This is a genomic window from Pseudoalteromonas sp. NH0006-46 (genome assembly GCF_057547735.1).
Genome location: NZ_BAAJML010000003.1, coordinates 288,358 through 403,700, shown reverse-complemented (window position 1 = coordinate 403,700; position 115,343 = coordinate 288,358). Strand labels below are relative to the sequence as shown.

Below are 115,343 nucleotides of genomic sequence, written 5' to 3'. Positions count from 1 at the left end.
TTGTTTTAGCCGTTGGCTCTATTGTTGTGTTTGTGGCTATGTATGGGTTTTCTACTGTTGCCGACTTTTCTAAAATTTGTGCGCCTTGGCTATTTGTTATTTTTATAGCGGGTTCGTTTGCACTTTTTCCTGAACTTTCAAATCATGTAATTGGGTCAACCTCATTAACAAGCTTTAGTGACTTTATGACCATTGGCGACCCTTCTATATGGACGGGCACGAATGCCGAAGGAGAACCAGGGATAGGTTTACTTGAAGTTATTGGTTTTGCGTGGGCTGCAAACTCTATTACTCACTTTGGTTTAATAGATATGGCTATTTTTAGGTTTGCTAAGCGTAAAAGCTATGGTTTGTTCTCGGGCGTAGGCATGTTTTTTGGTCATTACTTGGCGTGGATCTCGGCCGGCATTATGGGCGCAGGTGTTGCTGTACTCCTTAAAACCACTATTTCATCACTTGATCCGGGTGATGTGGCCTACCACGCATTAGGCTGGACTGGTTTTGTTATTGTAATTATTGCCGGTTGGACTACAGCTAACGCCAATCTTTATCGTGCAGGATTGGCTGCACAATCTATTTTTGTAAATCATTCTCGTGAACGCACAACCGCTATTGTTGGAGTTGTCACAGTGATAATTGCATGCTTTCCGTTCGTATTTTCTCAAATGTTGCCACTGCTTACTTATGCCGGTTTGTTAGTTGTGCCTGTCGGGGCAATTGTATTTGCTGAGCATGTATTGTTTCCAAAAATTGGTTTAACCCGTTATTGGGCTAAGTATAAAAATATTACTCGCAGCGTACCGGCTATAGCGTCTTGGGCATTAGCCTTGGTGTTTGGTTTTGGCTTAAATGCGATTGATGTAATGTCGTTTTATTATTTGTTTATACCTACTTGGTTTTTCACCATTGTAATTTACACGCTGTTAGCCAAAAAATACGGTGCTGGCGAAGATTACAAACAACACATTGCCGCTGAAGAGCAAGAGCAAAGTGACATAAAAGCGTACCAAGCGGCACAGGCGAAAGATATTCCAAAGCCTGTAATCGATAGCTCATTTTTTACCAAAATACTTAATACGGTTTCTACTATTTCACTTGTCATTATTTGTATATTTGCCAGCCAAGTCATGTTTTTTAGCGACACCATGAGCACATACGGCGCAAATAAATCACAGTTTGAGATAGCGTGTTTTATTTGTACGGTTATTTATTTTGTTACAGCCTACTGGTCGTTAAAGCGCCACAAAGCGCTTAATGCTGCATTGTAATTTACCTGTTTTTTAATTTTGTTTTAGTAAGGCCGCACCATGACACAACATCACACTGACGCTCTTGTTAAAGGGCTAAACCAACAAAGTTTGGCATACATGCCAAGCCATGTAGATGCACCCAATTACGACCGTAGTAAAGTAAAAGCAGGCATAGTTCATATTGGTGTTGGCGGTTTTCACCGTGCTCACCAAGCTATGTATATTAATGAGTTATTAAAAACACCAGGTTCAGAGCAATGGGGTATTTGCGGTGTTGCCCTACTTGAAGCAAACCGTGGACTTCGCGATGTATTAAAGCAGCAAGACTACCTGTATACGTTAACGGTAAGACACCCTAATGGGAAAATAGACAATACCGTTATTGGCTCTATGATTGACTTTTTGTTCGCACCAGAAAATAAACAAGCAGTTATAAAAAAATTGGCGCATCCCGATACTAAAATTGTGTCGCTAACCATTACTGAAGGCGGTTACAACTTTAACCCAGTAACGGGTGAGTTTGATTATGAAAACCCGGATATAATTAACGACATTAATAATCCGAACGATCCTATTACCGCATTTGGATACATAGCCGCTGCGTTAAAGCTACGTAAAGAGCAGGATTTAAAAGCATTTACTGTACAGTCATGCGATAACATTCAACACAATGGCAATGTAACGCGCAAAATGTTACTTGCTTTTACAGCAGAGCAAGATGCAGCATTAAGCGAATGGATTGAAGAAAACGTTTCGTTTCCCAATGCAATGGTAGACCGCATTACACCTGTTTCTAAACAAAGTGATATTGACTACGTGTCAGATACATATGGTGTAAGTGATGCTTGGCCAATTACCTGTGAGTCGTTTTCGCAGTGGGTAATTGAAGATTCATTTTGTGACGGGCGCCCAAATTGGAATAACGCTGGTGCTCAATTTGTAAAAGATGTAACCCCTTTTGAAACCATGAAAATTCGTTTATTGAATGCGGGCCACTCGGTACTGGGTTTACTGGGCTCTGTGCATGGCTATGGCACAATTGACGAAACAGTATCAGATCCTTTATTTGCAAAGTACTTACGCGCGTTTATGGATAAAGAAGTAACGCCTAACCTAGAGCAACTAGAAGGCATAGACCTAGAAGTATACAAAGACACGCTAATTGAGCGTTTTGCAAACCCTAACATTAAAGACAGCTTATCGCGTATTTGTTCAGAAAGCGCAGCTAAGCTACCTAAGTTTTTAATTGCCACTATTAACGAAAACCTGGCACAAGGGCGTGATGTATCACTTGCTACACTGGTTATTGCTGCATGGTGTTTTTACAGCGACAAAGAAACAGATGAGCAAGGCAATAGTCTTGAAGTAATTGATTCAATGCAAAGCGAGTTACATGAAGCCGCGGCTAAAACGGCTACTGATTCATTGGCGTTTTTATCGCTAACAAGCTTATTTGGCGATTTAAACACGCAAAGCGCATTTACGTCTCACTACAAAAATAATGTAGACGCGTTATACGCACCAGCAAGCAAAATTAAAGCAATTATGAAAAACGTGCTTGAGCCTAAAGGTAACTAATAATGAGCATTTTAATTGATTCTAAACAAGGTAAAGACGTAAGCGTAAGTTGTTTTGGCGAAGTGCTATGGGATTGTTTTGCAGCAGGTAAACGCTTAGGTGGTGCACCATTAAACATGTGTGTGCGCATTAACTCATTAGGTATTAAAGCCGATATGATAAGCGCAGTAGGTAACGATGAATTAGGTACTGAGCTTCTTGGCGAAATTAAAGCAAAAGGCGTTAGTTGCGATTATATTGCTGTTAATAACGACAAAAAAACCAGCACCGTACAAGTTACCTTAGACAAAAGCGGTTCAGCCAGCTACGAAATAGTAGCCGACACTGCGTGGGATAACATTGAGCTTACTGACTCACTCATTGAAAAAGTACAAGCCAGTGATGTATTTGTATTTGGTAGCCTAATTGGCCGCAGTGAAGCCTCTCTTGCTACGTTAAACCAGTTGGTTGATGTGGCTAACTTTAAAGTGTTTGATGTAAATTTACGTGCGCCACACTACACGTTAGACACATTAGTAGATTTAATGAATAAAGCCGACTTCATTAAATTAAACGATGAAGAGCTTTATGAGATTGCCAAAGCAATGGGCTGTAAGTTCCATTCACTTGAGCAAAACTTAGCGTTTATTGCAGAGCAAACTAACACCGAATACCTTTGTGTAACCAAAGGCAGCCACGGTGCGCTACTCACTATTAAAGGCGAAAATTACTATAACTCAGGCTATTTAATTGGTGTTATAGATACAGTGGGCGCTGGGGATTCATTCTTAGGTTCATTGATATATCAGTTATGTAGCAGCGATTGTGCTCAGCATGCGGTTGATTTTGCCTGTGCGGTAGGGGCTATGGTTGCAGAAAGTGCAGGTGCTACACCTACATTGACTCATCAACAAATTAACGAATTTATGCGTCCTCTTTAAAAATAATTGTGTGTTGAAAGCGGCTCAAGCAATATGCTTAGCCGCTTTTTTTTGCCGAAAAATTGTGTGGTAAACACACATTGTGAACGTTTAAATAGCTGCATTCGAGAGGTTTAAAAACGAGCTTTTAAATTACTTTATAAATTGAACAAATCATGAGCGATTACGACCAAGGCATTAGCTAAACGTCTAATTGTTTGTCACAAACAGCTTTGATACTGTTCCAAGGTTATTAGGTCAACATAATGCGGAGCGATTCACACTGCGCTCCTAAATACACATACAAAAGAGAAACGTGCTTTATGATTATCTTTTTTATTTGCCTCACCATATTAATTTTGGGATATAAGTTTTAGAGCCCATTTGTAGAAAAACAAGCAGGCATGGATTCAACGGTTGATACACCACAAAAGCGCTTTAGCGAAGGTGTTGATTACGTGGCTATTCACCCTGTGCGTGCCTTTTTAATTCAATTTTTAAATATAGCCGGTGTAGGCCCTATATTTGGTCCAATATTAGGAGCATTGTACGGACCCATAGCGCTTGTATGGATTGTGCTAGGTAATGTTTTAGGTGGTGCCGTACATGACTTTTTTTCAGGTGTAATGAGTATAAAAGAAGACGGTAAAAGTTTACCTGAAATAGCTGGTCATTATTACAACGTTGTATTTAAAGGCTTTATGCTTATATTTACCGCTATGCTACTGTTCTTCGTTGGCGTTGTATTTATTATGAGCCCAGCAGGTCTATTAAGTAACCTAAACCTATTTGAAGGTACATTTTTAGCCAACAATACTTTTTGGGTTTTAGCTATATTAGCGTATTACTTTTTAGCAACGTTGTTACCAATTGATAAGATCATTACACGTTTTTACCCCATTTTTGGTTTGTTGATGATTGTGATGACTGTAGCCGTTGCCGTGTCGTTACTCATTAATGCACCACACTTACCGGTTGCTGGCGACTTTTTGGCGTATTTTGAAGCCGACCACGCGCATGACTTTTTAGCCCCAAACCCCGACGGCTTACCAACTTGGCCTTTGTTATTTATAACTATTACCTGTGGTGCAATTAGTGGTTTCCATTCAACGCAAGCTCCTATTATTGCTCGTTGTTTAACAAACGAAAAATATGTGCGCCCGGTGTATTATGGCGCCATGATGTGTGAAGGTATTGTTGGTTGTGTTTGGGCATTAGCTGGTATTGCGGCGTTCCCTGAAGGTTATGCTGGTTTAAAAGCAATGCTTGACCAAGGTGGTCCAGGCTTAGTTGTAAACCATATTGCAAATAGTTACTTAGGTGTATTTGGCGGTATTATGGCAATTATTGCGGTTGCTGTTTTCCCAATTACTTCAGGTGATACCGCGTTTCGTTCATTGCGCTTAACCGTGGTTGATGCCTTTAATATTCCGCAAAGTATACGCAATCGTTTATTGCTAGCGCTCCCTATTTTGACTATCGCTTATTTTATGACGAAGTTAGATTTCTCATTAATTTGGCGTTACTTTGCGTTTTCAAACATGCTGCTGTCTACTAGCGTATTGTGGTTAGCGACCAAGTATTTGTTTGACCGTGGTACATTTCATTGGATTGCCAGTGTTCCTGCGGTAATTGCAACGGCTGTTACCTTGTCGTATATCACAACAGCTGCAATTGGTTTTAATTTATCAAGCGATTTAGGTAAACCTATTGGGGCAGTTGTAGCGGTCGTTGGCCTAATTATACTTGCTATAGTGCATGCTAAGCACAAACCGAGCCCAGCAGTTTAAATAATTTCCGTGTAAGACTAAAAAGCGAGCTATATAAGCTCGCTTTTTTTATGCGTTAAATCGTGTGGTTAATTACTGTCTCGAGTTGCTAAATCAAAGTAGCTATGATCGTCGAGAGTTTTACTTATCATCATTGCCCCTTCAAGCATACTTACTGTTTGAATAGCGGCTTTTTGTGGGTTTTCGTCACCATTAACCGAATGCGCAGCGCTTAGCCATGTTAAATTTTTAGTAAAAAAGCGTTTTACTTCTATACGTACTTTTTCTGGTAGGGTGTCGCTTTCGGCACCAAGTAAACCACATAAACACATTTTTTTATCGGTTACTAGCGCGCCCCTAAATAACGATGTGTAAAAATCGATGGGATCTTTACCTTGGGCTTTTAACTCAGCGGGTTCCCCTAATGAAAGCAGAAACGCATCGGTATATTGATGCGCAAGTTCTGCGCCCAAATCAGCTTTGGTAGGGAAGTGGTAATGTACACTTGCGCTTTTTATACCTACTTCGTTAGCAAGCTCTCTAAAGCTAAAATTGCTGTATCCGCCTAGGCGTACTTTATTTTCTGCCGCTTTGAGTAGGGCCTCTTTTTTGCTCATGTTTCGTTATCCTATTCTTGATACTAAAATTATCGACCAGTAGATAGTTATTATCAAGCCTTAATGTTTTTTTAAATAAAAATATTAATTTTCAATCGTTTAAAATTTTCCGCCTATATGGCTGTTTTAAAATTTGACTTACTTTAGTTTAAGGAATATAAATACCTATCAGTAGGTAGGTTAATTAAAAAAGGTCACACAATGAAAGTTTATGATGTAGAGAACTTCCCAAATCCGCTTCGCGTTCGTATTGCACTGGCAGAGAAAAATGCGACAGCTGATGTTGAATTTATTCCAGTAGATTTACTGAATGGTGAACACCGAACAGAGGCTTTTTTAGCCAAAAATCCATTAGCAGGTGTACCAGTATTAGAGCTTGATGACGGAACATTTATATCTGAATGCACGGCAATTACTGAATATATTGATACTGCTTTTACAGGGCCATCATTAATGGGCATTACGGCAAAAGAGCGCGCAGTAATAAATATGATGCAAAAACGAGCTGAGTTAATGGTACTTGATGCCGTTGCAACGTATTTTCATCATGCTACTGATGGTTTAGGCCCAGAACTTGAGACATATCAAAATGTTGAATGGGGCGAAAAGCAAGGTGAAAAGGCGCGTAATAGCCTGAACTATTTTAACGATATACTTGCGCAAACAACGTTTGTTGCAGGTGACAGTTTTAGTATTGCCGACATAACCCTTTATGCTGGATTAGTGTTTGCTGGGTTTGCCAACATTGCGCTACCGAGTCATTTAACTCATTTGCTAGCGTGGCAAAAAGCAGTTGCAGCACGGCCAAGCGTAGCGGGCTTATAAGTGAAAGTGTGTTCAATAGGCCAATTAAACTCGGTATATTGAGTTTAATTGGCAAAACAAAAATGTAAGGAGCAAGTATGAAAATAGCAGCCGATTTCAGCCAGCGTGTGGTGGTGCACAGTAATACATTACCGTGGGTAAAGTCGCCTATGGCCGGAGTTGATAGGCGACCTCTTGATCGTATAGGTGATGAGGTTGCGCGCGCAACCAGTATTGTGCGTTATGCACCTGGTAGTGAGTTTTCGCCACATATTCATACCGGCGGGGAGGAGTTTTTTGTATTAGAAGGTGTTTTTCAGGATGAACATGGTGATTTTCCTGCCGGTTCGTACATCAGAAATCCACCGCAATCAAGGCACAAACCGGGATCTGAGAAGGGGTGTATTATTTTTGTAAAGCTTTGGCAGTTTCAGCCACAAGATAGAACGCATGTTCGGTTGCAGACTGATTTTATGGGCAGCGTTGCGCTCGCGACACAACCTGGGATCACAATAACACCTTTATACAAAGATGAGTTTGAGGAGGTTAGCTTAATTCATTTAGCGCCTAATGCGCAGTTTGTTCTAGATGCAGAGTGTGGGGCTGAAATGTTAGTTATTGAAGGCACCGTGACAGAAGGGACAGACTTGCTTGAAAAACATAGCTGGTTGCGCACACCAGTGAGCACTAAGCTTATGGCTAAAGCAGGTAAACTGGGTGCGAAGTTATGGGTTAAAGAAGGGCATTTAACCGATGTAGAAAATCAAATTGCGCGAGTGCAGCAAGCTTAACTAACCAAGGCTCAGGATAACTACTGTTTTGTTGATTTACTTCATGATTGATTAATATAAGGTGTTTTATGCTCAAAACTTAATATAAAAATGAGCAAATACCATGGCAAATTTAACTCCTAGTTTAACACTTGATATAGAAGGCGCAGGACGCGAATTTTTCTTAACTTTAAAAGCCGTTGGCAACTTAAAATACGACGATTACGAGTCAATTACCTCTGAGATTGATACAGCGCTTCGAAAGGTAAACAAGCCTATTATTAATGTATTAATAGACGGTATTGATATACAAGGCGTAGGGTTAAAAGCTGTGTTTGACGATTTTCACTTGGGTATAAAGCACAATTCGGCGCTAAATAAAGTGGCAATTTACGGTAATAAAAAATGGCAAGCGACTGTTGCAAAAATTGGTAACCGTATTACTTGTGGTGAAATGGTTTACTTTGAAAATGCCACTGCCGCTATTGAATGGCTTGAACAATAGTTTTAAATAGGTTGTATGATTTTAGGCTTAGGGCAGCGTTATTAGACTAAAGTCTATAAGTTAGATTTATTCACGTATTAGTTTTGTTTTTATCGTTTGTCGGTTTTACAGGGATCCTCTAAAGTTCAGTTGTCGGCAACAAGCACGACTTAACTAAACAGGATTATGACCATGAAAACACTTATCAAAACTATCGCTCTTGGCTCACTATTAACATGTTCAGCTGCTGCTATGGCTGATCAAAGTGATTACAAACTAATGGTTATTGAAGCGAAAACCGCACCGCAGCCACTTGAGCAATCTTTTAATAGCTGCGCACTTAATGTTAAGTCAAAAAATTACGCTGAAGCTGATGAAATTTGTACTCAAGCAATTGCACTTTTACAAGATGCAGATGCACCTAAATTTAAAGTTCGTGAGCTTACATCATTCGCGCTAAGTAACCGTGGTATAGCTCGCTTAAAAGCTAAAAACGAAACGGCTGGCCTTGCTGATTTATACGAAGCAAAACAACTATCTAACAATGATATGGTATCGCACAACTTAACACGTGCTAAAGAAGAGCTTGCTTTATAAGCGCTTAAATTAGTAATTGTAAAAAAGCCCCTGTAGGTATTTACCTAAAGGGGCTTTTTTAGATTAACTTTTAAACTACTTCTGAGTGTATTAGCTCAAAGTACATCGTCTAAAACGGGCAATGCAGGAAAAGCACCCTTTGATAAACAAGCTTTTGAGCCACAGCGAAGGCCAAAACTTAATGCGTCTTTAATTATTTGTTCGTTGTTGAGTTTGTCGCTTGGTAATAGCGTCTCGTTGTAGTGATTTAAGTGATATAAAACACCTGCAATAAACGCGTCTCCGGCACTGGTTGTATCTACTGCGTTAATAATTGGAGCGGCTTCACTTACGGTAAACGTTTTATGGTAAACGGTGGCAGGCTCTGGTCCATCGGTTAAGAAAATTAAACTAACACCCAGCTCTATAAGCGATTGTAAATATTCATCACCTGACTGATTTGATTGCTCTGCTAAAAAATTTAACTCATCACGAGATAATTTAATAATGTCGCAATGGGCATAGCAGGCATGCACATTAGGTTCAATATCACGAATGTTATGCCAAAGGCTGTATCGTAAATTTACGTCGAAGCTAACAAGTTTATTATGACTTTTTGCTTGTTTTAGAGCGCTTATTGTTGTGTTTGCAATGGCAATACTTGTAAGCGTATTTGAGCAAAAATGCAGGGTACTTATTTCATCCCACTGAATTTTTTGTAAATGTTCATGGGTAAGCAGTAGATCGGCGGTGTTATTGCGGTAAAAATTAAAGCTGCGTTCGCCAGTTTCATCTAAGCTGACAATAACCATCGCTGTTTGCGCATTTTTTATAGTAAATAAATACTCTGTGCTGACATTATAGTGCTTTACTGCGTCAGTAAGTTGTTTTGCAAAGTAATCATCACCCATACCACCACAAAAAGCTGCGTTTCCGCCCAACTTTGCATAACCTACTGCTACGTTTGCAGGTGCGCCGCCAGGAATAGGTAAATAAGCTGTGTTGTGTGAGTCTTGTGGCAACATATCAATAAGCAGCTCGCCAAGGCTAAGTAATTTGGTCATGTTATAAATCCTAAAAAACCTAGCTAAGCTAGGTTAAATTTACGGGAGAGTAATAAAGTTTGAGCTAAGCGAGGAATAAAGCGCTGAAATAAAACTGCATTTCAGCGCTTAACACACTCAGACTCGGTTAGTTAAACGCGTATTTAAGCGTTAATGATGTAGTACGGCCATTAATTGTACGTGCGCGTATAATACCGTTTGCTGGTACTGAACCTTCCTCTGCTTCTGTAATACCGACTGTGTCAAATAGGTTATTTACATTAAGCGCAAGGCTAAGGTTTTCAGATAGGTCGTAGCTTACAAAGCCATTTACCTGCGTGTAACCATCAAATTTAAGGTCATTGTTATCTTGCGCGTAGGCATCAGTTGTACCAATAAAGCTTAAACCTGCTGCACCTTTTTCATAGCTGTAACGAGCCATTAGTGAGTAAATTAAATCAGCTTGACGGCGTGGTGTGTTACCTACAACGTCAGGAGATAGTGCATCTTTAGCTATTTCGGCATCAGTCCACGTTAAGTTACCACGAAAATCCCATGCATCCATGAAGTACGTTGATTCAAGCTCAATACCTTTGGCTTCGTATTCACGGTCAAAAAACGTTTGTGATGTTGCTTCAAAGTTTTGTTCTTCAGTTTCTGCGTAGAACGCTGTTGCAAATACCGATAGCGAGTCAAAACGCTTTTTAACACCAAACTCAAACTGATTTACTTCATCAACTGCATCTTCATCAGCTACTGAGCCATCTGAGCGTACTTTACCAAATAAAAGACGATCAGCGTTTGCACGTCCGCCTTTACTGATACGTGCAAATGTTGCAAGGCTAGGGTCAATTTGGTAGTTAGCACCAATTGAGTAAGACGAATAGCTCCAGTCGTAATTTACTGGGCTTGCATTCGCATGATCAATACCTACAACGCTTTGCTCGGGTACTGAAATAACACCATCACGGTTCATGTCTACAGTAGAGGTTACTGCTCCTGCGTAATTACCGCGTGCTTCACCGCTGTCATAACGCGCACTTGCATCAATACTCAAGTCACCAAGTTTAGTTGAGAAAGCAACATAAGGTGCACGTGTGTCGTATTCAGTGTCGTAATCGCGTTGACAACAGTTGCCCCAAAATGGCGTGCCGTAAGCGTATAAACCGTTTTCAGAAAACTCAGTGCCGTCGGCTGCGGTTACGTTTAACAGTGCGGCATTGTCACCTTTAAGCTCCATAACGTAAGAGTTCCATAACCACGACATAGCTATGTTTTGTGTTGATGCGTAGTAACCAAACGTTAGGCTTGTGTCATCGTCAAACGATTTTGTTAGTTTAAAGTCGTTAACAATAGAGTCAAAGTCATTCATTGTTACGTCAAACGTATGGATGCGCATTGCTAAATCGCCATTGAATGCGTCACCTGTGTTTGCGTTGCTCAGTGTTGCGCCTGCTCCACCAATGCTTGCTGCCATTGCTGATGCATCACCTACCTCAGCAGGGATAATAGAATTAAAGTTTCCGCTAACTGATGACTTACGGAAACGGTTTTCAATACGCCAGTCGTTGTCTAGGTCGAATACAGCTTCAAAGCCAATAGAATCAACATTTGGGTTCATGCCATCGCGAATGTCACCATTGCTAATTTGGTTTTGGCCATTTAAGCGAACTGTTTTAGTAAATAAGGCTGAATGCGGTGTATCTGACTGAGAATCAAACCCTGGTACTGAATCACCATTTGAGTACATTGGCATTGGAAGGTAGCCAACGCTTTTGTCGTCTAAGTGTTTGTAGTAAAGACGCACATAGCCGTTTTCGAAATCTTTAGTCAAATTAGCTTTTATTTGACCACCTTTATTTGATGTGTAACCTGTTTCACGTGGGCCTTCACCTTGGCGTACAAAACCACCTACATGAAAGCGAACACTGTCAGTTAGATAAGTACCATATTCAAAATCAGTACGGACACTATCGAAATCTAGGCCAACAGTAGTTGCAACGCTGCCCGATTCGTTTTCGCCGTTTTTAGAGATAAAGTTGATGATACCGCCCGGTGCATTACTTGCTGCTGTAGACGCTGAACCACCACGAATTGACTCAACCGTTTGTACCGTGTTGTCAAGGCGCATAAAAATATCAGCGTTACCAAAAGCGATGTCACCGTATTGCAGTACAGGTAAACCGTCTTCTTGTAATTGTAAAAATTTAGCGCCACCTGATGCAACCGGTAGACCACGAACTGCAATGTTTGCGTTACCTTCACCGCCAGTAGATTCTGAACGGATACCAGGAATGATTCTAAATGCTTCAGCGGTAGAGCGAGGTGTTGAAACTTGAACTTGTTCAAGCGAAACACTGCTTACTGATACGCTTGAAGCCATAATTGTTGTACGGCGTGGAACACCGGTTACAACGATTGTTTCAAGTCCTTTGTTTTGTGATGCTTCTGGCTGTGTTGTTTCTGCTTCTTGAGCATTAATGCCTTGGCTTACTGCAAGTGCTAATGCACTGATTAAATATAAAGGAGTGTTGTGTGTTGTCATGTGAACGCCTCGTTATGATGAACCTAAATGGTTATTTATTTTTACTTAATCGATTAAGTAAAAATAACAAAATTTTTACAAGATGCAAATTATTTTGTTATTAATTTGCTCTTTTTTTACTCACTCATTGATTTTTAGGGTATTTTTTTTGTTAAATAATTATCAAATTAGTTAGTAATAACGTTATTTTGTTCTAAAGCTGATGCTGATGGGTCGCGTAAATAATTAAAAAGCATAGCCAAAAATAAAATAACAGCAAAACCGGTTGCTAAATAAAAGCCATAACGTACGTGACCAAAGTAATCACTGATCATACCCATTAAAAGCGGTGCTAATGCTGCAGACAATGCGGTGAAAAATAATATAACGCCAGCTACGGCACCATGTTGTTGAACAGGGAAACAGGAAATGCCTTTAGAATTTAAAGTGGGGTAAACCATTGACATAAATAAACCTGAAAGTGGAAGCAATCCCACAGCCCAATCTACACCGCCAATTAGTGTGCCTACATAGCATAGTGCTATGCCTAGGCTTAAATAGGTCATTACGCATTGCCAACTAAAGCGATTTAGCAACCATACCGCTATAAAACGACCCGCAGCGCGAAGTATAAAGAATATGGTTAGTGCGTAGGTTGCAAGTAATGGCCATGAACCTGTGTAGTCTTGTAGTAGTGTTGGCATCCATACATAAATAGCCACTTCGGTCGCAACATATAATGCGATGGCCATTGAAAAGCCGAGTGCGTAAGGGTTTTTAATCACTTTCATGGTAGTGGCAAGTGAAGCGGGTTTTTCGGTTGTTTTTACAACTGGCGGATAATCTGCTCGCCATGCTAGAAAAGCAAGGATCAAACACATAACACCAGCAATAACGTAAAGGTATGTCCAGCTTACATTTTGAACGAGTAAAATACCTACCAGTGCAGGGCCAGCAATAGCACCTATTCCAAAAAAGCCTTCTACCTTGTTCATTGTTTTGGTGTGTTCTTCGTTACTGTGCGAGATATCACCCAATAATGCTAATGCACCCGTTTTAAATAAGCCGATTGCCAAACCAATACAGCAAAGGAGTACCAAGAAAAAATTAAAACTAGAACTCACTGCAAATAAAAAACAACTCGCAGAAAAAATGAGTAAGCCCAGCATAATGGTTTGCTTTCGGCCTAGGCTGTCGGCTAAAAAGCCTAAAAATAGTCCACTAAAAGCAATTAAAGCCATTGGCGCATAATGAAAGGCACTGGCTTGGGTCATACTTAAGCCAAAGTCTTTTATAAGCTCAGGGATGATCATACCGACCGCATCAGAGGTCATGGCAAACATAAAAAACATCATGTATGTAAGCCAGCGTATTTGTCGCAACGGATCGCCGCTTAATTGTGTGTGTGATTTTGTCATTATATTTAATCCTCGTTAAATGCAGGCTAATACGCGTTAAGTCAGTTAGTTACTTTATGCAGTATTGCTCGTGCAACGATAGTTGTATGTAAAATTTTTAAAAATTACTTGTAAATTCTTACTCTCTAGTTAAAGATATATCTTAATCGATTAAGTTTCAACATGGTAATCACACAATGATGCAAAACAAAGTTCAATTGATCACATATGCTGATCGAATCACTGGCCAAGACATTAATGCACTCACTACACTTTTAAACGGTTCTTTAAAAGGCGTATTTGGCGGTGTGCATTTGTTGCCATTTTATAATCCAATTGACGGCAGTGATGCTGGCTTTGACCCTATCGACCATAGCGAAGTAGATTCAAGAATAGGTTCTTGGGAAGATATTAAAGCGCTAGGCAATAATCATGATTTAATGGCTGACTTAATTGTTAACCATGTATCGGCGCAGTCTTTTCAGTTTCAGGATGTGCTTGCAAAAGGTAAAGCCTCTGAGTTTTGGGATTTGTTTTTAACCAAAGAAGACGTATTTCCAAGTGGCATGAGCGACGCAGATCAAAAAGCAATTTATCGTCCTCGCCCTGGTAGTTGTTTTACACCAATGAAATGTGGTGATGGCGAAACCTACGATTTTTGGACTACGTTTACCGATAATCAAATTGATATTAATGTAAAGGTAGAGGCAGGCGTTGCGTATTTAAATAACGTACTTACCAAGTTCTCGGCTAACAATGTAAATATTATTCGCTTAGATGCAGCGGGGTACGCTATTAAGCAAGCGGGTACTAACTGTTTTATGCTAGATGAAACGTTTGGTTACTTAGATAACTTATCTAAGCAAGCAAATGAATTAGGTATGGAAACAATTGCTGAAATACACAGTCATTATCAAACTCAGGTTGAAGTGGCTAAGCGCGTAAACATGGTTTACGACTTTGCACTGCCGCCGCTTATTTTACATAGCTTATTTAACAATGACGTTGATGCACTTTTGAAGTGGCTAAAAATATCACCACGTAACTGTTTAACTGTTCTCGATACACATGACGGTATTGGTATTATTGATGCAGGTCCAATGGGCGACAAACCGGGTTTATTAAACGCTGAGCAAATTGATAACCTTGTAGAAACTATGCATGCAAACAGCAATAACGAAAGTCGACAAGCAACAGGTGCTGCTGCAAGTAATGTTGACTTATATCAGGTTAATTGTACTTATTATAATGCGTTAGGCGCCAAAGATTTTGATTATTTATTGTCTCGTGCCATTCAGTTTTTTGCACCAGGTGTTCCACAAGTGTATTACGGAGGCCTATTTGCATGCGAAAACGATATGGAACTTTTAGCAAAAACAAACGTTGGCCGCGATATTAATCGCCCATATTTAAATGCAGATAAAATAAGTCAATCACTTGATAAGCCAGTGGTAAAAGGGTTAATTGAACTAATTAAACTTCGTAACGAGCACCCTGCGTTTTCGGGCGAATTTTCAGCGCAAGGTGAAGGCTGTATGTGTTGTTTAATGTGGCAACTTGGTGTGCAATCAATTTCATTAAGTGTAGATTTTGAAGCAAGAACCGCTCTCATAACTCAAGTAAATGGCGAAGAAGAAACATCGATAAGTTTAGATTCTTTATTGTAACGAATCGAGTTTTGCTTAACAAAAAGCCAAGCTAGATAGCTTGGCTTTTTTATTAGCTGCTGGCACCAATGTCGAGCTCGTAGCTGACTTCTTGTACTTTGTTTTCTTTAGAAATAAATAAGTTTGCAGCAATTACGCCTTTTTCTTCACTGTTTTGATGAATAGTACTTAACCGAGGTACAAACCGTGCTGCTTCATCAATCCCATCAAATCCTACAATACGTAGGTCTTTACCAATTTTTATACCTTGCTTGATTGCTTCTCGCATTGTGGCCAGCGCAATTAAATCACTCATACAGATAATAACGTTAGGGCGAGGTGAGGCTGATAAAACTTCTTTTGCAGCTATATTAGCAAACCGCTCACTGCTTTCAGGTATGTTCCAAATACGATCGTCAGCAACATTAATATTTGCCTCAATTAGTGCGCGCTGATAGCCACGTAAACGCTGATGAGAAATTGACTCTCCGGTTTTAAACTCGTGATGTTCATAAACGCGGCATAATACGTTTTCATCGAGAAGTCTCAGCCCTAAGATAGCGACTTTATCGCTTATATCATGCAAAACATGCTTGGCAATTTCGTAGCTAGCTTGTTCGTTATTGATGTTAACTGAAGCATTGCGATTAATGTCAAAATCTACAGTAACGACGTGTTTTGGTGTTGTTTTAAGTTGTTCTACTAATGCGTGGTTACGAGGACGACCGTAACAAATAAAACCATCTACAAAATCAACAACACTATTAAGGTTATTGTTACTGCCAGAGAACAACAAAACGTTAATATTGTTTTTTTCGAGTACTGAGGTAACGCCACGCATAAAGCTGCTGGCGACTGGGTCCGACACCATGTATTCCACGCTGTCGGGTAACACCAAAGCGACAATGTTAAAGGTACCGTTTCTTAACGATTGCGCCGCTTTATTTGGGCCAAAGTAACCAAGCTCTTTGCAGGCTTTGAGTATCGCTTCTCGGCGCTTTTCAGAAAGCTGATCTGGACGATTAAATGCATTAGATACCGTTGCATTAGACACACCTAGCTCTTTAGCAATACTTTTTAAGGTCCATCGAATTTGTTTACTCATTAATTACTCTTTGCCGAAAAACTACATTACATAAATTAACATATTGTGCTGTTTAACATAATAAAAAATTGGGTTTCTAACGTTAATCTTTTAGTTATTTGATAACCGTATTTAGATTTAACAAGCGATTAGTCATGTAATTAATTTACCCCTACACAAAAAAGGTGTTTTAATAATATTTGGCGGCTTAAATGAGTGGAAAAATTAAATTATTATTACCCGATAATAATATTTAAAAGTTGCAAACTCTAATTATGCGGTGAAACTTAGATATATATTATGGTTTTAAGTTATAAACAACGTCAGTATGTTCTTGTAATTATAAGCTTGATTTTTAAACAAACTGTTGTAATCTAAATCAGGTACACCAAAATCATTACCATGGAGAGAACAATGAGAATATCTAAAGTTTTACCTTTAATTATAGCGTCGGCTTTATCAGCTAATTTTGCTTATGCAAACACAGACCAAGGGGCAGATGCACTTCCTTTGTGTGAAACTGCTGAATGTACATCGGATTTCAAAAAGCTCAGAAATTTTGCCATTAACGGTAGTAGCGAAGCTGCTAGCTTACTTGCTATTGCTTATGCAAATGGTGAAGGCGTAAGCCAGGACGATGCATACGCAAGAAAGTTTATGTTAAGAGCTATTAAGTGGAAAGACCCTTTTGCTATACATCAGGCTTCGCGTTGGTACAGAACCGGGCATATCTTTGATAAAGATATAGCAAGAGCTGATGAGTTATTAAACCGCGTTGTTGATAGAGGTTTCCCGCCAGCTTTGGTTGATAAGGCAAAACAATTGTTTGCTGAAAATAATAAAAATTCAGACAAATTAGCATTCGACTTGCTAATAAAAGCAAAAGAGTCAACTTACTTACCTGCCTATGAGTTGTTAGCTGTTTTTTATGAACATGGTATAGGCACTGAAGCTAGTTTGTATCAGTCAGCTAAAATGCATAAAACGCTGGCTATTCGTGGGCATGAAGGTGCGCAAGAAAAATTAGATAAATTAGTTGCAATAATTGAACAGCAAAATATAAATATTGACGGTTTAAAGGTAAGTCAAGACATTGAGCGTTTAGATCCTGTTTTACTGGACGTCCATTCAGAAATTAAAGATTTGATTGCCAAACTAAAGACTACAGATTACGACGGTAGAGGCACCGTTTCTAGAATACAAGGTCAGGCATGTTCAGATGCGGGCAATGGTTGTTATATACAATTTAATAGAAACTCTCCAGGTATGATACCTAATGTTGTTACAGGGACAATTAAAGGTCGCTTTAGAGGTCAATAGGCCTTGATCGTTTGAAAAAGGAGAGCGTATGCTCTCCTTTTTTTGTATTTAAGTAATTTTACTTAATTTTATTTTGCAATATGCGTAAGGTTAAATTTGACGCTGGCGAGTATTGTATTTTTTAAGTTTTTGTAGTCATCTTTTTAGTTATTTTCCCAACTAACTTCTTACTGCCTAGTTTATTTTCAAGGATGTTTATTGTTATGAAAGTTGTCTCAATGCTTGCGCAGTTTAGCCTTTTTTATGCAGGCAGTGCGTTATCGTGCTCGGCAAGTAGCGATCCTGAACGCGTTGTGCAAGCGCAATTAGAGGCTTATAACGCACTAAATATAGGTCTATTTGCAAACTGTCACTCGGCAGATATAAAAATTAAAAATAGCCAAAAAGGCGCTCCTGACATTATTGGCCAAGAAAGCTTGATAAAAGCGTATCAGTTTTTAAAAACGGCGCCAAAATCTTTTAAAGTGATTCTTGAAAACAGAATTGTAAATGGTCCTGTGGTCGTTGATTATGAACGGATAACCGGGCTTGGTAAAGGTAGAGATGATTTGTTTGCCGTTGCGGTGTACGAAGTGCGCAATGGCAAAATTGTTAACGTATGGTTCCCACCGACTAAATAAAAACGGTTTGATTCAAAACACCTTGAGCCGAAACCTACATCAAGGTGCTTTAATGTTACCACTTAAGCATATTTTCTATAACCTTTAGCTTATCGTTATAGCTTTTAATGCCAGAGGCGTGCAGTAACGCAACCGCACTAAACGAGGCAAGGTTAACTAACTGCTTATGTTGGCATTTCATTAATTGAGTGAAAATATGGCACACCTTAGCTGGTTTAAACTGCTTGGGCCGTTTAATTTGCCATTGATCAATCCCTTCTTTTGGTAATAAACATGGAACATGACCTGGGTATGCTTGCCAAGGCGAATCTAATGCTTCGGGGAATGCATAGCGTAAAAAATCATGATAAAAGCGATGCTTTCTTACCTGCGCTGTGGGCTGCGACAAAACATGACGAAGTACTTTCCAAGAGTAAAAGGGCAGGCAAAAATCCATTTGATATTCATCCACTTTATCAAATGGGATGGCTAAATGGTGATGCTGATCGTTAAGCAACAAAAATAAATAGTAAGCTTTTTCAAGAGGAATATCTCCAAACTCTTTTAATGAAGTCACGATATTAGCCTTTAAAGTGGCTTGCATTTTATCAGCATTATGGATTATTGATTTGGGGATATAAGCAAATTGTTGCGATAAATAAGCATCAGCAAGGCGTTCAGGTTTTTGTGTTAATGCCGCTTCGTAAACTTCATCTGAGTAGTAGATAACACCCAGCCCAACACTGCCTCCATTGCCAGACCATGCTAAACGAGGACGCGTTACTGAAGAGTGGTTTGGATGTGTGCCATTTAACCAATGCTCACCTAGTCTGTCTTCAATTGTTTTTGCTTGCGTATCGTTGACTTGAATAACATCAAGCTCAATTTTTTGGCTTTTTGCGAACGCCGTGGCACAGTATAAGTCTTGCGTTTTATGCTGCGAAAAATTAAGCGCCGTGATGTTTACATTTTGCCTTTTTAGTAAGCACGCAATTAACCTTGAGTCTAATCCACCCGATAGCGTAGTGAGAACGTGCTGATCGTTATTAATATATTTATTTACATTGTTAGATAGGTCTTGCTTTAGGCTATGCAGTGTTTTTTCGTAATTATCATTATTTTCGGTAAGGCTGCACCAGTCAAAATACTGTGTTTTAGTAATGCCGCTAGATGATGCCTCTAAGCGAGTTCCAGGGCGAATACATGAGATTTCGTTGTAATGGGTGTGTTCGAATAGGTAATATCCAAGTGTTGCATATTCCATCATACCTTCGTGATTACAGCTAAGTGGTAAGCCTAAGTTTTTGAGTAAGCTATATTGGGTGCTGAAAATAAAAGCACCTTCATAAAACATATAATAAAAAGGACGGACCCCAAGTGCGTCGGTGGCTAAATTTAATACATTAGTGACCTTGTTATATCGCGCCATACAAAATACACCTTCGCACTCTTTAAGCTTGGCATTGGTGTAATGTGTGTTTAGGGTGCTTAAATCACTATTTCGATTAGCGCTTAAAAGTGGGTGGCCAACCAGCGTCGCAATATGCGAATCTGTTTGCAAAAAGGCATGCGGGCCAAAGGTTTTATAATCTAAACTAGCCAAGTAAAGCGCATCTTCTTGCACTTCGTTTATTGCGCCACTGTTTACTTTAGCATCTTCAGCTTTAAATTTATTTATAATAAAATCATGATGTTGAGTTAGCCCAGATGCACAATAAATTCCAAAAAATTTCGCCATAACCCGTACCTGTAAGTCGTTTTGTTATTAATTAGGTATCAAGGTTTGTACCAAGATTAATTAATACTTTGCTAGAGAGTCGCGGTACTAACTGAATTTACCTTTTTAGGTACAGCTTAGTTGCCTTAAAACATAAAACTGTATAACTTCTTAAGGTGAAAAAGTTTTATAAAAGTAAATTTATGAATTAGCAGGAAAGCCGAATGAACAATAAAATACTTAAATCATCTACTGCTACGTACCAAAATGGTGTGGCAAAAGCCGATGGTAAATTTTATGTAACGCAAGGTGAGGTTCGTTTTGAGCCATACAATGAACGTGCTGGTTTAGGACCTTATACTTTAACACGTAGCGCAATCGTAAAAATTGAAAAGTCAGTAGGTACAGGTGCTGGCATATTAGCACTTACAAGCGATGCAATAACAATCACCTTAGAAAATGAAGATACTTATGATTTTATTATAGCAAACCCTGATGAATGGATTCGTTTACTCAAGCATTAATCAATCACTAAAGCTGGCATTAAGTCATAATTATTTTAAGTGTGTGTTAAGTTAAATGGCATCAATAGTTTCCAGCTTAACTATTAAAAAACAACAAAAGGATTTGAATGATGGTTAAAATATCTATGCTAAAACTTTCTACTAGCTGCTTAATTATATCCTTTATGGGCTTTGCAAATAGCGCAGTATCACCGAAAACGGATAAGCAATGGCAAACAGTGACAGAAAACGATATTCGCGCTGCTTATAGCATTACCGCAAAAAATCACCCCGGTATGTTTGATGTTGATAACATTTTGTTTCCTGATTTATTAAAACAAGCCAAAGCAGAGGCGCTTGCTCTGTCTAAGCAAATGAGTGGGCCGCAAGCGCATGCAGCGGCAATTGCACGTTTTAGCACGGTGTTACAAGATGGTCATGCTGGTGCGTTTTCAAGCATCGACAGGCCTGCGCGACGCTGGCCCGGTTTTAGTGCTTTATGGCGAGGTGATGCCCTAAAAGTGTATTACAGTGAAACCAGCACTATTAATAAAGGTGATATTGTAAGCCAATGTGATGGGCAAAGCACTGAAGCTTTAATGCATAAAAGAGTGTTTAAGTTTCATGGGCAAGTTGCACAACCAGGGCATTGGTGGCAGCAAGGTTGGCGGTTACTAACGGATGTGGGGAATCCATTTTTAGTCCCTCTAAAAGAATGCGAGTTTGTTAAAGCTAATGGTGATAGCTATACACACGTATTAAACTGGTCTGTAAGGCCTAAGTCAGTTAGTAAGCATTTAAAAAATGCCTACAATGGTGATGAGCTCCCGATTGATTTAACCTGGCCTGAAAGAAACATTGCGTGGATTGCTATGCCTAGCTTTTCAGTAAATGATAAACAAGCAGCTGACTACAAAAAAGTGTTTGAAAAAATACAACAGCAGCGTAGCAAGCTACTTTCTGCAAACGCCGTGGTGTTAGATTTGCGCCATAACCAAGGTGGTTCATCTTATTGGAGCTCACAAATAGCCAAAGAACTATGGGGTAAAAAAGTAGTAGAACAAAAAACAGCTGGTACTACTCAAAACGAGCAAGTGTGGTGGAGAGCGTCAAAAGATAATACCGACCACGTAGTGTCTTTATTAGAGGTTGTAAAAGATCAACCCGAAATATTTAAAGCATTTAAAGCTGTAGCAGCGGGTATGGCTTTATCACTTAAAAATGGTGATCCATTTTATGTAGAGCACGAGACTACTACTCTAAATCACGTACAACAAGAGCCGTTACTGAGTGACTTTAAAACCAAGGTGTTTGTTATAGTGCCGCGCGCAATGCGCTAGTGCTTGTTTAGATGCGCTGGATAAGTTTAAGCTTTTTGAAAATACCACGTTGTTCGGTGCGCCAAGTAGCGCAGACTCGCTGTATATGGAGGTACGTTTAGCTGATTTACCTTCAGGCTTAGGTAAAGTGATTGTGCCAAATAAAGTCTATGTAAATAGAGCGCGTGGGGCAGGAGACTTTTACAAGCCAGATATTGCGTACAACGGCATCGACTGGACAACTAACATATTATTAGAGCAGATAAAGCGTATACCATAGCTTACAAAATAAAAAACCGCTCTTAGAGCGGTTTTTATAGATTGTTTATTTGTGTTTAGTTACCCATTGAGTATCTAAAACCAAAAGCATAGCGTGGTCCGTATTGTGCAGCGCTTAAGAACTGACTTTCAAAACGGCTGAACGAACGCTCTGTTTCGTTTGTTAAATTAACCCCTTCAAAGAACACGGTAGTGCTTTCGTTAACTTCGTAGTTAACGCTAATATCCCACTGTAAGTATTCTTCAGCATATTGTGGAGGAGCGGTAGCGCCTGAGTCCGGTAGACCTTGCGCAATTAAGTATTCATCACGCCATGCACCAGTAATTTTAACTGATAAGCCATCTTTTTCGTAAAAACCTTGTAGGTTTGCAGAGTCACTCAGACCCGCTAAAACAGCTTGAGATGCGAGGTAATAGTTGTCGTACTCTACATCACCATCAACAATAGTGGCATTAAAACCAGCACCAAAACCCGACTCGCCAAATAAATGCTGTATCGCAAACTCAACACCATTTACTTTACGTGATCCTACGTTTTCTGGTGAGTTGATTGTCCACTCAATTAACGGATCAGTTGCTGGGTCAGGAAGTACGCGGTTGTTTTCGCCAATTCCTACACCATTTGCAACAATCTCATTATAGATAGCAGCGTCAGTTGCCTGATCGCCACGCCCTTCAATTGCGGCGACCGCGTTATTCCAGCGCTGACCTAAATAAACATCATGCAGGCCTTCAAACGTAGTAGTTACTTGCGTGTTATCAATCCAATTATCTACATCTTTCCAAAACATGCCTACTGCAGCGTAGCTACCTTCATTGTAGTAATATTCAAGGCTAAGATCGAAGTTGGTTGATTTAAACGGTTGTAGGTTTGGGTTACCACGACTACCGCTTCTTGAATTTAATTTAGGTGACGGTGTTAAGCTTAAGTTGCCAAGCATGTCGCCAAGAGTAGGGCGTGTGATTGTTTGACCCCATGATACGCGTGATACTAAGTTATCAGAAAGGTCAACTTTCACATCGATCATAGGTAGAAGAAGATCGTAATTACCTTTGTAATCAACCTCAACTAATTCACCACCACTAGCAAATTCTGTTAACCATTCAGAACCACCAGCCCAATATACCTGCTGAGCAACACGGCTTTTAGCTGGGCTAACAATGTCAGTTTCTTCGTAGCGAAGGCCTAAATTTACAAAAACGTCGTAGTCGCTAACGTTAAATACCCAATTTGTAGATAGGTAAACACTGATTGTTTCTTCTTCTACTTTATTAGTTGGGAAGCCATCAAAAGTGCCTATTTGGTAAACATCACTGCCTATTACGTCTTCAGTTAAAAAAGCGCTTTGGCGAGCAAATGCTTCATCAAGATCATAAGTATAAGCATAGCCTGGCGCTACACCGTTAGGACCAAACGAAAATTCGTCAAGGAACCCACTTAAATCTACACGCTCGAACATACTGTCTGGGAATATCTCGGCAAATGTACCATTGTTAAAGCCTGGAGCATTCGCATTATTAGAGCCACCCCAACCACTAAGTGTTTGCTTAGTGTATGCTGCGCCAAATTTAACGGTTTCTAAACCAATATCAGTGTAAGTAAATAATTTACCGTCTAGTTGTACTTGAGATACTTCAGATTCACCGGGTGTTCTGGTAAATATACTAAAGTTAGAACCAATTTGGTTTGGATCAACTTCTTGTGTGCCGTTATTCCAATTTACATTAAAACCAGGTACGTCACCCTCACGGAAAAAGTATTCTTTAGTTGAAATATCTGCCGAGCCTAAAATAATTCGTGCATTAGCACCTAAACCAGGATCTTTACCATTATCGGTTGTTGTTTTAGATGTGTGCGCATCAAAGTTAAAGCTCAGGTTTTCGGTTGCTAACCATTCAACGTTAATACCTGTCGCTTTTGAGTCAACTTCTGATGTTTCACGAAATGCAGTAAATGATGCATCGTCACCTGCAGAGTTGTAATAAACAGCTGTACCGTTTTCATCAAGCTCATAAGCATTGGCATTACCACCGAATGATCCGTTCCAGATCCCCCAAGACAATGAGTTATTACCGGTTGTTGCTTGTGAAATTGTATGGTCAAGCGTAAATGTCAGGTTGTCTGTTGGTGCAAACTGAAATGTTGCTTGTGCATTTAAGCGTTCGCGCTGGATGTCATCTTTTGCAAAGCTAACTTCTTGCGGAAAGAAAGCGGCTGAAACAAATTCACCATTTTCCCCCGCGTTTGGGTCAAAGAATTGTTTAGCCGGGTTACCTTCAGCATCCATTGGGCGGTTATCAACAATATTAGCCGCATCAACCGAGAGGTTAGGGTTAACTAACCAAGATCGAACATTTGCTGCTTGTCGTTGAAAATCACGACGATGGTATGAAAAGTTAGCCGACACACCAAAACGCTCGTCATCAAAGGTATTACTGTAGATACCTGCAATTTCAGGTGTTACTTTATCGCCTTCTTCTACAGATGTATCGTGAATACCTTTAGCCATGAAAGAAAAACGCTCACCTGGCTTTTGTAATGGTTTAGCGGTAACAATATTTACAGTTGCACCCAATCCACCCGTTGGTGAATCGGCGCGCGCAGTTTTCATTACTTCAAGCGAACTTACACCTTCTGATGATAAGTTTTCAAAGTTGAATGAGCGAGTAAAACCTGTGCCGGCCATTTGGCGACCATTTAGTGTTACCAAGTTAAACGATGGGCCAAAACCACGAACAGTAATTTGGCTACCTTCACCGTTTGAACGGCTGACAGACACACCAGTAATTCGCTGTAATGATTCTGCTAAGTTTGTATCTGGAAACTTACCCATTTCTTCAGCTGAAATGGCGTCAACTACACCAGAGGCATCTCGTTTTACATCCATTGAACGAATTAACGATCCGCGGATACCTTTTACTTCAATGACTTCTAGTTCAGGTTCAGCAGTATTTTCTTCTGCTGCATAGGCTAAATTGAATGTACTTGCAGCGATGATAAGTGACACAGAAGCTGCTAACTGGCTCTTTTTAAAAGTGAATGTGTTCATAATTGCTCTGCTTTTCTAAATTTATTACAGTTAGTGGGTGCCTATTTAAAGGCACCTACCATTCAATGGTTATTCTACGGGTTTGCAATAATCACGTTATCGATGCGATAAACCGCGCCTTCACCCGTACCCCATGCTGGGAAAACCATTAACACGTTGATATCACTGATATCTAAACCGGCGTCAAAAAGTGATTGCAACGTAAATGTGTATGTTTGCCATTGACCAATAACTGGTGTTTGACCTTCAACACTTTCTGCAAGAGGGAGCTCCACAGCTGATGCTGCACCAGTTGACTCAATTTTAAATAACCATTGAGCATCCGTTGCGTTAGGTGGAGTCACCATTTTCATTTCAAATTGTACAACCCCATTTGCAAGGATAGACGAGGCATCAAAAGAAACACCTTCATCGGCTAGAAAGCCCATAACAGTTGGCGCTGAGCCAATTACAAACTCAGCAACGGTACCATGGTCGCTATCGTCTGTTTCTTCAGTTGGCGTTGAACCGCCACAACAGTCCCAGATGCTCCATTGCTCTGCAGCTGTATCTTGGAAGATTATAATTTCACTTCCTGCTGTAGATGCTGCACTTGGGTCATAAATTTTAGCGTTATCTACACGATATACTGCACCTTCACCGGTGCCCCACGCTGGAAAAATCATTACAACATCAATTGCGCTAACATCCAGGCCTGCACCTGCCAGGTCAGCTAAGGTATAGGTGTAAGTTTTCCATTCACCGGCAACTGGTGCGTCACCTGCGTCTGTTAACGGAAGCTCTACTGCTGAGTCACCCTCATTTGATTCTATTTTCATTAACCAAGTTGAATCTGGGTTATTAGGATTTGACATTACTTTTAGTTCAAACTGAAGAACGCCATTTTCTAAAATGCTAGTCGCATCGAACGGTGTTCCGCTTCCACCCGCAGAAGTGCGTGTGTTAAAGCCCATAACTGTAGGCGCTTCACCAATGCTAAACTCTGCAGTTAAACCGTGTTCTTCGTCGTCTAATGCTTCAACTGGTGTTGAACCACCACAGCAATCCCACATAGGCCAATCTAAACTTTGTCCGTTGTCGAATAAGACAACCTCAGGAGAAGCACCCAAGTCACCTTCAATTGCTACATTAGTAATAAGGTACTCAGCGCCTTCGCCTGTTTGCCATGCTGGAAACACCATAAGTACATCAATTGCACTTAAATCTAAGCCTTTTTCTTGAAGTAATGACAATGGAAAAGTATATGTTTGCCATTGACCAGTTACAGGCGTTACGCCTTCATTGCTTTCACTTAATGGTACGTCGCCTGTATTTGGGCCACCATCACCTGCTTCTGCTTTTAGTATCCACGTAGTATCTGATGTTGGAGGCGTTACCACTTTCATATCAAACGTTAAACGGCCGTTTAAATCTAGTAATGGAGATGCATCAAATGGAGACGATGTCCCTGTGAAATCGTCTGCAAAGTGACCACCGCGTGTAGAGAAACCAAGCACGGTGCCGTTGTTATCATTTATGTTAAATTTAACAACGTCACCTTTGTCTGCATCAGTGATAACTTCTGGTACAGTGCCGCCACAACAATCCCATGCAATCCAGTTGGCGTCTAGGCTACCGTTAAATATATCAAGGTTTCGGGCTACACCGTCGCTTGGTGGTGTAGGCACAGGTGCTGCACCTTCTACAAGTGCGTCTTCTAGGCTGTCGTAACCTGGACGAACTGTTTCACAGCCTTTGCCAGTGATTGGGTTTGATGCACATTCGTATACTCGAACGTAATCAATCTCAAAGCTTTGGCCTTGTGCAAACGCGTCTGCATCAATACCTAAATTGTTAACGTTTTCAGGCCAATCTCCACCAACTGCGTGATTCAATATCAGGTAAAAATCTTTGTCGAAAGGGGCGTTATCCCAATGCGTTGTAAGTTCGCCGCTTCCTTGTTCAAAGTATTCAGCAAACCAGCCTTTATGTTTAAGGCCAACAGCTTCGTCTTTTGAATTGTAACGAACTTCTGAGCGACGTTGTGTAGCGTATAAATAGTCATCTACATACCAGCGGATCTCACCTTCTTGCCACTCTATAGCGTAAGTATGAAAATCATCAGCTGGGTTCATGTCTTCAGGTAATAAATAAGCTTTACCTGAACTAGAGTTATTTGGCCATTCACGACCGTAATGAAGAGTACCGTGCACGTATGATTCAACAGTGCCATCTTCAGCGGCTACTTTTAGGTTTACAGCTTCTAAAATATCAATTTCACCAGAACGTGGCCATGTGCCGTATTCTTCATCAGTTGGCATCATCCAAAATGCAGGCCAGCTACCTTGACCAGATGGTAATTTTGCACGCATTTCAAAACGGCCATAAGTAAAATCTGCGTTGTAACGGGTATTTAGGCGGGCTGATGTGTAAGGTTTTTGTGCACCTTCTTCTGCGGGAAGAGCAACTATGTTAAGCATGCCGTCTTTGATGAAGGCATTTTCTTCGCTATCGGTATAACATTGCTTTTCGTTATTACCACCACCAGCACAATTTAATTCAAAGTTCCATTTGTTTGTATCAATGCTAGTGCCGTCAAATTCGTCATTCCATACCATGCGCCAATCTGAGACTGGCTCTGAAGAATTAACGACTTCTGTATTCGTGTTTGTTGTTGCAGCGTCACCACCACAGCCGGCCAAAGACGCTAATGAAATAGCTGCCAAAAGGCGTGTAATGCGTGTTGTTTCAATGTTCATAACTGAACCCCGTTCAACTGATAATTGTCAGAATATGTGTTTAAGTTTAGTTGATTTTATAGCTTTTATACTTTCTGTAAGCGCTTACATTTGTGTGTGCAATTGTAAGCGCTTACAAATAGTATTGTGCAGTTGTGATTTGGTCAACATATTTGTCTAAATTATTTACAATTAATTTACTGATTAACGTATTAACTGTAGTTCTAAAATAATCAAACTGCGTAATATTTTATTTTTTAAGAGAATAGGTGTTACTTATTTTTAAATGGCATGATTAACAATGCCCAAAGTGACGCATTTTGTTTTTGGCTTGGGTATTCTTTTAAGCCAATATCTATCTCGTTATCGGCTTTTTGCGCTTCATTTTTGTAACTGCCAAACAGTTTGTCCCACCAAATAACGCTAAATCCGTAGTTCGAATTGGTTTCGCTCACACGTTGACTATGGTGAATACGATGCAGTATTTGAGTCATTAATATGAGCCGAAGGGGGTTTTCTATCGCATTTGGCAAGCGAATATTCGCATGATTAAACAGCGCTAAACCATTAAGTGCTATTTCAAATATTAATACGGCAATAGCGGGCACACCTAAGGCGGTAACGGCAATGAGCTTTATAAGTATGCTGAGTACAATTTCGATAGGGTGAAAACGCAAACCTGTGCTGGTATCTACATGGGCATCGGCGTGGTGTACACGGTGCAAGCGCCACAAAATAGGCACCTGATGAAAAAGCCGGTGCTGCCAATAAATAAGTATATCAAGCAGTAACATGCTTAAAATAATAGCAACAATACTTGGTGTGGCTATTTGATTAAATAAACCAATGCCGTACTCTTGGTTATAAAGTGCTACGGCGGTTAAGCCTATGGGCACACTTAAGCGGGCAATTAGTGATGAAGCAAACACCAGTCCAAAATTAGCAAACCATCGGGTGTTACTTTTTATAGGCGATTTACGTGCGGGCATTCGTGATTCTAGCAGCATCATAATAACCAAAATGCTAAAAAAGAACCCTAAACGCCACCAAATTTCATTACTCATTGGCTTGTGTAACCTCATCAGCTTCATGGAGTTTTAATGTGTTATAACCACCATGTATACGTGTAAAAATAGTAATAGCGCACGCAGTGGCAAAAATACTCGCCATTATGGCAAAGTGCTGCGGCCAAATACAAAAGGCAATAAACAGCGCTATGGTTTCTGTGCCTTCGGTTAAACCATTTAAATAGTAAAAGCTTTTGTATTTAAACTGAGGTTTTTCGAGCTTAAATTTTTCGGCGGCTATGGCAAAGGCTAAAAAGCTTGAGCCTGTGCCTATAAAAGTGGCCAGTAATACGCTACCTGCAATGGCGTTTTGCTCGGGGTTTGCCAAAATAAAGCCAAGAGGAATTGCCGCGTAAAATAAAAAGTCGAGGGTAATATCTAAAAAACCGCCAGCGATTGAACTTAAATTTGCATGGCGTGCCAATGCGCCATCTAGCCCATCTAAAATACGATTTAAAGCAATAGCTGTTAATGCTGCGTACCACATTTCAAACGCAATTAATGGCACAGCTAATAGCCCTATTAAAAAACCAACCACAGTGAGTTGGTCGGGCGTTATACCGCGCTTGTGCATTAACGCTACAACCGGAATTAACAGTGGCTTTATTACCGGGGTGATGTATTTGTCTAACATGCTTGGTGCCTTGTGCTTTTTGTGTGTGTATTTATTTGGCTAAATTTAAGGTGATCAGTTTGCCGTTTGCAGCCTCTGCATCGCTATGATTGTGGGTGACCATAATAGCGGGCAGTTTATGCTCGCGTATTTGGCTAAATACCAGTTCGCGGGTATCTACTCTTAATTGGGTATCGAGCTTGCTAAATGGCTCATCAAGCAAAATAGCTTTTGGCTCGCTCAATAGCATACGCAGTAAAGCAACGCGGGCTTGTTGCCCACCAGAAAGGTTGTCGGGGTGGCGACTAGCCATCCCTTTTAATCCCACTTGTTCAAGCGCGTGCTCTATTTTTTCAAGGCGCTGTTTTTTATTGCCTTTAGGCATAGCAAAAGCAATGTTACCGCTTACCGATAAATGCGAAAATAATAACGCATCTTGATAAAGCACACCTATGTGGCGTAAATGAGCAGGCAAGGTATTGATATTTTCACCGTTAAGCCACACTTCGCCACTTGCGTTAAAGCCGTTGGGTAATGTGCCGGTAAGCCAATTTAATAAACTTGATTTACCACTGCCTGATGGCCCCATAATAGTAAGTATTTCGCCGCCTTTTACCTGCTCGTTTAAGCTTAGTAATTGCTCATGGTGACGATAAAGCTCACAATTTTTAATCTCTAAAGATGACTGCATTAAAAACCTTTTAATTTATGGGTTAGCGATGTGCGCTTTTAAAAAAGTACTTAGGTAAAACCCACGCCAGGATAAAGCCAATGAGTGGCAATGCCATTTGCATAATGGCATACACAGCACTGGTACGCCTACTTGCGCCATTAGCAAGGGTAACCGCTTCGGTTGTTATGGTTGCTATGCGCCCTCCACCGGCTAAAAGTGTAGGTAAATATTGGCCAAAGCTAATGGCCAAACCAAGTGCGGCCGCAATTAAAATAGGGGCAAATAACTGGGGTAATTTTACTTGTAAAAACACTTTGCAGGGTGTTGCGCCAAGGCTTGCTGCTACATGAGCAAAGCGAGGGTCTAATCGCCTATAACTGCTCGCAAGCGATAAAAACACATACGGCAGTACAAACAATAAATGGGTAAATACCACATTAAAAAACGCCGCTTGGTTATTTACTAGTTGTTGCAGCCACACTAGGCCAAATAAAAACGCAATACTTGGTACAAGCAGCGGTAAATAAATAATTAAGCTGGTAAAGCGCGACATGGGTTTTGCACTTAACTGCTCTGACTCTAAGCACAAAAGCGTAATAATAATGGCAAATAACGTAGTAACTAGCCCTATAGCAAGGGTATTAAAAAGCGGGCTTTGCATTTGCATTAGCGCACTTTTAAAGTGAAGTAGCGTGAGCTGCTCGGGCAGTGCCGCCGGGAAACGCCAAAATCCGGCAACCGACCACATAATTAAGCCAATTAACGAGAGCAAAATAAAGCCAATTACAAATACTGTTAATACGGTTGTTATTTTTTGCCAATAAACGCCGCCATATTCTCGCTCGCCATTGGTGAGTAAATCACTAAATAATGCTTTTATGGTTTTTTCGCCGCCAAGCCAAAGAGCTAGTAAACCACCAGTAAGTACAAGCTGCAATAATGCCCCTGCAGAGGCTTTAATACGCAGGTTTAAATCAACGTCGTTAAACCAGTGCATAATCGCAACTGCAAGTGTTGGCGGGGTATTTGGTCCCAAAATAAGAGGCATTTCTACACTTGCACTGGCATAAGCCAATACTGCGAGAATAGGTAGACGCAATAATGGGTAAAGACTTGGCAATATTACTTTAAAAAAAGCAGTCATAGGGCAGTAGCCTAAATTAAGCGCTACTTTATGTTGCTGGCGCAGTTTTTTGCCAAGCTCAGGTTGGGCAAGCACACCTAGCGCCATTAACAGTAAAAAAGGCAGCTCTTTGAGGGTTAAGCCTAAAATTATACTAATTCCAAACGCGTCATGCGGAAACATGCCGTTAGGCGCAAGTTCCCACCCACTAAACCAAGGCGATACTAAGCGCGATATCATACCCGAAGGAGCAATTAAAAAACCAACGGCTATAGCGGCTGCTGCGTGGGGAATTACCAGTATTGGGCTCAGTAAACGCTGAATACGGTTAAGCCACGGGCTATTAAAAAATGCCGCTAAAATCATTAACGTAATGATAAAGGCAAGTAAGGTACTTATTAATCCTGTGCCAACACTTAGCATAACCATGTGTGTAAGGCCGGGTGTTTGCATAAGCATAGTAAAGCCATGTAGGCCAAGTGTTGTATGTTCAAGTACCGGCGCATAGCCAAAAGCGGGTAATAGTACGCTAATTAGGCCACCTATTACCGGCAAAATTAATAATGCCAGTAAAAAGCGTGGGCTTAATTTAACTAATTTACTAAACATATCGGCGCTTTTATGTGGTTTAAGCGTTGGGCTTGCTGCTAACTTATTTGATGCAACACTCATTGGCTAACCCCAAAGCGCGCTTGCCAACCTTGCATAATAGCGTTTACCCAGCTTGGGTGTGGCTCACTTAGCGTGCGTTTAATGCTATTTAAGGGTAATGCGCTTGGATGCGGTTCCACCGTTTTAAACAAGGCTTGCTGCTCTTGGCTCAATGTAGATTGAATCAATACACTTTTATCCCCCCAAACTGAAGGTTTTTGCTTATGTGCTTGCGCCTCCGGGCTTAATAAAAAATTAGCCACCAATTGCGCACTTTGTGCATGGCTTGCATTATAAGGAATAGCGACGAAGTGAGTGTTACTTAAACTGCCATCTTGCAATGCATAACTGCGAATACTTTTTGGTAAATCATAACGTTTAACGGCGGCGGGTACTTCGGGCGCTGAAAACGTAAATGCTATGCTTAGCTCTGTGTCGCCTACTAAGCGGCGCATTTGTGCACCACTTTGCATAAAATGGCTGCCATCGCGCCAAAGTGTTGGGTGCAGTTTATTTAAAAAGTTCCATAATGGGTTTAATACTTGGGCTGTGTTTTGTGCAGTAGCTGGCTGATTTAACTGCGCTTTAAGTGTGTCATCACTTTGTTGATGTAGCATGACAAGCGCGTATTTTAAAAAGCTCATTCCTAAAAAATCAGATGGCTTTGGGTAACTAAAGCGACCCGGGTTTTGTGCGCTCCAGCTAAGTAATTGGGTTAGGGTTGTTGGTAGTGTGTTATTTGCAGTGTCGTCAATTGCTAAACTGTCGTAATAAAAGGTGAGCGATGCTTGACCCCAAGGTGCTTCCATTCCATTGGTGGGTATTCCAAAATCAAAATTAACAGCGGGGTTATTGCTAGGGTCGGTGTAACTAAAACTAGGCAGCTTATTAGCCCATTGTTTTAATAATAAAGAGTGCTCGCTCATGGTGGCAAAGTTAGCACCGTTTATCCAAATTAAATCTACGCTGCCTTTATCGTTATTGTTTGCTGATTTTTCAGCAAGTACCCGGCTTACTGCTTCGCTGGTATCACTTAGCTTTACATGTACTAAGTTTATGTTGTATTTGGTTTTTACTTGCTGTGCAGCCCATTGAATATACGCATTTATTTGCGCATCGCCACCCCACGCATAAAAATATACGCTTTGGTCTTTGCCTAAGCTTTCAACTTGCTGCCAGCGGCTTTGTAATTGTGTACTTGCTAGGCTTTTAAAACTAATAACAAGGCAAATGCAAAAAGCGACACAGCATAAGCTGTATCGCGATAATGTTTGCCAAAATTTATTGGCGAGCATTTAAATCCCAGTTGTAATCTAAAAACTTAATTTTCATGTCGTCATTTTCAAGCGCTTTTTGCTGAGCGGGTATCAGTTTTAGCTCGTCTGCGTATTGTGAGAAAAACTGTTGTAACGAATTAGCGCCTCTAAAACCTTGTTCAAAATCATCACCGTACCATTTAAATATTGAAGACACACTTAGCGTGTTATCTTGCGCCATATTACGTGTCATATCAGATAAAAAACGGTCAGTTTGATGGTGTAATTGTGATTCGAGTTTATATTCTGTGTAGGCTTCTTCACGTAGTGCTGGGCAGCCAATACTGGCACAATTTACAGCAAAGTGAATACGAGGGTCGTTGTATATAACACTGCCGCGTATTAAACCATGCTCAATATCATCAAGGCTACGAGTTTTACCAAGTAATGGCACAAACTCTTTGCTCCACGGCGAGCTAAAAAAGCTGCCTAAATCTTTAATCGATTTAAGACTTGGGTATTTAGTTAATATAAGCTCAACAGTAAAGGCGTTATACGCATTGATTAAAAAAGCCAGTTGCTTATGTTTGCTCCATTTATCAAACTCATTTTGCGTGACCGCCGATAGTGAATCTAAATAGGTTTTAAGTTCACTGTGCTTGGCTTTAATTGCTGAATAATCGACCTCTGTGCTGTGGCCATGATTAATAGCTACAACATGATTGTTTAATAATACGTTCCAGCTGTCGTGCATGTTTTGAGCATTGCTTGCAAACGATGTTGCAAGCAAAGCAGACCCTAACAATAGCGCTTTTAGAGGTGTTTTAAACATATTAACCTCTGCGCCATGAGTGGTATTTTTCAAGCATGTTAAGTACTTTTTCAGGTGCGTGCGCACGTTTCCACTCGCCGGCTGCGTACTTATTACCTTCAGCCCACGTAGGGTAACTGTGAATTGTGCCTAGTATTTTGTTAAGGCCTAAACCGTGTTTCATTGCCAGTACAAACTCAGCTATTAAATCGCCAGCGTGCTCAGATACCACAGTAACACCAAGGATTTTGTCTTTGCCTTTTGGTGTAATTACTTTAATAAAGCCTTTGGTGGCGCTGTCGGTAATGGCGCGGTCTAGCTCTTCAAATTCAAAGCGAGTAATTTCATAGTCTATGCTTTTTTCAATCGCTTCTTGCTCGTTTAAGCCAACACGTGCTACTTCTGGGTCAATAAATGTGGTCCACGGAATAACACGGTAATCTACTTTAAACTTTTTAAGGTTACCAAATAAGCCATTTACTGCGGCGTACCACCCCTGATGAGCGGCTACATGCGTAAACTGATACGGTCCTACTATATCGCCAGCGGCAAAAATATTAGGGTAGAGTGTTTCAAGGTATTCGTTAGTGACTACGGTACGATTAGTTTCTATACCAAGCTCTTCAAGGCCGTAACCTTTAAGGCGAGCGCTTCGGCCCACAGCACATAGTAGCTCATCGTATTCAATATCGATTTCGGTATCGTTATGTTTTACCACAATGAACTTTTTGCCATTGCGCGCTTCACAGCGTAGTGCCTGATGCGAGGTTAAAATGTTTACGCCGCTTTGCGTTAGCGCTTCGTGAGCAAAGGTAGACACTTCTAGGTCTTCTTTGATCATAATACGTTCAGCCATTTCAATTTGCGTTACATTTGAGCCTAAGCGTGCAAAGCTTTGTGTAAGTTCGCACCCAATTGGCCCACCGCCAAGTACAACAAGCTTTTTAGGGGCTTCTTCAAGCTCAGCAAATTTAGTCCATAATGTATCGCTTGTTACATAGCCTGTTTCTTCAATACCCGGTAATGGCGGTACAAATGGGCGTGCGCCAGTGGCAATAACAATAGTACGGGCGGTTAATGTTTGTGTGCCGCCATCGTTAAGCTTAATTTCTACCGTCCATGGGTCTAATAATTTACCGTAGCCTTTTACAACATCTACGCCTAGGTTTGTGTAGCGCTCAACGCTGTCGTGAGGTGCTATGTCGGCAATTACTTTATGTACACGTGCCATTACTTTTTTAAACGAAAACTGCGGTGTGGTGTTTTCAAGCCCGTAATGCTCGCCATGACGAATTTGTTCTGCCACTTTTGCACTTTTAATTATGGCCTTACTTGGCACGCAGCCGTAGTTTAAACAGTCGCCACCCATTTCGCCGGCTTCAATTAAGGTTACTTTGGCTTTAACTGCCGCTGCAATGTAGCTTGTCACTAAGCCGCCAGCTCCAGCGCCAATAACAATCATGTTTCGATCGAACTTTTTAGGTTTAGTATAATTTTTGTATACACGACGTTTTTTAAATACGTTTAGAATACTCTTCGCTATTAATGGGAATACACCTAACAGGGCAAATGAAAGGATAAGATCGAGGGATAAAATACCAGACAAGCTCTCAATTTGCGCAAGCTGAGTACCGGCATTTACAAATACAAACGTACCCGCCAACATACCTACCTGACTTACCCAGTAGAAGGTCCACGATTTAATAGCTGTAACACCCATTAGTAAATTAATTAAAAAGAACGGGAATACTGGCACCAAACGAAGTGTAAATAGGTAAAAGCCACCTTCTTTTTCAACGCCCGCATCAATAGCTGCTAAACGCTCAGGAAAACGTTGTTTTATAGAGTCGCGTAATAAATAACGCGACACTAAAAAGGCAAGTGTTGCCCCAATTGTAGATGCAAATGACGCAACCAATAAACCCTCAACTAATCCAAATAGCGCACCTGCTGCCAACGTTAAAATAGCCGCACCCGGTAAAGAGAGAGCTGTCACTACCACATAGAGTAAAAAGAAGCCGCCAATAACAAGTAGCGGCGACTGCGCCTTGTACTGGTCAAATTGGTCCATTGACCCTTTTAAGCCATCAAGTGTTAGTAACTGGTGTAAATTAAAATGAAAGAACGCGCCAATAGCAGCGGCTGCAATCACTATCAAAAATAATTTTTTTATCATGTTCTCTCTCTTAATTAGGGCCTATTGACCTTTCGTATTGCCCTAGGTAAACCCTTTGGGCTGCGCCTGTTTAGCACTCATTTTACTTTAAAGCCTATGTGAGATAATGACATCACATAGGCTTTGCCCTGCTTAAATACCTAGCAGGTTGATGTAAATTTAACCTAGAAAAGCTAAGTATTCATAAATCTTAAAATTTATGGGTCAGCGTTAGCTTGGCATTTATTGGCAATTCAGGGAATGCCAAGGTTGCGCCAAAGTAACCGCCTTCAAATACAGGGCGCCAGTTTTTTTGGTTTGTGATGTTATTCACATCTAAACGCAACTTGGTGCTAGGCGTAAATGCATAGCTAGTATTAATGTTTAGCGTGTATTGATCACGAATTTTAACTGTTTGTAAAAAATCTAATGGGTAATTCTTTGTATATAGACCCGAAAAGCCAGTTTGCCATTTCGAATTAATTGAATAATTTCCATTAAAACTGAATGACTGCTCAGGAATACCTTGTACTTGGCTGTTCGATGGTGCAAATGGTGTAAAGCTAGGTGCGCCAACGCCAGTACCTGCAATAATGTCTGGGCGTGAGTTGTCAAAGGCATCGGCCACTTGTGCTGAATCTTGACTACTTGCAGAATTATCGTATCGCGCATCAATATAGCTGTAACCTGCGCTTAACCAGTAAGGGTAAGCATCATAGAATACTTGGCTTTCAAAGCCGGTGGTACGAATACCTGTATTGCTGCCATCACGATTACGTAGGCTGCGGCGTTGGCTAAATAAGGCACCATCAGCATACCAATCGCTGTTGGTTGGTGCATATTTTAAACCAAACTCTACAAGCGTGTTTTCGGTTGCAAAGTTTTGTGCACTAATAACGTTGCCGCCACCCAGTACATTACCGCCAGCCATACTATTTGATGTGGCTTCGTTATAACTGGCAGCACCGTAGCCGGTGAAATCAACATTTAGTTTGTAATTAAAACTCACTTGGCCTGATTGTAGCGTGTCGTTAATGCTATCGCTGGCTGCAGTTTGGCCTTGTGGTGCAATTGGGTCGCGCGCTTCTACATCGTAATAATCAACACGGTAACCTACACTGGTATGAAATTTATCAGTCCAATCTGAGTCTTGTTGAATTGCAAATCCTGTTTGCCATGAACGTGAGTCAGTAGTGTCTGATAGGTTAAAGTCGCCGCTACCGTCGTTATTTATATCGTACTGCGCTCCAGGTGATACGAACACACCAGGGCGAAGCTCAACTAAACGTGCTTTTTGTGCATCGGTTAAGGGAATGCGGCGGTTTGAAAGTGGACCAGTTAAATCAATTGGTAAATCGGCCTCGGTGGTAAATTGGCTGTAGCCAAGTACTTTGTTATAGCGTACGTCGAAAGCAAAAATTGTTTGCTGGTCGCTATTCCATCGGTAGGTAAGCTCAGTGCGGTTTTGCGCAGTGTCGGCACCGTCAATAATTTCAACAAAGCTATTTTGTGCTATTTCTTCACGTTGTAAATGTTGAAAGTAACTAATGTTTTTAATAGAAGCATTTGCGCTTAGCTCGCGTTTGTAAATACTGTGAATTAAATAGGTTGTAGCTTCGTTTTGGTTATCAGGGTCGGTAAGTACGGTGCTGCGATCAATGTTTACTAGCCCAGTAGGCGACACAATTGAACCCGCAGCTGGTACTGTACTGCCATTTGCTTGTACGCCTTGGCCGGTAATATAAAGGCCATGATCGATAAGTGCTTGAGTAGGGCGGTTAATACCGGCGTTGTCGGTAAATTCAACTTGGTATAGTTCAAAGTTAATATCCCAGCTACTTTTGTCATCTGGTAATATTCGTAATGCAGCAAATAAGCTGTCGCTTTTAGTGCCCGAATAATCATAGTAGCTACCATGATCAAGGTGCTCATAGCTTACTCTAAAGCCTACTTTGTCTTTGATTATTGGGGCTGTAAAGTCAATTTGCGCACTGTATTGATCCCAACGGCCTGCTGATAAGCTCGCTTTACCCTTACTTTCGTCAGTCGACGCTTGTTTAGAGTGTAAATTAACAAACCCACCATTACGCTGACTCGAACCGAATAAAACAGGTGGAGCGCCTTTAACAACATCTATCTGTTCTATAGAGTTGAACGATAAAGGAACACCAAAACCGTTGTTTCCTGCTTGACGACGTGTTCCATCTTGAAAAAGCTCACCCAATTGGCCACGAATAGTAGGTAAACTTGGCGCACCAAATCCACTTGCAGAATAGGTGTTTGGGCTTACTGCTAATACGTCTTGTAAAGTAGTAATGTTTAGTTGCTCTATTAACTCGCTTGAAATAGGTGTTACTGAGCGTGCTATGTCTTGCAATGCTAAATTATCGCCAAAAGGGCCGTCAATTGTTTCATTTTTAACAGAAAGTCCTTGAGACTTTATAACTTGGCCTGCCACTTCAATATGCTCAATCGAATCTTGTGCTTGCGTTTTGTCAGCTGCAAAGGCTACAAGGGGAGTGTTTAATATAGTGGCTAAGGATAGTGCTAAGTATGCGTGTTTCAAGCGTTGTCTCTCTAGTGTAATTAGTTACTGGCGATAAAGACCGAAAGGAATAAAAATATCTTTCAATCAAAGTTTAACTTTTTTAATTTTTAGAATGGATGTTTGCAAATTATGCTTATTATAGTCTTTAAACGTTAACTATTGTTGATTACCAATTCGTATTAAATCTTAATAGTCTGAAATTAATCATAGCTTATACGGTCTTGTTCAATTCTTGGTTTATTTATATATTTTTAAAGGAAATTTTATGACAGGTTCTTTAAGTAGCGATGTTCAAAGCCGTTTACAGTGGTCACTTTTGTCGCTTCGTTTAGGTGTTTTTATAGTAATGATAATGTGGACTCTCGATAAGTTTGTGAATCCGGGTCATAGTGCACGTATATTCGAACACTTTTATGGGATTAGTGGCTCTACTGACGTTGTTGCTTATGTATTGGGCGCGCTTCAGCTTATTTTAATGTTGGCATTTTTAGCAGGGATCAAAAAACGAATTACTTACGGTGTGGTTTTTATAATGCATGGTTTGTCTACGTTGTCATCTTATAACCAATACATAGATGGGTTTAATAACTTATTATTTTTTGCAGCGTGGCCAATGTGGGCAGCATGTTTTGCGCTGTATTTATTACGTGATCAAGACATTAAATTCACAGTAAAGTAGAGCGCTTATACAAAAAAATGGTTATAAGCCAATTAGCTTATAACCAAAAGTACACAGGGAGGTGTATGAATTTGTTACCTGCAATGGTTAGTGCATTGCGTCGTTGTATTTATCGCCTAGGCGCTCTTTTTGCCCTTCAGACAGCGCTTTACCCGCTAGCTGAAATACCTCATGTTCTTCTTCATCTAAATGATGATGCACTAAATGATGTAATTTTTTAGCCTCGACCAACCATGCCGACGAGCTCATTTCGGTGTCTTCAAGTTGTTCAATTAATTCGTCTATTTCGTGGTGTTCGGCAACGCTGTGACGGGCTTTTTCTTGCGTTAAGTCTTCACAAATTAATGGATTATAAAAGTAGCGTTCTTCAAATTTGGCATGTTCTTCTAGCTGCGTTTTTAGCTCATCCATTAAGCTGTGGCGTTTTTGTGTATCGCCTTTTGTTTGAATAAGCGCATCAACTAATTCGCGTTGTTTATCATGGTCATTACGTAGTGCTTCAAAAATATTCATAAATCTTCCTAATTAATTACGTTGCTTGTAACGATTGAAGCAAACGTAGTGCCATAGTGTAACTTTATGAAATTACTTGGTTTTATATTTGGTGTGTTTGTTAGGCTGTTTTATCTATGTATTTTTTACAGACAAGAGGGTGAAATAATTTCTCACTTACCAAGCGTGCTAAAATTTGCTAAACCCTAATGTATCTAGGGCTGCTCTACATTAACTTGATTGCGGCCACTTTGTTTGGCTTTATAAAGAAGCTCATCAGCATGAATGATGAGTTTTTCAAGTGAGCGATTAGAAGAGGTGCTAATTGCTGCACCTGCGCTAAAAGTAATGGTTTCTGCGTTTTTTAAGTCTTGTATTTCACTACAATAATTAATTAGCGCATTAGCAATAGAATCGAATGTTGCTTCAACACTTTTTTTATCTACTGTGTTTAAAACAAATAACCATTCTTCACCACCATAGCGGCCAAATTGGTCATCATCGTCGAGTACACTTTGTGCTGCACGCGCAAAGGCAACAAGTACTGCATCACCTACATCATGGCCATAAGTATCGTTGATATGTTTAAATAAATCTAAATCAACAATAGCAATAGTTGCGTTGCTTTGTTTAAGTGTATTAGCGGCTTTTTTCATTATACCGCGTCGATTAAAACTTTTAGTTAAATAGTCTGTTAGCGCCATACTGTAGTATTTTTTACGCTGAAGTACCTGTTTATAAATGAGTAATAACGACACAATAACTAAAATAAATGCAATTGTTGCGCTTAAACGCCAAATAATTTTTTGTTGATATTCTTCTTTAGCAAGTAGCTCATTTATGTTTTTGTCGTATTCTAATTGAAGTATTTTTTCTTCTTTTTCTTTCACTTCAAATTTTATTTGCAGTGTTTTAATGTTTGTTTCGCTGGTGGCTTCGTAATGCTTTTTCATAAATGTAAGCATTTGCTCCATAGCATCAAATGCATCGTCTGTTTTGTTCAGGTTTCGTTTTAATTGATATCGCTTTTGAAGAAATTCAGCTTTGTAAATGCTGCGGCTAAAGTCGTCTAACATCGAAAATACTTGATCATTCATTTTATCGGCTTTTTCAGGTAAGCCTTGTTTTGAATAGATATCTAACATTAAGATCATTGTTGCTAGTTTCATATCGCCTATTTCAGCTGCACGGGCAACTTTAAGGTTTTTATTTGCTAGGGTTAAAGCGTCTTCATAGTTTTCTTGTTTATACAAAATGTTAGCAATTGAATACTGTGCAAAAGAAAGTCCTTTTTGCATATCAACTGATTCAAAATAGGCGAGTGCTTTATCAAAATAAATAAGTGCTTCTTGTAGCTTGTTTATTTCAAGTAATACGTTACCTAAACTCCAATAGGCTTTTGCTGTATATAAGCCATCTTGTGTTTGCTGGTAAGCAACGAGTGCTTTTTTAGCGTAAATAATGCCTTTTTCTTTTTCGTCTAAGTAATTATAAGCGTCGGCTATTTTTCTATAGAAGTAACCTTGCGATGCAATATCATTTTTTTGAATTGCTAGCTCTAATCCGTCAAGTGCAACACTTAAGGTTTTTTTTAGGTCATCTGTTTCTGTATAATAAAACGCGAAGGCTTTTAATATGATAATTTTTTCGGCGGGTGTAGATTGCGCATAACGCGTTTCTAATTTTTTAATAACATCGCTTGCTTGTTTGAGCTTTTTTTTCAAGCTCAGTAATTTTAGTTGTGACTCTAAAAATAGTAGTAAAATGTCGGGCTGTTTAGGCAGTTGTTGATTTGCTAAATACTCATTAAGGTGGGCATTTAGCTCATCATACTTTTCTTGTCTAAAAAGAAGCTCGGCATAAATGGCAGCGGATTCTAAATGTAGTGAGTTACTATACTTTAATTTACTCAGTTCATACGCTTGAGTAATTTGTTTTTTGTTTTGCAGGTAATCAAGCTTATCGGTTCTTACATTTTTAATAAGTACGCTTACGGCTTTTTGGCTTAACTCAATGGAGGACGTATTTGCAGAGTTAGCAGTACTTTGAAAAGTGGCAAGTAAAAAAAAGATAACGACAACCGGCTTAATCACTGCCCTGAGGTAGCTCATTTGCGTTTGTATATTTATCATCATGTTATTCCCTTACCAATTTAGTATACGTTACTTAATACTACGACAACGCTCAGTTATTTAAACTGTGTGCGTAAAATTACACCCAAAATGTGTAGCTAATAAAATATAAATAGATGTTTTCACGGCGTTAATCATGTAATCACATTATCATAAAAGTTATTTTAAAAAATATCTACGTCCATAATCTTAGTATTAGCACGGTATTAAACGCATAATTTAATGCTTAATTATTAAAAATCAGCGGCAACTTTAAACTCTAATCGTTCATGAGTAATCGGGTGTGTGAACGCCAAGTACTCAGCGTGCAGATGTAATCGGTCTGCTTTTTTACCATAGTGTGTATCACCAACAATAGGGGTATTTAAACCCAAAACATGTGCACAGTGCACTCGCAATTGATGTGTGCGGCCTGTTTTAGGATATAGCTGCAAGCGTGTTGTGTTGTTTTTTCGCTCAAGCACTTGCCATGTTGTTAGTGAAGGCTTACCTTTTTGGTAACACACTTTTTGGCGCGGTTTATCATCAAAGTCTGGTGTAAGGGGTAACTCTATAGTCCCGCTTTCTTGCTCTATGTTGCCGTCGACTAAAGCAACGTAGCGTTTTTCTATTGTGCGCTCAATAAATTGTTTTTGAATGGCTTTATGTGCCCGTTTATTTAGGGCAATAATTAATAGCCCGGAAGTAGACATATCCAATCGGTGCACAATAAGTGGGCCTGTAGCCTCTGGAAATTGTGTTTTCATACGCAAAAATACAGAATCGTCTATGGTAATGCCGGGTACCGATAAAAACTCTGCCGGTTTATTCACTATTACCAAATCATCATCTTGATAAACAACAGCAAGCTCTTTACCTTGTGCCGGGTTATTGAGAAGCGGGCTCGGTTCTACGTTTAAACCTTTTAACATGTGGCCCAAAATAGGTTGGCATTTACTAAAGCAAGAAGGGTAGTAGTTTTTATGTTGCCTAACCGCTGATTTTGGCGGCGCTCCCCACCAAAATTCACCCATAGCAATAGGCGTTAATTTATGTTTAAACGCATGCTGAAGTAACTTAGGCGCTGCGCAGTCACCTGCTCCCGATGCTGGCGTGTGCTCAGGTAATTTAGCAAAGATAGCATTAAGGTCTTCTGTTTCGCCCTCAATATTAAGAAATTGATACTGGGCAAATAGCATTTTTTGTAAGCTTTTAGAGAGTGTTTTACGGCGTTTTTTTAAATGCTCAAGCTCATCGTCTATTTTGCTATGCGCTTGTTCAAGCGTGACTAGCTGTGTTTGCCATTTTTGCTTTAATGCCTGAAGCTGTTTTTTTTCTTCAATACTCTGAGTTGCCAGCTTTTTTTTGAGTTGCTGAATTTTAGTCTTACTCGATTTTTTTTCAGCGTCGCTGCGTTGTTTTTTCCGCTTTTTTCTACTTTTTTGCATTAAAGCATGCTGCGCTTGCAGTTCTTTTTCAAAGCCTTCGTTGGCTGTTGCTAATAACTGGCTTATGCTTTTTAGCTGCTCACTGTGTTCAAGCTCGTCTATTTGCGCGTTTATGTCATTTATTATTTTACTTTTGGCTAAGTAGTTTTCATCGTTCAATTGCATACTTGAAATAGGGGGAACAAAGTCAATGCTGGCTTTGTCTGCATCAACTTGCCCTGAGTAGGCTGCTAAAAAACCAAGTTCGTTTTGCTCATTTTTAACCACTAATACGCCAAACATTTTACCCGCGTTTTCAGCTTTTAAATGTGGCAGTGTTTCGAGCTGCTGTTGCAATTGTTCGCTTGCTGCAATAGTCAGTGGGTGTGGCTCGTAAAAAAATGGGTAAGTAAACTGTTCCGGTAACGAAATAGTAGAAACAGGTTGAGCAAATGGAGTAAAACAAGGGCTGTTTGGCATAGCAGTCGAATTATGAGATTGAGACGAAGAATTGATTTAGATTTTACCACAGCATGAGCTTGGTGGGTGATATTGGTTATACAAATAATAAAAAAAGGCCAACAATAATGTTGGCCTCATTATTTAACTTACCACAAATTATTTATTGGCATCTTTTACAGCTTTAAGCTTTGCTGCATGGTCTATTTCGTAATCAGGCATGTCTTTTTTACCTTCTATTAAATAGTTATCCATCCAACGCATTAAACGTAGGCTGTAGTCGTATTGTGCTGCCACTTTACGGTTACCATGACCTTCACCTGGGTAATAAACCAGGCGAACATCTTTACCTTGTACTTTCATGTAGCGGTATAGCTCCATTGACTGTGCTGGATGAACGCGCGGATCGTCTTTACCGTGCATAATAAGTAATGGTGTTTCAGATTGGCCAGCCCAAAAAATAGGGCTGCGCTCTAAGTACCACTGCCATTTATCCCATGGGTATGAACGGGCATGTACCAAGTGCATTTCGTTAGAGATGTCAGTAGTACCAAACTTAGATAGCTGATTAGTTACACCCACAAACATAACGCTTGCTGCAAAATGCTCAGTTAGTTTTGTTGCACCCCAAGCAGAGGCGTAACCGCCGTATGAGCCACCCGTAATACCAACGCGTTTACTGTCAACTAAACCCATTTCTACTAAATGGTTTTTAAAGTCCACCAAGTCGTCAAACTCTTTACCCGCATAGTCGTTTTGCCCTAGTTTTGAGTAATCAACGCCTTTACCTGTAGAGCCGCGATAGTTTGGATAAAACACCGCGTAACCGCGTGCTGCACCCATTTGACCTGGGCGAGAGTAATTGGTGATCCACCCATCTTTGTCGTGACTTTCTGGGCCGCCATGTACTGACATAATAAGTGGGTAGCGTGTGCCTTTGTTGTAATCGAGCGGATAGACAAGTACGCCGTCTAACTCAACACCATCACGCGCTTTAAGCTTGATGGTTTCTTGTTTTGCAAAACGCTTATCGTTTAACCAGTTGTTAGAATCGGTTAAACGCTTTGCTTTTTTACTACGCACAATAAACACTTCGTTAGGATGTTTAGCGCTGTTACCACGAAGAGCTAATGTTTTATCTGAATGAGAAACACTAAGCTGCGTTGCAATGAATTGGCCTTCATCAACTAGCTTTTTGTACTTATTAGAGCCTGCTTTAATACTGGCAACAAAGCTTTGTGTACCTACACTGGCAATAAAGTTGAGTGTGCTGCGCTTATGCGACCATTCAAAATCAACTACGTGGCCCATAAAGTTAGGCAACCACTCAGTGATTTTTGCGGTTTCAGTGTCGGCAATAAATAAGCGTCCAGTAGCAGGATCATGCTGATCCTCTGCGCCCAAAATAGCCACATACTTACCATCATGCGATAGCTCTGCGTCGCCTAGTTTACCTTGTGTTTTAAGCGATAAAGTTACTTTTTCGTTAGCAATATCATAAAGGTGCCACATTGATTTGGTATAGCGATCGTCAATAAGTGCAGTAGGTTGGGTTTTAACGAGTAGTTTTTCACTGTCTGCAGACCAATTTACATCACTTACGTAGCTATCTATGTTTATGGCTGTTGGCGACAATGGTTTGTCAGCTTTAGCTAAATCAACAATAAAGAGTTGTTTGTTTTTTAAACCTAGTTCGTATACTTCTGCTTTAAAACCAAGTTTTTTTAATTCTTTATCTGATTTGTCAGCAGCTGGCATGGCTAATAACGCAAGCTGTTTGTTATCAGGGCTTAGTTGATAGCTTGAAATAGAAGTCCCTTTTAACGACATAACAGCTTGTGCTTGTCCGCCATCAACTGGGATCTGGTATAGAGAAGTAAATTTGTCGTCTTTTAATTTCGCTAAAAAGTATATTGTTTTACTGTCGTTTGACCATTGAATGCTTTTTATATTAACCGAGCCGGTAATAAATGGGCGTTCAATACCCTCATCGTCTACAACGTAAAGTTCGCTGTAATTACTGCCATTTTCGTCAACGTAAAGCGTGCGTGGTAACGAACGTGTAAATGCAACGCTTTCGCCATCAGGGCTTACACTTGTTTGTATTACCGATTTTACTTTTGGTATATCTTCAACTGTTATTGCTGATTGCGCAAATGCAAGTGAGCTTGAAAGCCCGATTGCCAGCGCTAAGCTAGTTTTTAGCATTGTTATATCCTTTATTTTTAAAATCCAGATTAGTATAACAAGCTAAGGTCAATAAACTAAAAAATGCGATTAATGCTCAAAAGAGGGCGTTAAATGAGGGTGATAAAATAAATGATGAGTAGCGCGGAATGACCCCGCGCTGTCTTTTATAAACTTTTTTTAGGTGGCAGGGCCACGTTTGCAAATATAAGCCCTGCTACAAGCGACATAAATATTAAAAACGTTTGCTGGCCTATATGCTCGGCATATACAAAGTCTTGGCCTTCAATAAGCGAGTTTAAGCCAATATAAGTTTTACTGCCGGGTACCAGTACAATTAAGCCTTGCATGGCAACAATGGAAGCCGGCGCATTAGCAACACGGTTAAATAAGTTACTAAAAATACCAACCGATAACGCGCCTACAAAGGTACCCAACGTGTAGTCAAGGTACATGGCAGAACCAATACTGGTACCATAGGCTATAAAACCTGATGCAATAGACCAACCCGCATGTTTTAGCTTGGTTCTAAATATGACTATTAAGCTGCTACACAATAAAAATATAGCAAGCCAAGGCGTCCAGCTTGGCAAAGGCTCTGGTTGAACAAAGTCTGCTTGGCCAAATAGTGCAAAGCCAATGCCTATACCTATAAAACCACCAAAATACAGCTTAAACAGCAGCATAAATGAGTCCATAACGCGTGCTGTGCCCGACACTAAATGTCGCGCTGCAAGCTCAGCCAGTCCAAGTGCAAGCGCAAGGCCCGGTATAAATACAATAATGGCCGAAAGTACCACCAAGCGTATGTTTACTTCAGGGGTAATATAAACACTTACAGCGCATGCCAATATTGCTGAAACAATAGCAACAAGAGGCTCAAGCATGTGCGCTACACGTTTAGAGCGCATAGACCACAAAACAAATAAATACACTACAAGGGTGAGCAACGCCGACCAAATTACATCGGTCCAACTGGTTCCCATAAGCATTGCAAAAGCACCACCCGAGGTTGCAAACGCAATGCCTGTGGTCAGTTTATTATATGGGTTTGGTGCATCAAAAATGATGTCGAGCTGTTGGTCTACTTCTTGAAGTGTAAGATCACCGTTGAGCATTTTATTTACTAGGTCGTCGGTGTCGGCGAGTGAGCCTAAGTCATGATCGCCAGGATCTACTCGTGCCACATGTGTGTATTCATCTTCATGGCCGTCGGTCCAAATAACAAAAGTAACTGAAGTAGGGGACATAACAAATGACGATTTAAGGTCTAGGTATGTGGCTACTTCCATTAGGTGAGCTTCTAGGCGGTAAGCAGGCGTACCGTACTTGTGAAGCATTTTACCTAATTTAACGATAAATTTGCGTTTTTCTGTAAAGGTTGCAGTTTTCAAATCTTATTTAGGCCAGTGTGTAGAACCAATCCGCAATAATACTTAATCATTTTGCGGGGCTAAACGTGTCGCTACTTGCGTTAAAAAATTCTCATTTAGAACAACTAAACGACAAATTTTTTGCCTTGCTATCAACATGTTTTTCCACCCTCAAAATAGATCACTTAATTAAGCGAGTTGGTATAAAAATTAGCTAAGAGTATAGGCTAAAACGCCCATGTGTAATGGGCGCGATTTTAAAGACTAATTGGTGTGTGTCTAGTCATTTTTAATCTAATTTTTTATTTTTTTCTGCTATCCATTGCGCCATGTATTGTGTGCTGCGCATTGTATGATGTTTGAGCATTTGTCCGGTGAAGTTCTTTTCGCGATGCGCGCTTAAATCATTGCTTATTAAATCTATTTTATTAATGAGCGCCGCGCTTAATTTTACTTTGTCGTAAACACTATTTAGTAGCGCATTACCAGCTTGTTGAGCGTGTTTAAAATCGGTTTGACTGTTGTAAAGCTCAACGGCTGCATTTGCAAAGTCTTCGGTATTATTAGCAACTTTACCTGGCCAAGGTAAATCGTTGTGCATGCCCTCTACACCAATGCGGGTGGTAACGCTGGGTGTTTGCATAATCATGGCTTCAAGTAATTTACCTTTTATGCCCGCACCAAAACGAAGCGGCGCTAAACACACTCGCGCGCTTTGCATAACGTCATAGGCGTTATCGGCCCAGCCTTTAATTAAAAATCCCGTTTTAGGGTTATTAAGTGCGGTGGCTTTAGGTGGCGGGTATGAGCCGTAAATGTGTAGTTCGGCTTTTGGAAGTTGCTTACGAATTAATGGCCATATTTTTTGTAAGTAAAGGACAGCATCCCAGTTTGGGGCGTGTCTAAAGTTACCTATAGTCATAAAGTGCTGACGTTCATCAAAGCTTTTTGTGGTTTTGGGCAATGCGCTTAAATCAACCATAAACGGTAAATGATGCAATAAACTTGGCTCTACCTTAAATACGCTATTGAGTAATTCCATTTCGTAGCTTGAAATAATTAAGCTTAGGTCACAGCGTAAAATGGCTGCAATTTCACGCTTTGCGATATCAGAATGTAAGTCACTGGTTGTAAATTCGCGCTCGCCTTTGTGGGCTTCATGGCGTGCGTTTCGTAAGCATTGTAAATCTTCGGTATCGAGAATTTTAATAGCATTAGGGCAATGCTTATCTACGCGCCAACCAAATTGTTCTTCCATCATAAAGCGGTCAAACATGACTATGTCAGGGCTGAACGCTTTAACGTATTCGTCAAAGCTTTCGCAGTTAAGGGCAATGCTTTGGCTCGTTATGCCAAAGTCATCAAGGTTTACCATATGATCTGTGCGTTGAGCAGGGGTGGCAAACTCTACTTGCCAGTTTTGTACTTTAAATGCATTTAATAACGACATCATGTGCGTGCCCGCAGCAGACGAATTGGGTTCTGGCCATACGTAGCCAATTACCAGCACTTTTTTCATTGGCTAGACTCTTTAATTTGTAAGTTCACATTTACCAGTGTTTTAACCGGTGGAGCTGTATTTTGTAGTAGTTCTTGAAGTACTAAAAGGCAACGCTTTGCAATGTCATGCGTGCTGATTGCAACACTTGTTAATGTATCGTCAAGTAAGGTGTTATTTTTTATTTGTTGGCAGCTCACTACTTTAATGCGTTGTTCAGCTGTTAAGGGCAATGTTTTTATGGCTGCTAGCACACCGTGGGCAATAATGTCATTTGCACATACAATGGCGTTAATAGCAGGGTTGTTTTTATAGGCCTGTGTAAAAGCGTTTTTGGCACTATGTGCGGTGTTTTCATCACATTCGATTGCGTTTAGTGGCAAAATACTGTGTTGTGCACATGCGGTATTAAAGCCGTTTTGAAGTGTTAAGCAGCTACTTAATTGTAAATTGCTGCCTATAAACGCAATGTTTGTAACCCCTTGAGAAAGCAAGTGCATGCTCACTATGTGGCTTGCTTTTTTGTAGTCGGGTAACACGCAAGGGGCGTTACTAAATGTAAGCTCTTGCATTAACGTAACAACGCTATGCTGAGTATGTAATGTGTCTAACCATTGGGTGCATGTATTAGGTACGGGGCAAATTATAAACCCGGCGGCGTTGTATTCTTTTAGTTTATTAATTGCCCGTGTTTGCTGCCCAACATTGTTATTACTGCTAACAATAACGGCCTGAAAACCCTCGCCATTTAATATTTGTTCAAGCTCGGTGGCCAATTGTGCCATAACAGGATTAGTTAAATCGTTTATCACTATAGCTATTAAATTAGAGCGCTTTGAGCGCATAGCGGCTGCATCGCGGTTATAAACATAACCTAGCTCATCAATTGCTTTCAATACCCGTTGTTTGCTTTTATCACTTACTTTTTTACTTTGGGTAAGCACCAAGGACACTGTTGACTTGGAAACACCAGCACGGTCGGCAACATCAAATATTGTGACAGATTTAGCTTTATTACGCATAGTTGTGTTTGCCGCAGTGATAAATTAAAAACGCGTTAGTGTAGCTTAAACAGGGCTGTTAAGTCATCTTTTGCATTGGTTTAAGCCACCTTAATGCTTTATGAACAAAGCAAAACGTGTTTATATACACATAATTGTGTAAAAAAATAACAAAAGGATAAAAACATGAACGCTTTTAGGCTGTTAGTTGCCTTTATTTGTTGTGTTGTATTACTGCCATTTAGTCATGCAGAGCAGGGCTACCAAACCCCATCTCCTAATTTGGCGGCAGTGGTAGATGCTAAATTGGCGCCCACAAGTTACTTATCAAGTGATGGTCAGTGGCTTGCGTTATTTGAACGCAGGCGTGTTGTATCGCTTGATGAGCTTGCAATTGAAGAGTTAAAACTTGCGGGTATTAAACTAAACCCGGCTAACTTTTCACGCACACGCGTTCGCGCAAATTTTAGTGCAGTAGAACTTAAGCATGTGCAAAGTGGTACCGTTATTAATATTAATAACTTACCTAATGGTATTATTCGTTCGCCCAAATGGTCTTCAAATAGCAAATACCTAGCGTTTATTGTTGAACAAACAAACGAAGCAAATTTGTGGCTTTATAGTGTTGAAAGCAAACAAGCAAAAATGCTTTCAAGTGCAGCGTTAAACTCGGTTTTAACGGCATCGCCATACCAATGGTTACCAGACAGCACGGCCATTATTGCAAACCTAGCTGTAAATGTGGGTAAACCACGACTTGAAAACAACAGTCAAAATGTGGTGCCAGTTATTCAGCAAAGCACTGGCGAAAAAGCCCCCGCACGGACGTATCAAAATTTATTAACGAGCCCGTTCGACGAAGCACAATTTAAGTTTTTTGGCCAAGGTCAGTTGGCTTACATTACCCTTGATGGCAAGGCCCAAGCTATTGGTAGCCCAGCGTTATTTAAATTGTTTTCGGTATCGCCTGACTCAACCAATATTTTAGTGGCGGGAATTAACGAACCGTTTTCGTATCAAGTCCCTTACAGCCGTTTTGCAACAACATGGCAAATATGGGGTATGCGCGGTTTTGCATTAGCAGAGCTTGCTAAGCAATCACTTGCCGATAACATTCCACAAGGCTACGACAGCGTTCGTACAGGAAGACGTAATTTTGAATGGCGAGCAGATCAGGGGGCTGAAGTTATTTGGGCTGAAGCGCAAGATGGCGGCGACATGAAAACTGATGTACCGCACCACGATTACATTTACAGCTTACGTGCGCCATTTAAACGCGAGCCAAAGTTATTTGCAAAAGTAGAACGTCGTTATGCGGGTATGGAGTGGGCTAACAACGACATTGCTATGCTAAGCGATTGGCGCTTTAGCGACCGTCAATTACGTACGTATGTTATTCAACCACGTAATGCCGATAGTAACCGAGTGCTGTTTTCAGAGCGTAGTTATAACGATGCTTATAAAGACCCAGGTAATGCTATTTACGACCGTAACGATTTAGGCGCTAATGTAATTAAAGTCGTTGGTGGGCGTTATATTTATCTGCGCGGCAATGGCGCGTCAGAGCAAGGTAATATTCCGTTTTTAGACAGGTACGATGTAAAAACGAATAGCAGCAAGCGTTTATGGCAATCAGAAGCGCCTTATTACGAGCGCGTACGAGCTCTACTTGATGAGGAAGGCGAGCGCTTTATTACTATTCGTGAGTCTAAAACTGAGCAGCCTAACTTTTTCATTCGTGATTTAGATAACGATTCGCTAACCCAACTAACGCAATTTGAACACCCATACCCTGCTTTTAAAGGGGTAACAAAAGAACAAGTGCGTTACACGCGCGACGACGGTGTTGAGCTTTCTGGCACTTTATATTTACCACCAGGGTACGACAAAACACAAGGCACTTTGCCTGTGCTTATGTGGGCTTACCCACTTGAATACAAAGACAAAGCCGTAGCGTCGCAAGTTCGCGAGTCGCCTTACGAGTTTACGTATATTGGTTACTGGGGCCCAATGCCGTACCTTGCCAAAGGTATTGCCGTGTTTGACGACCCTAAAATGCCCATTGTTGGTATTGATGGCAGCGAGCCAAACGATAACTTTAGAACACAACTTGTAGCAAGCGCGCAAGCTGCGGTAGATGTGTTAGTTAATAAAGGGATTGCTGATAAAGGCAAAATAGCCATAGCAGGGCATTCATATGGTGCATTTATGGTTGCTAACTTATTGGCGCATAGTGATTTATTTAAAACAGGTATTGCTCGAAGTGGTGCATATAACCGTACGTTAACACCGTTTGGTTTTCAGGGGGAAGAACGTGATTTTTGGCAAGCGCAAAGTGTATACGCCAATATGTCGCCGTTTTTTCACGCCGAAAAAATCAATGAGCCAATGCTCATGATACACGGTAAAGAGGATCCTAATTCAGGCACTTTTCCAATGCAAAGTGAGCGCATGTATGCCGCGCTTAAAGGCTTAGGAAAAGACGCCCGTTTAGTTATGCTGCCTTACGAAGCTCATGGCTACCGCGCACGTAAAAGCTTGTTACACGTACTGTGGGAGCAAGAGCAGTGGCTAGATAAGTATTTGTTAAATGATACAGCAGAGCCAGTAGAAGTAATTACTGAACCAGTGGCAAGTACTGGGCAATAGTAATAAACATAAGTAAGCAACAGCGCGGCTACTTATAGCCGCGTTTTTGTTTTGAATAAGAGTAAATTAATGATTGATGTAGCAGCACTGGCAGTTTTTATTCCTACCTTCTTTTTTGTGTCTATCACTCCAGGTATGTGTATGACGCTTGCCATGACACTTGGCATGAGCATCGGTGTGCGCCGAACCTTGTGGATGATGATAGGTGAGCTATTAGGGGTGGCGAGTGTTGCCGTTGCTGCGGTATTAGGTGTTGCAGGTGTAATGCTAAATTACCCAGAGGCCTTTGCTATTTTAAAATGGGTAGGCGGTGCATACTTAATTTATATAGGCATAAATATGTGGCGTGCTAAAGGTAAAATGTCGATTGATACACAAAGCCCGTGTGATGTAAGTAGGCAGTCGCTTTTTACTCAAGGATTTATTACCGCTGTTGCTAACCCAAAAGGGTGGGCGTTTATGATCTCATTACTCCCGCCGTTTATTAATGTTGACCAGGCTGTTGCGCCACAGTTATTTATTTTACTTAGCGTAATTATGATAACCGAATTTGTAAGTATGTTAGCGTATGCAACAGGTGGTAAAAGCCTGCGCCTGTTTTTAGCCCGAGGCGATAATATTAAATGGATGAACCGAATTGCAGGCAGTTTAATGATGCTTGTAGGTGTTTGGTTAGCCTTAGATTAATAATAAAGAGCACGTGGCTCTTTATTATTTTGCGCACATTGCTTTTAACCTTTTAATCAGAGCATGCATTATTTAACTGCGCTTTTAAAAATGGCGCCGTTTTACTTTTTTGTGACTCAGCGACCTTTTCAGGTTTACCTTGTGCAACTATTACCCCGCCTTCGTCGCCGGCTCCTGGGCCAATATCAATAACCCAATCACTGTTACTGGTTACTTGCATATCGTGTTCAACCATAATGACGGTGTTGCCAGCATCAACTAAACCATTTAACTGCGCCATTAGCATGGCTACATCTTTAGGGTGCAGGCCTGTGGTTGGTTCATCTAAAATATAAAGCGTATCGCCGCGCTGAGTGCGCTGTAGTTCAGTGGCAAGTTTAATGCGCTGGGCTTCACCGCCCGAAAGCTCAGTAGCAGGTTGGCCTAAACGTAAATAGCCAAGGCCCACTTCTAGCAGCGCATTTAGCGCACGTAAAATAGCGGGTTCATCAGCAAAAAATGTATGCGCCGACTCAACGGTTAAATTAAGTACATCGGCAATGGTTTTATCTTTGTAGGTAATTTCAAGTGTTTTTTGGTTGTAGCGCTTGGCGTTACACACAGGGCAAGGCGAATACACGCTAGGTAAAAATAACAGCTCCACGCTTACAAAGCCTACGCCCTCGCAATTTTCGCAGCGACCCTTTTTAACGTTAAACGAAAAGCGACCGGCATCGTACTTACGCGCTTTTGCCTCTTTGGTATTGGCAAACAGTTTACGTACGTGATCAAATAAGCCCGTGTAAGTTGCAAGGTTTGAGCGAGGTGTGCGGCCAATGGCTTTTTGATCAACCGTTATTAGGCGCTTTATGTGCTCAATGCCGTGAGTTATTTGCCCGCCGGTTGTTATATCGAGCTCTTGCTCGAGTAGCTCGGCTTCATCTGTAGGTATGTGTGGCTGCGATTTTTGCCCTAGTGCATCGTAAACCAATTCAACAAGTGCTTGGCTTACTAAGCTTGATTTACCTGAGCCAGATACCCCTGTAACACTTGTAATAACCCCAAGCGGAAATTCTACATTAAGCTTTTGTAAGTTGTTACGCTCAACATTTTTAAGCGTAAGCCATGCTTTTGCTGGGCGTTGCTTATTTTGTATTTGAGCTTGCTGAGGTTCGTTATTTTTAAATAAATACTGGCTCGTGTGTGAGCTGCTAATTTGCTTTAAGCCCTGAACGGGGCCGCTATAAACAATATTACCGCCACGGGAGCCCGCATTAGGCCCTACATCAACCACCCAATCGGCATGGCGAATAACACTTACGTCGTGCTCAACCACAAACACTGAGTTACCAGCGGCTATTAGCTCATCTAGTGCGGCTAATAAGGCTTGAGTATCGGCAGGGTGTAAACCTGCAGAAGGTTCATCTAACACATACACTACACCAAATAATTTTGAGCGAATTTGCGTTGCAAGCCTCAAGCGTTGTAATTCACCAGGCGATAACGATGGGGTGGTGCGTTTAAGCGATAAATACCCTAAACCAAGTTTGGTGAGTGCTTCAACGCGTTTAAGAATGTCGCCAGCTATACACTTTGCAACTATGGTTTTTTCGGGATTTGCAGCATTACTTTTAGCGGGGTGACTAGCAGCAAACTTTAATTTATCTGCCAACTCTTTGAGCGTTAATTGCGAAATTTCGCCTATATCAAGGCCTGCTACTTTAACCGATAACGACTCTTTTTTAAGCTTTTTACCTTCGCACTGCGGGCACTGTGATATTTGCATATATTGCGATACGCGCTTTTTAGTGCGTGGGCTTTGAGTGCTCGAAAACGATTGTAAAACAAAGCGTTTAGCACTTATAAATGTACCCATGTAGCTAGGGCTTTCTTCATTTTTAATTGCCGCTTGTGTTTGCTCAAGTGTGTACTCGGGAAACACGGGCACTGTGGGTGTTTCGTCGGTAAATAAAATCCAATCTCGGGCTTTTTTAGGCAGGGTATTCCACGGTTTATTAATGTCGTAGCCTAGCGAGGTAAGAATACGGCTTAGGTTTTTACCTTGCCAAGCCGGCGGCCATGCTGCAATAGCACGCTCTTTAATTGATTTAGTGGGATCGGGTACTAGCAGCTCTTCGGTTACGTTAAATACACGGCCAATACCGTGGCACTCTGGGCAGGCGCCTTGTGGCGTATTGGGCGAGAACGCATCGGCGTAAAGTATGCCTTGCCCTTTTGGATATTCACCTGCGCGTGAGTAAAGCATTCGCAGCGCGTTAGAAATAGTGGTTACACTACCCACCGATGAGCGTACCGAGGGTGCACCACGCTGTTGCTGTAATGCTACCGCTGGTGGCAGCCCTTCAATTGAGTCTACATCAGGCTCGTCTACCTGATCGATTAATCGGCGTGCATATGGGGATACCGAATCAAGATAACGATGCTGCGATTCGGCAAATAATGTTCCAAAGGCGAGCGATGATTTACCCGAGCCCGATATACCGGTAAAAACAACAAGTGAATTACGGGGGAGATCTACATCCACATCTTTTAAGTTATGAACACGTGCGCCTTTTACTTGAATGCTGTGTTCTGGGTTTAATAAAGCCGATTGTGCCTTACTAACCTCATTTGACTTTTTAGGTGTGGTTGCCATGTAATTTACTCCTGTTTAATGACCCTGTATTAATTAGCCTATTTAATAGACGAACTGAAAAGCCTTAATATTACAATTACCACTGTGAATGAGAGCTTATTATAGTAATAAAGTTTTTCTTCTATGTTTACATAATAGGTAAATACTGAGAGTATATTTTGCGCTTGCATACACAAATCGTAGGTTAAATGGAGAACACAAATATGGCTAAAATATGGATTATAATGTTGGTTATGCTTTCGTTTTCGGCATTGGCAAATAGTGAAAAAGTAATAAACGTAGACAGAGCAATACCCAATAGCTTGCATTTAGCATTTCCAAACGATGCTAATATCACACCAAAAAAAGGCGACTTTGAGGTGTTAAATTACATATTAATGAGTAATAACGAAGGCGAACGTTGGGCAGTTATCACATTAACTAATGTATCATCGGGAAATAGAGAGCTTAACGAAGATCACTTACTCGCTTTATTTGCAGATGGTTCACGACTCCCTCCTCAACCTTTTAAATTAAGTTTTAAAGGTAACGAAACGCAATCAGTTACCGTTTCGTTTGCGGAATATAAGTTTCCTATTTTAAGTGTGTATTCAAGCAATGATCAGTAACACATTTTTAGAAAATCTAAATGTGTAGTAATTGCTTTAGTTTATCGGCACCGGCTCTGCTGGTGCTTAGCTCTGATTTTATATCGTCGTTTACAATCACCATCAATTTGCCGTTAAACCAGCGCTGTATTTCTTTAATGTGGTCAACGTTAACCAAGTAACTTCGATGAATTCGTACAAAGTTTTTTGTTACTAAGGCATGTTCAAGCTGATCGAGTGTATCGCTTAAGTGATGAAATGTGTCGCCATTCCATGCCAAACTATTACCTTGTTCTGATTTAATAAATTTAATGTCACCCGGGGAGAGTAAAAATATACGCTCACCGTTTTTACTAATTAGCTTATTTAATGTGTTTTCGGATAATGCAAAGGTTTGCTCGTGTTCTGGGCTGTTAACTTGGCAGTGGGCACGCTTTTGCTCAAGTAGCTGCTGAGCTTTAGCGAGTGCTTTTTTTAATCGAGCAATAGGAAAAGGTTTAAGTAAGTAATCTGTTGAGGCGTGCTCAAATGCTTCAATCGCAAATTGGTCATACGCTGTTGTGTAAATAATAATGGGCTGGTAGTTAAGTAAATCAATAAGCTCTAAGCCGTTAATTTCAGGCATTTGTATATCAAGTAATACCACATCGGGTTTTAGCTCATTAATTAATGAAATGGCCTCTTTGCCATTTGTAGCCATACCCACTACATCAACATGCTCCATTAAGCTCAGTTGGTGGCTTAATTTTTCACGGGCGGGAAGCTCATCATCGGCAAATAATACGCGCATTTTAGCGGCTGTATTTGGCTGGTTTTTATTGTTCATAGTGTTAGCTCCAACGTAACCACTGCACCATTATTGTTGCTCAGTAGTACCTTACTTTTGCCAAGTTGTTTAACGCGTTTTAGTATGTTTTTCATCCCTATACCACTGCCATGCCCGTGTTTTATAACATCACTCGAAAACCCTTTACCATTATCGCTAATTTGTATTTTAACGCCGTTAGGTAGCTCACTTAACGTTATATTAAGTATTAACGATGTTTGTTTAGCGTTATGTTTAATGGCATTTTCAATTATGGGCTGAATAAGTAGCGGTGGTAGCGATATATTTTTAAGCGTATTGGGAATGTGGTAATTAACCTGTAGCTTATCGCCAAAACGTGCTTTTTCAATATTTAGGTACTTTTCTATTATTGTAAGCTCTTGCTGTAAAGGTATTTGCTGTTGCTCGGCAGTATCAAGCGAGTACCTTAAAATATCAGCAAGTTCATGCAGTACTTCATCGGCTAAATCGGGGTTTGTATGAATATAAGCCGAAATTGTATTTAAGCTATTAAACATAAAATGTGGGTTTAACTGGTAGCGCAATGTAGCAAGTTGGGCTTGTTTAAGCGCGTGTTTTTCGGCTGTTGCGCGTTTTTTGTTTTCAATAAAAATACTGGTAAAGTAAATACACGAGCCCCAAAGTAAGCCGTTAAATACAACAAATATCCCCATGGATTTATGCCCATCAAAAAGCAGTGTGAGCGCTGTATCGGTAATCACATTACCGAGTGCCATAAATACAACGACAATTAACCATTCAAATGCTATTTTATTAATATGCTTATTGCGCAGGTAAAAAATAACCGCTGCCGCACTCCATACCGGCACCCAGTAAAAAGTAACAAACCACACGGTGGCAGCGAGTGCACTGCCGCCTGTTAAGGGCGCAGAGTTAGCAATTATCAGCCCAAGGGCATAAGCAATATCTACAACAAGTAAAATAAAAAAGCTGTATTTATAAAAAGGATGTTTGAGCATAGTAGGTGCTTCTTTTTGTAAGTGATAAAACCATAACAAAAAACAGTCAAAACCCAAAGACTTTGTGTTTTGACTGTAACTTATTTAAAAGTAAGTTAGCTCCTTGATTTGTAATGTGTTTTTTAATGGCTCGTTGCTTGCGCCTGGCATTTTACGCCACATTAAGTTAACCCCTGTTAATTCAGTGGCCGACCACGTAACCGGGCTACCAAAGCCAAATTGTTTAAAAGTGGAAAAAGGAATATCAAGCGTTGTCCACTCATCGCGCGGTTTTAAAAGTACACTAAAGTGATCCCAATCTTTTACATCACTATGATAAACAGACATAGCAAAAGGTGTAGTTGAGCCTTTATAGGTTAACCGAATGCCTTTAAATGCTGAGGCATCAGCCGGCGATGTAAATTTAATTTCAGCGCCTGCCCACGCGCCAAAGCTGGTTGGCTTTGTAATGGTTGTATTTATGGTTAAGCTATTTTTATTCGTGGTAAGTGTTGCCACAGATTGACCACCCATTACCGAGTCGCTCAAGGCTTGCCATGGTGTTTCACCGGTAAAATCATCAATAACATGCTGCGCTTGGCTACTTGTTATTATTTCATTACAAGCGGGGCCTTGTGGCTTTATGGCTTTGTTTTGAGTTATAAGCGCTGGGCGGTCTACTTGTATACCTGTTTTATAAACCTCTGAGATAGTGTGAATATGGCTTATATCATCAAGCGGGTTTTGCTTAAGTAGTACAAAGCTTGCCTCAAAGCCTTTAACAAGCTTGCCAATGCTCCCGGATTTATTAATTGCCATCGCACCATTTACAGTGGCCGCATTAATTATTTCACCATTAGTAAGACCCGCTTTTTTAAGTGCATCTAACTCGTTGTGTAACCCAGTACCGTGCAGCGTGTAAGGGTTACCGGCATCAGAGCCTGTGCCAATAGTAATATTAGCTTTATGTAGCTTTTGTATATTTGCATAAGCGGTTTTACGCTCATCCCACGCGTGCTCTTTCCATTTTGAAGGTGCAGGCACGTTTTCAAACAAACACCCTTGAAGCTTTTCAGGAATGGTTTTTAGTAACGCGCTTTGTGAGCTAATAGTATGGTTATGCTTTTCATCGCTATGATTGTGGTACACCGCAAGGGTAGGAATGTAGGTTACATTATGCTTTTTCATTAGCGTAATAAACTCATCGTCAATCGCTTCGCTATTAATACCGTGAGCTAAAGCCGTTGCACCGGCCTTAATAGCGCGTTTACCATCATTTAGTGTAGAAACATGCACAAAATACGGTAAATTAGCGGCCTTAGAGCGTTTACCTAACTCGCTTAATTGGCTATCAGTTAACGATTTACCCACACCACCAAAAGTTTCAATAACCGCTTTAGTTACATGAGGATTAGTGCTTATATGTTTTTGCCATAGCGCTGCTATGTCTTCATTTTTTGCAATTTCGTAAGCTTGGCCGCCAAACTGCGTGCCATGTCCGCCAGGGTTGGTAAACAAAGTACCTGCATAAAAAAGGTTAGGGGTTAGTTGGGCTGCTTTTAATTGCGCGGCTTCGTTTAGGGTTTGCTCAAACGAAAATAAATCAACAATATTAGTTACGCCTAAATACAAATTAGAATTAAAGTGCGACTTAACCGGCAAATACTGAAACTCAGTAAAGTTACTGCCCGATGAGCCCAAATGAACATGTAAATCAATTAAACCGGGTATTGCGTACTGGCTGTTGGCATTAATTGTTTTATCTGCGTTTTGTAGTTGGTCGGTCGTTTTAGTAATGTTTACAATTTTACCATCGTCAATATAAAGCGAACTCGGCGCAGAAAAGCTTTGCGAACTACTTTGGTATAAACGAATGTTGTCGACTCGCAAGTCAATGGCGTGAGCACTAAAGTGGCTTGCTAAGCTTAGTGCTAAAACTGTCTTTGTAATAATGTTCATGACTGTATTCCTTATCAAAAAAATAGGTATTTGGCGTTTTGTTGATAAAAAATTTAGCGAGTTTTTTAACCTGCATCATTAATAGCTATCTGAATCGACATTATATGAGGTTGAACCGACATAAAAATAAATGGGCGTTGTGGTGGGGCGGTTCAGGTTCACTAAATTAAGTGCTTTGAATAAGCGATAGGTTCCATCGACAGGGGGGCCTATTTTAAGGCAAAGCTTTAAAATTTGATCATGTTAGAATGGTTATCAAGGGCAGCTATGAGAGAGAAATAGTTAGTCAAAAGTCTTAATGTCTGAAGTCAAGGTTTGACCCTCATTGGCTTTTTATTTTAAGGCAAAGCTTTAAAATTTGATCATGTTTGAATGGTTATTAAGGACAGTGATGAGCGAGAAATAGTTAGTCAAAAATTTTAATGTCTGAAGTCAAGATTTGACCCTCGACTTATACTCGACTTATTTAAAGTATTGAGCTGCAAATTACATGTAGCTATTAGTCAGCTTAGAGCGAGAAACAACCGTTGAGATTGGCTAAATATCGTAGATAATTGATTGGTCAAACTGCGCTTTGCGCATCCATTCATGAAAATGAGCGACGCGCGCATATTGGTTAATTTAACTTTACCTAAAATAGTTAGAAAACTTAGTGATAGTAATACCTTAGGTAATTTGTTAAAACTATATAATGTAGAAAAATGAACGTAGCGTCGGCAGAAATATGCGCGATGAGCGCACTATTAAAATGTTAGTTTTCAATGGAGAGTAGATGAACACTTTAAGTAAATTAGTCACTGTCAGTATTGTATTACTCATTACTGGGTGCGCTGGTATTTTAGGTGTCACTGGTGCGGATACTGGAAAAAGAATTAGCGATGACTGGGTTGAATATAACGTCACTCATCCGGGGCTTACAATTAAAATTATCGAACCTTATGCTCCAGATTTAATGCCAATATCTACGGTTGGTAAATCATCACCGTCGCCGTTGAGACATACCATTATATTTGGAACCAAATCAAATCAGCATGAGCTTGAAGTTATAGGTAAGTACAAGAAAGAACTGTACTTTGATAATAGGTTTTATGGTTCAATTTGGTCAGGTGACGTTTTGATTCGAGACGGTAGCCTTTCAATAGACGGTAAGTTGGTATCAGTAATAGAAAACTAACAAAAGCAGCCACAGGACAAAAAAACGCTCCGCAATTTTTTGCCTGTGCTGGCAGGCGTTGAGGCTGTAGAATTACCCTTTTTAAAGAAAATCGGCCTGTTTTATGAGTTCCAAATGCATTACCTAATGCTTTAAAAGAGCTTAGAGTTAATTACAAGAGCTCGTTTTTTAATTGAATTTGGCTGTTGGAGTTATTCTACGGTCTCGTTATGTGGCATTTAGGCTAGGAGTATAATTTGGGGCCTCTTTTTCAATTAATCATAGTAGGGATTCTTTATTTCTTACTCGCAAGCATTATTGGGCTCGCACTGATGTTAATTGCTAGGTTAATTATGCTGTTAAAGAAAAAGACTGATATTTCAGTTAACCAACTTTTTTGGTTCCCATTAAAGTTAGCGCCTTACTTTTTGCTGGCAGTTATTGCTAATGTTCTAGTTTGTGAGTTCGTTAGAGATGTAGATCCTCCTCTAACAGATTATTGGTCGCTTCCTATAAATGATGGACTCACTATGGGAGCCATAGATATTTCTGATAAATGGTATTTATGGCCTACTCGAGAAGGCGGTGAAGCAATCCTCAGTAATATTGTGTTGGTAGGTATTAGTAATAAGGCTCTATATGGTTCAACTGAGTCTGATGAGTATTTCATTTATCGTTTCGATTCAAAGAAAGCGGTGGTGAATTTATCTAAAGATGAATTGAAAACTGAGGCAAATAAAATAGAAGATTCTTTACCCACACTAAAGAATCCATCTGATCTTTACTACGATAATAGAGATTTTGGTGATTTAATTACTTTTTTATTGTTACTGCTATATCCTTTGTACCGTTTTTATAATGTTTGTAATACATTTTGGGCTTTAGTTAGTAAGCAGAATATTGAGCATTTAAGTACTGCCGCATAACAAGTGACCATGATTATGAGTGTCCGCAATTGGCACTTTAACGAAGTTCGGCTTGGAGCGAATAGCGGTCATTAGAAAATTATTTTTCAACACTGATTTTATATCCAGTTGCTATGTGTTTCTCCTATATTCAGGAAACGACCCATTTGGTCGTTTTTACCCTTTTCATAATTTCTATACTGATTAAAAGTTTATCTGTAGCAACAAGTTAGTTAGTGTGATAGAACTGGTATAATGATAAAAATGACCCGCGGCTCGGTAGAAAAACGACCCAATGGGTCGATATTAAATTGTTAGGTTTTTATGAAGCTTTTTTTGAAATGGACTTTAATACATTCAGTATTCACTGGTGTTAATTTATTTGCCCTTTTAACTGTTTCATTTGGCTATGGATTTAGTGATGAAACTCCCGACTATTTAAATAGAATCGCAACTTTCTGGGCTACATTTGTAGAGCTTTTACTATTTCCAATTAATGACTTCTATGCGACTCTACCAAGAGAAGGCTTTTTAGGTTCCGACTTGTTTTACTTTGGTTTGTATATTTCAAATAGCATGTTGTGGGGGCTAGCGATTGCTATGGGTCTCTATGTATACAGAACCACCAAAACCTAACAAGCCAATAAACTCACTCACTTCGTTCGCTGGGACGCAGACACGCGGGGCGGCTTCGCCATTATGCCTCACATGTCTGCGCCCGTTATTGGAAAGTTATATGCCAATGATGAAATCGCTAACTATTGCGCTATTTCTACTAGCTTTAATTACTAGCTGGAGTAGCTTTGCAAACATTGATATTGAATATCAGGTAACTGAAGTTGCTGGTAGTAATACAAGTTATGGTTTATCCGTAATAGCACCTGCCAGCGATCCTGAACAATTAGTTCCATATTGGCATCGTAAAGCTGTCAAAATTTGTGGTTCTAAAAAATATAAAGCATCTGCGTTAATTAAAAAAGAAACGCAATGTGGTGATGCTATTAAGGTTACGAGTACAGGTGAAAAGTGTGAGGTTATTCCTGCGTCAGTTTTCGGTACTTTAAGCTGTAATGGCATAAAAGTGAATGGGGTCAAATCTTGACTTCAAAGTGAATGGGGTCCAAAGTGAATGGGGTCAAATCTTGACTTCAGACATTAAAAACCTTCGATGTCTGCTTATGGCACTTTGCAGATTAAACCTAATCTATCGAGTTAAATGAAAAAAGTGAATGGGGTCAAATCTTGACTTCAGATATTAAAAACCTCGATGTCTGCTTATGGCACTTTGCAGATTAAACCTAATCTATCGAGTTAAATGAAAATTTAACGAAATATGAGTCAGGTGAGTTAAAGTAAGTACAGGCATAACTGTCTGTAGTTTTCTTAAATCGATGATTTACGCCAAACATTTTTTATTATTGCTTTCCCGATGATTACTTAGCGGTTTTGTGATATTTGCGTGTACTGCATTCCTTTTGGTTTTAAGTGTTTATTTCTGTTTTTATTTAGCTAAATATTGTCTTGCTTAGGTTTTGGCTGAGTTTTAGTACGTTGTTAATAGCAGTAATTAGCAGTAATAAACGGTTAAATAACGGTATTGAAAATACTTTATTATAGTTATTACAGGTACCTACCTTGTTGTTAATTTTATGTATAATGTTATTTAAAATATTAAGATTTATACAGTGGGATTAAAATGCTCATACAGCTAATTATAGGAACGTTTGTTATCTGTGGCACGGTGCTTATACAAGCAATGTTTATTGGTGTTTTATCTAAAGTGTTGGCCAATATTAGCGACTGGTTATTAAAGGACTCTAAAACCTTAAAAATGATTTTTGTGGTAACGGCGATGGTAATTTGGCTCGTTGGAGGCTTAACGGCAAGTGCGTGGTTATGGGCTGCTATATTTTTAATTTTTGAGGTGTTTAGTGAGTTAGAGCCAGCACTTTACTTTTCGGTTGTTACCTTTACAACGCTTGGTTACGGCGATGTTGTATTGGGAACTCAATGGCGACTGCTTGGCAGTTTAACAGCTGTAAATGGGTTAATAATAGTGGGCCTAAATACCGCATTTCTCATTGAAGCTATTTCCCAGATCAGAAAAGCACAATCAAAGGACTTAAAGTGAATATTGTTAATGTAGATAGTTTTTTAACTTACACTATTGCTATTTTAATCTTTTTTGTGGGTATATATTTAACAAAAAAAATTCCCTTTTTAAGGCATTTTAATATACCTGAGCCGGTGACTGGTGGTTTGATCGCTGCGATAGCCATTACTTTTGCGTATTTTTTCTTAGAAAGTGAAATAAACTTTGATTTATCAACCCGCGATAGGTTGTTAGTTTACTTCTTTACAGCCATAGGCTTAAATGCTCGGGTGTCTGACTTAGTTAAAGGGGGTAAACCCTTATTTATATTACTTACCCTCACCTTAACATTTATTGTATTACAAAATGTAGTAGGTGTTGCTGGGGCTTATAGCCTTAATATATCAAAAGAAATAGGTATATTAGCAGGGTCGTCGTCTCTTATTGGAGGACATGGAACAGCTATAGCTTGGTCGCCCGTAATTGCAGAAAGAGGGATCGAAAGTGCGCTTGAGATTGGTATAGCATCAGCCACATTAGGTTTAGTTATTGCTAGTTTAATTGGCGGACCTATTGCTAAATATCTGATAAATAAATATAAATTATCCAGTGAGTCATCGTCTTTATCGGTAGGAATTGAATACACTAAATCTGATTCTGAAAATTTTTCTCACTTAAATTTTATGGCCGTTATTTTAGTTATTCATATCTGCATTATTGCAGGTTATATAATTAATGAATATTTGGTCAGCTTTGGAGTTAAGTTACCTTTATTTGTTTCGTGCCTATTAGTTGGTATGTTGTTATCAAATACGGTTCCTTATTTATTACCAAAGCTAAAGTGGCCTGCAAGAACAAAATCTTTGGCTATTGTGTCTGATTTTTCTCTTAGCCTGTTTTTAACTATGTCGTTAATGAGTATGCAATTATGGGTAATTGCAGATTTAGCGAGTGATTTACTGCTTATTTTAGTATTTCAAACGTTAACTGCGGTGATATTTATTTTGTTTATTGTTTTTCCTTTAATGGGAAAAAATTATGAATCAGCAGTTTTAAGTGCAGGTTTTGGTGGGTTTGTACTGGGAGCGACACCAACGGCAATCGCAAACATGACGGCAGTGACAAAATCTCATGGGCCTGCACCAGTTGCGTTTATAATATTACCATTGGTTGCGGCATTTTTTGTAGATATTAGTAATTCGTTTATTATTAAATTTGCGCTGACTTTGTTTTAAGTCAGCGCATTATCGTGTTACTTAGCGTTATGGGCTGAATTAACTGCTTTAGTAAAGCCAATAGCCCAGCGGTCAAACGCTGCCTCTATGTCACTAAATGTACTCCATGGTTTATCTTTAAATAGGTAACTTCCTTGGCTACCTTCGTACACGACGGCGTTAACTTTTCTGCTTATAGAGTCTCTAAAAACTCCCTCAATAGATACTTCACCGACACTGAGTGTTACGCCTGGTACTACTAACAGTGTCGCATTCATTAGCGATGACGGAGCTTTTAAGTTAGATAAAGTAAACGAAATTCTTAAAACGTTTTTGTCTGGTTGTGTCACAACTTGATAGCCTGAATTATTCAGTTCAGTGGTCATCGCTGATAAAAAATAACTTTGCAAAGATTGGATATCCTCGGTAGATATATTTTTTATATCTGGATCTGAATAATCGATTTTGATTGGATCAAACATAAACTTTTTATAATCTGCGAGTGTGGGCGCATCAGGCCTGATGTAAACTAACGCAGGTTTCATTGACTCATCTTGAATTAAGCCCGCTAAGTCAGCATTTATATCTTCTTTTACTACATTCTTACTTATTCCTGTACAAGCACTTATAAACAGAGTGGTAGATATAATAGATCCAGAAATTAACTTTTTAATTTGTGATTGTTTCACTGAGAAAAACCTTAATTAATTTGGGGCTCAAAGAGCCCTGAGATTTATAGTTGCGAACTATTTGCTGTTTCGTTTGATGAAACTTGCAAAAATGTTGCATAAAGCACCGGTACAACAAGTAATGTGAGTAGTGTGGCAAAACTGAGACCAAATACTATAACCACAGCCATTGACTGAAAAAATGCATCAAAAAATAGCGGGATAACACCTAGCGCAGTAGTGAAAGATCCTAATAATACTGGTCTTACACGGCTAGACGCCGAGTCAACAATTGCATCAAAACGAGGTTTGCCTTCTTCTATTTCAGTGTCCATTCTGTCGACTAAAATTATACCGTTTTGGATTAACAATCCTGAAAGCGAAAGCAACCCTAAAATACCCATAAACTCTAGTGGTACACCGGTCACAACTAAACCAAACACAACACCAATTAAAGCCAATGGTACAACAGACCATATGACTAACGGCTGCTTAATTTTGCCAAATGATACAATTACAACAAGCACCATAGCTAAAAAGCCAAGGGGTATTGTTGACATTAAATCACCATTTGATTCGCTCGAATCGCCAAACTCACCACCCCACGTTAGGTTATATCCAGAGGGCAATGCAATATTTTCGATTTGTGGTTTTATTCTGGCAAGTAATTCACTCGAAAGTTCGCCAGCTATAGGATCAGACTGTGCCTTGATCATAAATATACGGTCTTCCGCTTTTATTTTACTGTCGCGCCATTTGGTCTCAAATCCATCAGTTACTTGTAAAATAGGAACAGATTTACCCGTTACCGAGCTTATAACCTGTATACTTTTTAAGTTGTCTAGCGTAGCTGAACGAGTTGTTGGTGTTTGAGATATTATAGGTATTAAATCGTTACCTTCTCTGAAAGTACCAATTTTTTCGCCGTTGTAAAAGTGAGCGATTGCTTGGGATAAATCTTTACGAGATACGCCCGAAAGCCTTGCTTTATCTTCTGAATAAATAGGCTCAATAACGGCTATTTTTTGTCGCCAGTCGTCTTTAACAGATACAGACTTACGATCAGAGGACATTATTTTTTTAGCTTGTTCAGCCAAGGAGCGAAGGACAACAGGGTCGGGGCCGCTGAACTCGGCTTCAATAGCTGAGCCGCCACCAGGCCCTAAAATAAAACGCCAAGCTTTTGATTCTGCTTCTGGGAAATTCTCCTCAACGTGTTGTTGAATAACAGGAGTCATGGCATCAATTTTTTTATAGTCGTCGACTTTTACAAGAAGTTGGCCGTATGCTGTGTTAGCTGACTGTGGTGAATAGGTCAGCATGTAACGAATTGCACCGCCGCCAATCAGAGTTTGCACACTGTTAACGTTATCTAAAGATTGAACGAATGATTCTAGTTTGATCATTTCGCGCTCAGTTTTTTTGATGTTTGTTCCTTCAGGTAGCCAAAAGTCAACCACCATTTGAGGTGACGTAGAGCGAGGGAAAAAACCTTGCGTCATAAATTGCGCACCCCAAATTGAGATAGCAAACAAAACCATTACGCTTGAAATAACTAATGCACGCGACCTTAAACACCAGCGCATAAGCGCTTTATATTTTAAGAAAAAAGCACTTTCTTTTTCTGTTTTTGAATCGTCTGAATTTTTTGCGTCACTTTGCGGGAAAAGCCAGTAACAGGTCAATGGGGTAATGGTTAATGCTAATACCCAGCTGAAAAGTAATGAGATCATAACAACCCAGAAAAGTGAGCCGGTATACTCAGCTGTTTGTCCTGGTGCAAAGCCAATTGGAGCAAAAGCAATTACGCCGACTAGTGTTCCGGCTAAAAGAGGCCATTTTGTCTGCATGACAATTTCTTTTGCTATATCTAGCTTACGTCGTCCCTGTTTAACACCTACTAAAATAGCTTCTGTTATTACTACTGCGTTATCAACCATCATTCCGAGTGATATTATAAGAGCACCCAATGATATGCGGTGAAGTGGAATGCCCATAAGTTGCATAGTCGTCAGCGTTGCGCCAACAGTAACAAGCAAAATAAATGAGATAACAGCCGCTGAGCGTACCCCCATAGTGAACAATAAAGAGCACACTACAATTACCAATGCCGATATTACATTGACTAAAAAATTAGTAACTGATGCTTCAACTACTTTACCTTGGTTATAGTATTCGCTTACTTCAATACCGAATGGGCGACGGCTATCAGATTCTTTTATTTTTTCATCAACAGCTTTGCCTATTTCAACAACATTACCACCAGAGGTATTAGATACCCCCATGGCTATGGCTTTTTGACCATTAAAACGGATTAGCTTTTGCGCTGGTTGTTCGTAACCTCTGTATACATTAGCAATGTCTTTTAGATAAATTACACGGCCTTCTGTTGAGTCGGTAACAAGTAAATTTTTTATTGAATCAATTGAATTTAAGCTACCTGATGGACTAAAGCTTAAACGTAAATCGCCAACGTCAACACTACCTGAAAAAGTAATACTATTTTGTTGTTTGAGTATGTCATAAATTTTGTTAATTGAAACACCCAGACTTGCAGCGTTCTCTTGCGAAATCTCTACAAAAATAGCTTCTTGTTGGCTGCCTGCTAATTGTACTTTAGCGACGCCATTAACTTGTAAAATATCTTTTTGTAATTGCTTTGCGTAATTTTGTAATTCAGCGTAGCTATAATCATTACCTGTAATCAAATAAGAGAGGCCATATAAATCGCCAAAATCGTCATTAACAATAGGTGTTAATGCATCTGGAGGCAAAGTGCTTTTTGCATCACTAATTTTATTTCGTAACTTGGTCCATATGACTTGTAAGTCTTCCTTAGACTTTGAAAATTCATACTTTATTTCAACATTAATCTCCGAGACACCTGCGGATGAAGTAGAGCTAATAGACTTAACTTCTTGGAGTTGTTGTAAGGCGGTTTCAAGAGGATCAGTTACTTCTCTTGCTACTTCATTAGGGCTTGCTCCAGGATATTGAGTGTAAATAAGCGCATTTCTTATGGTGAACTCTGGGTCTTCAAATCTTGGCATTGTGGTGTAAGCATTGATACCGCCAACGAATACTAAAATTATTGCAATTACACACAGTAATTGATTTTTAATGGAAAATTCAGCTAAGTTCATATGTCACCTATTGCTTTTCAGACCATGCATGAACTTGTATACCTTCATATAAGCTCGCTATACCTGCTGTTACTATTACATCGCCCGAAACTAAGCCTTCTTTAATAATCGCATTTTTTGTTGCTGACTTTTCAAGTGTCACAAATTGTTTAGACACGGTGCCAGTATCGGGTGTGACTTTCCAAACGTAGGTTTTTTCGTTATCGATGCCAATAGCACTGAGAGGAACTTGGACTAGACCTTTATCGTTGAGTGTACTTGTTGGGTCTTTAAACCAAACAGTTGCGTTCATTCCTGGCAGTATGTTTAAATTTTCAGGTGATTTAAATGCAAATTTTACTTGGTAGGTTTGTGAAGTCGCATCAGCGTTTAGGTTAGCTTCTTGAAAAACTGCGGGTAATTTATTTGAAGGGTCAAATACAAAAGTAACAAACGCGGCGGTATTACTTGCACTTTGCGGTTTTGCTGTTGCAATAACACTTGCCGGTAGATTAATAGTTGCTTCCATTAACCCATCGGCAATGATATTAACGGCGGTACTACCGGCTTGAACAACTTGTTTTTCTTTAAGGTTAAGCTCAGCAATTAAACATGAAAATGGGGCTTTTAGGGTTGTGTCTTCAAGCGCTTTTTTTGCGGTTTTAAGTTTTGTCTCTGCAACTTCTTTATCAGAACGACGTTTGTCTAATTCATTTTTAGCAATCGCATTTGTGCCCATTAATTTTAACATACGCTGATATTCTTTATCTGCGATGTTAAATTGCGATAGCGCTGCATTATAACTTTCTTTAATGTCTCTTGAGTCTAAAATTGCAATTACATCACCTGCGTTTACACGTTGTGATTCAGTAACAAGCACTTCTTTAACAATGCCTGATACTTCAAAGCTTAAGTCTGAGGATTTTTGGGGTTTAACGGTTGCTGGATAGCGAAGAAACTGTTCTAGGTTGCTTTCTTTTATTGTAAGTAGTTTAGCGGGCTTACTTGCAGCAAGTGTTGATTCGTTTTGGTTGTTGTTGTCACTACAGCCATTTAAAAAATAAACGCTTAATATGAATACAGTGAGCTTTAAATAATTGAAGATCATAAATAATTCCTAACTTTTAATTTTTAACTTTAAAGCCAATCTGTAAGCTTTACACCAATGCTTAAACGAGATGAGTGTTGGTTATAATAAATAAGCCCATCGCCATAGCCATTAAAGTATTCTACATAGCCTCTTAAGCGGTAAGTGAGAGGGAAAGACCAACCAAGTTGAAAGGTACTTCGGTTGTTACTTTTTAGATTATTGCGAAACATCAAATCCAAGTTATGGTCATTGTTAACTTGCCACAACACACCTAATTCACCATATCCGTAATAGTTTTCTATATTTGGGTTATCGTCGCCATCACTTAAAAAAGATGATTCTTTGTCATCTTCAGGGAGTCGCCACCAAGCTTTAAGATTCCAAACTAGGTCATCATCAACAATAGTGACAGCTCCAATTACTCTATTCCAACTGCGAGATAAAGTACCTGCTTGGCCATTAGACTGGTGATTAAACGATAAGGAGGTGTTGCTAATATCAACACCTAAAAATTGCCACGGACGACTATAATTGAATATTAATTCTGGTTCGTAGTTAGTTTCTCTGAATGGCGCTGAAATATCGCTATTATATGATTGCCACCAGCTAACGGCTGTAAACGCTGCATAAATGTCTAAGTCGTCAAAATACGCATTTTCCATAGCTAAATATTTTAATGAAACCTGAAACTTGGTTTCGACATCATCAAGTGATTCGCCTTCTAAACGTTCTTGATAAGGCACTGAGCTTACATTGGAATAGCTAACAGGCAAAACGTAGTTGGGTTTGTGAGGTAAAATAGAAAACGGATTAGGAGATGCTTGGTTTTCTAATACCCTCCTTTTTTCGATAGAGTTTGTAAGTATATCGGAGCACTGTTTTTTTAGTTCGCCAATAGTTACATTATCATCGGCATTTATACTTTTTTCAGCTATACAGGCTGATAAATCAGCGGTTTGCGACAAGGTTGAAAAAGGTATTAATACACAAAGGGCAAATGGCAGCTTATATTTAGACATTATGTTTACCAAGGCTTTCTTGTAATTATACATGTTGTTTACTCTTTTGTAACACAGCTTTATTGCAAATTATTGAAATTATATACTAAAAGTGCATGATTCAATTTTTAATAAATACAATTGAATTAGTTTTTAGGTAGGAGTCGCTAAATAATACATTAACAGTTATGAAAAGCTGTGACCTAAATCAACTAAAACCATTTTTTGGATAGATTTAATTTGCGTGCCGTGTTCACTTTTTAATTTTATCAGAGAAGTAAACCTGATACTGAGTATATTGAAGTAAAAATTATGGCGAAGGTTCCTTTAAAAAAGGGATCCCTTGCTCTAAAAGGTATTTTTGAGCCTCATCAGTATGGGGCTTAAATGCCTTCCAACGGCCAATTGCTTTGTTGTTAAGTGGTTGGCGTACCTGCATTTTACTGGCAGTAGACACCGGTGCGGTGTTTAGGTGAAAGTCTATACACTGCTCTTGCCACTCTAAATCACAAAAGCTGACTAACTCTTTTATTTGCTGTTCGGGCTGTGCGACTAGTTCTTCGTATTTTACAATTTTAATATTGCTGTGCACGGTGCTGAAGTGCTGCATAAGTGAGTAAAAGCGGCTATAAAATTTAGCGGTGTCGAGTAAATCGAGTGAATACGCGTAGTAAGGGTTGTTAATAGTAAATAGCTGGCGGTAGTTACCAATACAGGTGTCCATTGGATCGCGCAGCATACAAATAATTTTAGCGTTTGGCAGTGCTTTAGTGATTAAGTCGATATAAAAAAAGTTAAATGGAAGTTTATCTATAAAATGTGTATGGCTGCCAGTAGTTACGCGTGTGGCGTTTAAATACGTTGAGCCAAGCTCATTAAAATCAAGCTCATACGCTTTAGTTAATGTTTGTATGTCGAGCACTTTAGGTGTGGGTGTGTTGCTCAATCTTTTTACGCTTACGCCGAAGTCTTGTAATTCACCGGCTGACTGCACGTCACTGTGGCTCGATAATATTCTTTCAACTAACGTGGTACCAGAGCGGGGCATACCTAATACAAAAATAGGCTCAGCGGTGGGGTTGCCGTTTACTTGTTGGTTTTTGTGTTCAGCACTGAGTTGTTTTATGTGTTCGAACAACACGTTTGACGATGCGTTATCAAACGGGGTAAGCGCATGCTTTGCTGCTTTCCCTTGTTTTAACGCGGTAAAGGCGTCAGAAAATGCCCCAATATCTTGGTATTCTTTTGCCAGTGCATGACCTATGTGTAATTTAGCATCAGGGTGTGAAACCTGCTCAAATACCTGTTTTAACCTTGTAATATTGTTTTTTTGCTTTGTTACTTTAGTTAAATCACTGAGTGCAAAGTGGCTTTGATGATGAAGCGGATTAATAGCAATGGCATGTTCAAACGCGGTGTGTGCTTTTTCAAATAAGCCCAAAAACTTGGCGCTAACGGCAAAGTTATAATAAAACTGGGGCTGTGGTTGCTGTTTGGCACTGGCTAAAGTCAGTGCGCAGTCAAAATAATTGAGTGCATGTTCGTGAAGGCCTGCTTGCGTAAGTGCAACGCCTAAGGTGTCGGCGTCGAGTGCTTTTTTTATTTTTGCTATCGGTACCGATAGCGCTACAGTTTTTGCTTTTTTTAACTCACCCGTAAGTGCATAACATTTTGCCAGTTGTGCGGTATATTCAATACTTGAACCCAGCGTTAAGGCTTTTTCGATTAGCTTTATGGCCTTATAAATTTGCCCTACCTGCAAGTTAACCATTGCCAGTAAAAAATAGCCGTCGGCAAAGTCAGGTTTTTGCGAAACCAGTTCTACTAAGTTTTTGTGGGCAAGTTGTACTTTGCCTTCGTTTAAATATTTAATGGCGCTTTGATGGAGTTGCTTTAAATTTGGCTGCATTTTTTAATTTGTATTGTTTAGTTACGCGTTAATAAAGAAAAAAGGCTCAAATAAATTTGAGCCTTTTGATTGTACTTAAACTTAGCGGTTAATTATATTTCAAACTTATAATTAAATTTAATACCTACCGTTAATGGACGGTTGATAAAGTAACCATAGTTACGTTGTATGTCAGTTCTATTTGCTGAGGTAATATCAGCGTCTGAACGGCGAACAGACGTAACGGCGTATTTATTAAATACGTTGTCTACGTAAACGGTCGCAGACCACTCATCGGCCGTTAGTTTAGCCGATATGTTGCTTAAGCTATAACCCGGTAAAGTTTCACCATTGTCGCGTAAGCCAACACGAGAAATCACATCGCTTTGAGCGGTAATACCGTAGTTAATATCAAGCGTTTTGTCGTTAAACACGTCGGTTTGATAGTTTACACCCATTGAAAACTGGTGTTCAGACGAGCCAGGTAAACGGTCGCCATCTTCTGCGCCATCTGTGCCATCTGAATTAAATAAGAACGGTGCGTCTGATGTTAACTCTGCTTTTGTGTATGCATATGTAGAATACACAGAGAATGAGTCAGATAAAATTGCACGCGACGATATCTCTATACCTTTTGCATTGGCTGAACCGGCATTAGATAAGTACGGTAGTTGGCCTACCTCGGTTGCACCGGCAACTTGTGCGTCGTCCCAATCTATATTAAATAATGCGGCGTTAAAGTGTAAACGGCTTCTTAACCATGTGCTTTTAAAACCAAGCTCGTAGTTAGTTGTTGTATCTGCATCGTAAAGCATTTCACTTGGGTTACCACAACCCGCTTGGTTAGCTGGTAGTGGATCAGGACAAGGTGCTAAGCCATTTGAACCACCAATTCTGAAGCCTTCACTTATTGTTGCATAACCCATTACAGAGTTAGTGAATTGATACTTGGCATTAAATTTAAATAGGCTGCCGTTGTCGCTTGCTTCATTTTGTTCAAAGTTAAGTGTTACGTCGTCTGGGCCTGCGCCGCCAAATAAGGTATTAAATAATGGAAAGTCGACCGCTGACTCAGACTCAACATCGTACTTGTAAAAACGAGCGCCTACAGTAATATCGAGTTTGTCGGTAACTTGGTAACCAATTTCACCAAATAAAGCTGACTCTGTTATTTCAACGCGATCAACTGAGTAGTATTCAAGTTGGTCTGGACGAGATTGATCTGCGCCAAAATTTTCTACTGCAAAGTCACCAAAGCCTGGTGTGTACTCTTGACTAGACGCATCGCTTTCAATTTTGTTGTAAAAGCCACCTACAATCCAGTTAATGTCACTGTCGTTTTGTGATACTAAACGTATTTCTTGTGTGAACGTGTCTTGCTCTTCAAGCTCACGCGTGAACGATGAGAATGCAGGAAATTCTTCATAACCGTAATCAAGACGAATAAGTAAATCGGTTTGGTCACGTTGGCCGTCGGCATCAAAGTTTGAAATACCAGTTGCCGATACTAATTCAGCAAAACCTAGGTCTGCTTTTAGCTCTAAACTTAGTAATTGGTTTTCTTTTTCACGCGGTTCTTCGTAGCGGTACGCTGATTCGTATTTACCAATGATGTTGCTAAGGCCGTTATCAGCACTTAATGTGTTGTAATGAACAATTGAACGACCTTCGCTGTCTTGGTTTTGGTAAAAGTAGTTAAGTGTGCCTTCAAGTGTTTCGCTTGGTTTAAAGCGAACAGAAATACGCCCTGTTGTGGTGGTTTCACCGTTAGCGTCTTCTACATTTTTAAGGTTGTTGTTAATTGCTGCGCTGTCGGTCCAATCTGGATCGGGTAACGATACGCCTGGCTCACGTACTACGTAGCCGTAGTCAATAAACCCTGGGTCTTCGTAAACGTTTAAGCTCGCACGAACGGCAAGTTTATCTTCAATTAATGGTAGGTTGAAGATGAATCCACCTTCGCCGCCAATAGAGTCGCTTTCTTGTGTTTGCGATACATTGCCAAATACTTCAAGTGATGTGAAATCAAGTTCAGGCTCTTTAAGCATGTAACGAATGGCACCTCCTAATGTGCCCGCACCATAAAGTGTACCTTGTGGCCCAATAAGGACCTCTACGCGCTCTACATCAACTAGGCGCATATCAATAGCAACTGGGATTTCATTAATATAAGTAGCTACTGTGCCACCGTCTGACGATGGGCCAGATGAGTTTGTGTTTAAACCACGTACAATAATAGGTGATCCAGAGCGACCACCTTGATCGGTAATTGTTAAACCAGGTACCCAACGTGCTACGTCGGCAAGCTCGCTGATGTTTTGATCTTTCATTATGTCGGCATCAAGCGCTGTAATGTTAAGCGGTGCGTTTTGCACTGAGCCGCTACGTCGTGTTGCAGTTACTTCAATAACTTCAAGTGATTTGTCTTTTGCGGTTTCTTGCTCTTGAGCAAGTGCTGTATTTGGAAGTAAAAAAGCGCTAGTAAGCGCGCCCGACATAGCCAAGGTCAACAGGCTTGGTTTAAACATAAAAATGATCCCCAGTTCAAAGATTTAACATAAGTAAAGTACATGGAATATATTATCAGTCACAATTAGATCTGGGAATGAATAAATTGAATTAAAATTCAGTTTTTTAGAATAAAAAAGGGTTAAAGTTGTGTTTTTTAGTTAATGAGTGATGATTTAAGCTCTTTCCTCATAATGCATACCTACTACAGGTACGTTTTTTGAACTGTTTTACTTGTATTGAGTGTGTGAATAGCTATTCATGCTTGTTAGATTTGCGTGTTTTTAATGATGTTAATTTTTTTGTTTTTTTTGGTTTTTTAAGTTGTGAATCTTAATTTTTGTGTGTTTTGGTTATTTAAAAATTATTGTTACTCCCCATAATCTACTTTTAAACAAAGGTTTTTATTGAGTTTAATGGGCGAATAGGGGGGCTTGTTCGTACATTCAATTTGATTTTTTACTGTGCATCCATCAAGGACTTGTTATGAGCCAACTTTTTTCACCGTTAACTATTGGTGAACTTACCCTCCCTAATCGCATTATTATTGCGCCTATGTGTCAATATTCAGCAATTAATGGAGAAGCCACAGATTGGCATACTATTCATTTAGGGCAAATGAGTTTAAGTGGTGCAGGGCTACTAATTTTAGAGGCGACCGCTGTTAGCCCCGAGGGGCGAATAAGTTATGGCGATTTAGGGCTTTGGAACACAGATACTCAGTGTGCACTTGGCAAAAGTTTAAACGCGGTTAGGCAATACAGCGATATGCCCATAGGAATACAGCTGGCTCATGCCGGACGCAAAGCGTCAACCGGTAAACCGTGGGACGACGTAGGTGCTATTTCACCTAGCGATAAAAATGGGTGGCAAACTATTGCGCCATCTGCATTGGCTTACGATGAGCATTCGTTTGAACCTGTTGCAATGAGTAAAGCGGATATAGCCCAATTAATTGCTGATTTTGCAAGTGCAGCCAAACGCGCCGACGAGCTAGGCCTAGATCTGATTGAATTACATGGTGCACATGGGTATTTGCTACACCAGTTTTTGTCGCCAATTACAAATAAGCGTGACGATGAATATGGCGGTAGCCTCGCCAATAGAATGCGAATTGTAATGGAGGTATTTAACGCCGTGCGCACTGAGTTTAACCCTAGTAAACCAGTCGGTATTCGCATCTCAGCGACTGATTGGGTTGAGGGTGGTTGGGATCTACAGCAAAGTATTACACTTGCTCAAGCGTTAGATGACGCAGGGTGCGATTTTATTCATGTAAGCACCGCAGGTTTAAGCCCTTTACAGCAAATTCCTGTTGAGCCTGGCTTTCAAATTCCTTTTGCTACGGCAATAAAAAAAGCGGTTAGTATGCCGGTTATTGCGGTGGGTTTAATTACCGAAGCGCAACAGGCAGAAAATATTTTAAAAGAGCAACAAGCCGATGCAGTCGCATTAGCGAGAGGTATTTTATACAACCCACACTGGCCATGGCATGCTGCCGCTGAACTTGGTGCCACAGTAAGTGCGCCTAAACAATATTTACGCTCAAGCCCATATGGAAAGCCGTCGCCCATAAAGTGACTTAATAGCCAACCTCAGTTGCTTGAGGTTTTATTTCATTTATTTTGAGAATGCCATGTCTAAATTAAGCGCCGAGCCTGTGCAAATAAGCAGAGCTCTTGTGAGCGTTGTTGCGCTGTGTTGTGGGTTAATTGTTGCCAATATTTACTATGCGCAGCCTATTATAGAATTGTTAGCCCCCGATGTTGGATTAAGTGCACACAGTGCTAGTTTTATTGTGTCATTAACCCAAATTGGCTATGCCATTGGATTATTTTTTTTAGTGCCGCTAGCTGACTTAGTTGAAAATAAACGGTTAATGTTGATTACCCTGTCTGTTACATTTTTTAGCTTAATTGGAGTGGGGGTTGTTCAAACACCAAACGCCATGTTGGTTTTGTGTTTGCTGGTGGGGGCAAGCTCGGTATCGGTGCAGGTACTTATTCCGTTAGCGGCACATTTATCGTCAGATGAAAAGCGTGGGCAAGTTTTGGGCAATATTATGGCGGGGCTTTTGCTAGGTATATTGCTAGCAAGACCTGTGGCCAGCCTAATTGCTGATCATTTTGGCTGGCGTGCCGTGTTCTTTTTTGCTGCTGGGTGTATGGTGTTTATCTCCTTGGTTATCTACTTTGTTATACCCACAAGGTTGCCAACGCATAAAACAAGCTACTTTGCGTTATTGAGGTCACTGAAGTCGTTGTTATTGAGCCAACCTGTGCTTCGTCAACGCGCGTTTTATCAAGGGTTAATGTTTGCGTCGTTTAGCGTGTTTTGGACCACAGTGCCCGTTGTACTAGCCCGAGAATATGGTTTTTCGCAAACGCAAATAGCATTGTTTGCTTTAGTTGGTGCCGCGGGGGCCGTTGCAGCGCCTATTGTTGGGCGCTTAGCTGACAAAGGCTATACCTACGAAATGTCGTTATTAGCTAAAGTTATCGCGGTGGTGTGCTTTTTACCTAGCTTATTTGATTTACCAAACGGCATTATTATATTGGCGCTAACGGGTGTATTTATTGATTTTGCAGTGCAAGCTAATATGGTACTTGGTCAACGGGTAATATACTCACTTGAACCACAAAGCCGCGCTCGGCTAAACGCCATTTATATGACCAGTATATTTTTGGGCGGGGCTATTGGTTCGTTAATTGCTAGCCCATTATATGAATTTGGTGGGTGGGAAAGTATTGCCTTATTTGCAGCTGCTATGCCGCTTATTGCGTTAATAGGTTTTATTTTTTCTGCTAAAAGGGCAAAACAAAAAGCACATCTAGTTTAACAAAAAAGCCATCTTAGTTGATGGCTTTTCGGTTTAGGCTACTTTTTTGACTCGCCAGAGAAGGAGCTTCCTGCTGAGGCAATAATTACCAATAAAATTGCTAACCACTGCCATATTGTTAGTAGCTCGCCCAAAATAACAAAGGCGGCAAGTGATGCAATGGCAGGTTCAAGGCTCATCATGATGCTAAAGCCTTGTGAAGGCATATTACGAAGTGCAACCATTTCTAACGTGTAGGGTAACGCGCTAGATAAAACTGCAATACCAATTCCCAGTGGAATAATTTCCCATGTGAATGCGCTTGCTTGCATCATGCCTCCGTAGGGCACAAGCACTATGGCTGCGACTGTCATACCTAGGGCAACCGTTGCACCACCTGAGCTTTGCATTCCGGTTTTTTTTCCAAACAATATATAGCCTGCCCAACAGGCACCCGCTGCTAAGGCTAAAATAACACCAACAGGATCTAGGCTGTCTTTACCGCTCATATCGGGTAGTAAAAGTAAAATACCGGCAATGGCACACGCAACCCAAAATAAATCGCGTTTACGGCGTGAAGAAAACAAGGCAACGGCGAGGGGGCCTGTGAATTCTAGTGCGACACCAATGCCTAAGGGGATACGCTCAATTGCGTAGTAAAATAAAATGTTCATTCCACCTAAGCTTAAACCATAAACCACAATAGCTAAGCGGTTTCCTCTGGCGGGTATATGTTTCCATGGTTTAAACACTAAACATAATATAAGTGCAGAAAAACCAAGCCTAAGCGCGGTTGTCCCTTCGGGGCCAACAATAGGGAATAGTTGCTTTGCAAACGACGCACCCGATTGAATGGTCATCATGGCAATTAATAAGCAAACAATTGCTAATATGAAATCTTTGGTACTTGATTGCATTGTCGTCCCTAATGTAAAGCACTGTTAATAGGGATTAGTAAACTTACCCTGTTTGAGATGCTATAGCTGTATTTTGTGGCGGGATAATATCTGCTTTTAGTCCGATTGGTAAGTGTTTGCGATTAAAAAATAAGTGTGGCTGTTTAGAGTAGGATTTAATGAAAGGCAACATACTAGCAAACAGGCATTTGCTAGTATGTTTAAACTTAATGAGCGTTTTTGTTAACTAAGCCGTCTAACGAGTACAGGCCGCGTTTTTCGTCATTTTTACGCTTTATTTCTTCAAGTGCGCGGGCTTCTACTGCATCAAATAATGCATTAATTAAGCGGTTAAAGTGTTTATGCATGGCAGTACGAGCGGCACTGGCGTCATGCGCTTTTAGTGCAGTATAAATCGCGGTGTGCTCATCCATTACGCATTCGTTATTGTTAGTACAAACGCTGCTGTAATCGGCAACAATTTGCGGGTTTTTTAATCGTAAATCCCACAAGTTAGAAACAGCAAACTCAAGTGCTTTATTACGTGTTGCTTTGGCGATAATCTCATGAAATTCGCGGTCAGCCTGTTCTACGTAGAGGCCTTTTTCCATTGCTATTAGCGTTTGGTTTAGCTGCTCGAGTTCTTCTTCTGTAATGCTTTGAGCCGCCAGTGCTGCAATTTCGCCTTCAATAAGTGCACGGGCTTGTGTTAGTTCAAATGCGCTGATCTCTTTTGATTTTATAGAGGCATTTTTTTGCTCAACAACATACACACCTGAACCGGTTTTAACCTCAACCCGGCCACGTACTTCTAATGCAATAATTGCTTCTCGAATTGTTGGGCGACTTACGTCAAACATTTCTGCAAGTTCACGCTCAGGGGGTAAACGACTCCCAGCAGTAAATTCGCCTTGATTTATTAAAGACTCTATTTTATCAACAATGCGCCAAAATAAGCGACGATTACCCATATTGTACCTTCATACCCTAAGGAATATTGACCATTTAGGTCTAAAAATTTATAACATTTGTTAACCAACAAGGTTACCCCAAACCCCACTAATTTGTCAAAATTCTAGCACCATCATTTGGTTATAAAACAACATTGTCGGTTGGTTTAATTTGTGTAATACCAATTTAGTTTAAAATTACACAATTGGCCAGCTTGATTGGTTATGTTTTTTTATGTTAGTTTAGATTTATGCTGTTAAGATTGTAATGGCTGTTTTCTGATTAGGATTAAGTAGTCGATCTATTATCAGTTAGGAATTGGTAAATACTTTAGGTCATTATATCAAATTGATTGCCCACGGATGGGGATCGTTACTTAAATGTGCGTAGGTAACAAGTGTGCAGTTGGTATAGTGATTTGCATTTCCCCATGGGCGTTAACTGTCGTTGGTTAACGCCCATATACAACTTCTCCCAGTCGAGGTCTAAATTAATCTGTTTTATCGTTAGGGTAAATCACGCCTAACTGTTTGCGAGCTTCGTCAAGTACATTCATAACATCTAGTGACAGCGCGAATGTGTTTACATTAGACTCCCACTGATTTTTTGCTACTAACTGCATAAAATGAGCAACTTCAAATTTCATGAAATGCTCATCAAATTCTTCCGATAAGGTTTCTGATTCGCCATAGTTAGCAATAAACTCTACTTTTTTGAGTTGCGATACGGCTTCAATACGAATTCTGCCCAGTTCACCCTGTATTTCGGTTATGTTGTCACCTTGCGAAATTTTTGAGTAGCTAATAACAGCTTGCTTGTCTGAATAATTAAGCAGCACATCGCCAGCCCCGTCAACCCCAGTATCGAGTAACACGCCACTGGCATTTACATTTTGCGGTGCGCCCCAAAGCGCTATTAATAAGTAAAGCGGGTATATGCCTAAATCGACCAAGGCACCGTTAGCAAATTCAGGTAAAAAGGTGTTTGGGCGTTCGCCATTTTTATATTTATCGTAGCGCGAAGAGTACTGGCTATATTGCCCTATAAATTTTCTGGGAGTGCCTATTTTAGAAAGTGCATTTTTTAATAATGTAAAGTTAGGCAAGTGCGTGGTCATCATGGCTTCCATGTACAAGCACTGGTTTAGCTTAGCGGCGGCGATGATATTTTTTAGTTCTTGGCTATTAGCTGCGGATGGCTTTTCACCAAGTACATGTTTACCAGCGTTTAAGCACATAACCGCATATTGTTTGTGTAAGCTATTGGGGGCGGCTATGTAAACTGCATCAACCTGTTCGTCTTGGCAAACTTGTTCAATATGGGTAAATATTTTTGCTTGGCTACTTTTTGGGTGTTTTGCTAAAAAAGCTTCACCGCTTAAAAGCGCGCGTGAACAAACGCCATATAAATTAAAATCGGCTAGGGTATTTGCGGCGTCAAGTAATGTGTCGCTTATAAAATTAGTACCTACAATTACAAAGTTCATACTCACTCCTTAGAATAATGTTTATTTAAGTTTATCATTTTTTTAGCTCTGTATGCTCGCGGAGAATACCCAAACCAACGTTTTACACTGGCGCTAAGAGTCGCTTGTTCTTGATAGCCTAATAGCTCTGAGATGGTTGAAATACTGTAATGGTTTTGCGCCAAATAGTGCGCAGCTAATGAACGTCGGGTTGAGTCTTTTAGTTTTACAAAGCTTGTATTGTGTTTACTCAGTTCTCTGTGCAATGTTCTAGGGTGCATACCCAGCGCTTTAGCTATGGTCTCGTTGGTGCATTGGTATATTGGCAGCATAGGCCTAATTAAGGCGCTTACTTGGGTGGGAAGGGATTGATTATGCTGTTTACTTTGAGCTAAAAATTGCAGTGCGGCAGGTACTTTATCGTATTGATGTTGTGCAACCGTTAACGCTAAATCGGTTTTTAGAATAACAATACCGGCACTATTTCTATTTTGTGTGACTTTGCAACCAAAGTAAGTGTTATATGCGCGAGTATTAGTGGGCTGTTTTTGGGGCAAGAATACGGTTTGTGGTTTACAGGCGTTATTACTTAATTTTTTTATTACGCCCATGGCAAGGCCGATAGTTAGTTCGAGCACTTGAGTTGTTTTAGGTAATGGGTTTAAGCTTATTTGAAACGATAAAAAGAGCGTTTTATCAGCTTCTAACGGATGAATAGTTAAACTTAAAGCTGGGGTGTGTAGGTGCAAATATTTAATAACCCAGTTAAGGGCATCACCTAAATTAGTGCTACTTTTTGCTGCAATAGCAATAGGGCCAAGTATTTCAAAGCTTTGCTTATTGGCCAGTTGCAGCCCAAAGCTTGGGCAGTTGAGCGTATGTGCACAATGCTCAAGTAGTTCGGCGTAAGTGCTATAGGGCAAGTATTGTTGCTCTAAGTTATTAAAGCAAATGTTAAGGCCAAACTGCGTCATTATTTGTGTTATGTCACCGCCTAGGTGCGTAACAAGTGAGTCCATTCCTTGTAGTGATGTGGCCTTAATAAAATTATTCATGTAATGCTCCAATAACTTGGTTGTCTAAAAATATCAAGTTTTGGTGTGTTTTTCTATGCAGTATTAATAAGGTATTAATTTTTCATAAGAGCTCACATGCAGAGCACAACATTTGATTACATTGTTATAGGGGCTGGTAGTGCTGGGTGTGTTATTGCTTCGCGTTTATCTGAAGATAAAAATGTGAGTGTATGTTTAATTGAATCTGGCGGGAGCGATAAAAGCGCTTTTGTTCAAATGCCAGCTGGAATTGCTGCGAGCGTTCCTTATGGTATTAACAGTTGGCATTACAATACGGTACCTCAGAAAGCACTTAATAATCGGTGTGGTTTTGTGCCAAGAGGCAAAGTACTGGGTGGCTCAAGTTCAATCAATGCAATGGTTTACATTCGTGGTAATAAATACGACTACGACCAATGGGAGAGTTTGGGCAACACGGGTTGGGGTTTTAAAAATATGCTGCCTTACTTTATAAAAGCTGAAAACAACAAAGCATTTAATAATCACCCATTGCATGGTGATGATGGGCCGCTTCATGTGCAAGACCTCAATGCGCCAAGTTTTGTTAATCAATATTTTTTAAATGCCTGTGTAGAACAAGGAGTATCATTAAGCAATGATATTAACGCAGAAGAGCAAAGTGGCGCACGTTTGTCGCAGGTTACGCAGCATAATGGAGAACGCTGTAGTGCCGCAAAAGCGTATTTAACACCTAATTTAAATAGGCATAATTTAACAGTACTCACACATTGCCATGTTAATAAAATAAAGATAAAAAATAAAACCGCGCAAGGGGTGCAAATAGAGCAGAATAAAAAGCAAATAGAGTTAACAGCTAAAAAAGAGGTGATTTTAAGTGCGGGCGCAATTAATTCGCCTCAGATATTAATGCTTTCGGGAGTTGGCCCAACAGACCACTTAAAATTACATAACATTGATGTAAAGGTTGCGTTAGAGGGAGTCGGCCAAAACTTACAAGACCACCTTACAGTTGTTCCACTTTTTAAAGCTAATAATAGCGCGGGCACCTTTGGTATTAGCCCAAAAGGTGCCCTTAAAGTTGCCAAAGGGGTTGTAGATTGGTTTAGTAATCGAAACGGGTGTTTAACAAGTAACTTTGCGGAGTCTCATGCGTTTATTAAGTTATTTAAAGATTCACCTGCGCCCGATGTTCAACTCGAATTTGTAATTGGTTTGGTAGACGATCATAGCCGCAAGTTACATTATGGCCATGGGTACAGTATTCATAGCAGTATTATGCGACCTAAAAGTAGAGGGACTATTAAGCTTGCAAACAATGACCCACACGCAGCACCGCTTATTGATCCTAATTATTTGAGCCATCCGGATGACTTAAATATAATGTTGTTAGGTTTGAAAAAAACACTCGCAATAATGAATAGCCCAGCCTTTGATGAAATACGTGCAGATATGGTTTATCCACTGGATATAAATAATGATCAGCAGTTAATAGAGTTTATTCGTGAAACAGCTGACACTGAATATCATCCCGTTGGGACGTGTAAAATGGGTAATGATGCTATGTCGGTTGTCGATAGCACATTGAAAGTGCATGGCGTTAATAATTTACGCGTTGTTGACGCGTCAATAATGCCCACAATTGTCACAGGTAACACTAATGCACCCGTTATAGCGATTGCAGAAAAAGCGGCTGACTTAATAAAGGCAGCCAATAGTTAGCTATAAAAAGTGTTTAGCCAATGCTGCCAATCAGATTCTAGGCGTAACATTTGCAGGTGCTTTTTAGCTTTAAAATGTTTGATTTGGTCTTCGTCAGCTATAAAAGGCCCTACTCGGCAAAGGGGGCAATGGTTTGGTGATAAGTAGCTTGGCTTAACTAATTGTTTGGCTAATTGTGGCTCTATAAAGCTACTTTTTGGGCTAAATACATACGTGATCCCGCTGGTGTCTTTAACGTGTTTGTCGCGGTCAACATTACGAATTTTATAACCCGAAAAACGTGATATATCAAATGGCATTTGGCCGCAGTACTCGCTGCTCAAACGTTCGTTTAAACTGCCTTCTATGTTCCATTCACGATAAGGTTTTACATCTTTAGAGGTAATAAAGCACAGCATTGGGCCATTTGGATTTAGTGCAAACTCAGTGGCGTATTTAATAAATTGATGTAATAAGGCTCTATTTAAAACATTCATACTTGATTGACGAGTATTAGCTTCATATTCCTTTTTACCTACAAATGCAGGAATAAGTGGAAACTGAAAAATAACAACGTCAAAGCATTGATTATTACTTTTTAACGCTTGCCAACACGCTTTGTTTGTCACATCAAAACGATTAAGAACTTCAACACTGCATTCACGCAATTTATTTAAAGCGTTATCAGGGTACTTTTGTTCTAAGGTTTGCGCGCTATCGTAAGTTGAGGCTACCAACGTGTTTGGTTTTACGTGCTCATAAATTGCATGAGAAAACGATAAGTCGCCATCGCCAACGGTAAGTATTCGCCAATTAGAGTTTAAATACATACTGTGCTAAGTGTCTTGCTTATGAACGTTTTGAGATTGTTTATTCGCCGCATTTAAACGTTCAAAGGCAAGTCTTGTTTTTAGGCCTTCGATGGCTATTTGTTTAATAAGTAGGTTAAAGGTGATCACAATCGCAAACGCAAAGTGCAATGGGCCGTCTGTAAATCCGCCGTCTGCTTTATATAGCGTTACGCCAAATAATATGAGTAACACAACTAAAAATATCTCAATAAGTTGGTTTGAATAAAAGTTGAGGCGATTTTCATTTTTGTGATCTTTTTTTATGCTAATAGCACAAAAAAATGGAATGACCTTTATTTTAAAAGCGGCGTTTTTTTCTACGTAATTTTCGCCAAGTTCGTTAAGCTGCTGGCGTAATTGGTCAATCATGGTGAGTCCTCAAATAGCTGTGCGCGGATGGTACATTATTACCGCGCAATATTTAAGGTAATAGCTGCTATTTTGGGTAAATACTCATACCAATAATAAATATGTGGCACACAAACACGACCGACGTGAGCACAAAGCGCATTTTTTGATAGTCTTTATGGTAGGTTTGCCATTGTGGTGTAGATTTTTCAAAAAGTAAAACCAGCCAAAAACTCAGCGATAACCATCCTAAAACCCATTCAATAGGTAAAAATGCTAAAAATGGTACTGGAATAACAGGTAGTACCGCTTTTATTGCATCTGCATAGCTTTGCATCCCAGCATGCCAAAGGTTACCAGCCATAAAGGCAAGTATAGCAATGCTATAAAAGGTAAAAAACTCTAAGTTTACACTGTTACTACCGAGCATTAGCGGCCAAGCTAAACAGGCTAAAAACGGAATTAGGCCAAGGTAGCCTAATTGAATGTGATTGATAAACTTGTTCATAACAGTGTGCCCTGAATATTTTAATAGTAAGCGAGGCAATTGTATCAGCCTTGCGTGTGCAAACCGATATGTTGCAATAAATTAAATACGAATCTATCTATAATTTAGTTTCATCTTAAAAATCGATTGTTTTAATCTAAACAATCAATTTTATTTAGTTTATCAATAGGCTTATTGTATTAATCAAGCCAGCAAGGTTAGCCAACAAATCTAGCCTTGCTTGGTAACTTAAATTAATACATTAAATAAAAATGAGGAATACTATGAGCACTTCATTAATCAACACAAAAATTCAACCTTTCAACGCAACTGCATACCACAATGGTGATTTTGTAGAAGTATCTGAAAAAGATGTACTTGGTAAGTGGTCAATCTTCTTCTTTTACCCAGCAGATTTTACATTTGTATGTCCTACAGAGCTAGGCGACCTTGCAGATTACTACGCACAGCTTCAAGAAATGGGCGTAGAAGTTTACTCAATATCAACTGATACTCATTTCACTCATAAAGCATGGCACGATACGTCAGACACAATCGGTAAAATTACTTACCCAATGATTGGCGACCCAACTGGCCGTATTACTCGTAGCTTCGGTGTAATGATTGAAGAAGAAGGTCTAGCACTTCGTGGTACTTTTGTAATGAACCCTGAGGGCGAAGTCAAAGTAATCGAAACTCACGATTTAGGTATTGGTCGTAGCGCTAAAGAGTTAGTACGTAAAGTACAAGCTGCACAATACATTGCAACTCACGACGGTGAAGTTTGTCCTGCATCTTGGCAGCCAGGTGAAGACACACTTGCTCCTTCACTAGACCTAGTTGGTAAAATCTAAGTATAGATTTATCCCTACTATAAAGGCAGGCAACTGCCCTTAAACCAATAAATATTCGTTTATTGGTGCCTCCTATCTCAATTTGATAATTAAGCACATGCGTTTATTGGCATGGGAGGCTTGCTGTTTAAATTTTCCTAAAAAGGGTTAAGCCATGTTAGATAACAACATTAAAAATCAATTAAAAAGCCATTTTGAATCGCTTACTCAACCTGTTGAGCTGCTTATTGCCTTGGATGACAGCAAAAAATCAGCAGAAGTTGAAAGCTTAGCAAACGACTTAGCATCATTAAGCGATAAGTTTACAGTAGTTACCAACCCTGATACCAGCGCACGACGCCCGTCTATGGTTGTACATTCACCAATTAAAAATACCCACATTACGTTTGCAGGCGTACCGATGGGACACGAATTTACAAGTTTAGTGTTGGCGCTTTTACATACTGGCGGACATGCAAGCAAAGCAAAAAGCGAAGACATTGAACAAATACAATCACTTGATCAAGAACTTAATTTTGAGATTTACATTAGCTTGAGTTGCCAAACATGCCCACAAGTAGTGCAGGCGCTAAATACAATGGCGGCGACTAATAGCAAAATCAAAGCAACAATGATTGACGGCGCACTATTTCAAGAGGAAGTAGAAGAGCGCAACATTTTAGCCGTACCGGCTGTTTATTTAAATGGCGAACCATTTAGCCAAGGTGCATTAAGCCTAACTGACATATTAAACAAAGTAGATAGTAAAGGTGCAGCACGCCAAGCTGCGGCACTTAGTGAAAAAGATGAATTTGACGTATTAGTAGTAGGTGGCGGACCTGCGGGTGCCTCAGCTGCTATTTATTCTGCACGTAAAGGGTTAAATACCGGTATTGTTGCAGAGCGATTTGGCGGGCAAGTTGCTGACACATTAGCTATTGAAAACTTTATCTCGATTAAAGCCACTGAAGGCCCTAAGCTTGTTGCACAGCTTGAAGAGCATGTGAAAGAGTACGATGTTGATGTAATGCATAACCAACGTGCTGCAGGGCTTGAACGCGTTAATAACAAATACGAAATTACGCTTGAAAACGGGGCTACTTTAAAAGCTAAATCACTTGTTTTAGCAACCGGTGCACGCTGGCGCGAAATGAACGTACCCGGTGAGCAAGAGTACCGCGGTCACGGTGTAGCATACTGCCCGCATTGTGACGGTCCTTTATTTAAAGGCAAGCCCGTAGCTGTAATTGGTGGTGGTAACTCTGGTATTGAAGCCGCAATCGATTTAGCAAACATTGTTGAGCATGTAACAGTACTTGAGTTTGCAGATACATTACGTGCCGATGAAGTACTTATTCGCAAAGCAAACAGCTTAAATAATATTACTATTATTAAAAATGCCCAAACTACAGAAGTACTTGGCGATGGTAAAAAGGTGACAGGACTTACATACACAGACAGAGTAACAGGTGATAGTAAGGCACTTACTTTAGCGGGTATTTTTGTTCAAATAGGCTTAATCCCTAACACTGAGTGGTTAAAAATTAGTGACTTAGAGCTAAGTAAATTTGGTGAAATATTAATTGATGCAAAAGGTGCTACGTCATTACCAGGTGTTTATGGCGCAGGTGATGCAACAAATACCCCATTTAAACAAATTATTATTGCGATGGGCAGCGGCGCAACAGCAAGTTTAGGTGCTTTTGATTACTTAATTCGCAACAGCGAAGAAAGCGAGCAAGACAAAACAGCTGCTTAAACTGTAAAACCCTCTCTTGATATAACAGCAAGGTACACCCAAAGCTGTTTGTTAACCCAAGCCGCCCTCTCCAAAGGCGGCTTTTTTATGATGCAAATAACCTTTTTAAAAAATAGGCTAATCGCCGCCACAACTAGAATCTGAGCCGCTGCAACTATTATCAGAGTAACTTGCGCCGCCACTGTAGCCTGTTGTGCCGCTATTTGACTTTGAAGTTATGAAACTGAGCAATAGTAAAAAGCCGCTGATAATCAACACAACCATGACTGATTGCCAATCATCTGATGAGTAACCGGCGAAAAAAGCAATACTAAAAATAGTAATTAATAGCGTTCGAGCTATTAGCTTCATTGTTATCTCCTTTAATCTATTTTAATTATTTATCTAATTAAGCTTAAATTTGGTTTAACAGTTTTTATTGCTGATGCTATGGCTGATTCTAACGAATACATTTTAAATGGCTTTGATATAAATAAATCCATACCCGCTTGTTTACACGCAAGTTTGTCTTGAGACGATGTATTAGCGGTTAAAGCAACAATATAGGTCTTATCAGTAGGGCAAATATTTTGCTCTCTTAACTGCTTAGTGGCCTCAAACCCGTCCAAAATAGGCATGATACAATCCATGAAAATAAGGTCATACGGCTTTTGCTTACATTTTAAAACAGCGTCTTGCCCGTCCACAGCAAAGTCGGGGTTTATATCAAGCTTATTTAAGGATGCGTTAAGCACTAATCTATTGATGTCGTTATCATCAACAACAAGTACAGATAACTCATTTGTATCAATATTAATATTAGCGAGGGGTTTGTCTTCAAGTATTTGCTCCTCGCCTCGGGTTATTGGAATATAAACTGAAAATGTAGAGCCTTTATTAATTTCGCTACTGACTTCAATTTGACCGCCCATGTATTGCACAAGCTCTTTTACAATTGCTAGGCCTAGGCCAGTGCCACCTTTAGTATTTTTAGAATCGACTTCTTGCGTAAATGGCGAAAATAGCGATTTTAGAAATTCAGGAGTCATTCCTCTGCCTGAGTCGGTTACGGTAATAGTGAGTGACAAATTACCGTCAGTATTGGTTAAAAACGTGTCCAGCTTTACAATACCTTGTTCTGTAAACTTTAATGCGTTGCTGAGTAAATTAGAGGTGATTTGACTTAGGCGTGTGTTGTCGAAAAAGGCCCAGCAATCGTCATTAATTTCATTTTTTACTTCAAGTGCAACACGCTTTTCAGTAAATAAAGGGGTATAAAGTGAAACAAGGTCAGTAAAAACAGTTTTTAATAAAACATTATTCGGTTCTAATTTAAGCTCACCATGATTAATTTTTGAAAAATCAAGAACCTCATTAATAATATTCAATAATATATCTGAGCTGCGTAGCGCAACTTTGATTTTTTCTGTTCTTTTTTCTGGGTCATGCTCATCTATCAAGTTGGTGAGCATGCCTGTGATACCATTAAGCGGTGTTCTGAGTTCATGGCTTATTTTTGCAAAAAGCATGCTTCTGTCAAAAAGTAAGCGTTCAGCCTCTGCTTTTTTACTTTTAAGCTCTTCGCGTAATCTCATCGACTCAGTAATATCTTGAAATGTACCAAATAGCCTTACGCAGGTGTCGCCTTCAAATTCAGCTTCACCGAATGTAGAAACCCAGATGTTGTTATTATTTGCGGTAACAATTTCTAGTTCTAAATTCCATTTTTCGCCTTTTCCAACGGCTAATTCTACTGCTTTAGTAATATTTTCGCGGCTAGATCCTTCTTTGTAGAAGTTGATTGCTGTTTCCATCATTGGTTGATAGTTTTCATCAACTTCGTGAATAAGCTTGGTTTGTTTGCTCCAATAAATTTTATTGTGAGCAATATCAACTTCCCATGTGCCAATATTTGCGACGCTTTCTAGTTTTAATAGGCTATTACTGTTTTTTGTTAGGCGGTCTTTAGTTTGGTTTCTGGCAAACTCAGCGCCTAACCACTGCGCAAATAACTCTATATAGTCATAGGCCTGATCGGTAAATACCGGAGATTGATTGGCTGAGGAAAAGTTAACTGTGCCAAAAACCTCGTTTCCAACTTTAATTGGAGCACCAATGTAAGACTCTAGCTGAAAATTAGTAAAGCATGGGTGATCGGCTATTTCGCTTTGCGATACATTATGAAACGCAAGTGCGGAGCCTGCATTGAGCGTATGAACGCAGTAGGTATCATTTAAATTAAATTGTGTGCCGATGGCAAGCCCGTTGTCAGGAGTCACTGCATATAGAACAGTGTAAATACGTTCTTGTACTTCACTGATAATAGCTAAATCGAGGCCAAAGACTTTAAGCCCAAAATTTAATAATTTTTGCGTTTTATCATCAAAAGCCAAATTTTGGTCAGAGACTATGTCGTGAAATTGCCTAAGAAAATTCAATAGAAAAAGATCCTTTAGAAATAATTTTTCAAACTCAATTTTAACTAGCAGCTAATACAGATAGAACAAAATTGAAACAGTGATGATTTATTGCTCACAAACTAAATAATATTAAGACGCTTTTTATATAAACCATAATTAAAAAAATATTAGTTATTTAATAAGTTGAGTTAGGTGTATATTCAGGGTTAATATCGCCATCAACTTCTTCTGGGTCAACATCGTTTATAAGCAGTGTTTCTCTTACCGCTTCAATATGACTCAGTACTGTTTGATAACGTTCACCGTATTCGTATTTAGTTACTTCAATAGCTTTTGGCATATACGTAAATGCTATTTTAAGAGCATGAAGGGCATCTTCGTTCATTTTTTCACTCATCAATTTCTCCTAACCAAATACAATTAACAAATCAAGGTTACTATCGGCAGCTAATGTTTTTTCTTTAATTATTTCTATAGCTTAACATGACAATAAATAAGTACGGGCTTCTTCTAAACCTATGTTATAGCCATTATTTAAAACATCAAACGATTTAGTTGTTCTGCCTACCTTAAATTGTTTTGGTGGTGCAATAATATTAATTTTGCAATCACTGGGCGGGCTTAATATGAAGTCGATACTTTTATTATAAACTTCGGCTCTGTTTAAAGTTGCATTAATTAATGCAGGGTAGCCTTTATATATTTTTTTTGTTAGCCAAGGTGCTTTTGTTAATTTTTTACGATAACCAAGCGAGCGAGACAGTATAACGGTTATTTCGCGTGCTCCCATTTCGTATGCTTTAATCACAGGTATAGAGTCTGAAACACCCCCATCGGTCATTTGTATTTTATTGAGTATTGGGTAATCACGATATGCAATGGGAATAGCACAGGATGCTTTTAGCTGCTCAACCATGCTATTGCTTGTTGCTTTTAAGTAGAGGGCTTTGCCTGAATAGACTGCCGTGGTAACAATGTAAAATGATTGTGGGTTTTGTTCAAAGACTTCTGTTTGCAAGGGAATATCACGAATTGTTTGCTCCCATAGCCAATCGAGGTCAAACAAATGCCCGCCTTTAACAAATCTTGCTAGATTAATAAACTCAGGCCTGCAAGAGTAATCGGTTATTACTTTGTGGTTTCGCATAGGTTGATTACATAAAAACGCGGCGACATTTGTTGCCCCTGCTGACACACCAAAATAACAATCAAAGGGTTGATAACTTTGCGTTAAAAATTCATCAAGCACGCCCGCCGCAAATATACCGCGCATTGCGCCGCCTTCGACTACAAGCGCATGTTTTATATTTTTGGCCATAATTATAACTCCTTTTAATCTGTTTTTATGCTAGCAATTAAGTTTGAGTAGAGCGAGTAAAAAATTCATATAATCAATACGTTATTTTACTAATGGTTGAGTGTCTTACACAGGTTAATAGTTCATATATTAATTCATTTACACACTAGTTTAGTGATATTTATGAATATTTGTACATCTAACCAGTGATAACCTTTGTTGTGCAAGTCTGTGTTAATAGGAAAGAATATTTAATACTAATTCGTTTAATTGAGTCTTAGTGTGAATTGGTATAGGAGTTCTTTCTATGCGGCTACTTAAAACGATGTTGCTGTGATCAAAAGCAGCAGTTTGAGGAGGTGCTATATATTTTTTACTAAATCGATGTTATCTATAGGGATTACCAAAAAGTAGCTATTTAGGCAATTTAGTTTGTTGCCTTAAAAATGCCCATTTATACAAAATTTTAATTCTGAAAGGTCACAGGCTTTAGTATGGCTGATTTTAAGACAATCCTATTTAGTAAAGTACAAAACCAGCTTGGAGAAAGCCCTCTTTGGCATCCAATACTTGATATGCTTTTTTGGGTTGATATCAATAAAAAACTGTTATTTTGTTGCTCATTCGATGAACCAGAAAAAATATACTCGGTTGAAATGCCTTTTATAGTGACCGCTATAGCTTGGCATGATGCAGAACATTTGATTTTAGGAACTGAGTTAGGTATTTATCGCTATAACATAAACAGTAAATTCACTGAATTAATTATAGAACTTGAAAGTAATGAGCTTAATAGACGCTCAAACGATGGGCGAGCCGATCCGTGGGGTGGCTTTTGGTTAAGTACCATGGATAAGAGTGCCGAAAAAGGGCAGGGGAAAGTATACCGCTATTACAATAAAAAGCTTGAGTGCATTATTACTGATTTAACTATTCCTAATGGTTTGTGCTTTGATAAAAACCGCTCACGTGGTTACTATTGTGACTCTTTTACAAGCTGTATCTACCAGCTTGACCTTGATGATATTACAGGCGAAGTTGTTGGTACTGAAAAGGTATTTTATCAATTTAGTAATACAGACATAGACCCAGATGGATGCGTAATCGACAGTAAAGGTAACTTGTGGCTAGCGGTATGGGGAATGGGGTGCGTTATGTGCTTATCGCCTGATGCCGAATTACTCCACACAATAAAAGTAAACATCCTTAATCCTACATGTACAGCATTTGGTGGAAAACAAGGTGAGCTGCTATTTGTAACTTCAGCACTGTGCGAATCTAATAATGATTTACAAAATGTACAAGGGACGACATTGCAAATAACCGGAATAAAAAACGGGCAGCTAGAGCCACCCGTTATTTTATAATTAGCTTAAAGATTACTAGGCTACGGGTTTGACCCACATAACGCCAACATCTTTTTTTATAACGTATACGCGAGTGCCTGCACTAATTAGCTGCTCACTTTTTAATTTCCAGCTAATACCTGAATAATTATACGTAGTTAACCCTTGATCGGTAACGTCGTCATCAAGAGTAAACGTAAGCTCTGCAAAGTCGTTTGTTACGGGTTTGGTATCTACACGATTTTGCATTTTTTTTAGTGGTTTCCACAAACCAATGGCTAAAATAGCCGTTACCACAGTATTACTCCAAAGTGCTGTTGTTAATGAGTCAGGTAAAATACCAATGCTCATTGAAAAACCCGTTATCAGCAGCGATAAGCCAAAAAACAATAGAATAATAGTAGAGAGACCAAGCACTGCTACCTCTACTATCAAAGCAAGTATACCCAGTACCATGAGTGCTTGCGGTAGGTTTTGCAAAATAAAGTCCATACTAGCCTCTCTAATTCTTAGCTTTTGTTTTGTTTATTTAAGCTATTAATAATTGCCATACCTTGAGCAACCATTGAACTTGCATCTGTTGCGTTATCAGGTAGTAAAACAACCGATGATTCGCGTGCTATTGCTTCTTTAGCTGATATGGCTTTAGTTGCTAAATCAAGTTGAATTGCTTTTTGACCTTGTTCGGTATCTGCAGCTTCACCAACTTTTAGTAAGGCATTTGCTTGTGCTTCTGCAACGGTTGTAATTGCAGTTGCTTCACCTTCTGCACGTAAAATTTGTTCAGCTTTATCGGCTTCTGCTGCAAGAACTTGTGCTTGCTTTTTACCTTCGGCCACATTTATGTTTGCTTGGCGGTCGCCTTCAGACTCTAAAATTTGGGCACGTTTTACTCGCTCAGCTTTCATTTGTGCTTCCATAGCTTCCATAATAGAGTTTGGTGGCACAATATCTTTAATTTCGTAACGCAATACTTGAATACCCCAAGGCTCAGATGCTTGATTGATTGCAGCTACAATATTGGTATTAAGTAAATCACGTTCTTCAAACGTTTTATCTAGCTCCATTTTACCGAGCTCAGAACGCATTGTTGTTTGTGACAGTTGCACAACCGCAAATGTGTAATCGTCAACACCATAGGTTGCTTTATATGGATCGAGTACTCTAAAGTAAAGTACGCCGTCTACAATTAATGAAATATTATCTTTGGTTATAGCCGATTGAGATGGAACATCTTGCGCTTGCTCTTTTAAACTGCGATCAGCAGAAATTCTGTCAATAAACGGAATAATAAAGTTTAGTCCGGCTTCTTTGGTTGATTGGTATTTACCAAAACGTTCAATTAGCCAAGCTCTATTTTGAGGGACAAATTTAACACTGCTTTTTAGAAGCACAATAACAAATATGAGTAAAAATGCCTCGACGGTAAACACGATATCGAGTATTTGAGATACTGGATCCATTTAAATATTCCTTTTAATAGTTAGTCATAAAATGGTGTATTGTTTTAATTTTAAACGGTTTAAGATTAACACTCATCAGGGCAATTACCTACAAAAACAACATTGTAAGCAACATATATTATTTAGGAGAATACTCTGAGATTTTATTTCGGCCTGATTCTTTGGCATGATAAAGAGCAGCATCGGCTTTTGAAATTATATCTTTAGCTATTGTTTTAGTATTAGGGATAACACTATAAAAACCAATACTTAAAGTAAGCTGTTTGCTTACATCTGATTGATTATGTTCAATGTTTAGTCGCGCTATGTCATTTTGAATTAAGGTAGAGAAACAATTTGCATTCTCTGAGTCTGTGCAGGGTAAAATAATTGCAAATTCTTCACCGCCATATCGAGCTGCCAGGTCGCCGGGGCGTTTACATAAATTTTGAAGTGTTTCTGCAACGTATTTTAAAGCCTCATCTCCTTTTAGATGACCATAGCTATCATTGTACTTTTTAAAAAAGTCGATATCGCAAATAATTAAACTAATGGGTTGCTGATAACGAACGCAGCGTTGTATTTCATCCTCAAAGGTTTTGTCAAAACACCGACGATTGGCAATTGTTGTTAAACCATCAGTGTTTACTAATTCGCTTAATTTTTGATTGGCGGTTATGAGTTGCTGCTGCGCTAGTTCTAGCTTTTGTTTGTAGTTTATATTTTTGAACGCATTAGTAAGTATTTCACCAACGAGTTTAATTCGAATTAAATCAAGGTTCGTCCACTCACGTTTTTCAGCTACGCAGTCGCAACCAATAAAACCAACCAGCTCTTTTTCGTAGCTTAGGCCAATACACAATACAGATTTAATTTTTTGTAGTTCAAATTCTTTTTTTTCCCCCCCCGCAGAGGCAGGTAGATCCGAAACATCATTAACTTTAAATAAGTATGTGTCGTTCATTAATTTAAAAAAGTAAGGTAGTTCGCTTTTAGGTACATTTTGCAACGAGTCCTTAAAAGGTACTATACCTTTATTCACCCACTCATGCGTATTACTCATTTGAGTGTTCTCGTCGTTAAATTTAAAAAGGTAACTACGGTCTGCTTGGCATACAGTACCAATTGCTTTAAGTGCGTAATCTATATGGCTATCTATATCATCGTTTTGAATATCAATGAGATCTGCAGATATATTCGATATAACAACATCAAAATCATATTGTTCATCGATTTTGTGTTTTTCTATTTCAAAGGTAATCATTGAAACGGTCTCGGTAATATAAGCAAATTTAATATTTAATAAAAAGGCTGTTTCATTAATTTCAAGTACAACGTTATTTAACACATTTGGTATTAGGTAAACATCAAACAGGTTTTGCAGTAATAAAGGTTTTTTACTTAATGGGCTTATAAGCTTAATGTGGCCAAAATGGTTTGCGCACAGGTCATCACCCTGTTCTAAATTAAACAGTTTTAAGGCTTGATTATTCGCTTTGTAATTGCGTGTTTTTGAGTCATGTACTAAAACAGCAAAAGGGAGGCACTTTAATGTTCTCCATATGTCTTTTATTGAATTCAAGGCTTATGACTACCTCTTGTTAGTTCGAAGCTTGGTTGCGTTCGTTTGTTATTATTTTTATATAGTATGTTTTAGTACACTTTTGTTGATATTACTAACTTTTTAGTGCGTTTAAATGAACGACGTATTATAATTGATACTGTATATCATTACTCCTTTCTCCAGTGAGCCTCAAATGGCTTACTTGCATTTTAAGTATAGGTAATCCAAGCATTTCATGACAGAGATCACAACACATCAAGCTTCTCGCCGACGCTTACTTATTGCACTTGCCATTACATGTTCATTTATGGTTATACAAGTGATTGGTGCTTACTACGCTAATTCATTAGCTGTACTAGCGGACGCAGGGCACTTATTTGTTCACAATAGTTCGCTTTTTATAGCATTAATCGCTTCAAGTTTTGCAATTCATTTAGCAAAAACATATAACGATGGATATCAACGTGCTGAGTTAGTGGGGGGGCTTGTTAATGGCATATTGTACCTTGCGATTAGTTTGGTCATTTTATACGAAGGTGGTGAGCGCTTTATTCATCAGCACGAGGGTAATGAGCTTGAGATTAATAGTTATTTAATGTCAGTTATAGCTGGTTTAGGCTTTTTGTTTCATGGTGCAGCTGCTTGGGTTTTGTACAAAGGACGTAAAGCAAGCATTAATGTATACGCTGTGTTTTTACACTCATTTTTTGATTTAATTTCAACAGTATCTACATTCGTTGCTGGTGTATTAATATATTTAACAGGCTTTGCAATTATCGATATTTTATCGAGTATGCTTATTGCGTCATTTGTGTTGTTTACGGGTATTAAAGTTATTATTAGTTGTATTAAAGGCTTACGTTTAAATAAAGCTAAACTTCCTAAGGTAACTGATATTGAAAGCGAAATCACAGGTATGGAACACGTGCATAACGTACATAATGTGACTGTAACACGTAACTACGATGGCTTAGTAGTGGGTGCTCACGTGGTACTTAAAAAGCATTGTACTATTGAAAAACACGATGAAGCATGTCGCTTAAAGGTGGAAAACCTGCTTGCTGAGAGGTTTAAAGTTACCAGTAGCGTACTGCAAATTGAAAGCCATGAGTGTCATCATATTCATTAGGGTTCATTAACTTTCAAAGTTTAATCTTTAGTATTTTGAATGATATTTAGGTAAGGTAACGCCTATGAAGTGCGTAATTCTCTCAAATAAACTTTAGCGCAGCATCGATGCCAAATAGACGTGTCCCCGAAGGGGCTTCCTCAGAGCAATTTACTGCTTGTTGCTTGGTATTGGCTTGTTCTTATATGGATGTAATTCAGTAAAGTTACGTAGGAGCATTTATCAAGCCCACAAGGTTATAAAACCTCGCGCTGCGATTAAATAGCTTCTAGCTTGAACGGGGTTTAGTCAACAAGGCCAATTGGCCCTAATATTAATTAAGTGCCAAGGTTTTAAATCCTCTTTTTAGATATTTTAAATAAGCTCAATAATTTTGCTAAAACAACTACTTTCTTTAAGAGCCTCAGCACTCATCGGCCTTGCAAAGTAATAACCTTGAAGCACATGGCACCCCGCGTTAGCTAAAAACTCCATTTGCTCACGATTTTCAACGCCTTCGGCAATACAATATAAGTTTAGGTTTTCAGCTAAAGAAAGAATAGTTTTAATAATTGACTCGTCTCCTTTATCTTCACCAATACTATTTACAAAACTCTGATCTATTTTTATAACGTTAATCGGAAATTGACTTAAATAAGTTAATGATGAATAACCTGTGCCAAAGTCATCAAGTAATAATTTAAACCCTGCTGTTTTCAACGCCTGTAATTGCTTTGCAGCTTTGTATTTATCTTCGAGCAAAATGCTTTCTGTAATTTCGAGCCTTAGCTGCCTGGTTTGAACATTAAATTCTTTTAAAATATGCTGCAACCGATCCGTTATATTCGCTTTTAAAATGTGTTTAGGCGACAAGTTTAAAGAAATATAAAATAAGGGATTCTCATTAAGCAATGGGGCTAATTCAATAAGCGCACGTTTTAGTGCAAGCTCAGTTAGGTGTTCTATTAACCCTGTTTCTTCTGATATAGGAATAAACACCGCAGGTGAAACAAATTGTCCTTTGTTTTTCCAACGCATGAGTAACTCCACGCCGTTAATCGTTTTTGCTTCTATATCAATAATGGGTTGGTAATGATTAAACAAAAGGTCGGCTTTTACCGCATCTTTTAAATCATTTTCGAGCAGCAGTTTTTGTTTTATTTGTTCATTCATTTCATCGCTAAAGAAACTGAAGTCATTCCTACCATTTTGCTTAGCTTGCATCATTGCAACATCTGCATTTCGAATTAAAATGTCGGTTGTGATGGCGTCAAAGGGGTAAAGAGCTACCCCTATACTGGCAGAAATATTAATGGCAAAGTCTTCAATTATTACTTTATTTGCTAATTCTTTACTAATTAGTTTAACGGTTTCCTTCAACGAGTCTTGCGATTCTACATTTTTGATAAGAACTAAAAATTCATCCCCGCTTTGTCGGCCAAGCTGTGCATTTTCGTTAAGTATATTATTGACCCGCTCAGTAATATTGCAAAGAAGCTTATCACCTACAGCATGACCAAAAGAGTCATTCACTGGTTTAAACTTATCTAAATCAATAAACAAGAGTGCGCAATGTGTATTTGAGCTTGCAGCTTGCTTAATAGCTTCCTCAATGTTTTGGTACATTAAACTACGGTTTGGTAGTTTTGTAAGTGCGTCATAGTTAGCTAAATATCGCAGCTCATTTTCAGCTCTTTTTTGCTCAGTTAAGTCAGAAATAACAATTACATAGTAGCTTACTTCTGTTGTGCTTTTAGCAACTGCAGTCACATTAATATGCACTGGGTGCTTATTATTTTTAGCTGTTTTTATTAAGGTATCGATATGCCAGTTTTCAGTTGGCTGCAATGCCTTTAATGTTTTTGCAAATTCTTTGCACTTTTCTATACCAAGCGATTTTATAAATAGTTTAGGGCTAATATTTGTAGATGTTTGTGTATCAGAAAACGTTCTTATGAAACTAGTATTCGCGGAAAAAGGCAGTAAGTGGTCGTCTAAAATCAGCAACCAATCGTTTATTTGGCCAAATGCTTCACCTAATATTTTAGCTTGCTCTTCATTAGCACGCTGCTCAGTAATATTGGTATAGATACCTGATACATATAAAGGCTTGCCTGTTTGAGTATCAAAAATTATTTGGCCTGTGTCTTGGTACCATAACCAATGGCCATTTTTATGGCGAAGACGAAATGTTAATTGCCAATTTTTATTTTTACTTTTATTACTTATGTAATTTTGCCATTTGGTTTCAAAGCGGCGCTTATCGTCAGGATGTATAATAGAAAAAAACTTCTCTATAGCTACCCGTTCTTCTAAGTTTTCGTAACCCAGTTCTGTGCCACGTAAAGTATTTACTGAACGGTCTAAAAATTGATAATCCCATACGCCACTTTTATTGTTTCTAAGGGCGAGTTCTGTTTGTTTTTTCGAGTTTATGGTGTCTGTATGCGCTTGTTGAATAACATTTTGACGGTTTCGGTACTGCCAAAAAAATAAAGCGAAAAGGGTGAGCGTAATGATAATATATGTGAATAGCGCAAAGGGTGACTTCCAGGGTGCATGGGCTACATTTATGCTGAGCTCTACTGGTTTAGCTTTAATTACACCATCTTTGAAATGCGCGTTTATAGCGAGAGAGTAGTTGCCTGGTTGAAGTTTAGTAAAAAACACCTGGTTTGATTTTAAGTTTTCATAAGTAAGTGATGTTGGGCCATCAAGAACCACATCATAAAACGTTTTATTTGTATCTGGATACGAAAAATCAGAAAAGTTTACTGTTAACCCCATATCGTCATGGTTCAGTTTGAGCGCTTGATTACTGTACTTAAGGGGAGAAAAAGGCAATTCCCTCGTTAATAAACTGACATCTGTAATAGCTAGTCTATGTTTTTCGGTTGTTTTTTTTGTTTTGAAGTCAGCAGGGTTAAAAAGTAGGGCGCCTGCGTTACTACCTAATATTATTTGCCCATTATTCAATTTCTTTTGTGTGTAGTCTGTAAATTTACTGGTGTTTAAACCATCTTTAACCGAAAAACTTGTAACATTGTGTGTGTTGAGATCTATTTTGTAGAGTCCATTGTCAGAACTGGCCCACAGGTAATCTTTTTCATCAGGCACTAAAGACAAAATTGAATTAGAATTTAACGAGTTTTTAAGGCTTAAAGAATGCTTTTTTTCGTAGCTTTGTGGGTCTACGCCAATTAAACCTTCATGAGTTGTTGCAAGCCATAAAATATTTCTTTTTAAGTCAAGGTAGTAATTATCTACGGTGTAATAAATGTCGTCTTTAGTCTTTGATGACTGAAATATTTGAGTTAAGTTTTGTGATTCTTCGTTATACCTAACCAAGCTATTACTCATACTAATTAAAAGTTCGTTCGGATGAGTTTCCAATGGCGGAAGAAACACATAGGCATTTATCGGATCTAGGAGGTTTTTAAGTCCTTTAATAACCCTTATACCACCCGTTTTTTCGTTGAACAGGTAAAAGTTTTTGTCGTTTGCAAATGCAAATAGATGGCTGTCAATTTTGGCAAAGCCAAAAATAGTCGGTTGAGTAAGTAAATCGTTATTACTACTTAAATTTGATACTAATTGTTTACTGTTTTTATCAAACAACTCAAACCCATTGTATGTATACAGCCATAAATATTGGTTGTTTCCTAGTGAAGATGCAAAAACATCATAAATTGCTGAAGAGCCAAACACTGCTTTAGTATCGGTTGAATTTAAAAAAGTACGCGTGGTTTTTGTTTTAGGGTTGTATTGAGCTAGGCCATCGTTTGTGCCAAACCATATAATATTATCTTCGTCTTCGTGAATTTTGTTTATGGTATTATTGACAGGCAAATTAATATTTTTAAATCGCCTAGTGTTAATAGGCCATGTGAATACCCCCTGGCTTCTTGAGGATAACCAAAGTACTCCGGTTTGGCTTATTGTTAAATCATCAATTGAGTTATCGTTTATGTTAAATTTACTTTTTTCATAATTTAATATGAGCTCTATTTCGCTGTTTATTCGGCTAAAATTAAATAACCCTTTTTCGGTTGCTACAAAATCACCATCATCAGAATTAATGTAATCCCAAATATTGAGGTCGGGAATAAGCGTTATTATAGAACTGAGTAATTGGTTATCATTTAAAAATTCGAATCTATACAATCCTTCTACCGTACCAACTAGAAGACCAAGCTCTTTGTCTACCTGTAAAAACTTTACATTAATGTTGTCTATTGTTGTCTGTTCGGCAGGGTGCAGTGTAACTTCTGCAAGTTGATTGCTAATAAGGTTGAACGTATGTAGGCCATCATTGGCACCAATATAAAGTGTATTATTATATAGTGTAAGAGCACGTATATATGATGTTTTATTAGCTAAAACCGCTGTTTGTGTAAAAGCACCAGTGGTTTTATTGTAAGAGAGTATTTGGTTATCAATGGCTAAATAATAAAACTCGTTTTGTTCGGCCATTGCTGATACGGAAGAATAAATTTGTGTTTCTTTATCAAGCTTGCCAGAGAAGATTTTTTCTGTTTTGAGAGTTTGTGGGTCTATTATGTATGCACCCGATAACTCAGTGGAAACAAGTAGCTTACCGTCTTGTGTTTTCAAAACTGTGAATATGTAATGCTTGTCTAGCTCAAAACCACCGTCGAATGTTTCAACGGTATAGCCATCAAACCTGTTTAACCCTTGTTGTGTTGCAATCCAAATGTATCCAATTTCATCTTCTTGTATTTTTACAACGTAGTTTTGTGAGAGCCCTTCATCTGTAGAAAGGCGCTGTAATTGTTGGGCATAATTTTGCGATGCAAATGCATTAGTAATACATAACATGAAAATTAAAATAAAAAGGCAACGTTTACTAAATGGCACTGATGACCGATCTCCACAACAGGTAATGCATTATTCAGCTAAGTGTTAAATATAGCACAAGTTTTATTTTTTAATTACGAATAATAAACAGAAAATATCAATGCTAATTTAATGTTTTGAGCTAATATTTAAGGCTATTAAAGAGTTTTAGAGAGGTCCTTAAATGGTTTTAACAAACATACAAGCTAAAGATAGCCTTCTATTGATTATAGACATTCAAGAGCGACTTTCCCCTATGATCAGTGATATTCAAAATCTTTTAAAAAACACCCTAAAATTAGCCCAGGCGTCAATTGTGCACGATATACCGACATTGATCTCAGAGCAGTACGTACATGGATTGGGAGAAACGGATAAGAAAATTAAATCGGTTTTACCGCGGGCTACGTATTTTAGTAAGGTTCATTTTAGTGCATGTGAAGAAGTTGGCTTTTTGGAAAAATTAACTAGTTTTAATAAAAACACTATTGTTGTGGCGGGCACTGAGGCGCATGTATGTGTTCTTCAAACATGTATCGATTTACTAAAAAGTGGATTTGAGGTGGTTTTAGTAACCGACGCAATTGGATCTCGTAATATCGAGCATAAAAGCATCGCAATAGAACAACTAAAGCATGGCGGAGCGGTAATTTCATGTGCAGAAATTATTATTTTCCAATGGACAAAAGCTGCAGCTACGCCTACGTTTAAAAAAATACTACCTATAATTAAATAGGTTATTCGCATATAATGTAAATTAAATGTTTACGGTTTATTATTTATTGACAAATTTGGTACTATTTGTCTTTGTTGTATTAAGCTAAATGTATTAGTAAAACTAAAAGTTAGGTTCTTTATGTCTAGTGTTAGCCGCTTATTAACAGTTATTTTTATCCTATTATTTGTTGAATCTATAGGCCTTGGCCTTTATTTTGATACGTTGGCTCAGGCATTTGTAGTCGGTTTGCCGCTGTGTTTATTACCAATATGGTTACTAAAAACGCAAGAAAACAATCCTGTCACCCCTCACATAGTTGCTGCTGCAATTATGATGTTTTCTTTTTTACATATACAACAAGCATTTGGCCTAATTGAAGTACATTTTGAAATATTTATATTAATGCCAATATTGATTGTTTTTGTCCAGTGGCGCGTATTCATAACTGCTATTTTATTTGTAGCAGTCCATCACCTTTCTTTTTATTACTTGCAAACGCAAAACACGGGTTTTTATGTTTTCGACCCTGACAGGCTCGCATTCAGTACTGTAATAATCCATGCGGTATATGCAATAGTAGAGGTGCTTGTTGTTGGTTATATAGCTATCACTTTAGAGAGAGAGCGCCGAGCTGGAACATCACTTAGTTCAGCAACTGAGCAAATAATGGAAAACTCTGAGCACATTAAATTATCGCTTAGAGCCGATTACACACAAAGTGAAGCTGTTGTAGGTTTTAACACCTTACTCGATTACTTGTCGGACGTTATTAAACAAGTTAAAACCCAATCATATTCGCTTAAAACCAACTCCGGTGAATTAATTAATGTCCACGATAGGCTAGCAAATGGTGCACAGCAGCGCACTCAGCAAACAGATGATATAGCTAATTCGGGCGCTCAAGTTGCGCATGGTTTTAAATTAGTTGAGCAAGAAAGTGAAGTGTTAAAGCATCAAGTCGATAGCATTACAGAATCGGCCAAAGGAGCGTTAGACGACGTATTACAGACCGATAGCAAAAGTAGAGAGCTACTAAATTTGTTAAATCACACTGAAGAGCAAATTATTCAACTCGTTGCTGCTGGTGATGTTATCTCAAGCTTATTAAACGAAATTTCAGGAATTGCTGAGCAGACAAATTTATTAGCGCTCAATGCAGCTATAGAGGCAGCCAGAGCTGGTGAGCACGGAAGAGGCTTTGCCGTCGTAGCAGATGAAGTTCGATCATTGGCAAATCACAGTAAAGCAACTACAGATAAAATAGGCCTGACACTTAAAGACCTTGTTACAAATAGTAAAACGTCTACTCAATCAATGACTCAATGCGTAAGCTTTGTTGTTGATTTAACTGAGATAAGCACTGCAATGAAAGAGAATATCTCAGCAATGAGTGAACAAATAAAAGCGGTTTCAAGTAGTACTAGCTCGGTTGCACAAGTTGTTTCAGAGCAAGCTGGTAACACAGAACAGATCGCTAACAGCACAGACCAAATGCGCCAAAACCAGTATGAAGACGCCAATATTGTTAAGCAACTCACCGACAAAGTTCAGTTAATCGACGTGAGCATTGATGTACTTGAGCAATCAATTGCCAAATTTAAGTAGCTCAACTTTTTTAAAGTTTATAATATTCTGCTGGTTAGGATTTGTAATATCAGGCCTAGTCTACTTTCAAGCTGAACAGTTAAAGCCGTTTGATAGTGACAAAGTATTATTGCAAGATGGTTGGTTTTTGAGTTTTAAAAACCAACTAGGCTTGAATACGCAAACACATCAGGCGTCTTTGATTCTTGTTTTAGAACAAAACTGCGGTTGCACAAAGCAGGCTAAAAGTCATATTACTGCTCTTAAGCGCTTTGCAGAAGAAAAAGGCTTTAACATCATTCAGCATCCTTACTCAGCTAAGCTAAAGCACGTTATTCCAGCAACACCAGCTGCAATAATTATGGACAAGCATGGCGAGTTTGTTTACGCAGGGCCATTATCAGAAGGATTAGCGTGCTCGCAGGGCAGTGGTTTTGTAGAAACGGCAATTAATAACTTAGTTGCGGGGTTTAATTCGGGTTTACTCGTCGCAGATACTAAAGGTTGCTATTGTAAAAATATCGTTTAGCTTCATACCGCCGCTTATTTAAAAACAAATGCCTTGGATGTTAATTCGCACTCGACGTCCTCCTTCAAAGACAAGCTAATTAACTTAGTGCTTATATATGGTTTGAATCAGTGTTAGCAGGCAGATTAAAGCAACACTTTTAGCTGTCCACTAGCTGAACTAACATATCAACTTCTACCAGTAGCAATTCTAAACAAGATTGACAAAAACTTAGCTGTTCACTGAGTAATCACTTTTTATGTTAGAGGTTATTTTAACGGCATTATGGGAGTAACAATAAAAATCAAATAAAGCTAGAATGGCTATTGATAACTATTACCATTTAGATTAAGATGAGCATATCAAAAGTAATTAGAGTGGTTTGTATTCATGTATATTTGTCTATGTCACGGTGTGACAGATAAAAAAATTGAGCAAACAATTGACGATGGTGCAACTACCATGCGTGAATTAACCAGAGAGCTTAAAGTGGGCAGCCAATGTGGTAAATGTTGCGGTTGTACTAAAAAGATCCTTAATCGTAAACTTATCGAAATTGCAGATATTACTGATCAAGTAGCTTAATTACATTTTAAAAATTCATAAAAAAAGCAGCTTTATTAAGCTGCTTTTTTTGTAACTAAATTATTGTTTAAAGTTGAGATTGTAGGTAATTTTCGATCCCTACATTTTCAATAAGCTGCTGCTGTGTTTCTAACCAATCCATTTGCTCTTCTTGCTCGTTTAAAATATGGTCGAGCGCCTCTCGGCTAATGTAATCTTTTTTACTTTCAGCTAGTTTAACGGCAGCGCGGAGTTCGTCTATGGTGTCGAGTTCGAAGCTCAAATTAGCTGTAATCATTTCTTCGCTGTTCTCACCTATACGTAAACGACCTAGGTCTTGAAGGTTTGGTAAACCTTCTAAAAACAAAATACGTTCAATCAAACGGTCAGCGTTTTTCATTTTCTGAATGGACACTTTATAATCGGCTTTATCAAGCTTACTAAAGCCAAAATCTTTAAACATGCGTGCGTGTAAAAAGTACTGATTGATGCCGACAAGTTCGTTAGCAAGTACGTTATTTAACGCTTTAATTACCTCTAAATCGCCTTTCATAACTTTAGCTCCTGCTAACCCATTTGTGATTGGTGGTAATTTTCTGAGCCAATTTTTTCAATTAGGCCAAGTTGTTGTTCTAACCAGTAAACGTGATCTTCTTCTGTATCGAACAATAGCTTTTGAAGTATTGCACGAGATTGATAATCTTGCTGTTCTTCACAGATGGCAATAACATCTTTCACGCAGGCAACCACTTCTAGTTCAAGTGTTAAATCATTTTGCATCATGCTTTTAACATCGTTACCGATAAGTAAATCACGACGCTTAGTAAGGTTGGGTACACCTTCTAAAAATAAAATACGTTTGATCAACCAATCTGCATGGTCTTTTTCTTCTTCCATCTCATGATTAAGACGCTCATAAAGTTTATTCAATCCCCAATCGTCGTACATGCGCGAGTGTATAAAATATTGATCGATTGCAGCTAACTCATTGGCAAGGAGTGCATTAAATGCGTCGATTACTTTTTGATTACCTTTCATGATACGTCACCATAACTTTTTTTGATTGTAGCCAGTGTAGTGTAAAACTAATTAATTGCAAGTTTTTCTCTATAAAAATCATTGTGTTACTATTGGTTTTGATTCTTATTTAAGTTTGCATTGCTGCTTGCTTTACATACAGTGTTTTTGATTTCAGTTTAAATAAAATTTTAATTATTATCAGGTTAATATAGTTAAGTACTTCTGACGGAAGTAAAATAGGTGTTATGAACTAACAACACCGTTAAAGCATGTATGGTAGGCTTTATAGACATAATTAGCTGTACTCACGAGCAAAAGATTTCAGCAATTAAATACAGCAATTAAGTTAAACCATTAATACAGGGCAAAATAACGCTTTAACTATTTAAATGTATTGATGCTTAATACTTAATTAATTTTATGAAAAATATACTTTAATCTAATAAAAGCAAAGCACACCAGAGGAAAAACACTATGAGTCAGTCGATTATAATTCGCGATGCTAAACCTAGCGATGCAAATACTATCCTACATTTTATTACTGAGCTTGCAATATACGAAAAAGAACCCGATGCTGTAAAAACAAATGAGCAAGCAATTTTAGACACCTTATTTAGTGAAGGCGCCACTGCGCACAGTATTATATGTTTAGATGGCGATGAGCCAATTGGTTTTGCGGTTTATTTTTACAACTATTCGACTTGGTTAGGTAAAAATGGGTTATATCTTGAAGACTTATACGTTAGTCCAGATAGTCGTGGTAAAGGTGCAGGTAAAGCTATTATGAAGCATTTAGCCAATAAGGCGTTGAACAACAATTGTGGCCGATTTGAGTGGGTTGTGTTGGATTGGAATAAGCCTGCTATAGATTTTTATGACAGTATAGGTGCAAAACCACAAACTGAATGGATTATTTATCGTTTAACGGGCCAAGAGTTAATAGATTTCGCTAAATAGTTGAGTACCGATTGTGGCTAGCAATGGTTTAAAATTTATTTAAACTTTGTCGCAGTCAATTATTAAAAGAGCTGTTTATGATTTCATCTTACTGGCAAAAAGCACGTCAAAGTCGCGATCACCGTTTTGATGGTCTTTTCTATGTTGCAGTAAAAAGTACAGGTATTTATTGCAGGCCTATTTGTCCGGCTCCCACGGCGCTTGAAAAAAATGTTGTTTATTATGAGTTTGCTCATAATGCGGCACAAGACGGTTTTAGGCCATGCATTCGCTGTAGACCTGACAGCGCACCTGGAAGTGCTGCTTGGCAAGGGACTAAAACAACCGCTCTGAGGGCAAAGCAGCTCATTGACCAGCACAATGAACATGATTGTGAGATGCTAGCTGAAAGATTAGGTGTAAGTAGTCGATATTTAAGACGGTTATTTAAACAAAATTTTGGCTTGTCTGTCACGCAGTACCGTATTTTTAACCAGTGTCATTTTGCAAAAAAACTAATTCAAGAAACCAATTTACCGCTGACCGAGATTGCATTTTCAGCTGGCTTTAAAAGTACTCGACGCTTTAATGATGCATTTTTAAAGCAACTCAATATAGCCCCTTCAACACTGCGTAAAACTACTAATGTCAAACGCTCAACACTTGAATTAATCCTGCCTTTTAGACCGCCTTATAATTGGCTTGCTTTACGCTCGTTTATAGAAAAACGTTTAATTAAACCTGTTGAATGGGTCTCAGAAAATAGCTATGGTCGCACGTTTTCAAATGCACTGTATAAGGGGAGTTTCACTGCTGAATTTATTGAATATAAACACCACTTTAAAGTGAAAATAGACATAGACAACACACAATATTTGCAATCTGTTATTAATAATATACGTCGAGTGCTAGATTTAGATGCTGATGTTAATTTAATAGAAACTCACTTAAGTAAAAACATAAACGATGCATTTCCACTGTGTATTGGGCTAAGGCTGCCTGGTATTTGGTCAGACTTTGAGGCAGGTATTCGAGCGGTGCTTGGTCAGCAAGTAAGCGTAGCTGCAGCGCATAACCTAGTCACTAAACTCGTTGCTGAACTTGGAGAAAATGACCTAAAGCATGCGTATTTTCCGAGTGCTGAACAAGTAGCACAAAGCAATTTTGATTTTTTTAAAATGCCACAGACGCGAAAAAACGCACTGCATAATTTAGCCTTATTTTGTAATAATAATCCCGGCAACAGCGACTTAGATTTATGGCTTGATTTAAAAGGAATCGGCCCATGGACAGTAAACTACGCTAAGTTAAGGGGGCAGAGTCAACCCGATGTGTTACTTGAAGGTGATTTAGGAATTAACAAAGCACAAGCTGCGGCGAATTCATTTAATAGTGAAAAGTGCACTCCATTTCGTTCATATTTAACGTTCCAACTTTGGCAGCAACTATCATGATTATTCAAACATACATATCAAGTCCTATAGACAATATAATAATTCAAGCAACTGAAAAAGGGGTGAGTTACGTTGGCTTTTATCCGCTTGAAACCTACCCACATGTGCCTCTTACTAAAGTAACTAATGAGCCGATATTGAGCTGTGCGCTACAATTAAATGAGTATTTTAATAAAAATCGTAAAATTTTTGATGTTCCCTTAGATACTAAAGGGACTGAATTTCAAAAAAGTGTATGGAACGCACTTTTAGATGTTCCTTACGGTAAAACTAATACGTATGGTGATATTGCTCACGCATTGAATAATCCAAAAGCGGTAAGAGCGGTGGGGGCCGCTAACGGTAAAAATCCGATTAGTATTATCGTACCCTGCCATCGAGTTATTGGCGCAAATGCAACGCTTACAGGGTACGCTGGTGGACTAGAAAGAAAGCGTTGGCTTTTACAACACGAAGGATTACTGTGAATGTGTTGCTATAAACTTTGTATCATATGCCATAAGGGTTAAACTATAAAAAACACCTTAATTAAAATAGCCATGCAAGTTGTTACACTATTTTACATATTTACTTTTTTAGCGCTCGTGACATTCAATAACGCGAGCGCGGCTGATAAAAAACTGCTTTTTTGCTATGAAGACAAAGAAATTGCGCCGATGTTTTTAGGTGTAGGACAAGAGATCCCGATTCAAAGGCCCGGTGCTTCGGCAGACGTATTACGGCTATTGGACGACGCGGTTGATGGCGTTGATATTGAGTTTGTAAGGAAACCTTGGCGAAGATGTTTGAAAGATCTTGAATCAAATAAAGTAAATGCGGTTATTGCAAGCTTTAGAAAAGGCAGAGAGCGAATAGCCGTTTACCCAATGAATGAAAATGCAAAACCTAACACCCAGTTTGCCATTAGTAAGTTTGGTAGTTGCTTGTTAGGTCGTGATAAGTTCCGCTCACAATGGCAACTGCGTGACGAGTTAAACAGCAAAATATTTACGATTGCAGTGCCAAGTGGCTACGGCTTGGGCACAACTTTAGACAAAGAACCTCTTTTTGTTCACGAAACAGTGTCTAAAAAAAGTGCATTTGAATTACTTAATAAAGGCGTAGTAGATTCAAGCATCGATATTTGCCAAGTTGATAAAACCAAAACGTCAAGTTACCCTCATAACGACACTGATGTAGCAGCGATATACCCTCCATATGAGTTCACTTTTGGTTATTTAGTTTTTTCGCATCAATTCTATGAAAATCATCCGGTGCTTAGCCATAAAATGTGGCAATGGATTAGTGAATTTGATACCGCTCCTATCTACATTAATTATTTAAATTCAGCAAAACAGCCTGAAAACTAATGCTTTAAACCATAATCTTATTTAGCGTTTGAAATTGGTATTCATTGAATATTAGGGTAGCATAAGCGCACTTTTTGCAACTTGGCACCATCATGGCTCAATTATACTTTTACTATTCTGCAATGAATGCGGGAAAATCTACCACCTTATTACAATCGGCTTTTAATTATAAAGAGCGAGGAATGGAGCCGGTAATCCTCACTGCTGCTATTGATAATAGAGCCGGTGTGGGTAAGGTTTCGTCTCGAATAGGTTTGCAAGCAGATGCACATGTATTTGATGCAAGTAAAGATGTATATGAATTGATTCAATCGCTTAATAGTGAAAGAAAACGCCATTGTATATTAGTCGATGAATGTCAGTTTTTATCTAAAGAGCAGGTAATGCAGTTAACGGATGTAGTTGATGAGTTGGGCATTCCTGTGCTTTGCTACGGTTTACGAAACGACTTTAGAGGTGAGTTGTTTGTCGGTTCGCAATATCTTTTAGCTTGGGCTGATAAGTTAATTGAGCTTAAAACAGTGTGCCATTGTGGGCGCAAAGCCAATCACGTATTACGTACCGATGAAAATGGTGATGCGATTGCCGATGGTAATCAAGTTGAAATTGGCGGCAACGATCGTTATGTATCGGTGTGCCGCAAACATTATAAAGCGGCTTTAAACATGGGCCGATAACGCGTTAATAAACGTGTCTATATCTTTTTGTGTTATCCCTAAATGCGTTACTAGCCTAAGTTGTTTGCTTGGGCTTATTAGGATACCTTGCTGCTTTAGATTCTGGGCTATATCTGCAATATTAAAATCTTCGACATAAGAGGCATACACCATATTGGTCGTATTACTCATATCTACGTTAAAGCCTTTGAGTGCACTTAAACTTTCAGCTAGGTAGCGCGCATTAGCATGATCGTCTTTTAAGCGGTTTACGTTATTTTCAAGCGCATATTGCCCTGCAGCAGCGAGCATTCCGGCTTGTCGCATGCCACCACCGAGTACTTTACGCCAGCGTCTAGCTTTGTTTATTAACGTTGACGACCCCAATAATAATGATCCAACCGGTGCACCTAGCCCTTTAGATAGGCAAATAGACACAGAATCAAAATGTGTGGTTATTTCTTTAATATCAACTTTCAACTCAGTAGATGCATTAAATGCGCGAGCGCCATCTAAATGCAGCGCTAAATTATGCTCATTAACAAAGTTTCGTGCTTGGGCGAGGTATTCTAGGCTAAGTACTTTGCCGCCAATGGTATTTTCTAGGCTTAATAGTCGAGTTTTCGCAAAGTGACTATCGTCTGGTTTAATTGCTGCGGCAATTTTTTTAAAATTAAGTGTGCCGTTTAGTTCGTTTTCTATCGGTTGTGGCTGTATAGAGCCTAAAACAGCTGCACCACCACCTTCAAATTTATAATTATGCGCATTTTGACCGCAAATATATTCATCCCCACGTTCACAATGTGCCATTAATGCAAGTAAATTAGCCTGCGTGCCAGAGCTGCAAAAAAGCGCGGCTTCACAATTAAAACGGGTAATGGCGAAGTGCTCTAAGTTATTGACACTTTCATCATCGCCGTATACATCATCACCGACTGGTGCGCTGTACATGATATCGCGCATTTCTTTTGTTGGTTTGGTGACCGTATCTGAACGAAAATCTATCATAGTTTGCCTTATTCTTAGTTAATCAAGTTCATTACAAATTTGTTCACGCGTTTCTTTATCAAAGTAGCTCCATGCTATAAATCGACTGACTTTTTGTCCCTGCGCCATTTCAATAATTTTATATTCGGCAATAGGGCATGTTTTTAGTTTTGCTTCAAGTGCAATAAGTGAGTCTTTTTTAGAGATTAAAGACGTAAACCATAATACCTGTTCAGCAAATTCTTCACTTTCAGCAATCATTGTTGTAATGAATTGTACTTCGCCACCTTCACACCAGAGCTCGTTACTATTTCCGCCGAAGTTAAGGGTGTTATTTGGCGATTTCCCTAGGTTTTTCCATTTGCGCTCACTGCCTTTGTTTGCTTGTTCCTCACTGGCATGAAAAGGTGGGTTACAGAGCGTTAAGTGGTATAAATCTTTTTGGTTGATAACACCTTTAAAAATATTAGCTGAGTTTTTTTGCAGCTTGAGCGTTATTTTTAAGGCATTAAATTGCGCAATTTGCTTGGCTATTTTTATAGATATAGGGTCTATATCTGAGCCAGTAAAGTGCCACTTATATTCACTTGTTCCTGTTAATGGGTAAACTAAATTTGCTCCAGTGCCTATATCAAGTACTTTAACCTGCTTACCCCTAGGAATTGTTTGCTGATTATCTTCGCTTAATAGATCGGCTAAGTAATGGATGTAGTCTACACGTCCAGGTATTGGTGGGCATAAGTTGTGCTCTGGAATATCCCAAAACTCAATATTATAGTGCGCTTTTAGTAATGCTTGGTTGAGTGTTTTTACTGCTTTATTATTTGCAAAGTCAATGCTTTTAGTACCTGCAGGCGTATTCACTATATATGGGCAGAGAGCCGGCAGGGCAAGTGTTAGTAATTCAAAATCGTAACCACTATTATGCTGATTGCGTGGGTGTAGTTTTGCACGTGGCGTATTTTTAGTCATGGATTTATTTTGGCAATCTATATCAATAGTTAATTGTAACAAATCCTGGTAATTAAAGTGCAGACAATTACTTTGGCATATTTAAAAATACTGGTACGATGAGTTAGGGTAATAATAAGGAACAAGCGTGACCATCTCTCAACACTCAATAACTATAAATTTAGCAGCTGAACAAACACTGCATTTACGCAAAATATTCGATGAAAAACAAAATGGTCCCATTGTATTTTTTATGCATGGTGCAGTTGAAAATGGCAAAATTTTTTATACGCATAGCAATAAAGGCCTTGCTCCATTTTTAGCTGAGCACGGCTATCGTTGTTATGTTGCTGATTTGCGTGGGCGCGGTGAAAGTAAGCCCGTCATTTCTAAATCTGCTGCGTATGGTCAAACAGAAGCTATTTTAGAAGATATTCCTGCGTTTATAAATAAAATTGAGCAGCTTGAAGGTCATAAACCCGATTACTGGGTTGCGCATTCGTGGGGTGGCGTTTTAATGAATAGTGTCTTCGCACGTTTTCCACATTATATTGATGATGTAAAAGCATGTGTTTATTTTGGTTCAAAACGTTCTCTGTTTAACAATCATCCAAAAAAACTACTTCAGGCCAATTTTATTTGGTATTTTATGGCGCCATTGCTTGCAAAAAAACACGGATATTTACCTGCAAGGCGCTTAAAGTGGGGCAGCGACGATGAAACCCAAAAGTCTCATTATCAAAGCATGCAGTGGGCTAAAAAAAGGCCTTGGATCGATTCAGACGATAATTTTGATTACGCAAAAGCATTGCAAACACTTCATTTACCTCCTACGCTGCATGTTGCAGCGGTTAAAGATAAAGCGTTAGCACAGCCAATTGATATTCAAAGGTTTATTGATGAATCAGGCCCTGGTATACAACAAATGCGCATTTATGGTCGCCGCCATGGACACCGCATAGATTACGATCACATAAACATGTTAACTCATCCGACAGCCCGAAAAGAGCAATTTAACGATTTACTTGAATGGTTTAAGTGTCACCCTTGTTGATTAGTTTGAGCAGGGGGACTTGGTATCGCTCCCATTTATTAACGGCATTTGTATTTACTGGCTGACGAACAGCTTGTTTGCTGAGTGTTGTGACGGCTCTTTTTTGTTTGTAAAACGTTAAGCAATTTTGCTCGTATTTACAGCCTAAAAAGTCAAAAAGAGCACTTAGTTGGTCTTCGGGGTTATTTACTAAGTCTTCATAAGCTAAATTAAACACCGGTAGTTTTAAAGTATTCCAATGTGTCATTAGTTTTTCATATAAGCCATGGTAGTGCTTAAACTCAGTTAAAGAACAAAAGTACGGTTCGTTTTCAGAAAAATAGTTACTAAATACCGAGAATGCAGTGGCGTTAATGTTACGTGTTAAATTTATAAACTTAGCGTTAGGAAATAACAT

The 115,343-nt window shown here is 39.2% G+C and carries 91 protein-coding genes and 2 pseudogenes (2 of these 93 only partly in view); 40 read left to right on the top strand and 53 right to left on the bottom strand.

Annotation, left to right across the window (positions count from 1 at the left end; all coding sequences use genetic code 11):
• From AC27I2_RS09500 to AC27I2_RS09485, 4 genes and pseudogenes are all read left to right on the top strand, one after another.
• A protein-coding gene (locus AC27I2_RS09500) for a purine-cytosine permease family protein (protein ID WP_487204114.1) crosses the window boundary here: on the top strand, window positions 1-1,268 show its 3' portion. 454 nt of this gene lie to the left of the window's left edge; 1,268 of the gene's 1,722 nt are visible here — the last part of the coding sequence; its start codon lies beyond the left edge, outside the window; it ends in the stop codon at window positions 1,266-1,268.
• A 39-nt stretch (window positions 1,269-1,307) separates the two neighbouring features.
• Window positions 1,308-2,828, top strand: a complete 1,521-nt coding sequence (locus tag AC27I2_RS09495) for a mannitol dehydrogenase family protein (RefSeq protein ID WP_487204113.1) — start codon at window positions 1,308-1,310, stop codon at window positions 2,826-2,828.
• Between the two features lie 2 nt (window positions 2,829-2,830).
• Entirely contained in the window at window positions 2,831-3,748 is a 918-nt protein-coding gene (locus AC27I2_RS09490) for a carbohydrate kinase family protein (RefSeq protein WP_487204112.1), read from the top strand.
• Window positions 3,749-4,050: 302 nt separating this feature from the next.
• Window positions 4,051-5,517: pseudogene (locus tag AC27I2_RS09485) on the top strand (carbon starvation CstA family protein).
• A 68-nt stretch (window positions 5,518-5,585) separates the two neighbouring features.
• Here AC27I2_RS09485 and AC27I2_RS09480 read toward each other — a convergent pair.
• On the bottom strand, window positions 5,586-6,113 hold the full coding sequence (locus AC27I2_RS09480) for a TetR/AcrR family transcriptional regulator (protein WP_058404892.1): 528 nt from the start codon (window positions 6,111-6,113) through the stop codon (window positions 5,586-5,588).
• 201 nt (window positions 6,114-6,314) lie between these two features.
• On the opposite strand from AC27I2_RS09480, the gene AC27I2_RS09475 reads away from it, so the two are divergent.
• The 4 genes from AC27I2_RS09475 (at window position 6,315) to AC27I2_RS09460 (ending at window position 8,768) form a co-directional block, all read left to right on the top strand.
• On the top strand, window positions 6,315-6,938 hold the full coding sequence (locus tag AC27I2_RS09475; RefSeq protein WP_487204111.1) for a glutathione S-transferase family protein: 624 nt from the start codon (window positions 6,315-6,317) through the stop codon (window positions 6,936-6,938).
• A gap of 77 nt (window positions 6,939-7,015) precedes the next feature.
• Complete coding sequence (locus tag AC27I2_RS09470; RefSeq protein ID WP_487204110.1) at window positions 7,016-7,708, top strand: cupin domain-containing protein; 693 nt, start codon at window positions 7,016-7,018, stop codon at window positions 7,706-7,708.
• Between the two features lie 103 nt (window positions 7,709-7,811).
• Complete coding sequence (locus tag AC27I2_RS09465; protein WP_487204109.1) at window positions 7,812-8,192, top strand: SpoIIAA family protein; 381 nt, start codon at window positions 7,812-7,814, stop codon at window positions 8,190-8,192.
• A 171-nt stretch (window positions 8,193-8,363) separates the two neighbouring features.
• Window positions 8,364-8,768, top strand: a complete 405-nt coding sequence (locus AC27I2_RS09460; protein ID WP_487204108.1) for a hypothetical protein — start codon at window positions 8,364-8,366, stop codon at window positions 8,766-8,768.
• A gap of 95 nt (window positions 8,769-8,863) precedes the next feature.
• Here AC27I2_RS09460 and AC27I2_RS09455 read toward each other — a convergent pair whose 3' ends face one another.
• The 3 genes from AC27I2_RS09455 to AC27I2_RS09445 all read right to left on the bottom strand — a co-directional run bounded on the left by AC27I2_RS09455 (window position 8,864) and on the right by AC27I2_RS09445 (window position 13,732).
• Complete coding sequence (locus AC27I2_RS09455; protein WP_487204107.1) at window positions 8,864-9,811, bottom strand: carbohydrate kinase family protein; 948 nt, start codon at window positions 9,809-9,811, stop codon at window positions 8,864-8,866.
• 127 nt (window positions 9,812-9,938) lie between these two features.
• Entirely contained in the window at window positions 9,939-12,335 is a 2,397-nt protein-coding gene (locus AC27I2_RS09450; protein WP_487204106.1) for a TonB-dependent siderophore receptor, read from the bottom strand.
• Window positions 12,336-12,502: 167 nt separating this feature from the next.
• Complete coding sequence (locus tag AC27I2_RS09445) at window positions 12,503-13,732, bottom strand: MFS transporter (RefSeq protein ID WP_487204105.1); 1,230 nt, start codon at window positions 13,730-13,732, stop codon at window positions 12,503-12,505.
• Between the two features lie 176 nt (window positions 13,733-13,908).
• On the opposite strand from AC27I2_RS09445, the gene gtfA reads away from it, so the two are divergent.
• Window positions 13,909-15,378, top strand: a complete 1,470-nt coding sequence (gene gtfA / locus AC27I2_RS09440) for a sucrose phosphorylase (RefSeq protein WP_487204104.1) — start codon at window positions 13,909-13,911, stop codon at window positions 15,376-15,378.
• Between the two features lie 52 nt (window positions 15,379-15,430).
• Here the strand turns inward: gtfA and AC27I2_RS09435 are convergent, their stop codons facing one another.
• Window positions 15,431-16,462 carry a LacI family DNA-binding transcriptional regulator gene (locus tag AC27I2_RS09435; RefSeq protein WP_487204103.1) on the bottom strand — a complete coding sequence of 344 codons (1,032 nt, stop codon included), beginning with the start codon at window positions 16,460-16,462 and terminating at the stop codon, window positions 15,431-15,433.
• A 393-nt stretch (window positions 16,463-16,855) separates the two neighbouring features.
• Between AC27I2_RS09435 and AC27I2_RS09430 the strand changes: the two genes are divergently transcribed.
• Both AC27I2_RS09430 and AC27I2_RS09425 read left to right on the top strand, forming a co-directional pair.
• Window positions 16,856-17,761: a tetratricopeptide repeat protein gene (locus tag AC27I2_RS09430; RefSeq protein ID WP_487204102.1), complete on the top strand. Its 906-nt coding sequence runs from the start codon at window positions 16,856-16,858 to the stop codon at window positions 17,759-17,761.
• A gap of 203 nt (window positions 17,762-17,964) precedes the next feature.
• Entirely contained in the window at window positions 17,965-18,381 is a 417-nt protein-coding gene (locus AC27I2_RS09425; RefSeq protein WP_487204101.1) for a nuclear transport factor 2 family protein, read from the top strand.
• A 55-nt stretch (window positions 18,382-18,436) separates the two neighbouring features.
• On the opposite strand, the gene AC27I2_RS09420 is transcribed toward AC27I2_RS09425, so the two are convergent.
• Complete coding sequence (locus AC27I2_RS09420; RefSeq protein ID WP_487204100.1) at window positions 18,437-20,098, bottom strand: asparagine synthase-related protein; 1,662 nt, start codon at window positions 20,096-20,098, stop codon at window positions 18,437-18,439.
• Window positions 20,099-20,301: 203 nt separating this feature from the next.
• Between AC27I2_RS09420 and AC27I2_RS09415 the strand changes: the two genes are divergently transcribed.
• Both AC27I2_RS09415 and AC27I2_RS09410 read left to right on the top strand, forming a co-directional pair.
• Window positions 20,302-20,601 carry a hypothetical protein gene (locus tag AC27I2_RS09415; protein WP_487204099.1) on the top strand — a complete coding sequence of 100 codons (300 nt, stop codon included), beginning with the start codon at window positions 20,302-20,304 and terminating at the stop codon, window positions 20,599-20,601.
• Window positions 20,602-20,765: 164 nt separating this feature from the next.
• Window positions 20,766-22,179: pseudogene (locus AC27I2_RS09410) on the top strand (S41 family peptidase).
• A 55-nt stretch (window positions 22,180-22,234) separates the two neighbouring features.
• Here AC27I2_RS09410 and AC27I2_RS09405 read toward each other — a convergent pair.
• From AC27I2_RS09405 to AC27I2_RS09360, 10 genes are all read right to left on the bottom strand, one after another.
• Entirely contained in the window at window positions 22,235-25,228 is a 2,994-nt protein-coding gene (locus AC27I2_RS09405) for a TonB-dependent receptor (RefSeq protein ID WP_219422137.1), read from the bottom strand.
• Window positions 25,229-25,302: 74 nt separating this feature from the next.
• On the bottom strand, window positions 25,303-27,966 hold the full coding sequence (locus tag AC27I2_RS09400) for a family 16 glycosylhydrolase (protein WP_487204098.1): 2,664 nt from the start codon (window positions 27,964-27,966) through the stop codon (window positions 25,303-25,305).
• A gap of 251 nt (window positions 27,967-28,217) precedes the next feature.
• Window positions 28,218-29,009 carry a sterol desaturase family protein gene (locus tag AC27I2_RS09395; protein WP_487204097.1) on the bottom strand — a complete coding sequence of 264 codons (792 nt, stop codon included), beginning with the start codon at window positions 29,007-29,009 and terminating at the stop codon, window positions 28,218-28,220.
• On the bottom strand, window positions 29,002-29,646 hold the full coding sequence (locus AC27I2_RS09390) for a CDP-alcohol phosphatidyltransferase family protein (RefSeq protein WP_487204096.1): 645 nt from the start codon (window positions 29,644-29,646) through the stop codon (window positions 29,002-29,004). Before AC27I2_RS09390 ends, AC27I2_RS09395 begins: the two co-directional genes overlap by 8 nt.
• Window positions 29,647-29,677: 31 nt before the next feature.
• Window positions 29,678-30,316: an ATP-binding cassette domain-containing protein gene (locus AC27I2_RS09385; RefSeq protein WP_487204095.1), complete on the bottom strand. Its 639-nt coding sequence runs from the start codon at window positions 30,314-30,316 to the stop codon at window positions 29,678-29,680.
• A 22-nt stretch (window positions 30,317-30,338) separates the two neighbouring features.
• Window positions 30,339-32,093: an ABC transporter permease gene (locus tag AC27I2_RS09380; protein ID WP_487204094.1), complete on the bottom strand. Its 1,755-nt coding sequence runs from the start codon at window positions 32,091-32,093 to the stop codon at window positions 30,339-30,341.
• Entirely contained in the window at window positions 32,090-33,367 is a 1,278-nt protein-coding gene (locus tag AC27I2_RS09375; protein WP_487204093.1) for an ABC transporter substrate-binding protein, read from the bottom strand. The genes AC27I2_RS09380 and AC27I2_RS09375 overlap by 4 nt, the downstream gene beginning before the upstream one ends.
• Window positions 33,354-34,160 carry a DUF547 domain-containing protein gene (locus AC27I2_RS09370; protein WP_487204092.1) on the bottom strand — a complete coding sequence of 269 codons (807 nt, stop codon included), beginning with the start codon at window positions 34,158-34,160 and terminating at the stop codon, window positions 33,354-33,356. Before AC27I2_RS09370 ends, AC27I2_RS09375 begins: the two co-directional genes overlap by 14 nt.
• Before the next feature lies 1 nt (window position 34,161).
• Complete coding sequence (locus AC27I2_RS09365; RefSeq protein ID WP_487204091.1) at window positions 34,162-36,315, bottom strand: FAD-dependent oxidoreductase; 2,154 nt, start codon at window positions 36,313-36,315, stop codon at window positions 34,162-34,164.
• Between the two features lie 190 nt (window positions 36,316-36,505).
• On the bottom strand, window positions 36,506-38,860 hold the full coding sequence (locus tag AC27I2_RS09360) for a TonB-dependent receptor (RefSeq protein ID WP_487204090.1): 2,355 nt from the start codon (window positions 38,858-38,860) through the stop codon (window positions 36,506-36,508).
• A gap of 247 nt (window positions 38,861-39,107) precedes the next feature.
• Here AC27I2_RS09360 and AC27I2_RS09355 point away from each other — a divergent pair, with 247 nt between their 5' ends.
• The gene (locus tag AC27I2_RS09355; protein WP_487204089.1) at window positions 39,108-39,521 is read left to right on the top strand and encodes a hypothetical protein; all 414 of its coding nucleotides are present in this window, start codon (window positions 39,108-39,110) and stop codon (window positions 39,519-39,521) included.
• Between the two features lie 87 nt (window positions 39,522-39,608).
• Here the strand turns inward: AC27I2_RS09355 and AC27I2_RS09350 are convergent, their stop codons facing one another.
• From AC27I2_RS09350 to AC27I2_RS09320, 7 genes are all read right to left on the bottom strand, one after another.
• Entirely contained in the window at window positions 39,609-40,034 is a 426-nt protein-coding gene (locus AC27I2_RS09350; protein WP_058403167.1) for a hemerythrin domain-containing protein, read from the bottom strand.
• Window positions 40,035-40,228: 194 nt separating this feature from the next.
• Window positions 40,229-42,148: a tetratricopeptide repeat-containing diguanylate cyclase gene (locus AC27I2_RS09345; protein WP_487204088.1), complete on the bottom strand. Its 1,920-nt coding sequence runs from the start codon at window positions 42,146-42,148 to the stop codon at window positions 40,229-40,231.
• A gap of 230 nt (window positions 42,149-42,378) precedes the next feature.
• Window positions 42,379-44,031, bottom strand: coding sequence for an RluA family pseudouridine synthase (locus AC27I2_RS09340; RefSeq protein ID WP_219422125.1), 1,653 nt, complete (start codon window positions 44,029-44,031; stop codon window positions 42,379-42,381).
• A 138-nt stretch (window positions 44,032-44,169) separates the two neighbouring features.
• Complete coding sequence (locus AC27I2_RS09335) at window positions 44,170-46,218, bottom strand: S9 family peptidase (RefSeq protein ID WP_487204087.1); 2,049 nt, start codon at window positions 46,216-46,218, stop codon at window positions 44,170-44,172.
• Between the two features lie 146 nt (window positions 46,219-46,364).
• The gene (locus tag AC27I2_RS09330; RefSeq protein WP_082653575.1) at window positions 46,365-47,591 is read right to left on the bottom strand and encodes a threonine/serine exporter family protein; all 1,227 of its coding nucleotides are present in this window, start codon (window positions 47,589-47,591) and stop codon (window positions 46,365-46,367) included.
• 268 nt (window positions 47,592-47,859) lie between these two features.
• Window positions 47,860-49,089: a glycosyltransferase gene (locus AC27I2_RS09325; protein WP_487204086.1), complete on the bottom strand. Its 1,230-nt coding sequence runs from the start codon at window positions 49,087-49,089 to the stop codon at window positions 47,860-47,862.
• Window positions 49,086-50,090: a LacI family DNA-binding transcriptional regulator gene (locus tag AC27I2_RS09320; protein WP_487204085.1), complete on the bottom strand. Its 1,005-nt coding sequence runs from the start codon at window positions 50,088-50,090 to the stop codon at window positions 49,086-49,088. The genes AC27I2_RS09325 and AC27I2_RS09320 overlap by 4 nt, the downstream gene beginning before the upstream one ends.
• Before the next feature lie 165 nt (window positions 50,091-50,255).
• On the opposite strand from AC27I2_RS09320, the gene AC27I2_RS09315 reads away from it, so the two are divergent.
• Both AC27I2_RS09315 and AC27I2_RS09310 read left to right on the top strand, forming a co-directional pair.
• A complete protein-coding gene (locus AC27I2_RS09315; protein WP_487204084.1) occupies window positions 50,256-52,718 on the top strand; it encodes an alpha/beta hydrolase family protein in 2,463 nt (820 codons plus the stop codon).
• A gap of 69 nt (window positions 52,719-52,787) precedes the next feature.
• On the top strand, window positions 52,788-53,405 hold the full coding sequence (locus tag AC27I2_RS09310) for a LysE family translocator (protein ID WP_487204083.1): 618 nt from the start codon (window positions 52,788-52,790) through the stop codon (window positions 53,403-53,405).
• Window positions 53,406-53,457: 52 nt separating this feature from the next.
• Here AC27I2_RS09310 and uvrA read toward each other — a convergent pair whose 3' ends face one another.
• Window positions 53,458-56,040 (bottom strand): excinuclease ABC subunit UvrA, encoded by a 2,583-nt coding sequence (gene uvrA, locus AC27I2_RS09305; protein ID WP_487204082.1) that lies wholly within the window; start codon window positions 56,038-56,040, stop codon window positions 53,458-53,460.
• 203 nt (window positions 56,041-56,243) lie between these two features.
• Between uvrA and AC27I2_RS09300 the strand changes: the two genes are divergently transcribed.
• Window positions 56,244-56,648: a hypothetical protein gene (locus AC27I2_RS09300; RefSeq protein ID WP_487204081.1), complete on the top strand. Its 405-nt coding sequence runs from the start codon at window positions 56,244-56,246 to the stop codon at window positions 56,646-56,648.
• A gap of 16 nt (window positions 56,649-56,664) precedes the next feature.
• Here AC27I2_RS09300 and AC27I2_RS09295 read toward each other — a convergent pair whose 3' ends face one another.
• The 3 genes from AC27I2_RS09295 to AC27I2_RS09285 are packed head-to-tail and all read right to left on the bottom strand — an operon-like array spanning window position 56,665 to window position 60,371.
• Window positions 56,665-57,453, bottom strand: a complete 789-nt coding sequence (locus AC27I2_RS09295; RefSeq protein ID WP_487204080.1) for a LytR/AlgR family response regulator transcription factor — start codon at window positions 57,451-57,453, stop codon at window positions 56,665-56,667.
• Window positions 57,450-58,490 (bottom strand): sensor histidine kinase, encoded by a 1,041-nt coding sequence (locus AC27I2_RS09290; protein WP_487204079.1) that lies wholly within the window; start codon window positions 58,488-58,490, stop codon window positions 57,450-57,452. The genes AC27I2_RS09295 and AC27I2_RS09290 overlap by 4 nt, the downstream gene beginning before the upstream one ends.
• Window positions 58,491-58,517: 27 nt before the next feature.
• Entirely contained in the window at window positions 58,518-60,371 is a 1,854-nt protein-coding gene (locus tag AC27I2_RS09285; protein ID WP_487204078.1) for a CIA30 family protein, read from the bottom strand.
• 772 nt (window positions 60,372-61,143) lie between these two features.
• Here AC27I2_RS09285 and AC27I2_RS09280 point away from each other — a divergent pair.
• The 6 genes from AC27I2_RS09280 to gltS all read left to right on the top strand — a co-directional run bounded on the left by AC27I2_RS09280 (window position 61,144) and on the right by gltS (window position 65,756).
• Window positions 61,144-61,545 (top strand): hypothetical protein, encoded by a 402-nt coding sequence (locus tag AC27I2_RS09280; RefSeq protein ID WP_058403180.1) that lies wholly within the window; start codon window positions 61,144-61,146, stop codon window positions 61,543-61,545.
• Window positions 61,546-61,781: 236 nt separating this feature from the next.
• A complete protein-coding gene (locus tag AC27I2_RS09275) occupies window positions 61,782-62,450 on the top strand; it encodes a hypothetical protein (protein ID WP_487204077.1) in 669 nt (222 codons plus the stop codon).
• Between the two features lie 303 nt (window positions 62,451-62,753).
• Window positions 62,754-63,065: a hypothetical protein gene (locus AC27I2_RS09270; RefSeq protein WP_487204076.1), complete on the top strand. Its 312-nt coding sequence runs from the start codon at window positions 62,754-62,756 to the stop codon at window positions 63,063-63,065.
• A gap of 100 nt (window positions 63,066-63,165) precedes the next feature.
• Entirely contained in the window at window positions 63,166-63,531 is a 366-nt protein-coding gene (locus tag AC27I2_RS09265) for a hypothetical protein (protein ID WP_487204075.1), read from the top strand.
• A 594-nt stretch (window positions 63,532-64,125) separates the two neighbouring features.
• The gene (locus AC27I2_RS09260; RefSeq protein WP_058403184.1) at window positions 64,126-64,560 is read left to right on the top strand and encodes a potassium channel family protein; all 435 of its coding nucleotides are present in this window, start codon (window positions 64,126-64,128) and stop codon (window positions 64,558-64,560) included.
• The gene (gene gltS, locus AC27I2_RS09255; RefSeq protein WP_487204074.1) at window positions 64,557-65,756 is read left to right on the top strand and encodes a sodium/glutamate symporter; all 1,200 of its coding nucleotides are present in this window, start codon (window positions 64,557-64,559) and stop codon (window positions 65,754-65,756) included. The genes AC27I2_RS09260 and gltS overlap by 4 nt, the downstream gene beginning before the upstream one ends.
• 17 nt (window positions 65,757-65,773) lie before the next feature.
• Here gltS and AC27I2_RS09250 read toward each other — a convergent pair whose 3' ends face one another.
• The 6 genes from AC27I2_RS09250 to AC27I2_RS09225 all read right to left on the bottom strand — a co-directional run bounded on the left by AC27I2_RS09250 (window position 65,774) and on the right by AC27I2_RS09225 (window position 76,029).
• Window positions 65,774-66,424: a DUF3313 family protein gene (locus AC27I2_RS09250; RefSeq protein WP_058403186.1), complete on the bottom strand. Its 651-nt coding sequence runs from the start codon at window positions 66,422-66,424 to the stop codon at window positions 65,774-65,776.
• Between the two features lie 44 nt (window positions 66,425-66,468).
• Complete coding sequence (locus AC27I2_RS09245) at window positions 66,469-69,546, bottom strand: efflux RND transporter permease subunit (protein WP_487204073.1); 3,078 nt, start codon at window positions 69,544-69,546, stop codon at window positions 66,469-66,471.
• Between the two features lie 7 nt (window positions 69,547-69,553).
• Window positions 69,554-70,633 carry an efflux RND transporter periplasmic adaptor subunit gene (locus AC27I2_RS09240; RefSeq protein WP_138529862.1) on the bottom strand — a complete coding sequence of 360 codons (1,080 nt, stop codon included), beginning with the start codon at window positions 70,631-70,633 and terminating at the stop codon, window positions 69,554-69,556.
• Between the two features lie 29 nt (window positions 70,634-70,662).
• Window positions 70,663-71,634: a phospholipase A gene (locus AC27I2_RS09235; protein WP_081824571.1), complete on the bottom strand. Its 972-nt coding sequence runs from the start codon at window positions 71,632-71,634 to the stop codon at window positions 70,663-70,665.
• 289 nt (window positions 71,635-71,923) lie between these two features.
• A complete protein-coding gene (locus AC27I2_RS09230; protein ID WP_487204072.1) occupies window positions 71,924-73,522 on the bottom strand; it encodes a tetratricopeptide repeat-containing sulfotransferase family protein in 1,599 nt (532 codons plus the stop codon).
• 92 nt (window positions 73,523-73,614) lie between these two features.
• Entirely contained in the window at window positions 73,615-76,029 is a 2,415-nt protein-coding gene (locus AC27I2_RS09225) for a TonB-dependent receptor (protein WP_219422109.1), read from the bottom strand.
• Between the two features lie 466 nt (window positions 76,030-76,495).
• Here AC27I2_RS09225 and AC27I2_RS09220 point away from each other — a divergent pair, with 466 nt between their 5' ends.
• Window positions 76,496-77,590 carry an NADH:flavin oxidoreductase/NADH oxidase gene (locus AC27I2_RS09220; RefSeq protein WP_487204071.1) on the top strand — a complete coding sequence of 365 codons (1,095 nt, stop codon included), beginning with the start codon at window positions 76,496-76,498 and terminating at the stop codon, window positions 77,588-77,590.
• A 55-nt stretch (window positions 77,591-77,645) separates the two neighbouring features.
• Window positions 77,646-78,848: an MFS transporter gene (locus AC27I2_RS09215; RefSeq protein WP_487204070.1), complete on the top strand. Its 1,203-nt coding sequence runs from the start codon at window positions 77,646-77,648 to the stop codon at window positions 78,846-78,848.
• Between the two features lie 38 nt (window positions 78,849-78,886).
• Here AC27I2_RS09215 and AC27I2_RS09210 read toward each other — a convergent pair whose 3' ends face one another.
• The 4 genes from AC27I2_RS09210 to AC27I2_RS09195 form a co-directional block, all read right to left on the bottom strand.
• A complete protein-coding gene (locus AC27I2_RS09210) occupies window positions 78,887-79,744 on the bottom strand; it encodes an EamA family transporter (protein WP_058404588.1) in 858 nt (285 codons plus the stop codon).
• Between the two features lie 206 nt (window positions 79,745-79,950).
• On the bottom strand, window positions 79,951-80,694 hold the full coding sequence (locus AC27I2_RS09205) for a FadR/GntR family transcriptional regulator (protein WP_058404589.1): 744 nt from the start codon (window positions 80,692-80,694) through the stop codon (window positions 79,951-79,953).
• A gap of 470 nt (window positions 80,695-81,164) precedes the next feature.
• Complete coding sequence (locus AC27I2_RS09200; protein WP_487204069.1) at window positions 81,165-82,160, bottom strand: Gfo/Idh/MocA family protein; 996 nt, start codon at window positions 82,158-82,160, stop codon at window positions 81,165-81,167.
• A 2-nt stretch (window positions 82,161-82,162) separates the two neighbouring features.
• Window positions 82,163-83,194 carry an AraC family transcriptional regulator gene (locus AC27I2_RS09195; protein ID WP_487204068.1) on the bottom strand — a complete coding sequence of 344 codons (1,032 nt, stop codon included), beginning with the start codon at window positions 83,192-83,194 and terminating at the stop codon, window positions 82,163-82,165.
• 96 nt (window positions 83,195-83,290) lie between these two features.
• On the opposite strand from AC27I2_RS09195, the gene AC27I2_RS09190 reads away from it, so the two are divergent.
• Complete coding sequence (locus AC27I2_RS09190) at window positions 83,291-84,895, top strand: GMC family oxidoreductase (RefSeq protein WP_138529876.1); 1,605 nt, start codon at window positions 83,291-83,293, stop codon at window positions 84,893-84,895.
• Here the strand turns inward: AC27I2_RS09190 and AC27I2_RS09185 are convergent.
• The 3 genes from AC27I2_RS09185 to AC27I2_RS09175 form a co-directional block, all read right to left on the bottom strand.
• Window positions 84,892-85,704 (bottom strand): class I SAM-dependent methyltransferase, encoded by an 813-nt coding sequence (locus AC27I2_RS09185; protein WP_138529878.1) that lies wholly within the window; start codon window positions 85,702-85,704, stop codon window positions 84,892-84,894. The genes AC27I2_RS09190 and AC27I2_RS09185 overlap by 4 nt on opposite strands.
• A 6-nt stretch (window positions 85,705-85,710) precedes the next feature.
• On the bottom strand, window positions 85,711-86,094 hold the full coding sequence (locus AC27I2_RS09180; protein ID WP_487204067.1) for a hypothetical protein: 384 nt from the start codon (window positions 86,092-86,094) through the stop codon (window positions 85,711-85,713).
• 67 nt (window positions 86,095-86,161) lie between these two features.
• Window positions 86,162-86,581, bottom strand: a complete 420-nt coding sequence (locus AC27I2_RS09175) for a DUF3429 domain-containing protein (protein WP_058404595.1) — start codon at window positions 86,579-86,581, stop codon at window positions 86,162-86,164.
• 263 nt (window positions 86,582-86,844) lie between these two features.
• On the opposite strand from AC27I2_RS09175, the gene ahpC reads away from it, so the two are divergent.
• Window positions 86,845-87,414, top strand: coding sequence for an alkyl hydroperoxide reductase subunit C (gene ahpC, locus AC27I2_RS09170; RefSeq protein WP_487204066.1), 570 nt, complete (start codon window positions 86,845-86,847; stop codon window positions 87,412-87,414).
• Window positions 87,415-87,568: 154 nt separating this feature from the next.
• Window positions 87,569-89,152 carry an alkyl hydroperoxide reductase subunit F gene (gene ahpF, locus AC27I2_RS09165; protein ID WP_487204065.1) on the top strand — a complete coding sequence of 528 codons (1,584 nt, stop codon included), beginning with the start codon at window positions 87,569-87,571 and terminating at the stop codon, window positions 89,150-89,152.
• A 117-nt stretch (window positions 89,153-89,269) separates the two neighbouring features.
• On the opposite strand, the gene AC27I2_RS09160 is transcribed toward ahpF, so the two are convergent.
• From AC27I2_RS09160 to AC27I2_RS09145, 4 genes are all read right to left on the bottom strand, one after another.
• Window positions 89,270-89,503, bottom strand: coding sequence for a hypothetical protein (locus AC27I2_RS09160; RefSeq protein WP_487204064.1), 234 nt, complete (start codon window positions 89,501-89,503; stop codon window positions 89,270-89,272).
• 29 nt (window positions 89,504-89,532) lie between these two features.
• The gene (locus tag AC27I2_RS09155) at window positions 89,533-91,569 is read right to left on the bottom strand and encodes a hybrid sensor histidine kinase/response regulator (RefSeq protein ID WP_487204063.1); all 2,037 of its coding nucleotides are present in this window, start codon (window positions 91,567-91,569) and stop codon (window positions 89,533-89,535) included.
• 157 nt (window positions 91,570-91,726) lie between these two features.
• Window positions 91,727-91,948 carry a hypothetical protein gene (locus AC27I2_RS09150; RefSeq protein WP_058553029.1) on the bottom strand — a complete coding sequence of 74 codons (222 nt, stop codon included), beginning with the start codon at window positions 91,946-91,948 and terminating at the stop codon, window positions 91,727-91,729.
• A gap of 81 nt (window positions 91,949-92,029) precedes the next feature.
• The gene (locus AC27I2_RS09145; protein WP_487204062.1) at window positions 92,030-92,869 is read right to left on the bottom strand and encodes a patatin-like phospholipase family protein; all 840 of its coding nucleotides are present in this window, start codon (window positions 92,867-92,869) and stop codon (window positions 92,030-92,032) included.
• Window positions 92,870-93,342: 473 nt separating this feature from the next.
• Between AC27I2_RS09145 and AC27I2_RS09140 the strand changes: the two genes are divergently transcribed.
• Window positions 93,343-94,215 (top strand): SMP-30/gluconolactonase/LRE family protein, encoded by an 873-nt coding sequence (locus AC27I2_RS09140; protein WP_219422101.1) that lies wholly within the window; start codon window positions 93,343-93,345, stop codon window positions 94,213-94,215.
• A gap of 15 nt (window positions 94,216-94,230) precedes the next feature.
• On the opposite strand, the gene AC27I2_RS09135 is transcribed toward AC27I2_RS09140, so the two are convergent.
• From AC27I2_RS09135 to AC27I2_RS09125, 3 genes are all read right to left on the bottom strand, one after another.
• Window positions 94,231-94,686, bottom strand: a complete 456-nt coding sequence (locus AC27I2_RS09135; protein ID WP_058404602.1) for an NfeD family protein — start codon at window positions 94,684-94,686, stop codon at window positions 94,231-94,233.
• Window positions 94,687-94,703: 17 nt separating this feature from the next.
• A complete protein-coding gene (locus tag AC27I2_RS09130) occupies window positions 94,704-95,657 on the bottom strand; it encodes an SPFH domain-containing protein (protein ID WP_058404603.1) in 954 nt (317 codons plus the stop codon).
• 118 nt (window positions 95,658-95,775) lie between these two features.
• Window positions 95,776-97,218, bottom strand: coding sequence for a sensor domain-containing diguanylate cyclase (locus AC27I2_RS09125; RefSeq protein ID WP_487204061.1), 1,443 nt, complete (start codon window positions 97,216-97,218; stop codon window positions 95,776-95,778).
• 217 nt (window positions 97,219-97,435) lie between these two features.
• Here AC27I2_RS09125 and AC27I2_RS09120 point away from each other — a divergent pair, with 217 nt between their 5' ends.
• Window positions 97,436-98,329 (top strand): cation diffusion facilitator family transporter, encoded by an 894-nt coding sequence (locus tag AC27I2_RS09120; RefSeq protein WP_058404605.1) that lies wholly within the window; start codon window positions 97,436-97,438, stop codon window positions 98,327-98,329.
• A gap of 354 nt (window positions 98,330-98,683) precedes the next feature.
• Here the strand turns inward: AC27I2_RS09120 and AC27I2_RS09115 are convergent, their stop codons facing one another.
• Complete coding sequence (locus AC27I2_RS09115; protein ID WP_487204150.1) at window positions 98,684-103,147, bottom strand: EAL domain-containing protein; 4,464 nt, start codon at window positions 103,145-103,147, stop codon at window positions 98,684-98,686.
• Between the two features lie 202 nt (window positions 103,148-103,349).
• Between AC27I2_RS09115 and AC27I2_RS09110 the strand changes: the two genes are divergently transcribed.
• The 4 genes from AC27I2_RS09110 (at window position 103,350) to AC27I2_RS09095 (ending at window position 106,560) form a co-directional block, all read left to right on the top strand.
• Window positions 103,350-103,901: an isochorismatase family protein gene (locus AC27I2_RS09110; RefSeq protein WP_487204060.1), complete on the top strand. Its 552-nt coding sequence runs from the start codon at window positions 103,350-103,352 to the stop codon at window positions 103,899-103,901.
• A 120-nt stretch (window positions 103,902-104,021) separates the two neighbouring features.
• Window positions 104,022-105,488, top strand: a complete 1,467-nt coding sequence (locus AC27I2_RS09105; protein ID WP_487204059.1) for a methyl-accepting chemotaxis protein — start codon at window positions 104,022-104,024, stop codon at window positions 105,486-105,488.
• Window positions 105,454-105,996 carry a DUF6436 domain-containing protein gene (locus tag AC27I2_RS09100; RefSeq protein WP_487204058.1) on the top strand — a complete coding sequence of 181 codons (543 nt, stop codon included), beginning with the start codon at window positions 105,454-105,456 and terminating at the stop codon, window positions 105,994-105,996. The genes AC27I2_RS09105 and AC27I2_RS09100 overlap by 35 nt, the downstream gene beginning before the upstream one ends.
• A 369-nt stretch (window positions 105,997-106,365) precedes the next feature.
• Entirely contained in the window at window positions 106,366-106,560 is a 195-nt protein-coding gene (locus tag AC27I2_RS09095; protein WP_138530292.1) for a (2Fe-2S)-binding protein, read from the top strand.
• Between the two features lie 67 nt (window positions 106,561-106,627).
• Here the strand turns inward: AC27I2_RS09095 and bfr (AC27I2_RS09090) are convergent, their stop codons facing one another.
• Complete coding sequence (bfr, locus tag AC27I2_RS09090) at window positions 106,628-107,092, bottom strand: bacterioferritin (protein ID WP_138530294.1); 465 nt, start codon at window positions 107,090-107,092, stop codon at window positions 106,628-106,630.
• Window positions 107,093-107,106: 14 nt separating this feature from the next.
• Window positions 107,107-107,577, bottom strand: coding sequence for a bacterioferritin (gene bfr, locus AC27I2_RS09085; protein ID WP_006791631.1), 471 nt, complete (start codon window positions 107,575-107,577; stop codon window positions 107,107-107,109).
• A 456-nt stretch (window positions 107,578-108,033) separates the two neighbouring features.
• Between bfr (AC27I2_RS09085) and AC27I2_RS09080 the strand changes: the two genes are divergently transcribed.
• From AC27I2_RS09080 to AC27I2_RS09060, 5 genes are all read left to right on the top strand, one after another.
• On the top strand, window positions 108,034-108,516 hold the full coding sequence (locus AC27I2_RS09080) for a GNAT family N-acetyltransferase (RefSeq protein WP_058404611.1): 483 nt from the start codon (window positions 108,034-108,036) through the stop codon (window positions 108,514-108,516).
• A 77-nt stretch (window positions 108,517-108,593) separates the two neighbouring features.
• A complete protein-coding gene (locus AC27I2_RS09075) occupies window positions 108,594-109,949 on the top strand; it encodes a DNA-3-methyladenine glycosylase 2 family protein (RefSeq protein WP_487204057.1) in 1,356 nt (451 codons plus the stop codon).
• On the top strand, window positions 109,946-110,416 hold the full coding sequence (locus AC27I2_RS09070) for a methylated-DNA--[protein]-cysteine S-methyltransferase (protein ID WP_138530298.1): 471 nt from the start codon (window positions 109,946-109,948) through the stop codon (window positions 110,414-110,416). Before AC27I2_RS09075 ends, AC27I2_RS09070 begins: the two co-directional genes overlap by 4 nt.
• 117 nt (window positions 110,417-110,533) lie before the next feature.
• A complete protein-coding gene (locus tag AC27I2_RS09065; protein ID WP_249310797.1) occupies window positions 110,534-111,298 on the top strand; it encodes a type 2 periplasmic-binding domain-containing protein in 765 nt (254 codons plus the stop codon).
• 92 nt (window positions 111,299-111,390) lie between these two features.
• Window positions 111,391-111,975, top strand: coding sequence for a thymidine kinase (locus AC27I2_RS09060; protein WP_058404633.1), 585 nt, complete (start codon window positions 111,391-111,393; stop codon window positions 111,973-111,975).
• Here the strand turns inward: AC27I2_RS09060 and ltaE are convergent.
• A complete protein-coding gene (ltaE, locus tag AC27I2_RS09055; RefSeq protein WP_487204056.1) occupies window positions 111,958-112,962 on the bottom strand; it encodes a low-specificity L-threonine aldolase in 1,005 nt (334 codons plus the stop codon). The two genes, AC27I2_RS09060 and ltaE, sit on opposite strands and share 18 nt — an antisense overlap.
• 18 nt (window positions 112,963-112,980) lie before the next feature.
• On the bottom strand, window positions 112,981-113,913 hold the full coding sequence (rlmF, locus tag AC27I2_RS09050) for a 23S rRNA (adenine(1618)-N(6))-methyltransferase RlmF (protein WP_487204055.1): 933 nt from the start codon (window positions 113,911-113,913) through the stop codon (window positions 112,981-112,983).
• Window positions 113,914-114,040: 127 nt separating this feature from the next.
• On the opposite strand from rlmF, the gene AC27I2_RS09045 reads away from it, so the two are divergent.
• Window positions 114,041-114,946, top strand: a complete 906-nt coding sequence (locus AC27I2_RS09045; protein WP_058404617.1) for an alpha/beta fold hydrolase — start codon at window positions 114,041-114,043, stop codon at window positions 114,944-114,946.
• Here the strand turns inward: AC27I2_RS09045 and AC27I2_RS09040 are convergent.
• Window positions 114,927-115,343: the 3' portion of a tetratricopeptide repeat-containing sulfotransferase family protein gene (locus tag AC27I2_RS09040; protein WP_487204054.1), read on the bottom strand. The gene runs 1,020 nt beyond the window's last position; only the last 417 of its 1,437 coding nucleotides appear in the window; its start codon lies off the right edge, out of view — the gene reads right to left on this strand; the stop codon is at window positions 114,927-114,929. The two genes, AC27I2_RS09045 and AC27I2_RS09040, sit on opposite strands and share 20 nt — an antisense overlap.

What these genes read in the sequence shown, in the direction of transcription:
- AC27I2_RS09130 (WP_058404603.1), bottom strand. Translation starts at nt 95,657, where the DNA reads ATGGATCCAGTATCTCAAATACTCGATATCGTGTTTACCGTCGAGGCA.
- AC27I2_RS09205 (WP_058404589.1), bottom strand. Translation starts at nt 80,694, where the DNA reads ATGGGTAATCGTCGCTTATTTTGGCGCATTGTTGATAAAATAGAGTCT.
- AC27I2_RS09295 (WP_487204080.1), bottom strand. Translation starts at nt 57,453, where the DNA reads ATGAACAATAAAAACCAGCCAAATACAGCCGCTAAAATGCGCGTATTA.
- AC27I2_RS09415 (WP_487204099.1), top strand. Translation starts at nt 20,302, where the DNA reads ATGAACAATAAAATACTTAAATCATCTACTGCTACGTACCAAAATGGT.
- AC27I2_RS09235 (WP_081824571.1), bottom strand. Translation starts at nt 71,634, where the DNA reads ATGTCTAAATATAAGCTGCCATTTGCCCTTTGTGTATTAATACCTTTT.
- AC27I2_RS09390 (WP_487204096.1), bottom strand. Translation starts at nt 29,646, where the DNA reads ATGTTAGACAAATACATCACCCCGGTAATAAAGCCACTGTTAATTCCG.
- AC27I2_RS09210 (WP_058404588.1), bottom strand. Translation starts at nt 79,744, where the DNA reads ATGCAATCAAGTACCAAAGATTTCATATTAGCAATTGTTTGCTTATTA.
- AC27I2_RS09490 (WP_487204112.1), top strand. Translation starts at nt 2,831, where the DNA reads ATGAGCATTTTAATTGATTCTAAACAAGGTAAAGACGTAAGCGTAAGT.
- AC27I2_RS09240 (WP_138529862.1), bottom strand. Translation starts at nt 70,633, where the DNA reads ATGATCTTCAATTATTTAAAGCTCACTGTATTCATATTAAGCGTTTAT.
- bfr (WP_138530294.1), bottom strand. Translation starts at nt 107,092, where the DNA reads ATGAAAGGCGATTTAGAGGTAATTAAAGCGTTAAATAACGTACTTGCT.
- AC27I2_RS09260 (WP_058403184.1), top strand. Translation starts at nt 64,126, where the DNA reads ATGCTCATACAGCTAATTATAGGAACGTTTGTTATCTGTGGCACGGTG.
- AC27I2_RS09310 (WP_487204083.1), top strand. Translation starts at nt 52,788, where the DNA reads ATGATTGATGTAGCAGCACTGGCAGTTTTTATTCCTACCTTCTTTTTT.
- AC27I2_RS09315 (WP_487204084.1), top strand. Translation starts at nt 50,256, where the DNA reads ATGAACGCTTTTAGGCTGTTAGTTGCCTTTATTTGTTGTGTTGTATTA.
- AC27I2_RS09325 (WP_487204086.1), bottom strand. Translation starts at nt 49,089, where the DNA reads ATGAAAAAAGTGCTGGTAATTGGCTACGTATGGCCAGAACCCAATTCG.
- AC27I2_RS09150 (WP_058553029.1), bottom strand. Translation starts at nt 91,948, where the DNA reads ATGAGTGAAAAAATGAACGAAGATGCCCTTCATGCTCTTAAAATAGCA.
- AC27I2_RS09495 (WP_487204113.1), top strand. Translation starts at nt 1,308, where the DNA reads ATGACACAACATCACACTGACGCTCTTGTTAAAGGGCTAAACCAACAA.
- AC27I2_RS09480 (WP_058404892.1), bottom strand. Translation starts at nt 6,113, where the DNA reads ATGAGCAAAAAAGAGGCCCTACTCAAAGCGGCAGAAAATAAAGTACGC.
- AC27I2_RS09320 (WP_487204085.1), bottom strand. Translation starts at nt 50,090, where the DNA reads ATGCGTAATAAAGCTAAATCTGTCACAATATTTGATGTTGCCGACCGT.
- gtfA (WP_487204104.1), top strand. Translation starts at nt 13,909, where the DNA reads ATGATGCAAAACAAAGTTCAATTGATCACATATGCTGATCGAATCACT.
- AC27I2_RS09225 (WP_219422109.1), bottom strand. Translation starts at nt 76,029, where the DNA reads ATGTTTAAACCAAGCCTGTTGACCTTGGCTATGTCGGGCGCGCTTACT.
- AC27I2_RS09180 (WP_487204067.1), bottom strand. Translation starts at nt 86,094, where the DNA reads ATGATTGACCAATTACGCCAGCAGCTTAACGAACTTGGCGAAAATTAC.
- AC27I2_RS09135 (WP_058404602.1), bottom strand. Translation starts at nt 94,686, where the DNA reads ATGGACTTTATTTTGCAAAACCTACCGCAAGCACTCATGGTACTGGGT.
- AC27I2_RS09140 (WP_219422101.1), top strand. Translation starts at nt 93,343, where the DNA reads ATGGCTGATTTTAAGACAATCCTATTTAGTAAAGTACAAAACCAGCTT.
- AC27I2_RS09375 (WP_487204093.1), bottom strand. Translation starts at nt 33,367, where the DNA reads ATGCTCGCCAATAAATTTTGGCAAACATTATCGCGATACAGCTTATGC.
- rlmF (WP_487204055.1), bottom strand. Translation starts at nt 113,913, where the DNA reads ATGACTAAAAATACGCCACGTGCAAAACTACACCCACGCAATCAGCAT.
- AC27I2_RS09215 (WP_487204070.1), top strand. Translation starts at nt 77,646, where the DNA reads ATGTCTAAATTAAGCGCCGAGCCTGTGCAAATAAGCAGAGCTCTTGTG.
- AC27I2_RS09300 (WP_487204081.1), top strand. Translation starts at nt 56,244, where the DNA reads ATGGCTAAAATATGGATTATAATGTTGGTTATGCTTTCGTTTTCGGCA.
- AC27I2_RS09285 (WP_487204078.1), bottom strand. Translation starts at nt 60,371, where the DNA reads ATGAACATTATTACAAAGACAGTTTTAGCACTAAGCTTAGCAAGCCAC.
- AC27I2_RS09175 (WP_058404595.1), bottom strand. Translation starts at nt 86,581, where the DNA reads ATGAACAAGTTTATCAATCACATTCAATTAGGCTACCTTGGCCTAATT.
- AC27I2_RS09195 (WP_487204068.1), bottom strand. Translation starts at nt 83,194, where the DNA reads ATGAATAATTTTATTAAGGCCACATCACTACAAGGAATGGACTCACTT.
- AC27I2_RS09340 (WP_219422125.1), bottom strand. Translation starts at nt 44,031, where the DNA reads ATGCCAAACAGCCCTTGTTTTACTCCATTTGCTCAACCTGTTTCTACT.
- ltaE (WP_487204056.1), bottom strand. Translation starts at nt 112,962, where the DNA reads ATGATAGATTTTCGTTCAGATACGGTCACCAAACCAACAAAAGAAATG.
- AC27I2_RS09105 (WP_487204059.1), top strand. Translation starts at nt 104,022, where the DNA reads ATGTCTAGTGTTAGCCGCTTATTAACAGTTATTTTTATCCTATTATTT.
- AC27I2_RS09465 (WP_487204109.1), top strand. Translation starts at nt 7,812, where the DNA reads ATGGCAAATTTAACTCCTAGTTTAACACTTGATATAGAAGGCGCAGGA.
- AC27I2_RS09475 (WP_487204111.1), top strand. Translation starts at nt 6,315, where the DNA reads ATGAAAGTTTATGATGTAGAGAACTTCCCAAATCCGCTTCGCGTTCGT.
- AC27I2_RS09160 (WP_487204064.1), bottom strand. Translation starts at nt 89,503, where the DNA reads ATGAAGCTAATAGCTCGAACGCTATTAATTACTATTTTTAGTATTGCT.
- ahpC (WP_487204066.1), top strand. Translation starts at nt 86,845, where the DNA reads ATGAGCACTTCATTAATCAACACAAAAATTCAACCTTTCAACGCAACT.
- AC27I2_RS09200 (WP_487204069.1), bottom strand. Translation starts at nt 82,160, where the DNA reads ATGAACTTTGTAATTGTAGGTACTAATTTTATAAGCGACACATTACTT.
- AC27I2_RS09100 (WP_487204058.1), top strand. Translation starts at nt 105,454, where the DNA reads ATGTACTTGAGCAATCAATTGCCAAATTTAAGTAGCTCAACTTTTTTA.
- AC27I2_RS09185 (WP_138529878.1), bottom strand. Translation starts at nt 85,704, where the DNA reads ATGTATTTAAACTCTAATTGGCGAATACTTACCGTTGGCGATGGCGAC.
- AC27I2_RS09450 (WP_487204106.1), bottom strand. Translation starts at nt 12,335, where the DNA reads ATGACAACACACAACACTCCTTTATATTTAATCAGTGCATTAGCACTT.
- AC27I2_RS09110 (WP_487204060.1), top strand. Translation starts at nt 103,350, where the DNA reads ATGGTTTTAACAAACATACAAGCTAAAGATAGCCTTCTATTGATTATA.
- AC27I2_RS09145 (WP_487204062.1), bottom strand. Translation starts at nt 92,869, where the DNA reads ATGGCCAAAAATATAAAACATGCGCTTGTAGTCGAAGGCGGCGCAATG.
- AC27I2_RS09365 (WP_487204091.1), bottom strand. Translation starts at nt 36,315, where the DNA reads ATGATAAAAAAATTATTTTTGATAGTGATTGCAGCCGCTGCTATTGGC.
- AC27I2_RS09080 (WP_058404611.1), top strand. Translation starts at nt 108,034, where the DNA reads ATGAGTCAGTCGATTATAATTCGCGATGCTAAACCTAGCGATGCAAAT.
- AC27I2_RS09385 (WP_487204095.1), bottom strand. Translation starts at nt 30,316, where the DNA reads ATGCAGTCATCTTTAGAGATTAAAAATTGTGAGCTTTATCGTCACCAT.
- AC27I2_RS09245 (WP_487204073.1), bottom strand. Translation starts at nt 69,546, where the DNA reads ATGAACTTAGCTGAATTTTCCATTAAAAATCAATTACTGTGTGTAATT.
- AC27I2_RS09265 (WP_487204075.1), top strand. Translation starts at nt 63,166, where the DNA reads ATGCCAATGATGAAATCGCTAACTATTGCGCTATTTCTACTAGCTTTA.
- AC27I2_RS09470 (WP_487204110.1), top strand. Translation starts at nt 7,016, where the DNA reads ATGAAAATAGCAGCCGATTTCAGCCAGCGTGTGGTGGTGCACAGTAAT.
- AC27I2_RS09070 (WP_138530298.1), top strand. Translation starts at nt 109,946, where the DNA reads ATGATTATTCAAACATACATATCAAGTCCTATAGACAATATAATAATT.
- AC27I2_RS09115 (WP_487204150.1), bottom strand. Translation starts at nt 103,147, where the DNA reads ATGTTATGTATTACTAATGCATTTGCATCGCAAAATTATGCCCAACAA.
- AC27I2_RS09120 (WP_058404605.1), top strand. Translation starts at nt 97,436, where the DNA reads ATGACAGAGATCACAACACATCAAGCTTCTCGCCGACGCTTACTTATT.
- AC27I2_RS09270 (WP_487204076.1), top strand. Translation starts at nt 62,754, where the DNA reads ATGAAGCTTTTTTTGAAATGGACTTTAATACATTCAGTATTCACTGGT.
- AC27I2_RS09405 (WP_219422137.1), bottom strand. Translation starts at nt 25,228, where the DNA reads ATGAACACATTCACTTTTAAAAAGAGCCAGTTAGCAGCTTCTGTGTCA.
- AC27I2_RS09380 (WP_487204094.1), bottom strand. Translation starts at nt 32,093, where the DNA reads ATGAGTGTTGCATCAAATAAGTTAGCAGCAAGCCCAACGCTTAAACCA.
- AC27I2_RS09060 (WP_058404633.1), top strand. Translation starts at nt 111,391, where the DNA reads ATGGCTCAATTATACTTTTACTATTCTGCAATGAATGCGGGAAAATCT.
- AC27I2_RS09075 (WP_487204057.1), top strand. Translation starts at nt 108,594, where the DNA reads ATGATTTCATCTTACTGGCAAAAAGCACGTCAAAGTCGCGATCACCGT.
- AC27I2_RS09190 (WP_138529876.1), top strand. Translation starts at nt 83,291, where the DNA reads ATGCAGAGCACAACATTTGATTACATTGTTATAGGGGCTGGTAGTGCT.
- AC27I2_RS09350 (WP_058403167.1), bottom strand. Translation starts at nt 40,034, where the DNA reads ATGAATATTTTTGAAGCACTACGTAATGACCATGATAAACAACGCGAA.
- AC27I2_RS09335 (WP_487204087.1), bottom strand. Translation starts at nt 46,218, where the DNA reads ATGCTAAAAACTAGCTTAGCGCTGGCAATCGGGCTTTCAAGCTCACTT.
- AC27I2_RS09425 (WP_487204101.1), top strand. Translation starts at nt 17,965, where the DNA reads ATGAAAGTTGTCTCAATGCTTGCGCAGTTTAGCCTTTTTTATGCAGGC.
- AC27I2_RS09095 (WP_138530292.1), top strand. Translation starts at nt 106,366, where the DNA reads ATGTATATTTGTCTATGTCACGGTGTGACAGATAAAAAAATTGAGCAA.
- AC27I2_RS09435 (WP_487204103.1), bottom strand. Translation starts at nt 16,462, where the DNA reads ATGAGTAAACAAATTCGATGGACCTTAAAAAGTATTGCTAAAGAGCTA.
- AC27I2_RS09370 (WP_487204092.1), bottom strand. Translation starts at nt 34,160, where the DNA reads ATGTTTAAAACACCTCTAAAAGCGCTATTGTTAGGGTCTGCTTTGCTT.
- AC27I2_RS09400 (WP_487204098.1), bottom strand. Translation starts at nt 27,966, where the DNA reads ATGAACATTGAAACAACACGCATTACACGCCTTTTGGCAGCTATTTCA.
- ahpF (WP_487204065.1), top strand. Translation starts at nt 87,569, where the DNA reads ATGTTAGATAACAACATTAAAAATCAATTAAAAAGCCATTTTGAATCG.
- AC27I2_RS09455 (WP_487204107.1), bottom strand. Translation starts at nt 9,811, where the DNA reads ATGACCAAATTACTTAGCCTTGGCGAGCTGCTTATTGATATGTTGCCA.
- uvrA (WP_487204082.1), bottom strand. Translation starts at nt 56,040, where the DNA reads ATGGCAACCACACCTAAAAAGTCAAATGAGGTTAGTAAGGCACAATCG.
- AC27I2_RS09220 (WP_487204071.1), top strand. Translation starts at nt 76,496, where the DNA reads ATGAGCCAACTTTTTTCACCGTTAACTATTGGTGAACTTACCCTCCCT.
- AC27I2_RS09420 (WP_487204100.1), bottom strand. Translation starts at nt 20,098, where the DNA reads ATGGCGAAATTTTTTGGAATTTATTGTGCATCTGGGCTAACTCAACAT.
- bfr (WP_006791631.1), bottom strand. Translation starts at nt 107,577, where the DNA reads ATGAAAGGTAATCAAAAAGTAATCGACGCATTTAATGCACTCCTTGCC.
- AC27I2_RS09345 (WP_487204088.1), bottom strand. Translation starts at nt 42,148, where the DNA reads ATGATGATAAATATACAAACGCAAATGAGCTACCTCAGGGCAGTGATT.
- AC27I2_RS09445 (WP_487204105.1), bottom strand. Translation starts at nt 13,732, where the DNA reads ATGACAAAATCACACACACAATTAAGCGGCGATCCGTTGCGACAAATA.
- AC27I2_RS09460 (WP_487204108.1), top strand. Translation starts at nt 8,364, where the DNA reads ATGAAAACACTTATCAAAACTATCGCTCTTGGCTCACTATTAACATGT.
- AC27I2_RS09430 (WP_487204102.1), top strand. Translation starts at nt 16,856, where the DNA reads ATGAGAATATCTAAAGTTTTACCTTTAATTATAGCGTCGGCTTTATCA.
- AC27I2_RS09280 (WP_058403180.1), top strand. Translation starts at nt 61,144, where the DNA reads ATGAACACTTTAAGTAAATTAGTCACTGTCAGTATTGTATTACTCATT.
- AC27I2_RS09395 (WP_487204097.1), bottom strand. Translation starts at nt 29,009, where the DNA reads ATGAGTAATGAAATTTGGTGGCGTTTAGGGTTCTTTTTTAGCATTTTG.
- AC27I2_RS09355 (WP_487204089.1), top strand. Translation starts at nt 39,108, where the DNA reads ATGACAGGTTCTTTAAGTAGCGATGTTCAAAGCCGTTTACAGTGGTCA.
- AC27I2_RS09230 (WP_487204072.1), bottom strand. Translation starts at nt 73,522, where the DNA reads ATGCAGCCAAATTTAAAGCAACTCCATCAAAGCGCCATTAAATATTTA.